Below are 110,554 nucleotides of genomic sequence, written 5' to 3' on the forward strand. Positions count from 1 at the left end.
CCGCCCCCGCCGCAACCACCCCCCCCCCCCCCGCCCACCAGGGGGGCCCCCTGCAAAACGGCCGGGCGCGGGGGGCCCCTCCGGGTGGGCCCCCCCCGCCACTGTCAGTACTTGGGGCCGATGTGGGCGTCCATGAGGGCGACGGAGTCCTTGCGGGCGACGGAGATGTTGGTGGCACCGGTCGGCCGGGCCGCGGCCTTCCACTGGACGCCGACGGCGTCGAGGGTGGCGGTGAACAGGCCGATGATGTCGGTCGAGGTGTTGGTGAAGAAGTAACGCGGGTACTCGTAGCGCTTCTTGACGCCGCCGACCGTTCGCGTCGTCCAGTTGGTGATGCGGCAGCCGTCGGAGTGGATCAGGCCGCGCAGGAACTCCCACGGATGGGCGTCGACGATCTCCTGCTGCCAGGGTTCCAGGGCTATGGTGCGTTCGTGCTTCTTGCCGGGACCGTGTTGGGGGAAGTGGCAGGTCAGGTGATTCGAGTAGAGCTTGACGTCGTGACAGCCGGTCCGTCGAACTCTGCAGGGCTTGTTCCTGGGAAAGACCAGGCGCATGGCGTTTTCGACGGAGTCGGTGATCCCCGGCCAGTGATCGTCACAGGTGATCTGAAGGCTCTGTGTCCTGCGGTACTCGTTGGGGAGAAGGATGTGGCCGTCGCCGAGGTAGAGGCCGAGCAGGTAGGAGTAGGCGCCGCGGTCCAGGTCGTCGCCGTAGCAGTGCATGCACGCGGAACGCTTGCGGCCGGGGAGCTGATGGCGTTTGGCGAGGTCTTGATGCTTCCACCAGGAGACCGTGCCAGGAGAGACCCGGAGTCGTCGGGCGACATCGGCATTGCGTACACCTCGACGGAGGAGGTGTGCGGCTTGTTCGCGCACAGAGAGAGACGTCATGTGCGTCAGATTGGAACTCGACAGGCCGGACTGTGGACCCTTTGGATGTGATCCACTAGATGAGGTGAATTTCCCTAAGCCTGGGAATACGAGAAAAATTATGGTGCCGAGTGTGGGATTCGAACCCACACGCCCTTTCGAGCAATCGCTTTTGAGGCGATCGTGTCTGCCCTTCCACCAACCCGGCAAGTTCGCGCCCGTGAAGGATACCCTGTGAGCGCTGTTGGGCGCAGCTAGGTACCCTCGTGCATGCAGTACCCCGCCGGAACTAGGAGCCCCGTGAGCACCGCCGACGAGCAGGCACAGCCGCTTGAGACCGATTCGCCCCAGATCACCCGGATTGTGATCGCCGAGGATGAGGCGCTGATCCGCCTTGACCTCAAGGAGATGCTCGAAGAGGAGGGGTACACCGTCGTCGGTGAGGCCGGGGACGGGGCTACGGCGGTGAAGCTGGTGGAGGAGCTTCGGCCGGACCTCGCGATCTTCGATGTGAAGATGCCGGTGCTGGACGGGCTCTCCGCCGCCGAGCAGATCCACGAGAAGCACCTGGCGCCGGTTCTGATGCTGACGGCGTTCTCGCAGCGGGAGCTGGTGGACCGGGCGCGGGACGCCGGGGCGATGGCGTACATCGTGAAGCCGTTCAGCAAGGCGGATCTGGTGCCGGCGATCGAGATGGCGGTGTCGCGGTACACCGAGATGCGCACGCTGGAGGAGGAGATCGCGGATCTCACCCAGCGGCTGGAGACCCGGAAGCTGGTGGACCGGGCGAAGGGCGTGCTGCAGACGAAGTTCGGGCTGAACGAGCCGGCGGCGTTCCGGTGGATCCAGAAGACGTCGATGGACCGTCGGATGACGATGGCCGCGGTGGCCGAGGCGGTCATCGAGGAGGGCGCGGCCCAGGACCGCAAGAAGGCGGACGAGGACGCGTCCGAGTAGACGGATGCGAGGAGGGCCCGGCAGATCTCATCTGCCGGGCCCTTCGTGCGTGGAGGCGTGGATACGTGGAGGCGTCAGTCCTCGCCGAGGTAGGCCTTGCGGACGGATTCGTCGTGCAGGAGGTCGGCGCCCGTCCCGGAGAGGACGATGCGGCCGGTTTCCATGACGTAGCCGCGGTCGGAGAGGGAGAGGGCGGCCTGGGCGTTCTGTTCGACGAGCAGGATGGTCGTGCCGGCGGCCTTGAGTTCGATGATGGTCGCCATGATCTTCTGCATCATCAGCGGTGACAGGCCCATGGACGGCTCGTCGAGCATGAGCAGTTTGGGCTGGGACATCAGGGCCCGTCCCATGGCGAGCATCTGCTGTTCGCCGCCGGAGAGGGTGCCGGCGGCCTGGCGGCGGCGTTCGCCGAGGATGGGGAAGAGGTCGTAGGCGCGGTCGACGTCGGCGGTGATGCCGGCGGTGTCGGTGCGCAGGAAGGCGCCGAGGAGGAGGTTCTCCTCGATGGTCATGCGGGGGAAGATGTGCCGGCCTTCGGGGGAGTGGGCGAGGCCGAGGGCGACGATCTTGTGGGCGGGGACGGTGCTGAGGTCCTGGCCGTCGAAGGCGATGCGTCCGGCGGTGGGTTTGAGGAGCCCGGAGAGGGTGCGCAGGGTGGTGGTCTTGCCGGCGCCGTTGGTGCCGATGAGGGTGGTGACCTCGCCCTGGTTGACGGTGAAGCTGATGCCCTTGACGGCTTCGATCTTGCCGTAGGCGACGCGGAGGTCCTCGACCTCGAGGAGTGCGGTCACTGGTCGGTCTCCGTAACGGTCTCCGCGACTGCGGGGGTGGTGCCTTCGAGCGGGGCGCCGAGGTAGGCGGTGATGACGCGTTCGTCGTTCTGGACGGTTTCGCGGTCGCCTTCGACGATCTTCTGGCCCTGGACGAGGACGGCGGTGCGGTCGCAGAGGTTGAAGATGAAGCGCATGTCGTGCTCGATGACGAGGATCGAGACGCCCTGGTCGCGGATGGCGAAGACGAGTTCCTCGGCGGCGCGGGTCTCCTGGGGGTTCATGCCGGCGGTGGGTTCGTCGAGCAGGAGGAGGCCGGGGTCGGAGGCGAGGGCGCGGGCGATCTCCAGCTTGCGCTGTTCGCCGTAGGGGAGGTTGCGGGCGAGGTGGTCGGCCTTGTCGGCGAGGCCGGTGAAGGCGAGGAGTTCCATGGCCTTCTCGCGGCTCTCGGCTTCGGCGCGGTGGTAGCCGGGGCCGCGGAGGATGGCGGAGAAGATGCCTTCCTTGGTGCGGGTGTGGCGGCCGACGAGGACGTTCTCCAGGACGGTCATGTTGGCGAAGAGCCGGATGTTCTGGAAGGTGCGGGCGACGCCGGCCTGGGTGACGAGGTGGGGCTTGGGCGGCAGGAGGGTGCCGCGGTAGCGGACGGCGCCCTCGGTGGGGACGTAGAGGCCGGTGAGGCAGTTGAAGAAGGTGGTCTTGCCGGCGCCGTTGGGGCCGATGAGACCGATGATCTCGCCTTCGCCGACGGTGAGGCTGACGTCGTTGACGGCGGTGAGGCCGCCGAAGCGCATGGTGACGCCGGTGACTTCGAGCAGGGGTGTGGCGGTGGTGGTCATCTGGGTGGTCACGCCCCTGCCTTGGTGAGTGCGGCGCCGTCGCCGGCGGGCTGGGCCGGGATGGCGGCCTCGTGGAACTCCAGTTGGCGGCGCCGGTTGGGGATGAGGCCTTCGGGGCGGACGCGCATCAGGATGATCAGGGCGGCGCCGAAGGCGAGCAGCTGGTAGTCGGAGAGGAATTCGAGCTTCTTGGGGATGAGGAAGAGGAGGGTGGCGCCGGCGAGGGGCCCGCTGATGGTGCCCATGCCGCCGAGGATGACGGCGGCGAGCAGGAACGCGGAGTTGGGCGGGAGGGCCTCGGCGAAGGTGTACTGGTCGGGGGTGACGGTGTAGCTGACGTGGGCCTGGACGGTGCCGGCGAGGCCGGCGAGGCAGGCGCCGAGGGCGAAGGCGAGGAGCTTGAGGCGGAAGCCGTTGATGCCCATGGCTTCGGCGGCGGTCTCGTCCTCGCGGATGGCGACCCAGGCGCGGCCGATGCGGGAGTTGCCGACCCGGGCGAAGACGAGCACGACCAGGGCGGTGACGAGGAGCATCAGCAGGTAGTAGTTGGAGAAGCGGCCGAGTTCGATGCCGGCGACGGTGTGCGGCTTGCCGAGGTCGAAACCGAGGATCTCCAGGTCGGGGATCCGGGGGATGCCGTTGGAGCCGTTGGTGACCTTGGGGCCGGTGGTGCCGTTGAGGTTGAGCATGGTGATGCGGAAGATCTCGCCGAAGCCGAGGGTGACGATGGCGAGGTAGTCGCCGCGCAGGCGCAGTGTGGGGGCGCCGATGAGGACGCCGAAGACCATGGAGACGGCGGCGCCGGTGAGCATCGCGGCCCAGAACGGGAACTGGACGTGGATGGGGGAGGCGGGGGAGCCGGAGACCAGGGCGGCGGCGTAGGCGCCGACGCCGAGGAAGGCGACGTAGCCGAGGTCGAGCAGGCCGGCGAGGCCGACGACGATGTTGAGGCCGAGGGCGACGGTGGCGAAGATCAGGATGTTGGTGGCGACGGAGGTGTACTGGTCGCTCGTCTGGGTGAAGGGGAAGCTGGCGGCGGCGGCGAAGGCGGCGCCGGTGGTGACGGGGCGGTGCTTGACGGTCAGGGCGCGCAGCCGGGCGAGCAGGCCGGACCGGGTGAGGGCGGGGACGACGAGGGCGGCGAGCAGCAGGTAGCCGATGAAGAGTTCGCCGTACTCGGTGTCGATGCCGAAGGTGATCGCGAACAGTCCGAGGCCGAAGGCCAGGACGATGGTCAGGACTTCGGCCCAGGAGGGGAGTTGGCGCGGCGCGGGCAGCGGCCGGTCGACGGTGCCCAGGCGCAGCCAGGTATGGGCGAGGTGGCCGAGCTGGAGGAGCAGGACGACGCCGGCGGCGATGGCGAGGGCGCCCGCGAGGGCGGTCATCACGGGGGCGACGGGCTGGTCGCCGGGGATGGCGTGGGCGGCGAACCAGCCGGCGGGGGCGACGGGGACGAGCAGGAAGAGGCGCCTGTCGAGGATGCGCAGCGGGACGCGGGTGCGGCGGTCGAGGGGCAGGCCGAGGGCGCCGATGACGGTGAGGAGGCCGCCGGCGGCGAGGATCCAGCCGCCGGCTTCGAGGTTGGCGAGGCCGCCGAGTTCGGTGGCGATGGCGGCGACGGAGAAGACGCTGACGGCGAGGGCGCCGGTGGCGGCGTAGAGGACGGCGTTGTGGCTGCGGCTGGGGGCGGCCCAGCGCAGGCCGGGGGTGCCGTGGGTGGCGAGGAGCAGGAGGAGGGTGAGGAGTCCGGCGGCGAGGGCGAGCCATTGGAGGCCGGCGGGGGAGCCGGTGTAGGTGAGGTCGCCGGGGAAGTCGGAGGTCCAGGTCCAGGGGAGGGCGGCGGAGGCGGCGGTGGTGAGGGCGCCGAGGCCGGTGAGGGCGGTGGCGGCGCGGGCCGGCAGGGGGATGACCGGGGTGGTTTCGGTGGTGGTGGTCATGGTGGTCACGCCCTGTCCGCGACGCGCTCGCCGAGCAGGCCCTGGGGCCGGACGAGGAGCACGAGGATGAGGAGTACGAAGGCCCAGACGTCCTTCCAGGCGCCGCCTCCGAAGAGGTGCATGCCGGGCAGGTGCTGGATGTAGCCGGTGGCGAGGCTTTCGGCGAGGCCGAGGGCGATGCCGCCGAGCATGGCTCCGTAGATGTTGCCGATGCCGCCGAGGACGGCGGCGGTGAAGGCCTTGAGGCCGAGGATGAAGCCCATGCGGAAGTCGACCTGGCCGCTGCGCAGTCCGTAGGCGACGGCGGCGACGGCGGCGAACGCGGCGCCGATGGCGAAGGCCATGACGATGATGCGGTCGGTGTCGATGCCCATGAGCTTGGCGGTGTCGGGGTCCTGGCTGGTGGCCTGCATGGCGCGGCCGGAGCGGGTGCGGGTGACGAACCAGCCGAGGGCGAGCATGCACAGCGGGGCGGCGATGAGCAGGAAGAGGTCGCTGCGCTGGATGGTGACGGAGCCGAGGCTGAAGGGGTCGCCGGGGATCTTGGGGAAGACCCGGGCCTTCTTGGCGTCGGGGTAGAAGGAGAAGACGAGTTGCTGGAGGAAGATGGACAGCCCGATCGCGGTGATGAGGGGGGCGAGTCGGGGGGCGTTGCGCAGGGGCCGGTAGGCGAAGCGCTCGGCGGCGACGGCGGTGAGGGTGGAGACCAGGATGCCGGCGATCAGCATGAGCGGCAGGGCCAGCCACAGGGTGGTGCCGCCGGGGAGGGCGAGGTAGGCGGTCAGGGCGCCGAAGCCGCCGACCATGACGATCTCGCCGTGGGCGAAGTTGATGAGCTGGACGATGCCGTAGACCATCGTGTAGCCGATCGCGACGAGTCCGTAGAGGGCGCCGAGGATCAGGCCGTTGGCCAGCTGCTGCGGTAGGTCGTGCACCGCTGGGCCTCCGTAGTGCGTTCGGGGTTGTCCGCGTGGGTGGTGGATGTGGGGGCGCGCGGGGGCACTCGTGGCGCCCCCGCGCGCTGTGCTGCTGGAAGGTGGTGCGGCCGGTTCAGTCGTTGGGGCTCAGCCGGTGAGATCTGAGCCGCTGAGGGCTGAGCCGTTGGAGGTTCAGCCGCTGAAGGTGCCGGTCTTCTCCACGGTCCACTTGCCGTCCTTGACGGTGTAGACGGTGAGTTGCTTGTTGGTGGTGTCGCCGAACTCGTCGAAGGAGACCTTGCCGGTGACGCCGTCGAAGGAGACCTTCTGGACGGCGTCGACGACGGCGGCGCGCGGGTTGGCGGGCAGCTTGCCGTTGTTGGCGGCGGCGACGGCCTTGACGGCCTGGATGATGGCCCAGCCGCTGTCGTAGGAGTAGCCGCCGTAGGTCTCGTAGGGGTCCTTGTAGCCGGCGGCCTTGTAGTCGGCGATGAACTTGGCGGCGGTGGGGAGTTGTTCGACGGCGCCGCCGACGGCGGTGGCGTAGTCGCCGGCGCTCTTGGGGTTGAGCTTGATGAAGTCGGCGCTCTGCATGCCGTCGCCGCCCATCAGCGGGATGTTGACGCCGGCGTCCTTGAGCTGGAGGGAGAGCGGGCCGGCGGCGGGGTACTCGCCGCCGTAGTAGACGGCTTCGGCGCCGGAGGTCTTGACCTTGGTGACGATGGCGGAGAAGTCGCGGTCGTCGGGGTTGACGTGCTCCTCGCCGACGATGTTGCCGCCCTGCTTGGTGAATTCGGCCTTGAAGGTGGCGGCGAGGCCGGCGCCGTAGGTCTTCTGGTCGTCGATGAGGAAGACCTTGGACTTCTTGGCGTCCTTGGCGAGGAACTGGGCGGCGAAGGGGCCCTGGACGGCGTCGGTGGTGGCGGTGCGGAAGTAGGTCTTGAAGGGGCGCTTCTTCTCGCCGGTGACCCACTTCTCGCCCTGGCTGAGGGCGACGCCGGTGTTGGCGGGGGAGATCTCGACGAGGTTGGCGTCGTTGAAGATCTGCTGCATCGACTGGGCGACGCTGGAGTTGAGCGGGCCGACGACGCCGAGGACGCTGTTGTCGGCGACGAGCTGGGTGGCGTTCTGCTGGCCGGGGCCGGGCTTGGCGGTGTCGTCCAGGGCCTTGACCTGGAACTTGACGCCGGGGACCTCGTTCTGTTCGTTGGCCTTCTTGACCGCGAGGTCGACGGAGTTGCGGATGCCGATGCCGATGGCGGAGAGGTCGCCGGTGAGCGGGGCGTCGATGCCGATGGTGACGGTGGTGGTGGAGCCGCTGTTGCCGCTGCCTCCGTCGGCGGACTTCTTGTCGTCGCGGGAGCCGCACGCGCTGAGGCTCAGGGCGCCGATCACGGCAATGCTCACGACAATTGCGGAACGGTGACGCACGAGGGTCCCCTTCGGTTCGGGAGGCGCCGCGCCTGAGTTGGCGGGAGCCGGGATGCGCGGAGGGCCGGGCCCAATCCGTTGGCGCGGTGACTGGCCGTGACTCTAGATGCCTCTGGGCGACTCGGGCAGTGGTGTGGCGAGGCTGTGATTCTCTTGTTATGAGCACACAGAGCAGTTGTCTCAGCATGTGGTCGTTTTGGCGCGACCGATCCGCCGATGTAGGGCGTTTAGGGGCTGTTGGGGCGATGTAAGGGCCAGAAATGGGGGTTGCAGCTGGCCTGGTCGATAGTCGGACGCCCGTGTCCGATTCACTTGTTCCGGTCATGCTCATCCGGATTTCGGACAACGAGGGCATGGCGAAGGAACTCCGGGCTGCCTGCGGGCCTCGGAGCGGGTCATTGCTCGGATTTCCTACTTGTTACGCAGCGTTACCTGCTCGGATTCCGGGCATGCTGCCGCGTCGGCCGCGCCCGGACATGCCGCCGCCCCCTTGTCCAGACCAACGCCTGCCCAGGGTGGCGGAAGGTCAAACAAGGGGGCGGCCAAGGGATTTGATGGACCGTCGGCACCGGGAAGGGTCCCGGCGCGGGGTCAGAGGTCGCGCAGCATGCAGGTCAGCCGGCAACTGGTGACCCGCTTGCCGGTGTCGTCGGTGATCGCGATCTCGTACGTGGCGGCGGTGCGGCCCTTGAACACCGCCGTCGCCACCCCGGTGACCAGTCCGGAGGTGGCCGAGCGGTGGTGGGTGGCGTTGAGGTCCACCCCGACCGCGTACCGGCCGGGGCCCGCGTGCAGCATCGCGCCGATCGAGCCCAGCGTCTCGGCCAGCGCCGCCGACGCGCCGCCGTGCAGCAGCCCGTACGGCTGCTGGTTGCCCTCCACCGGCATGGTGCCGACCACCCGGTCGCCGGAGGCCTCGACGATCCGGATGCCGAGCTTCTCGCCGAGGGCGCCGCCGGAGAAGGTCTGCGGATCGACGCCGAGCTTGGCGAAGTGGTCCAGCACGTCCTGCGGGACCTTCAGGACGGGGGCCGCGTCGGGGGCCGCGTCGGTCATGGGGAACTCCTGCCGCTCGGGGATCGTCATCGTGCTGCCTGTGATCGTACGACCGTCCTACTCGGCGGTAGCGGCCGTGTCCGGGGCCGGGGCGCGTCAACGGGCGCCCCGGGCGCCGCGGCCCCGCCGCCCGCGCCCCGCCCCCGACCGGTACGGCGCTCGACCGGCACGGCGTCCGATCGGCACGGCGCCCCTTTTGTCGGTGCCGGGCCATAGGATCGGTGGCCGGTAGTGGAATCGGCAGGAACGGGACGTTGACGTGGCTACGCAGAGTACGGACAAGGGCGCGACGGGTGGCGGCGGGGCCGGCCCGCGGCCCCGGCTGATGCTGCTCGACGGGCACTCGATGGCCTACCGGGCCTTCTACGCCCTGCCCGTGGAGAACTTCAACACCTCCACCGGCCAGCCCACCAACGCGGTCTACGGCTTCGCCTCGATGCTCGCCAACACCGTCCGGGACGAGCAGCCCACCCACCTCGCCGTCGCCTTCGACCTCTCCCGGCAGACCTTCCGCTCCGTCGAGTTCCCCGACTACAAGGCCAACCGCGCCAAGACGCCGGACGAGTTCCGCAGCCAGGTCCCCCTGATCGGCGAACTGCTCGACGCGATGAACGTCCCCCGGCTGACGGCCGAGGGCTTCGAGGCCGACGACATCATCGCCACCCTGGCCACCGCCGCCGAGGCGGCCGGCTACGACGTCGACATCGTCACCGGCGACCGCGACTCCCTCCAGCTGGTCACCGACCACATCACCGTCCTCTACCCGACCAAGGGCGTCTCCGAGCTCACCCGCTACACCCCGGAGAAGGTCGCCGAGAAGTACGGCGTCACCCCGCGCCAGTACCCGGACCTCGCCGCCCTGCGCGGCGACCCGTCCGACAACCTGCCCGGCATCCCCGGCGTCGGCGAGAAGACCGCCGCCAAGTGGGTCAACCAGTTCGGCTCCTTCGACGAACTCGTCTCCCGCGCCGACGAGGTGAAGGGCAAGATCGGCGAGAAGCTGCGCGAACACCTCGACTCGGTCAAGCGCAACCGCGTCCTCACCGAGCTCGTCCGCGACGTCGAACTCCCGCTCGGCGTCGGCGACCTGGCCCGCGCACCGTTCGACAAGGCCGCCGTCGGCACGCTGATGGAGTCGCTGGAGTTCCGCAACGCCAACTTCCGCGACCGCGTCCACGGCATCGACCCGGCTGCCGGCGAGGAGGAGGCCGCGGCCGAACTCGCCCCCGGCGTCGAGGTCGACGGCGAACTGCTCACCGACCCGGGCACGCTGGCCGGCTGGCTGCGCGAGCACGCCGCCGACACCAAGGCCCCCGTCGCCCTCGCCGCCGTCTACCAGTGGGCGCTCGGCACCGGCGAGGTCGCCGAAGTCGCCCTGGCCGCAGGGGAAGCCGCCGCCTGGTTCGACCCGGCGCAGCTCGCCGAGGAGGACGAGCGGGCCTTCGCCGCCTGGCTCGCCGACCCGGCCGTCCCCAAGGCCCTGCACATCGCCAAGCAGGTCATGCGGGCCTTCGCCGAGCGCGGCTGGGCCATCGAGGGCGTCGTCGCCGACACCGCCCTCGCCGCCTACCTGGAGAAGCCCGGCCGCCGCACCTTCACCCTGGAGGTGCTCGCCGAGGAGTACCTGGCCCGCTCGCTCACCCCCGCCCCCGCCACCGAGGACGGCCAACTCGCCTTCGACGCCCCGGAGGAGGACCCGGCGGCCGGCGCCCAGGCGCTCATGCTCCAGGCCCGCGCCGTCCTCGACCTCGCCGCGCTCTTCGACACCCGCCTCGCCGAGGTCGGCGCCACCGGGCTGCTGCGCGACATGGAGCTGCCGATCGCCGCCCTGCTGGCCCGGATGGAGCGCACCGGCATCGCCGCCGACCGCCCCTGGCTCACCAGCCTGGAGGCGCAGTTCGCCACCGAGATCCAGCGCGTGGTCGAGGAGGCGCACGCCGCCGCCGGGCGCGAGTTCAACCTCGGCTCGCCCAAGCAGCTCCAGGAGATCCTCTTCGGCGAGCTCGCCCTCCCCAAGACCAAGAAGATCAAGACCGGCTACACCACCGACGCCGACGCGCTCACCTGGCTCGCCACCCAGACCGACAACGAACTGCCGGTCATCCTGCTGCGCCACCGCGACCAGGCCAAGCTGCGCACCACCGTCGAGGGCCTGCTCAAGACGGTCTCGCCCAAGGGCCGCATCCACACCACCTTCAACCAGATGGTCGCCGCCACCGGCCGGCTCTCCTCGCAGGACCCGAACCTGCAGAACATCCCCGTCCGCACCGAGGAGGGCCGCGCCATCCGCCGCGCCTTCGTCGTCGGCGAGGACTACGAGTCGCTGCTCACCGCCGACTACTCGCAGATCGAACTGCGCATCATGGCCCACCTCTCCGAGGACGAGGCCCTGTTGGAGGCCTTCGCCACCGGCGAGGACCTGCACACCACCGTCGCCTCCCAGGTCTTCGAGGTCCCGGGCACCGCGGTGGACGCCGAGATGCGCCGCAAGATCAAGGCGATGTCCTACGGCCTCGCCTACGGGCTGTCCGCGTACGGGCTCTCGCAGCAGCTCGGCATCAAGCCCGGCGAGGCCCAGGGCCTGATGGACACCTACTTCGAGCGCTTCGGCGGCGTCCGCGACTACCTGCGCCGGGTCGTCGACGAGGCCCGCGCCACCGGCTACACCGAGACGCTGCTCGGGCGCCGCCGCTACCTGCCGGACCTCAACAGCGACAACCGCCAGCGCCGCGAGATGGCGGAGCGGATGGCCCTCAACGCCCCGATCCAGGGCTCGGCTGCCGACATCGTCAAGATCGCCATGCTGCGGGTGGACGAGGCGCTGCGCGCCGCCGGCCTCACCTCCCGGATGCTGCTCCAGGTGCACGACGAAATCGTGCTGGAGCTGACCCCGGGCGAGCGCGAGCAGGTCGAGGCGATCGTCCGCGAGCAGATGGCCGGCGCCTACCCGCTGCGCGCCCCGCTGGACGTCTCGGTGGGCGTCGGCGCCAACTGGGAGGCCGCCGCGCACTGATACGGCGGCGCGATACTCGGGGGTGCGGTACTCGGGGGTGCGGTACTCGGCGGGCCCGGACACGGCTGGTGTCCGGGCCCGCCGCTACGCTCCCGCGGGCCGTCGCGCAGCGGGCGCGGCACGTAACGGAGCCGTGGGGAGCGGAGGATGGCGGAGAGCCCCTTGGTGATCCAGAATGGTTCGATGGTCACGCTTGAGACTCCGCGTCTGATCCTGCGTCGCTGGCGCGAGGAGGACGTCGCGCCCATGGCCGCCGTCAATGCCGACCCCGAGGTCATGCGGTGGATCCGTGACGGCAGCGTCCGTGACGAACAGCAGACCCGCGGCGGGATCCAGGCCTGGGAGAGCGAGTGGGAGGCGCAGGGCTTCGGCCTGTTCGCCGTGGAGATCCGGTCCACGGGCGAGCTGGCCGGGTTCACCGGCCTCTCGGTCCCCGGCTTCCTGCCGGAGGTACTGCCGGCGGTCGAGGTCGGTTGGCGGCTGGGACGTTCCCACTGGGGGCGGGGCTTGGCCACCGAGGCCGCTGCGGCCGCCGTGCGGTTCGGGTTCGAGGAGCGAGGGCTGGAGCGGATCGTCAGCATCACCCAGGTGGGCAACGACGCCTCCGAACGGATCATGACCAAACTGGGGATGCGGCTGGCCCGTGAGACCGTCAGTCCCGCCGGCGGTCGGCGAGTGCGGGTGTTCGCGTTGTCGTCGGACCAGTACGCCGCAACCACTCGGCACTGAGCGCGGCCACCTGCCCGGCGGTCCCGCCGGTGCCTGGGAGTCGGCTACTCCCCTGCGTCGGCTACTCCCCTGCGTCGGCTACTCCGCTACTCCCCTGTGTCCGCTACTCACCTGCGTCCGCTACGCCCGCGCGGTGCAGGAACGCCTCGACGAGGCGGTCGGTGAAAGCCTCGTCCACGGGTTCCGCCGTCACCAGGACGCGGTGGTAGAGCGGTCCCACGAGTTGGTCGATCTCCGCCGCCATGTCGAGTCCGGCGGCGAGCTGGCCGCGTTCCACCGCGCGTTCCAGCGGGAGCCGGTCGCGTCGGCGCTGTTCGTCGAGGTACCCGGACCGCAGGGCGGCGGCGAACGCGGGATCGTGCTGGGCGTGCCCGATGAGGGCCTTGAAGACGGCGCCCGCGTCGGACCGGGTGAGGAACAGGGCCAGTTGGCGCAGGTGGGCGCGTAGGTCCGGGGCCAGGTCGCCGTGGTCCGGCGGGGTCAGGGCTTCGGCCGCGTCCTGGAGGAAGGCGTCCAGGAGGATGTCGGTCTTGGTCTTCCACCAGCGGTAGACGGTCTGCTTGGCGACGCCCGCCCGGGCGGCGATGCCCTCGATGGTGACGCCGGTGAAGCCCTTCTCGACCAGAAGGTCGTCGGCCGCCTCCAGTACTGCCTGCCGGGCCTGTTCGCTGCGGCCGTGCCGGTTGCCGTGATGGCGTGCCGCCGGTTGCGGCCCGGCCGCCGCGGCGGCCGTACTTCCTCGTTCCATGTCTGCCTCCTGGGGCCAGGGTAGGCCAGAACCGCTAGACGCAACGCAACGGTGCGTCTAGTCTAGGTTCATGACACCCACCAACACCCTCGAAGACCCCCGCGTCGCCACCGCCCTCGACCGGATGTTCCGGCATGCCGAGCAGGACGAGGAGACCAGCAAGCGGATCCGGGCGGCGTGGCCCCAGGGCTCCGCGCCCCTCGGCCCGCAGGAGCAGGCCGACGCCAACGCCGAGGTGTACATGCCGATCTCGGCCCAGGGCGGCCGCCTCCTCTACAACCTGATCCGGGCCACCCGCCCCGCCACCGTCGTCGAGTTCGGCACGTCCTTCGGCATCTCCACGCTCCATCTCGCCGCCGCGGTGCGCGACAACGGGACGGGCCGGGTGATCAGTACGGAACTGAGCGCCGCCAAGGCCGCGGCCGCCCGCCGGACGTTCGCCGAGACGGGACTGGACGACCTGATCACCGTCCTCGAAGGAGACGCCCGCGACACCCTCGCCGCAGTCGCCGGCTCCGCGGACTTCGTCCTCCTCGACGGCTGGAAGGACCTGTGCCTGCCCGTCCTGCGACTCCTCGAACCCCGCCTCGCGCCCGGCACCCTCGTCGTCGCCGACGACGTCGACCTGGAGGCCCTCGCGCCCTACCTCGACTACGTCCGCGACCCCCGCAACGGCTACCAGAGCGTCACGTTCCCCGTGGAGGACGGAATGGAGATCAGCTGCCGCCTCTAGACCCGTGTGGCGTCGTGATCAGGCGTGGGTATCGCCTTCTTCGTGGGGGCGGAACCCGGCAGGACACTGGTCGTGACGCGTGGGCAACTCACGAATGCCCAGCGCAAGTTCATCGGGCCGCCCCTGCCGATCGGCAGGTACGGCCCGCACCCCGAACGGTTGCGGGAGCAGAGCAGCTCCGGCCGGGCCGGTGGCGGGGGGAACGCAGGAAGCCGGCGGGGCCGACTTCTGGTGCAGGGGGGCTGGGCGACGGCGGTGACTGCGTCATCGTGGCCGGACGTCATCGGGGCAACAGCCGTCGTTACGTGCGGATCGTGATCAAGAGTCGGTTCCTGGTGAACTTCCGGGTCCATGCCGTCTACAGCCCGGCGCTGGTGCGTGCGTTGACGGAGGCGGGACCCGGCGAGGAGAAGGATTTCGGCGCCCGTTTCCTGTGGGACCCGGAGCAGGCGGAGAGCTGGGCGCGATCCCGGAACACGCCGAGGACGGGCTGAGACCGGGCTGAGGGCGGCCTGAGGGCGGCGAAGCCGGCGCGCCGGTGGGGCGGCGCGCCGGGAACACCTCCGGGTCAGCCCGCGAGGTGCTCCAGGAGCAGCGGCACGATTCGTTCGGCGTCGGCCTCCGGCAGCCAGTGGGTGGCGCCCTCCAGCGCAACGAACCGGTACGGGGCGCTGACGTGCTTGGCCGTCAGGTCGGCGGCGTCGCGGCCCAGGGCGCGGTCCTCGGTGCCCCAGACGAAGAGCGTGCGGACGGTGATCTCGCCGGCCGGCACCCGGAGTTCCTCGTTGATCGCCCGGTACCAGTTGAGCCCGGCCGTCAGCACGCCCGGCTCGGTCAGCCGTCGGACGTTGGACTCGGCCTGGTCCGTCGGCAGCGTGCCCTGGTAGATCGCGCGCAGCCTGGCCGCGTCGTCGGCCAGCATGGCCTGCTCGGCCACGTGCCCCGGCAGGCGGAACTCCCTGATGTACTGGGAGCGTTGGCGCTGGTCGCTGTCGTTGTTCAGGGCCTCGTAGAGCGCCTCGGGGTGCGGGGTGGAGAGCACGGTCAGGCTGTGCAGCCGCTCCGGGTGGGTGGAGGCCAGCGCCCAGGCGACGAGGCCGCCCCAGTCGTGGGCGACCAGGTGGAAGCGGGGCGCGTCCAGGGTGTCGGCGAAGCCCAGCGCGTCCGCGACCAGCAGCTCGACGGAGTAGTCCGCGATGTCCGCGGGGCGGGCGTCGGGGGAGTAGCCGCGCTGGTCCACCGCCACCGCGCGGTAGCCGGCCGCGGCCAGCGCGGTCAGCTCGGCACTCCAGCAGTCGGCGAACTCGGGGAACCCGTGCAGCAGCAGGACGAGTTCCCCGTCGGCGGGCCCGGCGGCCAGTCCGTCGAAGGTGTGCCGGCCGACGGTCAGGCGGACGGCGCTGGGCAGGGGTGAGGACATGGTCAGCTCCTGTAGATAGCACGTCAACAGGATGATCACATCACAGGATTGGGCGGGCGGACGCGGTGGGCGGTGCAGTGGGCGATGCAGTGGCCGACGCCGGTGCTCGCCCTTGGCACGAGGGCCCAGGCACAGGAAGTCGGCGGGGCCGACTTCCTGCGTCCAGCCCGGCCCGTCGCTGTCGACGACGACGCGCACGGGGTCACCGCCTTCGAGGTCCCGGGCGGCGAGTGGAGCGGCGAACGAAGCCGTGGATGCATGGCAGGCTGCCTTGCATGGTGACCAGTGATGCGTCGTGGGCCGATGACGGGGTGTTGGCAGTGCGTCCCGAGCTGACGGATGCCGAACTCGACGAACTGTTCAGCGCGTCGTGGCCGAATCACAAGCCGACCTCCTTCGCGCCGATGCTGGCCCGCAGCCTGGCTTGGATCGCGGCGCGCCGGGGGAACCGGCTGGTCGGATTCGTCAACGTAGTCGGCGACGGGGGTGCGCACGCCTTCGTCCTGGACACCACCGTCCACCCGGATGAGCGCGGGCAGGGGCTCGGGACCCGGCTGGTGAGGGCGGCCGCCGACGAGGCGAGGGCGCGCGGTGCCCAGTGGCTGCACGTCGACTACGAACCGCACCTGGAGTCCTTCTACGGCCAGTGCGGATTCCGGCCGACCGCCGCCGGGCTCATGCGGCTCTGAGCGGGCCGCATCCCGCGTTTCCACTGCTGCCCGCGGTGCGGTACGGCAAGGTCCGTAAGCACGGCCCAGTCCCGGTCAGGCAGGTTCCCCGGTGAACAGGAAGTCGTCGGCGGTGGCATCCATCAGAAGTTCGTCGCAGGGACGGCCGAGCCAGTAGCCGGACTGCCGTAGGCGTCCGGCGGGCTGGAAGCCTGCCTTCTGGTAGGCCGCGACGCCCGCCGCGTTCGGCTCCAGTACCTTCAGCCAGACCATCCTCAGTGCGGAGTACTGGAAGGCCCAGCGAAGGGTCAGGGCGGTGGCCTCAGTGGCGAGGCCCTTGCCGCGGGCCTCGGGTGCGATGAGGATGACGAACTCGGCGGTGCGCACGGCGGGGTCGATGGAGAGCGTCGTGAGGCCGACCGGGGTGTGGTCGTCGGCCGTGATCACCTCGAACTGCGGGTAGTCGCGGTTGCGGCCCTGTCCCTCCCAGCCGCCGGCACGGACCTCCCAGGACTGGGCGACCTGGGTGCCGTAGCCGAGGATCGTGCCGGGGTCGTTCTCCCAGCGGTGGTAGTCGGGCAGGTGGTCGCGGTCGGTCATGGCCAGGCTGACACGCTCGCCGGTCAGCAGGATGTGGGGTGTGCTCATCAGGTCCTCGTTCCAGTGGGGTTGGGCACGTTGATCGGGGTGTAGCGCTTGGTGCGCTCGGGCTCTTCGACGGGCTCCTCCTGAGCGTCGCAGATCCAGGCGTGCAGGCGGATGGGATCGGCGGCGATGCCGTGCCGCCAGGCCCCGCCGCGTCGGCCGACGGCGAGCAGGAGGGACGCCGCGGTGGACTCCTCGAGACAAGCGACCCGGGCGGGGATCGCGCGTGCGGCCCACCGAACGGAGAGCACCGCCGCGCGAGCGTGCGCCGTACGAGCCCTGGGTAGTCGACGGCCTGTCTCGGCCAGCCGGGCCATCCGTCCGAACTTCGAAGAGGGGGAGCCGAGGTGGCGGACGGCGAGGGTGATCAGCAGGCAGGCTGTTGCCGAGGTCCGCCAGGCCCAGGGCGGGGTGAGCAGGTGGTCGAGCCGGGCGGTGTTCTCGTCGGTGCCCCAGGACGGGACCGACTCGGCGATGGTGACCGGGGGCGGCGCGGGGCTGTTCTGGACGGCGGTGAGCCACTTCGACAGGGCGTCGCCCGTCAGGAGGACGGTGGCACCGGTCCGGTAGTTGACGACGATCCCGGCCCTGCTGGTCAGGGCGGTGCGGGTGTCCCCACTGGGTGTCGGTGTCACGCGGCGTGCACCTCCCACCGGACCTGTGACGTGGCCGTGTCGGCGGCCCGCAGCCAGAGCTCGGTTCCCAGCAACGGCTCGATCCTTCCCCAGGGGATGTCCACGCCGAGGAGAGCTTGCCGCAGCAGGGATCGGACCGTGCCGGGGCGGATCAGGCCAAGGCCGGCGAGATGGCCGTCCACGAGGTCCAGGACGCGAGCCTCGTTGGCCCGCAGACCGTGATGGTGGTCGACGGCGAAGGTCCCCTTGGCGCCCCGATCCACGACCTGCGGGGGAAGGAGTCCGGTGACCGCGTCGGACAGCAGTGGCTTGTACCGGCGGGCGGACCAGCGTCTGGCAGGGTCGGTAGCCAGCACGGTCTGCACCACACGGGGGTCGGTGAACGGGTTGTGCATGGCGATGCCTTGCTCGGCGGCGACCTGGTTCTCGGTTGCCGCCGTCCGGGCGACGTAGCGGGCCTCGGTCAGGAGACGGGTGTCGGCGTGGCCCAAGGTGAGGACATCGCGGTAGGGCTGGGTGGCTTCGGCTGCGAGAGCCCCGGCGCGATTGGTCAGCCACGGGGGACGGCTGGCGCCGTCGGCCAGGGCTTGGGGGTTGGTCCAGGCGGCTGCGAGCGCGGGCCAGGGGCTGGTGCGGTAGAGGCGGGCCCATGTCTGGGCATCGCGGGCCATTCGTAGGAGGTGGCCGGATCGGGCGAGGTCGGCCAGGTGTACCGGTGGCTGCATGAACAGGGTGTCCCCGCCGTCTCCCGTCAGGTGGACTCTGGCTCCGTGGCCCGCCAACATGGCCATCTGGGAGGTGAGTTGAGCGATGGTGATGGCCGAGGGTGCGGGCTCGTCGGTCAGTGGCAGCGTGTCCAGGGCGCTGAACGGAAGGTGCTCGGTGCCAAGCGCCATGAACTCGTGCCGGATGGAGGGGAAGGCCCTGGCGACGGTGCGAGCGTGGTCGACGTCTCCGCCTGTGGCGGTCCCCTTCGGGTGGTAGGTGACCGCGATGACCGGGCCATGGCCGGCGGCGAGCGCCGCGAACGTGCTGGAGTCCAGACCACCGGAGAGGTCGGAGGAGACCGCCTGGCCATTGATCCGCGAGCTCACGGCACCGGCCAGATCCTCGCGCAGACGATGGACCGCCTCGTGCCAGGCCAGTACGGGCCTACGCCAGTACGGGGTGGTATCGGAAGCGACGCCCGGCCGCGCGAGCAGCCGATGCCCCGGTGGGATCTGCTCGACATCCGTCCAGGCCGAGTGGCCCGGCGTCCACCCGGCCGGGTCCACGAGGTGCGCGGCCAGCCAGGTCGTGTCGGGTCGTGCTCCTCGTAGGCGGGCGAGGGCCAGAGAGCTGGAAGCCCAGACCGTCGCGCCGCTGATACGGGTGGAGTACAGGGGGCATGCGCCGATCGGGTCGGACCAGATCAGCTGGGCACCGTGCCCGTCGTCGAGAACCAGGGTGTAGGCCCCGGACCACGCCGTCGCTGCTGTGTCCAGCGTTGAGATATCGGTCGTGTCCACCAGCCGGGCCAGTTCGGCGTCGGCCGCCCCGCAAGGACCGAACACGGCGAGGCGTCGCCCGCCGCAGCCCTTGGCCAGCCTCACCGGGGTGCCGACGGACCAGAGGAGCGGCTTCCGCCACAGCAGACGTGCACCGAGGGGGACGTGCGCTGTGCTGGGGCGTGTGAGGTGGCCGCCGAACCAGCCCATGTGATCGCCTCCGAGGTGTCGAGCCTGTGAGTGGTGCGGCGGCACCCCGACGTGGTGCCGCCGCCGTGCCGTCAGGCCGCGTCGTAGGGCGAACGCTTGCCCTCGACGCTGTTGCTGCTGCTGCCGTTCGTCAGAGCGGCCGCGTCGCCCAGGATCACGACCTCGTCGTCCTGCTCCGGGTCGAAGGTGCTGGTGTTCTCCATGCTGGCTCTCCTCGTGCTGGTTGCGGATCGCAGCGGGGCTCGCTGCGGGGGGTCGTGCAGCCTTCCGCGCGGCGACGTCCTGCGTGGCTGGTGACGTGATGGTGGCGGAGACTGTTGGGACTGCGGCACCGCGTCCCGGGACGTTTTTTGGACGTCCCGGGACGTTCTCAGTGCGATGCGAACGACCGCAGGAGTCCCAGAAGACCTGAGGTGTCCGACAGGTCCGGCAGCACGGTGCTCGCGCCGGCGGCAACGAGGTCGGCCTGGCTGTCGACTCCCGTGGCCACCGCGATGATCTCGGCGTTCGAGGCGAGCGCCGCCTCCACATCGCGCGGGGTGTCCCCCACCAGGACGACCGGCACATCGACGGGCAGGCCACGGTGTCGATGAACGCGTTCACGGGCGACGGCAACCAGCTCCGGACGCCGGACCGCATCGGCCCCATAGGCCCCGACGGTCATATCCAGCAACTCGTCGAGATCGAAGGCCGTGAGCTTCACTCGCGCGTTGGCCGCAACGTTGCCGGTCAGCACCGAGGAAACCCAGTCGGGCTGGTCTGCTGCCGCTGCGAGGGCTGCCCGGACGCCCGGCAGAGCCCTGCCGCGTCGGCGCAGCTCGCCCAGCCGCTCAGCTCCCGCAGCCTCAAGGGCTGCCTGGACGTTGCGAGCCCACGCCCGCCTCGGCTTGTATGGGCTCCGTGAACGAGCGACTTCGCTCCGTACTCGCCCGGCGCGGTGTCTCCCCCGAGTCGCTTGCCGCCGCGTGCGAGGTGGACCCCAAGACTGTGGGCCGTTGGCTCAGCGGGCGCGTGCCGCACCCGCGACACCGCTTCGCGGCCGCCCAGCACTTGAGAGTCGAGGAGACCTTGCTCTGGCCCGTGCCCCGGGCCCGGACAGGTCGACCGCCGACGGTCGGCATCGAGTTGGTCGGCACCTATGCCAACCGGGCGAGCGCACCCAGGGAGATGTGGCTGTCCCTGCTGCAGGAGGCCAAGACGCAGATCGACGTACTCGTGTTCTCCGGGACGTTCTTCGCCCAGACCAACCCTCACGTCGCCGGGATGCTCGCGGAGCGGGCCGCGGCCGGTGTTCGCGTGCGCCTCTGCTTCGGAGACCCAATGGGCAAGGCCGCCGCTGTCCGGGGCCGAGAGGAGGGTATCGGCGACACCCTCGCTGCGAAGATCCGCGCCTCGCTCACCTACTACCGGAGTCTGCCTGCCAAGGCCGGCTGTGAAGTGCGCCTCCACGACACCACGCTCTACAACTCGCTGTTCCGCTACGACGGCGATCTCCTGCTCAACCCGCACGTGTGGGGCCAGCCCGCGAGCGCCAACCCCCTGCTCCACCTCAAGAGGGTCGACTCCACGGGCTGGTTCGACAACTACGCTCAGAGCTTCGAAGCCGTCTGGGGCAGCGCAAAGCCCTGGACACCCGAACCGGAGGGGAACACCCCGCATGGGCAGGACTGAGTACCTCAACGACCCCGACGCCCCCAAGGCCAACACCCTCATCCCCGCCAGCAACCTGCTCGTGGTCGACGACAGTGGTGCCATCCTGTTGCAGCGCCGCCGCGACACCGGCCAGTGGGCCCTGCCCGGCGGAGCGCAGGACATCGGGGAGACCGCCGCCCAGTGCGCGGTTCGCGAATGCCTGGAGGAGACCGGCGTCATCGCCGAGGTGACCGGCTTCCTGGGCGTCTACACCAACCCCCACCACATCGTCGCCTACACCGACGGCGAGATCCGCCAGCAGTACGAGAACGCCTACATCGGCCGCCCCGTGGGCGGTGAGCCCACGATCAACGACGAGGCCGACGGCGTCCGCTGGATCCAGCCCGCCGACCTCGACCAGTACGACATCCACCCCAGCATGCGCCAGCAGATCGGCGACTACCTCGCCGGCACCTACCCCTACCTCGGCTGAGCAGCCAGCGCCGCCTCCACTCGCGCCACCGCCGCGAAGACCTCCGGCACCGCCCGACGGGTGAACCGCCCCACCACACTGTCCGCCCCGTAGCGGCCGACGATCTCCGCCACCCGCTCCTCGACGGTCGTCCGCACCCCGTCGGGCGTCGTCGTCATGTCGCAGTACACCAGCGCGTCCACCAGGCGCTGGTCCTCCAGCAGCGGGAACTCCGCCTCCAACACGTCACGGAGCCCGCGCTCCTCCGCCTCCAGCAACGCGAACGAGTGGTTCGCCACCAACCGCGTCAGCCGGTCGTCCGCGTCATGAACGTCACGAAGGAACCTGGCACCGTCCAACGGGTGAAACCGGGTGGCTGCGAGCCGCGGCGCGTACCCGACGTCATGCAGGACCGCCGCCGAGACCAGAAGCTCGGCATCGCCTCCGAGTACGTGTGCGAGGCCAGCAGCGCGCTGAGCAACACCGAGCGAGTGCTGCCATCGGCGCCGGAGCGGCTCGGCGAGCTCCTTCTCAGCCAATGACTGTGCCCACGCAAGGAGTCCGTGCTTCATGGACGGATCATGCCCAGCGGTGAGAGTCCAAGCCTCACCACCATGGGGGACCGCTTCCTCCAGGGGCAATGTCAGTGACTTGACAGTGATTGCGAGCCGCCGACCTGCGGCGATGCTGCGGCCGGAGAACCGTGGAAGAGCGCAAAGTCAGCGGCATTGCGTCTAACGCGCCGCGTGCGGGCGGGGGTCGCGTTTCTGGTGCGCGCAGGAAGTCGGGTGGGTCGACTTCCTGTGTTCATGGGTGGGTTGTGTGGGTGGCTTGGGCTTGGGCTTGGGCGCGGTTTCGGCAGTGGGTGAGGGCGGGTTTGAGGTGGGGGTCGGGGGTGGGGGTGGTGGTGAGGAGTTCGCCGGCGGTGGTGAGGGTGGTCCAGTAGTGGGTGGGGTTGCCGGTGGTGGGGTGGGGGTGGGTGGTGGTGAGGGAGAGGTAGGCGGTGGTGAGGTTGCCGGTGGTGAACCAGCGGGTGAGGCCGTGTTGGTGGCCGGCGCGGATGTTGCCGTGGGCGTCGATGGCGGTGGTGAGGAGTTCGATGATGGCGAGGTCGCGGTTGTCGGGGGTTTTGGGGATGTCGAAGACGCCGAGGGCTTCGAGGAGTTCGCCGGTGTCGTTCTCGGTGCCGGGGCGGGGTGTGGCGAGGAGGGCGTCGTAGCAGTCGTTGAGGCGGCGTTGGGTTTCGGCGGCGGGGATGCCGAGGGCGGTGCAGATGGCGCGGGCGGATCGGAGGGGTTCGCGGGTGTGGCGGGCGAGGGTGGCGTAGGTGTCGGCGGGGGTGGAGCCGGTGTCGAACAGGTGGCGGGCGGTGAGGGGGAGTCGCATGGTGGGCACCTGTTCAGACGGTGAGGAGGGTGGCGGGCGTGGGTGCGGGGGCGATCAGCGCCCAGACGAATTTGCCGACCCCGCCGGCGCGGGGGCAGCAACCCCACTTCTCGGCCAGCTCGTTGACGAGGAGCACGCCGCGTCCGTGTTCGTCCTCGGGTGTGGGGGTGTGGAGGGAGGGGTGGCCGGTGCCGGAGTCGTGGACTTCGAGGCGCAGGCGGTGGTCGCCGGTGAGGGCGAAGCGGATTTCGATGAGGCGGTCGGTGGGGGCGTCGGCGGTGTGTTGGACGGCGTTGGCGAAGAGTTCGCCGAGGAGGAGTTCGGCGGTGTCGCGGTAGCGGTCGCCGGTGGGGAGGGCGGCGAGGTAGGCGCGGAGCAACTGTCGGGCGATGGGGGTGGATTCGGTGCGGGAGTCCAGGCGGGCCGCGAACGGGCGGGGGCGGTGGGCGGTACGGATTTTGAGCATGGCGGGGCACCTCGGGGGGCGGATGGGGGAGCGCGAGGGTAGTGCGCAATCACGCTGTGCATGCGAATGATTGCGCTCTGGTGTCAATCATCGAGGTTCCAGAGGTACGGTGATGGCCGAAATCGGGTGCCAGGGGCACGTGGTGCGTGAGGGGGACGGCTGTGGCACATCGGCGGTTCAAGCGGGAGTTGACGGTCAGTTCGGCCGAGCTGTTCGGCGAGGAGCTGCGGTTCTACCGGGAGCTGGCCAGCTACACCCAGGAAGAGCTGGGCAAGCTGCTGCACTGCAGCCGGACGAACATCACCCGGTACGAGACCGGTCAGCGCCGCATGCCGCCGGAAATGGTGGAGAAGGCCGACGAACTGCTCAACACGGGCGGTGCGTTGAGGCGGCTCTGGGGGAGGGTGGACTGGAACGCCGGGATTGAACATCCGGACTGGTTTCAGACCCATGCAGACATGGAGTCCGAGGCGCTCGGTGCCCGTGTCTACCAGTGCGGATACATGCATGGCTTGCTGCAGTGTCGGGAGTATGCGCAGGCGCTGTTTGCGGCTGGTGGTTCGACAGCGCTGATTGAGGAGCGAACGACTGCACGATTGGCTCGGCAGCAGCGGTTCCCCGTGCAGGACGGCCCCTTACTTCTGGCTGTTCTTGACGAAAGTACGATTCGGACGGTCATCGGCGGGCCCGAGGTGATGTATCGGCAGATGGAACACCTGCTGGCCATCTCAGAGCTGTCGAACGTGATCATTGAGATCGCGCCGTTCGCGGACCGTAGGACCGTCATCCCCACGTCGATGGTTCTACTGGAGATGCCCGACGGGCAGAACTACGTCTACTCGGAGAGCTTGGATCGAGGGCATCCGAGCAATGATCCGGAAGTCGTCGCTGCACACCGGCGCGTCTATGATCGGCTTCGCAGTGAGGTACTCCCAGGGAGTAACTCGCTTGCGCTGATCCGTGATGCGCTGGAAGGGTACAAGGATGACGCGAAACGAGCTCGCCAGAGCCGTCTGGCGGAAGAGCAGCTACAGCGCTCCCAACGGCGGAGACTGCATCGAGGTGGCCCCCGGATTCCCCGGCCTCGTCCCCGTGCGTGACTCCAAGGACCCGCAGGGCCCGGCCCTCGTTTTCCCGGTCGCCGCCTGGGAAGCCTTCGTGATGGCCGTCCGTGAGGGCGACTTCCAGGAGTAAGCCCCTTTGAGGAGCTGGTCGTGTTGACCTGGCGGAAGAGCAGCTACAGCAGCAACGGCGGACAGTGCATCGAGGTGGCTCTTGCGTGGCGCAAGAGCAGCTACAGCGCGGGCGACGCGGGCGAGTGCATCGAGGTGGCCCTCGGATCCCTTCCGGGCGGCGTCCCGGTGCGTGACTCCAAGGACCCGCACGGGCCGGTGCTCGTCTTCCCGGCCTCGGCTTGGACGTCTTTCCTCTCCTCCGTTCAGGCCGGTGACTTCCCGGAGTAGTGATCCGCTGACGGGGGCGCGTCGCCTTCCGCGTGCGCCCACCGAAGCCCGGAACGCGCCTTCTGGCCAGGCGAAACGCGGATCGGTCCCTACGCTGGGTGCTGGCCCGCCAGCCTCGTCGAAGGACCGCGTATGCGCCGCTCCCGTCTCCTGCTGTCCCTGGCCCTGTCCGCCGTGACCGCCTCCGCCCTCGTCGCCGCCGATGCCGCGCCGGACGGGCAGGACGGGCCGGTCCCGTCGGTCAGCCTGCCGGTGCTCCGCGACCCGCAGGCCCAGCAGAAGCTCCACCGCATGACGGACCCGGTGCAGGACTGGGTGGAGTCCGGCGACCGGGCGGCGGACGGCTACGCCGGGACCGTGATCGACGCGTCGAACCAGCGCGCCGACATCTACTGGAAGGGCGGGGCCCCGGCCGAGGTCCGGGCGCTGCTCGACGCGAACGCCGGCCCCGGCTACACCGTCGACGTTCACCAAAGCCCTTACTCCCGTGCGGAGATGCGCGCCGCGATCGACCGGTTCACCGCCGCTGTGGCGCCCGAGGCGTGGACGTCGATCGGCCCGCAGGAGGACGGCGCCGCCATCGCGATCACGTACGTGCCGACGAAGGCGACCCGGCCGACCGGCGGTGCCACGACCGAGCAGGCGTACTCCCGGATGGCCGCCGAGATCGCCGGGATGCCGGTGACGGCCACCGTCGAGGGCATCCCGGCAGCGCTGTCCGGCAGCCGGCACTCCGACAGCGCGCCGTACTACGCGGGCGCCGAAGTCAACACGGGCAAGGCCTCGTTCTGCTCGACCGCGTTCAGCGGTTGGAAGGACGGGACGAAGGTGCTGCTGACCGCCGCACACTGCGGCAGCGGCCGGTACTACAACGGCACCAGCGGCTACATCGGCGACCTGTACGCGATCGGCGACGGTTTGGACGTCGGCATGATCGGGATCAACGGCAACGGCGCCGGCCGGTTCTACGACGGTGCCTGGTCGGACAGCGGCGGTTCGTCGCGACGCACGTACGGGGTCGGACGCAACAACGTGGGGGACCTCGTCTGCCTCAGCGGCGCCCAGTCGGGGTGGAAGTGCGACGTGGAGGTCAAGAAGGTCGATGTCGAGACGACGAACGACGAGGGGACGAAGATCAAGCCGGTGGACGTCGCGGAGTCGAAGGGTGGTGACCGACGGGCGATCGGCGCGAAGGGTGACAGCGGCGGCCCCGCACTCGCCAACCCGTCCGGCGCGAACGGCGACATGGAGGCTCGCGGCGTGATCGTGGCCGGAAGGTCGGCGGTCGGCTGCCCGGCTGGATCGACGGCCCACTCGACGACCTGCTACGCGCAGGTGCTCTACGTGCCGATGACGCCGGTGGTGAGCCAGATGGGCTTCTCGATCTCCTGACGGCAGCACGAGCGAGGGAACCCCCCCGTCGAGGAGGAGTGTCAGTTCCGCGGGTTGAGGCGGCGGGTGGGCTCCGCCGTCGACGGGTCCTCGGGCCAGGGGTGGCGGGGGTAGCGGCCTCTCAGCTCTGCGCGGACGGCGCGGTAGCCGTTGTGCCAGAAGCTCTCCAGATCACCGGTGACGGCGGCGGGGCGCCCGGCGGGAGACAGCAGGTGGATGGTGAGGGGGACGCGGCCGGCGGCCAGGGCGGGGGCCGCCGTCCAGCCGAAGAGTTCTTGCAACTTGACTGCGAGAAAAGGGCGTTCGGTGCTGTAGTCGACTCGTATCTTCGAGCCGGACGGCACGGTGATGCGCTCGGGGGCCAGCTCGTCCAGGCGGCCCGCCTCGCCGGTGGCCCAGGGGAGCAGACGCTGCAACGCCGCCGTGGTGTTGATGCGGGCGAGGTCGGCGCGGCGGCGGGCGCGGGACAGTTCGGGCTCCAGCCACTCGTCGGCGCGTTCCAGCAGCGCGGCGTCCGAGACGTCCGGCCAGGGAGCGCCGATGGCCGCGTGCAGGAAGGCGAGGCGTTCGCGCAGGCCGGGGGAGGGCCAGGTGAGGAGGGCGGAAACGCCCTCGCGGGCCAGGCCTTCGAGGATGGCGGTGCGGACCAGGGCCCGGTCGGGGCGGCTGAGCGGCTTCTCGGCGAGTTCGATCGCGCCCAGCGACTCGACCCGGCGGGAGACGACCTCGTCGCGGCGGGTGTCCCAGTGGACTTCCTCGCGGGATTCGAGCAGCGAGGCACCGGCAAGCCGGGCGGTGTCCTCGTCCAGTGCCGCAGCGTGCAGGATGCGGGCGGACGGGGAGCCGGCCGGGCGGTCGGCGACTGCGATGGCGAGCCACGGCAGTGCGCCGAGCGCGGTGCCGGGCGCGAGTTCGGCCGCCGTCCCGGAGGCCATCAGGTACGGGCTGCGCTCGCCGGGGGCGGGGCGCTCTACCCGGGCGCGGGCGATGCGTTCGGGGAAGGCGAGGGCGACGACGAGGCCGGCGGCGGTGGTGTCGGGCAGTTGGGTGGCGGCCTCGGAGCCGGCGGCGCGCAGGAGGCGGCGGACTTCCTCGCGCCAGCGGCCGGCGTACGGGTCGCTGGAGGAGCGGACCGCCCGCCAGACCGCGCCGAGGTCGTCGCCGAGGGCGCGCGGCGGTTCCTCGGAGAGCAGGGCGACCACCTCGGCCGCTCGACGGGCGCCGACGGCAGGGGCGCCGTCGACGAGCGCGCGGCCCAGCCGGGGGTGCAGCCCGGTGCGGGCGAGGCGGACGCCGCGCGGGGTGGCCCGGCCGTCGGTGTCGACGGCGCCGAGGGCCTGGAGGGTCTGCCGGGCGGCGGCCATCGCCCCGGCGGGCGGGGCGTCGGGCAGGGCGAGGCCGGTGGCGTCCGGGTCGCCCCAGCAGGCGGCCTGGAGAGCGAACGTGGTGAGGTCGGCGAGGGCGATCTCGGGGGTGGGGAAGCGGGCGGCGAGGGCGTCCTCGGCCTCGTTCCAGCAGCGGTACACGGTGCCGGGGGCCTCGCGGCCCGCCCGGCCGGCGCGCTGGCGGGCGGCGGCGAGGGAGGCGCGGACGGTGACCAGGCCGGCGAGGCCCCGGGCGTGGTCGGTGCGCGGTTCGCGGGCGAGCCCGGCGTCGACGACGACGCGGACGCCGGGCACGGTGAGCGAGGACTCGGCGACGGCGGTGGCGAGCACGACGCGGCGGCCGTCCGAGGGGGTGAGGGCGGCGTCCTGGACGGCCTGCGGGGCGCGGCCGTGGAGTTGCAGGACGTCCGCCGCCACGGTGGACAGCTGCCCGGCGACACGGCTGATCTCGCCGACGCCGGGCAGGAAGCAGAGCACGTCGCCCTCCTGTTCGGCGAGGGCCCGCCGGACGGTGGCGGCGACGTGGTCGAGCAGCGCCGGGTCGACCCGGGTGCCGTGGGCGGGCCGGACGGCGCGCGGCGGCGGCGCCCACACCGTCTCGACCGGGTGGGAGACCCCGTGCGCCTCCACCACCGGCGCGCCGCCGAGGAGTTCGGCCCAGGCCTCGGTGTCGGAGGTGGCCGAGGCGCAGACCAGCCGCAGTTCGGGCCGCAGTGCCGCCCGGACGTCGAGGAGGAACGCGAGCGCGGTGTCGGCGTCCAGGTGCCGTTCGTGGCACTCGTCGAGGACGACCACGTCGACGCCGGGCAACTCCTGGTCGCGCTGGAGCCGTTGCAGCAGTACCCCGGTGGTGACCACCTCGACCACCGTCTCCGGGCCGACGCGACGGTCGCCGCGCACGGTGTAGCCGACCCGCCCGCCGACCGCCTCGCCGAGCAGCCAGGCCATCCGCCGGGCGGCGGCCCGGACGGCGAGCCGGCGCGGTTCGGCGACCAGCACGCGGAGCGTCGGACGCCCGGGATCGAGCAGCCCGGCGAGCGCGAGCGGCACCAGGGTCGTCTTGCCGGTGCCGGGCGGGGCGGCGAGGACGGCGGTGCCGGGCCCGTCCAGCGCGTCGTGCAGGGCGGGCAGGGCGCTGCGGACGGGCAGTTCGCGCCAGGCGGGGTTCAGCGAGCCGGGGTTAAGCGGGGCGGGGTTAAGCGAGCCGGGGTTCGGCAAGGCGTCAGCCCCGTTCGGCGACGAAGATCGCGGTGCCGGGGATCAGCCGCCCGCGCAGCGGGGACCAGCCGCCCCACTCCTGCTCCAGGCCGGCCGGCCACTCGGGCTCGACCAGGTCGGTCAACCGGAAGCCGGCGCCGACGAGTTCGCGGACCCGGTCGCCGATGGTGCGGTGGTGTTCGACGTAGCTGGCGCGCCCCTGCTCGTCCTCCTCGACGTAGGGGGTGCGGTCGAAGTAGGAGGAGGCGGCGGTGAGGCCCTCGACGCCGGGCTCGTCGGGGAAGGCCCAGCGGATCGGGTGGGTGACGGAGAACACCCAGCGGCCGCCGGGGCGCAGCACCCGGTGCACCTCGCGCATCAGGGCGGAGGTGTCGGCGCTGAACGGGACGGCGCCGTAGGCGGAGCAGGCGAGGTCGAAGGAGGCGTCGGCGAAGGGCAGGACGGCGGCGTCGGCCTGGACGACGGCGACGGGGGTGGCGCCGCGGCCGAGGTCGATCCGGCGGGAGTGCTGGAGTTGGCGGTGGGAGATGTCCAGGGCGACGGGGCGGGCGCCGCGGCCGGCCAGCCAGCGCGAGCACTGGGCGGCGCCGGCGCCGATCTCCAGCACGTCCTTGTCCGCGACCTCGCCGAGCAGGTGGGCGTCGGCCTCGTCGAGGCCTTCGGGGCACCAGGTGAAGCGGTCGTCGCCGAGGAACTCCCCGTGCTCGTCCTGGTACTCGTCGGCGTTGCGGTCCCACCAGTGCCGGCTGGCCCGGCTGCTCTCCCCGGTGCCGGCCGCGCGCCGTACCGCGTCGTCGCCGTCGCCGTCAAGATCATGCAGGTCGGACTGGGGGGTGGTGGCCACGGCGATAATGCCCATCGCGTAGGGTGTGGAGTGCGGAAGCGCCGCTGCCGAGACCGGGCCCGTCAAGGACCCGATCCTGGCGGTGGCATCCGGGGAAGGGCCCCCTTCGGGCGCCACCGCAAGGTGCGCAATCGGAGGATATGGCCTGATCCATACCGGGCTCCACCGTCTTGCCGCTCTTGGCGTTGACCGTGCCTGGCCGTCCCCGTATGCTACAAGTTGCGCTGCGGGCCTGCGCGCCTCAGACGGAGCAGGTCGCGCTCGCATCTGTCGAAGACCCCACGGTCGCAAGACGGACGCCGGATTTCTCGCTGTGCGGGAATGCCGGTGCGCCGTGTTCTTGGCTGTCCGGCTTTCGGTGGGAGCGATACGGGCCCTCCGCGTGGCATTACCTACGACTTTCATGTCCGTACCGGAGCCCTTTTCCTAATGACGAGCCCCACCGACTCCTCCCTCAGCACCACCCCGCAGGTCGCGGTCAACGACATCGGCGACGCCGAGGCGTTCCTCGCCGCCATCGACGAGACCATCAAGTACTTCAACGATGGCGACATCGTCGAGGGCGTCATCGTGAAGGTCGACCGTGACGAGGTCCTCCTCGACATCGGTTACAAGACCGAGGGCGTCATCCCGTCCCGCGAGCTCTCGATCAAGCACGACGTCGACCCGCACGAGGTCGTCGCCGTCGGTGACAACATCGAGGCCCTGGTTCTCCAGAAGGAGGACAAGGAGGGTCGTCTCATCCTGTCCAAGAAGCGCGCTCAGTACGAGCGTGCCTGGGGCACGATCGAGAAGATCAAGGAAGAGGACGGCATCGTCACCGGTACCGTCATCGAGGTTGTCAAGGGTGGTCTCATCCTCGACATCGGCCTCCGTGGCTTCCTGCCGGCCTCGCTCGTCGAGATGCGCCGCGTCCGCGACCTCCAGCCCTACGTGGGCAAGGAGCTCGAGGCCAAGATCATCGAGCTGGACAAGAACCGCAACAACGTGGTCCTGTCCCGCCGTGCCTGGCTGGAGCAGACCCAGAGCGAGGTCCGCCAGACCTTCCTCACCACCCTCCAGAAGGGCCAGGTGCGCTCCGGCGTCGTCTCCTCGATCGTCAACTTCGGTGCCTTCGTGGACCTGGGTGGCGTCGACGGCCTGGTGCACGTCTCCGAGCTGTCCTGGAAGCACATCGACCACCCGTCCGAGGTTGTCGAGGTCGGCCAGGAGGTCACCGTCGAGGTTCTCGACGTTGACATGGACCGCGAGCGCGTCTCCCTGTCGCTGAAGGCGACCCAGGAGGACCCGTGGCAGCAGTTCGCCCGTACCCACCAGATCGGCCAGGTCGTTCCGGGTAAGGTCACCAAGCTGGTTCCGTTCGGTGCGTTCGTCCGCGTGGACGAGGGCATCGAGGGTCTGGTCCACATCTCCGAGCTGGCCGAGCGCCACGTGGAGATCCCGGAGCAGGTCGTCCAGGTCGGCGACGAGATCTTCGTCAAGGTCATCGACATCGACCTCGAGCGTCGTCGCATCAGCCTGTCGCTCAAGCAGGCCAACGAGGCGCTGGGTGCCAACCCGGCCGAGGTCGAGTTCGACCCGACCCTGTACGGCATGGCTGCCTCGTACGACGACCAGGGCAACTACATCTACCCGGAGGGCTTCGACCCCGAGGCGAACGACTGGCTGGCCGGCTTCGAGAAGCAGCGTGAGGAGTGGGAGCGCCAGTACGCCGAGGCGCAGTCCCGCTTCGAGCAGCACCAGGCCCAGGTCATCAAGAGCCGTGAGGCCGACGCCGAGGCCGCTGCCGAGGGTGGCGACGCTGTCGCCGCCGCTGCCGGTGGCTCCTACTCGTCCAGCAGCGACGAGGGCTCCGGCGCTCTCGCCTCGGACGAGGCCCTGGCGGCCCTGCGCGAGAAGCTGGCGGGTGGCCAGAGCTGAAGCTCTGACCCGCTGCCAGTACCTGGCGCATAGCTGAACGGTGGGCCCCACCCGGAGAAATCCGGGTGGGGCCCATTTCGTTTTCCGCCTTTGGCCGGGGCCTTTTGCTTCACGTTCTTTCGTTTTTCGCCTTCACTTATTTGTGGTTTATGTGAAGGAATTATGTGAGATGTGGCTCATTGTCCGTCTATAGGTCGAACACCGGGTTGCACCTACATTGAGGGGAGCTGCCCGAAAGGCCTCCTTCATGCGCAACGCTCCCACCGCTGCCGGCGACCCCGCGGTCCCCGGGCGGCTCGCCGCCCTCGGCCGGTTCTGCTTCCGCCACCGCCGCTGGGTGCTCGGCCTCTGGGCCGTCGTCCTGGTCGTGGGCGTGCTGATCGGCGGCCGGGTCTTCGAAGGAACGGTGGCCGGCGCCTCCTCCGCCACCGCCGAAGCCGACCGGGGCAGCGCGGTGGTCGCCGCGACCGACCCGGCCCGCGGCACCGTCACCGCCGTCGTGGACGGGAAACCGGTCGACGACCCGGCCGTACGGGCCGCCGTCACCAAGGCCACCGCCGACCTCGCCGCCCTCCCCGGCGTCTCCTCCGCGCTCGACGCCTACGGCACCGGCCCGGCACCCGCCGCACTGCGCTCCGCCGACGGCACCGCGAGCCTGGTCACCGTACGGATGGCCGACACCAGCACCTCCGCCCAGACCGACGCCGTCACCCAGCGCCTCGCCGCCCTGAACGGCGAGGCCGGCGCCCACGTCACCGTCGGCGGGGACCTGGTGCTCCAGGACGAGGTCAAGAAGCAGACCGAACAGGACACCCGCTTCGGCGAGATGGTGACGCTGCCGCTCACCCTGGTCGTCATGGTGCTGGTCTTCGGCGGCCTCGCCGCGGCCAGCCTGCCGGTGATCGGCGCGGTCGCCTCGGTGGGCGGCGCGCTGCTGGCCATGTTCGGTTTCAGCCGGATCATGGACATCGACACCAGCGTGCTGCCGATCGCCACCGTGCTCGGGCTCGGACTCTCGATCGACTACGCGCTGCTCATGGTGAACCGCTTCCGGGAGGAACGCGGGCACGGCGCGGGCATCGCCGCCGCCGTCGAACGCACCGCCGCGACCGCCGGGCGCACCGTCGCCTTCTCCGGCCTCACCGTCGCCGTCGCGCTCTCCGGCCTGTTCGTCTTCACCAGCCCGGTGCTCGGCGCGGTCGCCGCCGCGGGGGTGAGCGTGGTCGTGATCGCGGTCGCCGCCGCGCTGACCCTGATCCCCGCGCTGCTCGGCTTCGCCGGCTCCCGGATCAAGGCGCCCGCCGCGCCCGTCCCCGACGAGGGCTTCTTCAGCCGGACCGTCCGCCGGGTCGGCAAGCGGGCGGTGCCGGTCGCGCTCGCCTGCGTCGCCCTGCTGATGGCCGCCGGCGCACCCTTCCTGCACGCCGACATGCGCAACTCCGGCGCCGCCGTGCTGCCCGCCTCCTCGGCCGGGCGGCAGGTCGCCGACGCCGTCGACCAGCGCTTCCCGCAGGCCGCGGCCGCGCCGATCACCGTCGTCGTCGAGGGCGGCGCGCCCGTCGCCCAGGCGTACGCGGACGACGTCGTCGCCAAGCTGCCCGGGGTCGCCGGGGTGCGGGCGGTGAATCCGGTGAGCGACTCGGTGTCCACCGTCGACGTGCTCGTCCACGGCGACCCGCAGGGCCACCAGGCCAAGCAGGTCGTCCAGGAACTGCGGGACGACCGCGGCGGGCTGAAGACCTACGTCACCGGCGGCGCGGCCTCGGTCGTCGACTTCAAGGACGAGCTGATGTCGCGGGGCCCCTGGGCGCTCGGACTGGTCGCGGTCGGCACGCTGGTGCTGCTCTTCCTGATGACCGGCTCGGTGGTCATGCCGGTCAAGGCGCTGCTGATGAACCTGCTGTCGCTGGGCGCCTCGCTCGGCGCGCTCACCCTGGTGTTCCAGGACGGCTACTTCAGCGGGCTGCTCGGCTTCAGCCCCACCGGCGGGCTGGAGACCTTCATACCGGTGCTGGTCTTCGCCTTCGCGTTCGGGCTGTCCATGGACTACGAGGTGTTCCTGCTCGCCCGGATCAAGGAACTGCGGGACAAGGGCCACAGCTGCACCCGGGCGGTGGAGCTCGGGGTCCAGCGAAGTGGCCGGATCATCACCTCGGCGGCGCTGCTGATGGTGATCGTGTTCGCCGGGTTCGCCCTCGGGGACATGCTCATGGTCAAGCAGATGGGCATCGCGCTGGCCGTCGCCGTCGCGGTGGACGCCACCCTGGTGCGCTGCCTGCTGGTGCCCGCCGCGATGAGCCTGTTCGGCGAGTTCAACTGGTGGGCGCCTGCCCCGCTGCGGCGCCTGCACCGGCGCTTCGGGCTGAGCGAGCACGTCGAACTGCCGACCGTCGGCGAGGCGGCCGTGGGCGAGGCGGCCGTCGGCGAGGCGGCCCTCGGCGCGACGGCCGTCCCGGCCCCGCGGCCGGAGGCCAGGGACCTGGTGGGTTCAGCGCAGTCGGCGCAGTAGGTCGACGCCCGCCCTCAGGGCCAACCGCTCCTCGGGGGTGAGACGGGCCTCGATGGCGGTGGCGATCCGCTCCTCCCGGCGGGCGCGCTGCTCCAGCAGGGCGGCGCGGCCCGCTCCGGTCGCGGTGACCAGCAGTTTCCGGCCGTCGGTGGGGTGGGGCTGCTGGGCGACGAGCCCGGCCTCGGTCAGCAGGGCGACGGTGCGGGCCATCGACTGGTGGCGGACGCGCTGGTGCTCGGCGAGTTCGGCGACGGTGCAGGCGCGTTCGTCGCGGACGAGGACGCCGAGGACGCCGGCCTGGTTCTGCGGCAGCTCGTCGCCCGGGCGCAGGGAGCGGACCAGGTCGCCGATGGCGGCGCGCAGCTCGGCGGCGAGTTCGAGGGTTTCGGGAGCCGGACTGTTCATGGGAGAAGCCTACCGGGAATCTCCACAGCAAAACTGTACAGTCCTGCTGTATGGTCGGCCGCATGAGGATCACCAAGTTCGGACACGCCTGCGTACGCCTGGAGCACGACGGGACGACCGTCGTCGTCGACCCCGGGGCGTTCACCGACCCCGCCGCGCTGACCGGGGCCGACGCCGTCCTGATCACCCACGAGCACATGGACCACTTCGAGGAGGCCCGGCTGCGCGCCGCCCTGGGGGCCGACCCGGCCCTGCGGGTGTGGACCAACAGCGCGGTGGCCGCCCAGCTGGACGGCGTGGCGCAGCGCGTCACCGTGGTCGGCGAGGGCGACGCTTTCGAGGTCGGCGGGGTCGGGGTGAGCGTGCACGGCGAGTGGCACGCGGTCATCCACCGGGACATTCCGCAAGTGAAGAACATCGGCTTCCTCTTCGACGGCCGGCTGTTCCACCCCGGCGACGCCTTCACCGTGCCGCCGCACCCGGTGGACACCCTGCTGCTGCCGCTCGCGGCGCCGTGGAGCAAGGCCGGCGAGGTCGTCGACTACGTCCGGGAGGCGGCCCCGCGCGTGGCGGTGCCGGTGCACGAGGCGACGCTCAGCCCGATCGGGCACATGATCGCCACCCGGCTGCTCGGGCCCGACGGGCCGGGCACCGGCGCGGAGCTGACCGTGCTGGGGGAGGGCGAGAGCCTGGAGCTGGGCTGACGGTGCCGGGGGCCTGGGCCGGGTGGCCGGTCCATGGCGTCGGCGGTCCGGGCGCCGGTAGCCTGACGCCATGCTGAAGATCGGACTGACGGGTGGCATCGGCGCCGGCAAGAGCGAGGTGTCCCGGCTCCTCGCCGCCCACGGCGCGGTGATCGTGGACTCCGACGTGATCGCCCGCGAGGTGGTCGCGCCCGGGACGGACGGTCTGGCCGCCGTGGCCGCCGAGTTCGGGCCGCAGGTGCTGCGCGAGGACGGCGCGCTCGACCGCCCGGCCCTCGGCGCGATCGTGTTCGCCGACCCGGCGCGGCTCCAGGCGCTGAACGCGATCGTCCACCCGCTGGTGCGCGCCCGGTCCGCCGAACTGGAGGCCGCGGCCGCGCCCGACGCGGTGGTGGTGCACGACGTGCCGCTGCTCGCGGAGAACGGCCTCGCCCCGCTGTACGACCTGGTCGTGGTGGTCGACGCGGCCGACGACGTGCGGGTGGAGCGGCTGGTGCGGCTGCGCGGGATGGCCGAGGAGGAGGCCCGGGCCCGGATGGCCGCCCAGGCCTCGCGGGCGGACCGGCTGGCGATCGCCGACGTGGTGATCGACAACGGCGGGCCGCTGGAGGCGCTCGCGCCCCGGGTCGACGAGGTGTGGGCGGAGCTGGTGAAGCGCGCCGCCGCTGCCTGAGGTTCAGGCGGCGGTCAGCGGCAGGCGGGCCCGGACGGCGAAGCCGCCCTCGGTGGTGGGGCCGGCCTGCAGCGTGCCGCCGAGGTCGTCGGCGCGGGTGCGCATGCCGTCCAGGCCGTGGCCGCCGGAGGGCAGTTGAGGCCCGTCCGGGTCGGCCGCCGTGGCGGGGGAGTTGACGATGTCCAGGCGCAGCCCGTCCGGGTGGACCTCGACGGTGACGGCGACCTCGGCGGCCGGGGCGTGCTTGTGGGCGTTGGTCAGGGCTTCCTGGACGATCCGGTAGGTGGCGTACTGCACGGCCGGTCCGGGGGCGGGCAGTCCTTCGGCGGGGCCGGTGAGGGTGAGATCGACGGCGAGTCCGGCCTGGCGGGACTCCTCGACCAGGGCGGGCAGTCCGTGCAGTGAGGGGCCCTGGTCGGAGGCCGGGGTGAGGACGCCGAGCAGGCCGCGCAGTTCGGTGAGGGCCTGGAGGCCGAGGGCGCGGATCAGGCCGAGGGTCTCCCGGACGGTGGTCGGGTCGTCGGCGGCCGCGACCTGGCAGGCGCCGGCGTGCAGGGTGATGAGGGAGACGCGGTTGGAGACGACGTCGTGCATCTCCCGGGCGAGCCGGGCGCGTTCGGCGGCGGCGGCGCGTTCCTCGGCGTGCCGGCGGGCTGCTTCCAGCAGCCGGTTGCGTTCGGCGAGCGCGGTGACGGCGCGGGCGCGCTGGTGCGCGGTGAGGCCGAGCGCGAGCGGGACGGCGCCGAAGACCAGCGGGTCCTCGGCCAGGTTGGCGAGGGCGGAGAGACTGCTGACGTCCCCGAGGTCCATGGGGACGAGCAGGCGCACCCCGGCCAGCGCGGCCAGGACGGCCAGCACCCGGGTGGCGCCGCGCCGTGTGGCCAGCCCGTAGAGGGCGACGGCGAGCGGGAGTTGGCCGCCCAGCAGGGTGACGGCGGCGACGGCCGCCGGGTACCGACGGCGGACGGCGAGGGCGATCCCGCCGGCCGCCACCAGGCCCGCGTTGACCGGCGCCGAGGTGGTCGGCCCGATGTCGGGGTCGCCCGCGGCGAGCGGGACGAGCACCAGCAGCACCAGGGCGGTCGGCCCGAGTGCGACGACCGGGCCGGGCAGGCGCAGCGGCGGGCCCGGCAGCGGCACCGCGGCGAGGGCGGAGTCCAACTGGTCGGCGGCGTCGGTCTGGTGGGTGGCGTCGGCGTGGTGGGCGGCGTGGGGCTGGTCGGTGGACGGGTGGTGCTGGTGACGGGTGGGGTCCAACCGGCCGGTGGGGCGCCGGAGTCGGGGCCGCTGCTGGGTGGGCTGGCGCATGGGGGCATGCTCGCACACCCCGTCCGGCCCGGGGTGGCGAGCGGGCCGCAGTGGCCGGGAACAGCCTGGAATTCGCCTTCCCCGGAAGGGATCATGGTCGGATGGATGATCGTTTCTCTCCCGAGCCGCCGACCGTCGTCCGGCTGCCGCAGTACACCCGCGCCGACCAGGACGAGATCCTCGGCCCCGGCGACGACCCGTACGGCGTCGCCTACACCGGGCTGGCCTGGCTCCCCAAGGACATCCACTTCGGCGTCCGGGCCGCCGACGGCCGGCTCGTCGCGCACACCGGGCTGCTGCCGCTCCCGCTCACCGTCGGCGGCACCGACCTGACGGCGGTCGGCGTCGGCGGCGTCGCCGTCGCCCCCGACCGGCGCGGCGCCGGCCTCGCGCAGGCCTTGGTCCGGGCCGCCCTCGGCCACGCCCGCACCCTCGGCCACCGCCACGCGCTGCTGTTCTGCCGCCCGCCGCTGGCCTCGTTCTACCGGGGGCTCGGATTCCGCGAGGTCGCGGAGGAGGTGACGGTGGAGCAGCCCGAGGGGCGGCTGGCGGTGATGCCGCTGCGCACCATGTGGGCGCCGCTGGCGGAGGGCGCCGGGTGGCCGGAGGGGCCGGTGCGGTTGCGCTCGCTGCCGATGTGACGTGCCCTGTGGGGGTGGGAGTGGGGGCGGGGGTTGGGCGGGCGCGGGGCCGGGCGGGGTCACTCCGGCCAGGCGGAGTTCTCGATCACGGCGACGAAGTCGGTCCGCTCGAAGTCCGGGTCGAAGTGGGCGAGGACGTCCGCCTTGACGTTGCCGAAGGTGGTCTCCGGCTTGGGCGCGACGCCGTCGTGGAAGGCGCGCAGGATGCCGCGCTTGAAGTCCGGGCGCGGATGGGCGGCGACCACCGCGTCCCGGTCGGCGGCGGCGAGGTCCGCGTACCCGATGCCGAGCACGTCCAGCTCCACCCCGGCGGTGGTCAGCGCGATCTCCGGCTCCAGGAACTCCGGGATGCCGGGCGTGGTGTGCAGGGCGATCGCCTCCCACACCAGGCGCACCCGCCGCTCGTCCACCCCGTGCCCGCGCAGGAACGCGGCGGCGGCCTCGGCGCCGTCCACCTCGAAGCGCCGACCGGAGGCGTGGTGCTCGGGGCCCAGGCCGAGATCGTGGAACATCGCGGCCAGGTACAGCAGTTCGGGATCGAAGTCGAGCCCCCGGCGGCGGCCCTGGAGGGCGCCGAACAGGTAGACCCGGCGGGAGTGGTGGTACAGCAGCTCGGTGGTGGCGTCCCGGACCAGCTCGGTGGCCTCGGTGGCGAGGCGGCTGTCGGGGATCCGGACTCCGGCGATCTCGGTGGCGGTCATGCGGTGGCCTCCAAGGTGGTGGCGTTCGGGTCGGTGCCCGGGTCGGTGGCGGTCGGGTCGGTGGCCGTTCGGTCGGTCGAGGCCGGCGAGCCCGCCGCGTGGGCGACGGCGGCGCCGGCCAGCGCGCGGATCATGGCGTGCGCCCGGGTGCCGTCGCCGGACAGCTCCGGCTGGAACAGCGAGGCGAGGAAGAACGGGTGGCCCGGCAGTTCCAGGACGCGCACCTCGCCCGCGCCGTCCGCGCCGCTGAACCGCAGCCCGTGCGCGCGCAGCCGGTCCAGGTAGTCGGCGTTGAGGCCGTACGCGCAGTGGTAGCGCTCCAGGGTGCGGGTGGTGCCGAGGACGCGCTCGGCGAGCGTGCCGGGGGTGATCGCGACCTCCCCCTCGTGGCCGACCAGGGAGCAGGCCAGCGGCACGATCACCTGCTCGTCCCGCTCCGGGTGCTCCTCGCCGTGGACGGCCCCGCCGAGGCCGCAGACGTTGCGGGCGTACTCCAGCACCGCGTGCTGGAACCCGGCGCAGGTGCCGAGGAAGGGGATGCCGCGCTCGCGGGCGGTCCGGACGGCGGCCAGCGCGCCCGCCTCGCTGCGGTAGGGGCTGCCGGGGAGCAGCCAGACGGCGTCGAAGCCGTCCAGGGCGCCGGGCGCCCCGGCGTCCTCGGTGGGGATCCAGTAGGCGTCCAGGACGAGCTGCTCGCGCTCGGCGAGGGCGTCGAGCAGCCCGGGGATGCGGGCGTGCGAGCGGACGGCGGGGGAGCGGTCGCCGACCAGGGCGATCCGCGGGGTGAGGTAGGTCATGGGACTATCCTGACCCCGCACCCGAGATCAGCGCCAACGATGATTTCTTACCCCTCGATCAGAAGAGTTGATGACTGCCGTGGATCCGCAGCAGCTGCGCACCTTCGTCACCGTCACCCGCCTCGGCTCCTTCTCCGAGGCCGCGCGGGAACTCGGCTACACCCAGTCCGCGGTCTCCCAGCAGATCGCCGCCCTGGAGGCCGACCTCGGGACCGGCCTGCTCAGCCGCCGCCCGGTCGGCCCGACCGAGGCCGGCCTGCGGCTGCTGGAGCACGCGGCGCCCCTGCTGGTCCGACTGGAGGCGGCGCGCGCCGACGTCGCACGCCTGGCCGGCGCCCCGAGCGCCCGGCTGGTGCTCGGCGCCACCCCGCTGGCAGTCGGAGCGACCCTGGGGCGCGCACTCGGCGAGGTGCGCCGGGCCCACCCGGCGGCCGACCTCGTCGTCCGGGTCCTCGCCCAGGACGCGCTGCCCGCCCAGGTCGCCACCGGCGAGGTCGACCTCGCCCTGATCGACGGCCTCGCCGCCCCCAGCGACCCGCTGCCGCTGCCCGACGTCGGCCCGCTCACCACCGTCGCCGTCGACGAGCAGCCCGTCGCCGTCGCCCTCCCGGCCGGCCACCCCCTCGCGGGCCGCACCGGCGTCGCGCTCGCCGACCTCTCCGCCGCCCGCTGGCTCGACGCCCCCGACCTCACCCCGACCGCCGCCCGGCTGCGCGCCGCCGCCGGCGTCGACGGCTTCCGCCCCGCCACCCGCTACCGGGGCACCGACGTGCACGGGCTGCTCGCCCTGGTCGCCACCGGACACGGGCTCAGCCTCCTCCCGGCGTCCGTCCTCGCCGGGGCGCCCGGCGTCGCGTCCGTGCCGATCGCCGCCCCGCGGCTGGTGCACCGCACCGAACTGGTGCACGGCAGCCTGCCGGAGGGGCCGGCCGCGCTGCTGGCGCGGCTGCTGTCGGGCGCGCCCTGAGCCCGCTTCCCGGATCGCGCCGGGCGCCCGCGGTGTTTGTGGAGGCGCGATCACCGGCCGTTCACGTCCTGGGACTGACGGTGGTCGCATGGGTGGTGCTGTCATGGGCACAGTCGTCCGGCGAGAGGCCGGGCAAGGCCTAGGAGATCTCCCCACATGATGCTCCGTCAGCGTCTCACCGTCGTCGCCGCGGCGGCCGTCCTCGCCGCCGCCGGGCTCGCGGCCGGCACCGCGCAGGCCGCCCCCGCGAAGGGCTCACCCGTCAAGATCCGTCCGCTCGCGGCGAGTTGTTCGCAGGCCTACCTGCCGCTGCCCGACCCGTCCTGCACGCCGGGCGCCTACAACCCGGACGTCACCCAGGCCACCATCGGCCAGACCATCTGCGTCTCCGGCTGGACCTCCACCGTCCGCCCGCCGACCAGCTACACCAACGCGCTGAAGGCGCAGCAGATCGCGCAGTACGGCTACGCGGACACCAACCTGTCCGACTACGAGGAGGACCACTTCGTCCCGCTGGAGCTCGGCGGCGCCCCGCGCGACCCGCGCAACCTCTGGCCCGAGCCCCGCTACGGCAGCCAGACCGCGACCGGCAAGGACGGCGTCGAGACCAAGCTGAAGAACGCGGTCTGCAAGGGCACGGTCGGCCTCGACGACGCCCGCAGCGCCATCGTGACCGACTGGACCACCGCGCTCAGCAGCCTCGGCCTCTGACCCTTTGGTTTTTGTGCTGGTGCGGCGGTCGGTCCGTCCGGTCCCCTGTGCCGGACGGGCCGACCTGCCGTCCGCCCCGGGCGCCGCCTCGGCGGTGCGCGGGGCCGTCTGTGGTGGTTCTGTGGTGGTGGTCGGGGCGTGGCGCCGGGTCAGCGCCCCGAGCGGGCCGAGTGGCCCGGGGCCGGGCCCGCGGTGGTCCCGGGCCGTGTGTGCGCGGCGCCGTCCGCCCGTTCCCGTTGCCCGGTCGCCTCGCGGATGCGGGCACTCGGCATGGCTGTTCCCTTCCCCCGTACGTTCTGCCGCCCGGCCGCCGGCCCGCTGCGCTCCTCTGCTCCGAGGGGCGGTCGGGGTCGGCTGCGTCGACGGCGGTCGAAACTTATGCCACCGGGCCGCCGGGAGCAAAGCGGGATACCGGCGGGTAGGCCGCCTTCCCCGGCCGCTGCGGGGGCGTTGGTGGTGAACGTGTGTGCGGGCGTGTCGGAAGGTATGGCGGGCCCTCGGCGCCCGACCGGTCGGCGGGACGGCGCGCGGTCGCGGATTCCCCCTGCCCGGCGGGGGTTTGCCGGTCGGCCGCAGCCCCGGCCGACCCGCCCGTGCGGGCCCGCGGCCGGTCGCGGCGGACGGCCGATGCCAAGGCTTTCCCCCGACCGGATCCGCCGCCCTCCCGCCGGGCGGCCCGCCTGGCCCGGCCCGGCACGGCGCGCCCCCGGACCGGTGGCGGATCAGGCGTGGGTGCCGGGGACGCCGAGCTGCTGGGCGAGCCAGGGGAGGGCCTGGGCGAAGGTGGCGGCGCCGGTCTGCCAGGTGTGCTTGCCGGAGCCGACGGCGGTGGTGGTGCGGATGCCGTCCTTCCGGGCGGCGTCGTTGAGGGCCCTGGCGGACTCGATCTGGCCGTGCTCCTCGTCGCCCTGCCCGAAGTAGCCGGAGACGCCCTGGTACTTGGGGTGGTGGGCGAGGACGGTCAGCGGGTCGTGGGCGGCCCAGGCGGCCGCGTCGCCGCCGTACAGCTCCTGGACGGTGTGGTCCTTGTCGCCGGTGGAGGGGCCCTTGTCGCCGGAGAAGTCGCCGAAGTGGGTGAAGACGTTGGGGTGTTCGACGGTGAGGTCGACGGCGCAGGTGCCGCCCATGGACCAGCCGGCCACGCCCCACTTGTGCGGGTCGGTGGCGGCGTTGAAGGTCTTCTGGACGAACGGCGGGACGTCCTTGAGCAGGTGGCTCTCGGAGTTGCCGTGCGGGCCGTCGACGCACTCGGTGTCGACCCGGAAGCCGCCGGTCGCGTCGACGAAGACGAGGATCGGCGCGAAACCGTTGTGCTTGGCGGCGAAGTCGTCCGCGGTCCTCACGGCGTTGCCGGAGCGGATCCAGTTGTCGGGCGCGGCGAACTCGCCGCCGATCAGCTCCAGCGCCGGCAGCTTCGGCCGGTTCTGGCTGCGGAACCACGCGGGCGGCAGGTAGACGAGCTCCTGGCGGTGGGTGAAGCCGCTGGCCGTGCTCGGGATGTCCACCTGGACGATGCGGCCGGTCTTCGTCTTCCCGTGCAGGGAGCCGAGTTCGGCGAGCGTGATCTGCTCCGGCAGCGGCTGCCCGCTCAGTTCGCCGATCGCGTCGTCGAGGGTCGGGTAGTAGCCGGTGGCGATGTTCACGCTGTTGGCGGCGCAGAACAGGGCGAGCAGCGCGGCCGGCGGCGCGAGCGCCCGGCGCCACCAGCGGGCGCCCCGCCAGCCGAACCCGAGCGCGCTGGCCGCCGCGATCGCGATCCCGCCCCACAGCCACACCCCGAACGGGATCGGATCGGTGATCCCGGCGAGCGTGAGCACGCCGACGGCGGCGAGGGCGGTGAGCAGCAGCGCCGTCCCGAGGGCGACCGGGCCCCACTTCAGCCGCCAGGCCCGGTCCCGCCAGCCGAGCGCGGCCAGGAACAGGGCGAGGGCCACGGCCTGGATGGTCCAGGGGAACCAGCCGCCGAGCAGGGAGACGTTCATCTGGCGGAGGCTAGGGGTGCCGGATGAGAAGTCGATGAGAGGCTGGCAGGTCGCTGGAAGAAGGCTGGGAGCGCGAGTCGATGCACTTGGAACGGTGTCGTGGACCGGGTGTGGACGTCAATCCGGGGGCGGCCCCGTGCTCGGCATGGGGCCGCCCAGGACAGTTGAGGCTAGCGAGCTGCCGGGAGCTCGCCCGCCTGGACGGCGGCGATGAAGGACTGCCAGGCCTCGGGGCTGAAGCTGAGGGCCGGGCCGTGCGGGTCCTTGCTGTCGCGGACCGGGACGACGCCGGTGAAGCCGTCGGCTACTTCGACGCAGTCGTCGTTCGGGTTACTGGCGCTTGCCTTCCTCCACTGGACGGGGAGTGCGGAGGCGACAGGGAAGTGGGTCACTTGAGCATGTCTCTCTTCTGTGTGATGAGGCTACGCGACTCGTCGAGGGCCAAGGCGGTTGCCATGATTTCGTCGAACGCCGCTCGATAGACATCGACTTGGTCCGGGTCCTCGACCCAGTCGCTGCTGAGCATTCCGCTGAGCAGAACCAGGTCGAGATCGCGTTGCCGAAACTCCAGGAGTGCGAACGGCCCGGTCATGCCGGGGTGCGGCGGAGCCATGGCCGGCATGACCTGGATCCTGATGTTGGGGAGCCGGCTGAACTGCAGCAGCTTGTCCAGCTGGTCAGCCATCACGCCTGGGGCGGCGCTCATGGTCAGGGCCGACTCGTGGATCACGGCCCATAGCTTCAGCGGGTTCTCGGATCGAGTCAGGACGGACTGCCTGTTGATCCGGACTTCGACTCGCTCTTCGACGCTGGGCTTCTCTATGACGCCGCTGGAGATGATGGCGTGAGCGTACTGGCGCGTCTGGAGCAGGCCAGGGATGTAGGCAGACTGATATGACTTGTTACCCACTGCGGTTTCTTCGAGGCGGATCAGATCCGTGTAGAGCGGGTTCAACTGCTCGTAGCCCGCGATCCAGCCGGGACGCCGCTTGTCTCGAAGGATCTCGACGAGGACCTCTTTGAGCTCCTCGTCGCACTCGTAGAAGTCGAGCAGCGCGCGGACGACATCCGGCTTGAGCTGGACGCGGGCGTTCTCGTATCTGCTGAGCTTCACCAGGTTGACGCCGTCGACCTGGGCCGCCACCTCTTCGGCCGACAGGTTCTTGAGCTCGCGAAGTCGCCTGAGCTCGGCTGCGATGCGCCGGTATCGCACGGCTGGTACTGCGACCGCCATCTATGTGACCCCTTCAAAGCTTCCAAGAACCAGTGTGCACGGCGTATGTGATGCTTCGCCACCACCTTCGGGGAGTCTAAGGGCGACGCCTTGCCGTTCAAGGTGAAAGTTTTCATATTTGCTCGACTTGCCTTGCGCTTCCGATGTGGCGTGCATCATGCTTTGAGTAACGGAGTGCTAGCTGACTGTGAACACCTGTGCAGGTCGGTGGGCGCGCATTCCGGCGCCTCGTGCTGGGTGCTGCGCTGGTCGTGGAAGCCCGCCGAGTCGGCAGCTCGGCCTTGGATCTTCTCCACTCGCTCCCGAAGGTGGCTTCGCCATGTTCGAATCGCCTGACAATCCCCCCGAGTTCGTGTCCAGCTGCTGGCTGCTGCGCAGTCGGCGGTCGCCGGCGAAGGCCCGGCAGGTGCTCTTGCGGCTCCTCGACTCGACCCCCGCCGGTGAACTCTTCGCGGACTCCGGTCTGTTGGTGGTCTCCGAGCTCGTCACCAATGCCGTCGTGCATGGCACTCCGATCGGCAACCGGCTGTGGCTCTCCCTCTCCCTCATCCCCTCGCGACTGCGCATCGAGGTGCACGACGCGCGCCGTGACCGCGCGCCGCTCCTTCGCCCTGCGTCCGCCGAAGACGAGTCCGGGCGGGGCCTTCTCCTCGTCAAGCTCCTGTCCGAGCGCTGGGGTTGCTGCCCGCGCGTGCCCATCGGCAAGATCGTGTGGTCGGAGATCGGTTCCGCCGCCGCCTCCTCCGCCCCCGTGGAGCGTGTGGCGTGAACGAGGACCGCCTGGTCACCGCCGAGATCACCGGCGGTCTGATGCCGCCGACGATCTATGCCCTCCTCCCCAAGGCGCTCGACGCCCTCTGGCGTTCCCTCCAGTTCCAGCCCATGAGCCGCCCCCAGTGGCTCTGGTTCGAGCGCTACCTCACCGGCCCGTCCGCCGACCGCTTCGTCGCCGGTCACCTCGCCAGTGCGGGCCCGCTCGACCTCCCTGTCGTCCTCCCCGACTCCCTCCACCACCTGCGTCTCGGCTGGACGCCCTCCGGAGGCGAATGGTGAGCCGTCGCGCGACGGGCCGGCCCTGTCGCTCCTCCCGGCGTGGTGCGTGCTAGCTTTGAACGCGTTCAAATAAGTGGGCGCAAGGGGGAGCCGTGGCCGTGGTGCCGGGGAGTGCGAGGGTGCTGGCGGGGCTGGCGGCCGCGGTGTGTCTGCTCCCGCTGGCGCTCGTGGCGGTGGCGTTCGGCCTGGGCGGCCCGTTCTCGTTCCTGCACGTGATCGCGCTGGTCAGCGCTGCGGCCGCCGCCGTGCCGGTGTGCTACCGGGAGCTCGGCCCGTTCCGGATCGCCTGTGCGGCGGCGGGCGCGGTGGTGGCGGTCGCCTCGGTGCCGCTGCTGTTCGTGGGCATCTGGTTCGTGATCGGGTTCGGCGCGTGGCTCATGCTGGCGGCCTTCCTGTTCCTGCCGGTCGCCGCGATCCCCGCGCTGGTGGCCGCGTTCCAGCGCGCCCGCGGCCCCGAGTACGGCCAGACGGCGGCCGTCCTCGGGTGGACCGTGGGGGTGCTGTCGCTGCTGGGCTGGTCGCTGGTCGCGCTCTACGCGGTGATGGGGCGCTGAACTCCCGGACGGCCCGCCGTCGTCAGCCGGCGAACCGCTCGCGCAGGGCCGCAAGGCCGGCCGTGAACACCCCGTGGAGGCGGTCGGCGGAGTCCTTGCGGTGCTCGGCCTCGACGTCGTACGTGGCGCTCCACTCCACGAAGCTGGCGTCGAGCGCGGTGACCGGGGTGACCCGCAGCGTAGCCCGGTAGCCGTACAGCTCGAACGCCCCTTCGGGGAAGCTGTAGGTGTAGCTGCGGGCGTCCTCGTCGTAGGCGAGCAGCGTCTCGCGCAGCGCAGCGCCGTCGATCTCGAACACCCGGACCGACCCGATCGCGTTGCCCGTCAGCTCGTTGCCGAGGCTGCTGGCCGGCAGGCCCGGGTGCCAGCCGCCGAGGTTGTGGAAGTCCCCCAGCAGCTCCCACACCTGTTCGGCCGGAGCCTCCACGACCGTGCTGACCTTCGTACCCGCCATCGTCGTCGCCTTTCGCCGGCCTTCGTACGGACGGACACCATCCTCGGGCCGGCGCGTGGCGGGCGCCAGGGGGCCCGGCGGCGAGCGCCAGGGCGTCACCGTCCCGGCGCGGCCGCTTCGAGGTCGTCGACGGTGCCGGACATGACGGTGCGCAGGTGCCGGGTGAGGTGCTCGGTCGGCCAGTCCCACCAGGCGAGGGCGAGCAGGCGGGCGATGTCCGCCTCGGCGTAGCGGGTGCGGATGAGCTTGGCCGGGTTGCCGCCGACGATCCCGTAGTCGGGGACGTCGTCGACGACGACGGCGCCGGAGGCGATGATCGCGCCGTGGCCGATGCGCACGCCGGGCATCACCATGGCGCCGTAGCCGATCCAGACGTCGTTGCCGACCACCGTGTCCCCGCGGCCGGCGAGGCCGGTGATCAGGTCGAAGTGCTCGGCCCAGCTTCCGCCCATGATGGGGAACGGGAAGGTCGAGGGGCCGTCCATCCGGTGGTTCGCCCCGTTCATGATGAACCGGACCCCCGTGCCCAGCGCGCAGAACCTCCCGATGACCAGCCTCTCCGGGCCGTAGTGGTAGAGCACGTTGCGCGTCTCGAACGCGGTCGCGTCGTCCGGGTCGTCGTAGTAGGAGTAGTCGTCGACGTCGATCAGCGGGGACGTCACCAACGGCTTGAGGAGCACCACACGCGGCTGCCCGGCCACCGGGTGGAGAGTCGAAGGGTCCGGCGGGACGGAACTCATGGCGGTGCCACTCCTGATCGTCAGGTGTGAAGAGCGGAAAGGACATTGATCATCCCACGGGCTAGGATCGCGGCCCATGGATGCGAGCACCCGAACCGACCTGATCGCCGTCCCGCCCGGCCGCGTCACGCTGTCGGACCGCCGTACGCAGCGGAGCTGGACCGTCGAGCTCGCCCCCTACGAGCTGGCGGCCTGTCCGGTCACCCGCGAGCAGTACGGCGCCGGGGCCGGCGACCGGCTCCCCGCCGACAGCGTCTCCTGGTACGACGCCGTCCGCTACTGCAACGACCTGTCCCGGCGGGACGGGCTGGCGCCGGCCTACCGGCTCGACGGCGAGTCCGCCACCTGGGACCGCGCCGCCGACGGCTACCGGCTGCCCACCGAGGCCGAGTGGGAGCACGCCTGCCGCGCCGGAACGGACGGCCCCCGCTACGGGCCGCTCGACGAGATCGCGTGGCACCGCGGCAACTCGGACGAGCGCCCGCACCCGGTGGGCGGCCTGCGCCCCAACGGCTTCGGCCTGTACGACCTGCTCGGCAACGTGTGGGAGTGGTGCTGGGACGTGTACGACGCCGAGGTGTACGGCGGCTACCGCGTGCTGCGCGGCGGCGGCTGGTTCGACGAGCACTGGAGCTGCCGCGCCTCCGTCCGCCGCCGCAGCCACCCCACCCTGCGGATCGACGACGTCGGCTTCCGGCTCGCCCGGTCGATCACCGCCTGAAGGCGTGCGCCGCGGGGAACCCGGGCCCGGTCGCGGACCGTTGGGGTCTGCATGAACGACGCACCGGTGTCCCTCAGACCGATCGGCGAAGCCGACCTCGACCCGCTCGAAGCACTGCTGAACGACCCCAGGGCGTCGGGCCCGTTCCAGTGGTTCGGGTGGCGCGACCCCGGGCGGACCCGGCGCCTCTGGGCGGAGAACGGCCTGCTGGCGCCCGAGCAGTCGATGCTCGCGGTGCTCGTGGGGGGCGAGTTCGCCGGGTTCGTCGCCTGGCGGCAGGTCGGCCGGCCGGACTTGGCGCCGTACTGGAACCTCGGCATCATGATCCGCCCGGAGGCGCGCGGCCGGGGCATCGGCACGCGGGCCCAACAACTGCTGGTGGACTACCTGTTCGCCCACACCGTGGTGATGCGGCTGGAGGCGGACACCGAGGACACCAACCTCGCCGAGCAGCGCGCGCTGGAGAAGTGCGGCTTCGTTCGTGAGGGCGTCCAGCGCAGCATGGGCTTCCGGGACGGCCAGTGGCGTGACGTGGTCCGCTACAGCCTGCTGCGCACCGACCCCCGGCCGCTTTCCGACAGGACCTAGGCGATCCCGAACCACTCCTCCGCGAGGGCGTCCAGCGTCCGCGCGGAGGGCTTCAACTCCCGCAGGTACCACGGCAGGTGGCTGTACACGTGGAGCAGCGTGTACGCCATCAGCAGGCGCGGGTCGAAGCCGCGCCCGTAGCCGGCGAGGAGGCGGCCGAGCAGGCGGCGGTCGGCGCGGGTGGTGAACAGGCCGACGGCGACGAGGTCGTAGGCCGGGTCGCCGACCATGGCGGGTTCGAAGTCGAGCAGGCCGGTGAGGCGCCAGCCGTCGGCCGGGTCGACGAGCAGGTGCTCGCGCATGAACTCGGTGTGCAGCAGGGCGCGTTGCGGCGCCCGGGGCAGCGGCGCGGCGGCCAGGAAGTCCGGGATCTGCTCCAGCCAGGCTTCGGACAGGCCGCGTTCGCGCTGGCGGGCCACCGCCCCGGCCCGCTGGCGGCCCAGGAAGGCGCCCCAGTCGCCGGGGCCGAGGGTGTCGGCGAGCGGTCCGGGGTCGAGGGCGTGCAGGGCGGCCAGGGCCCGGCCGCAGTCGTGGGCGATCCGCTCCCGGTCGGCCTGCGGGATCCGCGGCCAGGCGGGGGCCAGGCCCTCGCCGGACAGCCGTGACATCAGCACGTAGCGCCAGCCGTTGACGTGGGCGCCGGCGGCCCGTACGTCGGGAGTGGGGATCGGCAGGGCGCCCTGGAGGCGGGTGAGGACGCGCTCCTCGGTGACGCCGCCCTCGGCGCCGGAGGCGGGGAACAGCTTGAGGACGTGCGCGTCGCCCACCGCGTAGACGGGGACGGACCCTTCCGCGAAGCGCTCCAACGGCAGCCCGGCGAGGCCGAGTTCGGCGCAGAGCGCCTCGGCTCCGGGGCGCATCACCGCCTCGTCGCGCACGATCGCGGCCCACTGTTCTTCCGTCTCCACCACCGGCAGCATGGGCGCACGGTAGGCAGGCCGGCGCCGCTGCGGCAAAGGCTTTTCAGCGGTTCAGCGGTTCAGTGGGGTCCGCAGGCGTCGGTGGCGGCGGGGGAGAGGGGTTCCGGGCCGCCGGCCGGGTCGCGGGTGAGCAGGTAGCGGGCGCCGGGGCCGGTGTCGGCGGCGCGGTCGGCGGCGTTGTAGAGGGAGCAGCGGGAGAGGGAGAGGCAGCCGCAGCCGATGCAGCCGGTCAGCTTGGCCTTGAGGCGCTGGAGTTCGGCGATCTGCTCGTCGATGCGGCTCTGCCAGGATTCGGCGACCCGGTCCCACTCGGCGCCGCTGGGGGCGGGGCGCTCGGGGAGCCGGTCGAGGGCGACGCGGGCCTCGTCGAGGGAGAGTCCGACGCGCTGGGCGGCGCGGACGAAGGCGATCCGGCGCAGCGTGCCGCGGGGGTAGCGGCGCTGGCCGCCGGCGGTGCGGGTGGCGTGGATGAGGCCGAGGCTCTCGTAGTAGCGCAGGGCGGAGGCGGCGAGGCCGCTGCGGTGGCCGAGTTGGCCGATGGTGAGCAGGTCGTCGCGGTGCGGGCCGGGTGCTCGGCCGTGGTCCGGGGTCGCGGTCATGGGCACCCACTCTAGCCGCTTGACCTCAAGTCGACTTTAAGTTGCACCATCGTGGTCATGACGACGAACGCAACCGCGGACCTCGCGGAAACCACCCGCTTCGAGGACCTGTCGGCGCTGATGGGCCTGATGACCGGCGACGAGAAGCACGGCCCGGCCGCCACCTCCACCCTGGACGCGCTCTGGGTGCTCTACGACCGGGTCCTGCGGGTGAGCCCGGAGCGGGCCGGGGCGCAGGACCGGGACCGCTTCCTGCTCTCCAAGGGCCACGGCCCGATGGCGTACTACGCGGTGCTCGCGGCCAAGGGCTTCATCGACCCCGGGGTGCTGCCGAGCTTCGGCGGCTACGACTCTCCGCTCGGCCACCACCCGGACCGGATGCTCGTCCCCGGGGTGGAGATCGCCTCCGGCTCGCTCGGGCACGGCCTGCCGCTGGGCGTCGGCACGGCGCTCGGGCTGCGGGCGCAGGGCCTGACCGACCCGGCGGTGTGGGTGCTGGTCGGCGACGCCGAGTTCGACGAGGGCTCCAACCATGAGGCGGTGGCCTTCGCCGGTGCGTACGGGCTGGAGCGGCTGCACGTGGTGGTGATCGACAACTCCTCGGCCACGCACGGCTGGCACGGCGGCATCGCGGCCCGGTTCGCGGCCGAGGGCTGGTCCACCGCGACGGTGGACGGCCGCGACCAGGAGGCGCTGTACCGCGCCTACACCGCCGAGCACCCGGGCCGCCCGCACGTGGTGGTCGCCCGGGTCGAGCCCAAGGACTCCTGAGCCCGAGACCTCCTGAGCCCGAGAACCCTTGAGCCCGCGAACCCTCACGCAAGCGCCAAACCAGCACGCACGCGCCAACCAGCACGCACCGAAAGGCACTTCACCGATGGACACCATGCGCGACCGCTTCATCGACGTCACCAGCCGCCTGCTGGACGAGGACCCCCGGCTGGCCGTGGTGCTCGCCGACATCACCGCGGCCGCCTTCGCCCCGGCCCAGCAGCGCCACCCGGACCGGGTGGTCAACGTCGGCATCCGCGAGCAGCTGCTGATCGGCGCGGCCGGCGGCCTGGCGCTGACCGGGATGCGTCCGATCGCCCACACCTTCGCCAGCTTCCTGATCGAACGGCCTTTTGAGCAGGTCAAGTTGGACCTCGTCCACCAGGGCGTCGGCGCCGTCCTGGTGAGCGCGGCCGGCTCCTACGACTGGCCGGCCGGCGGCCGCACCCACATGTCCCCGGGCGACGTCGCCCTGCTGGACACCCTGCCGGACTGGACGGTCCATGTGCCGGGCCACCCGGACGAGGCCGAGCAGCTGCTGCGCCACGCCGTCGCGGACGGCGACCGCAACGTCTACGTCCGCCTCTCGGCGCACCAGAACGCGCAGGCCCTGCCGGTCGAGGCGGGCCGGTTCACCACTGCGCGGCAGGGCTCGCGCGGCGTGGTCCTCGCGGTCGGGCCGATGCTGGACGCGGTGCTCGCGGCCACCGAGGGCCTGGACGCCACCGTGCTGTACGCGGCGACGGTGCGCCCCTTCGACGCGGCCGGGCTGCGGGCGGCAGCGGGGGAGCGGGCGGACGTGGTGCTGGTGGAGCCGTACCTGGCGGGCACCTCGGCGAACGAGGCGCACGCCGCGTTGGCCGACCGCCCGCACCGGGTGCTGGGCCTGGGCGTGCCGCGCGAGGAGCACCGGCACTACGGCTCGATCCCGGAGCACCTGGCCGCCTACGGCTTGGACGCGGCCTCGCTGCGGGAGCGGATCGGCACCTTCCTCTGGTGACGCGCGTGGCGGGTCAGACCGCGCCGACCGCCACCGCGACGATGGCCACCGCGTCCGCCCCCAGCCGTACCGCCGTCCGGTCCAGTACCGCCGTCCGGTCCAGTACCGCCGTCCCGTCCAGTGCCGCCGCCCCGAAGGCCGCGACCAGTTCGCGCCCGGTCCCGTCCAGTGGCAGGGCGGCCTCGGTGGGGCCGAGGTTGACGGCGATCCGGTACGGGCCCCGGTGCACCACCAGCCAGCGCGCCGCCTCGTCGTACGCCACCCGCACCGCGCCGAGGTCGGGGTCGGACAGCTCCGGCCGGTCGCGGCGCAGCCGGATCAACGTCCGGTGCCAGGTGAGGAGTTCGGCGTGCGGGGCGCGCCGGGGCTCGGTCCAGTCGAGGACGGAGCGCAGGACGGTGGCGGGCTCCTGCGGGTCGGGGACGGACTCGGCGGCCCAGTCGTGGTCGGTGAACTCCCGGCGCCTGCCCTGCCGGACGGCCTCGGCGAGCTGCGGGTCGGTGTGGTCGGTGAAGTACTGCCAGGGGGTGGCCGCGCCCCACTCCTCGCCCATGAACAGCATCGGGGTGAACGGCGAGGTGAGCACCAGCGCGGCGCCGCAGGCGAGCCGGCCGGTGGTGAGGCAGGTGGAGATGCGGTCCCCGAGGGCCCGGTTGCCGATCTGGTCGTGGGTCTGGAGGTAGCCGAGCAGCCGGTGTCCGCCGTCCGGCGGGAAGGGGCGGCCGTGGTCGCGGCCACGGAAGCCGGACCAGGTGCCGTCGTGGAAGAAGCCGCGGGTGAGCGTCTTGGCGAGGGCGGCGAGCGGGTGGCGCGCGAAGTCGCCGTAGTAGCCCTGGGATTCGCCGGTGAGCGCGCAGTGCAGGGCGTGGTGGAAGTCGTCGCTCCACTGCGCGGTGAGGCCCTGGCCGCCGGCCGCGCGCGGGGCGGTGGTGTGCGGGGTGTTGAGGTCGGATTCGGCGATCAGGAACAGCGGGCGGTTGGTCGCGACGGCCAACTTCTCGACCTGGTGGGACAGTTCCTCCAGGAAGTGGACGGCCCGGTCGTCCGCGAGGGCGTGCACGGCGTCCAGCCGCAGGCCGTCGATCCGGTAGTCGCGCAGCCAGCCGAGCGCGCTGCCGATCAGGTAGCGGCGCACCTCGTCGGAGCCGGGGGCGTCCAGGTTGACCGCCGCCCCCCACGGCGTGTGGTGCCGGTCGGTGAAGTACGGGCCGTACGCGGGAAGGTGGTTGCCGGAGGGGCCGAGGTGGTTGTGGACGACGTCCAGCACCACGCCGAGGCCCTTGCGGTGGGCGGCGTCGACGAAGCGCTTCAGCCCTTCGGGCCCGCCGTACGGCTCGTGCACGGCCCACGGCGAGACCCCGTCGTAGCCCCAGCCGTGCCGGCCGGGGAACGGGCAGACCGGCATCAGTTCGACGAAGTCGACGCCCAACTCGACGAGGTGGTCGAGGTGTTCGGCGGCGGCGTCGAAGGTGCCGCGGGGGGTGAAGGTGCCGATGTGCAGCTCGTACAGCACGGCGCCGGGCAGCGCGCGGCCGCGCCAGCCGGTCTGCGACCAGCGGAACGCGGCGTGGTCGACCGGGCGGCTGGGGCCGTCGGGCCCGTGCGGCTGCCAGGGGGAGCGCGGGTCGGGCAGCGGCGGCCCGCCGTCGAGGCGGAAGGCGTAGTCGCCGGTCGGAGCGCCGCCGGTCCACCAGCCCGGGCGCTGCGGGCACCGGGCCAGTGGATGGGCGGAGCCGTCGACCTCGACCTCGACCCGGTCGGTGGCCAGGGGCGCCCACACCTCGTAGATCCGCACGCTCAGCTCCTCCTCGTCAGTAGCGCCACCGGCCGGTCCGCCAGCAGCCGCGCGACGGGCACCGGGCCCGCCGGGTGGGCCCGCAGCGTCAGCTGGTCCGTCCAGGGCCCGCCCTCGGGCAGCTCCAGGACGGTGCCGCGCCAGCCGCCGGCGCGGTCCAGCCCGTACGGGAGCCGGGTGACGGCGGTGACCACGTCGGCGCCGCGGGCGAAGGCCAGCAGGTGGTCGGCGGCGGGGCCGGCGGCGGCCAGCGGCCGGTAGGGCCCGAGCGGGCGGTCGCGCCGCAGGTGCAGCGCCGCGCTGGTGAGGTGCAGCTTCTCGCGGGCGAGGTCGCCGGGGCGCGGGGCGGCCGCGTCGGTGAGCCGGACGGCGAGCGCGCCGAGGTCCACCACGCCCCGGTTGTCCGGGTCGACGAGGGTGTACAGCGGCTCCTCGCTGCCCTGGTAGAGGTCGGGCACGCCCGGGACGGTCAGGTGCAGCAGCGCGGCGGCGAGGGTGTTGGCGCGGGCGTACGGGGCGAGGGCGTGCACCAGGCCCTCGATCCGGGGCAGCAGTCCGGGGTTGGTGTGGACGGCGCGGGCGCGCGCGGTGAGCGCCTGCTCGAAGCGGGCGTCGGGGGTGGTCCAGGAGGTGTGCAGCTTGGCCTCGCGGGCGGCCTTGAGGAGGGCGGCGACGAGCCGGTCGGGGTCGATCGGCCAGGCGGCGACGAGGGTGTGCCAGAGCAGCCAGTCGCCGTCGCGGGCACCGGGGTCGGGGCCGCTTTCGCCGTCGTGGCGGCCTTCGCGGTCGTGATCGCCGCGGGGGCCGGGCCCGGCGGCGGTGGACCAGGCGGCGGCCTCGGCGGCCCAGGCCTCGGGCTGCTCGGCGAGGACGGCGAGCCGGGCGCGGGCGTCGGCGCTGCGCTTGGTGTCGTGGGTGGACAGCACGGTCATGCTGTGCGGCCAGGCGCGCTCCAGGTAGCGGCACCAGTCGTGGAACCGGGCCGGGGGCAGCCCCGGCCGGCCGGGCTCGCCGCCGACCTCGTTGAGGCCGGGCAGCGCGTTCCACCGGTAGAAGGCGGTGTCCTCGACGCCCTTGGCGGCGACGGCGGCGGCGGTCTGCGCGAAGCGCTCGCAGAACTCGTCCTTCTGCGGCCCGCTCCCCAGCTCCCCGAGGGCCAGGGCGGCGACCAGCCGGTCCGTCGGGTCGGCCGAGCCGCCCAGCGCCGCGCGCAGCTGCTCGGCGGAGGCCGGCGGCACCGGCTCCCCGGGCCGGGCGTACGGCCGGTACGCCGGGTAGCCGGTGAACAGCCGCCGCAGCGCCGCGCGCAGCTGCCAGGGCGCGTGGTCGGAGTGCGCGGGCTCGGCGGCGCCGATCCGCAGCGCGATCCGCACCAGCCGGTCGACCTCGGCGGCCAGCTCGCCGTGCGGCGAGGTCATGTCGGCCCGCCCGCGCCGGGCGGCGGCGACCGCCGGGTGGGGGTCGGCGCAGGGTTGGCCGTCCGGCGCGGAGCCGGTCAGGAACGCCGCGTACGCCCCGGCCAGCCGGCAGGCGCCCGCGTGGTCGGTGAGCACGCCGTCGATGCGGCGCAGCGCGTCGTAGCCGGTCGTCCCGGCGACCGGCCAGTCCGCGGGCAGCCGCTCGTCGCCGGTGAGGATCTTCTCGACGACGGTGTACGCCCCGCCGGTGGCGCCGGCGAGGCGGCGCAGGTAGCCGCGCGGGTCGGCGAGCCCGTCGGGGTGGTCGATCCGGAAGCCGTCGACGACGCCGTCGGCGTGCAGCCGCAGCAGGGTGGCGTGGGTGGCGGCGAACACCTCGGGCTCCTCGACCCGGACGGCGATCAGCTCGTTGACGGTGAAGAAGCGCCGGTAGTTCAGTTCGGTGCGGGCCAGCCGCCACCAGGCGAGCCGGTACCACTGGCGGGCGAGCAGCTCGTCGAGCGGCAGTCCCGAGGTGCCGGGCCGCAGCGGCAGCTCGTGGTCGTGGTAGCGCAGCACCTCGCCGTCCACCACCAGCTGGTCGAGCACGGCGCCGAGCCGGTCGCCGAGCAGCGGCAGCAGCACCCGGCCGCGCGCGGGGGCGTCGACGGGGCCGGGCTGGGCCGCCCAGTCGATGTCGAACCAGCGCGCGTACGGCGAGTCGGGGCCGTCGCGCAGCACCTGCCACAGCGGCTGGTTGAGCCGCTCGGGGACGGGCACCGCCATGTGGTTGGGCACCACGTCGACGAGCAGCCGCAGGCCGTGCCGGTGGGCGGAGGCGGCCAGCGCGCGCAGGGCGCCCTCGCCGCCGAGCTGCTCGCTGACCCGGCCGTGGTCGACGGTGTCGTAGCCGTGGGTGGAGCCGGGGGCGGCCTCCAGCAGCGGGGACAGGTGCAGGTGGGAGACGCCGAGGGCGGCGAGGTAGGGGACGGCGGCGGCGGCGTCGTGGAGGGTGAAGCCGGGTTGCAGCTGGAGGCGGTAGCTGGCCGTGGGGGCCGTGGCGGTAGCGGTGGCGGATGAGGGGGAGGCGGCGGCCGGGCGGGGCGGTGCGGGCTCGGCGGCGGAGGTCATAGGTCCATGAGTACCCGGGGGAGCCCGCCGCCAAGACCCGCTGCTGGTCCGAACAGGTGAGCGCGGGGTGTCAGGCCGGCCGCTGGAGCACCATCAGCGAGCGGTCGGTGAGCCACAGCGCGTCCCCGGCCTTGACCCGCGCGCCCGCGCCCGGGGCGGGCAGCCGGGCCTGTGCGGTGTCGACCACGACCTGCCATTCCTGCCCGTGGTCGGCGGGCAGGGTGAACTCCAGCGGCTCGAAGTGCGCGTTGAACATCAGCAGGAAGGAGTCGTCGACGATCCGCCCGCCGCGCCGGTCCGGCTCGGAGATGGCGTAGCCGTTGAGGAAGACGGTCAGCGACTTGGCGTAGCTGGCGCCCCAGTTGCGCTTGGTCATCTCCTCCCCGCCGGGGGTGAACCAGGCGATGTCGGTGAGGTCGTCGTAGCCGCCCGAGAGGTGACCGCCCGAGAGGTGACCGCCCGAGAGGTGACCGCCCGAGGGGTGACGGCCGGAGGCGTGACCGCCGGAGGGGCGGCCGCCGGCGGCGAGCGTCCCCGGCCCGGGGCGCCCGGGGACCGGCCGCCCGTGGAAGAAGCGCCGCCGCCGGAACACCGGGTGGTCGCGGCGCAGCCAGATCATCCCCTGGGTGAACTCCAGCAGCCGCGCCTCGGGCCCGTCGCCGTCCGGCCAGTGCACCCAGGTGAGTTCGTTGTCCTGGCAGTAGGCGTTGTTGTTGCCCTGCTGGGTGCGGCCGAGTTCGTCGCCGTGGGAGAGCATCGGCACGCCCTGGGAGAGCATCAGGGTGGCGATGAGGTTGCGCTGCTGGCGGGCTCTGAGCTCCTCGACGGCCGGGTCGGTGCCGGGGCCCTCGACGCCGCAGTTCCAGGAGCGGTTGAAGGACTCGCCGTCGCGGTTGTCCTCGCCGTTGGCCTCGTTGTGCTTGTCGTTGTAGGAGACGAGGTCGCGCAGGGTGAAACCGTCGTGGCAGGTCACGAAGTTGATGGAGGCGATGGGGCGGCGGCCGTCGTCCTGGTAGAGGTCGGAGGAGCCGGTGAGTCGGGAGCCGAATTCGGCGAGGGCGGCGGTCTCGCCGCGCCACAGGTCGCGCACGGTGTCCCGGTACATGCCGTTCCACTCGGTCCACAGCGGCGGGAAGTTGCCGACCTGGTAGCCGCCCTCGCCGAGGTCCCAGGGTTCGGCGATCAGCTTGGCCTGGGAGACCACCGGGTCCTGCTGGACGAGGTCGAAGAAGGAGGAGAGCCGGTCGACCTCGTGGAACTGCCGGGCCAGGGTGGCGGCGAGGTCGAAGCGGAAGCCGTCGACGTGCATCTCGGTGACCCAGTAGCGCAGCGAGTCCATGATCAGCTGGAGCACGTGCGGGCTGCGCATCAGCAGGCTGTTGCCGGTGCCGGTGGTGTCCTCGTAGAAGCGCTGGTCCCGGGCGAGGCGGTAGTAGGAGACGTTGTCCAGCCCGCGCAGGGACAGCGTCGGCCCGAGGTGGTTGCCCTCGGCGGTGTGGTTGTAGACGACGTCCAGGATCACCTCGATCCCGGCCGCGTGCAGCGCCTTGACCATCGACTTGAACTCCTGCACCTGCTGGCCCCGGTCGCCGCTGGAGGCGTAGGAGGAGTGCGGGGCGAAGAAGCCGATGGTGTTGTAACCCCAGTAGTTGGACAGGCCCAGGTCGCGCAGCCGGTGGTCGCGGACGAACTGGTGCACCGGCATCAGCTCGATCGCGGTGACGCCGAGCTTGGCCAGGTGCTCGATCACCGCCGGGTGGGCCAGGCCCGCGTAGGTGCCGCGGATCTCCTCGGGGATGCCCGGGTGCAGTCGGGTGAGGCCCTTGACGTGCGCCTCGTAGATGACGGTGCGGTGGTAGTCGGTGCGCGGCGGGTGGTCGGTGCCCCAGTCGAAGTACGGGTTGATCACGACCGAGTGCATGGTGTGCGGGGCGGAGTCGAGGTCGTTGCGGCGCTCGGGCGCGCCGAAGTGGTAGCCGTAGACGGCCTCGTCCCAGTCGATGTTCCCGCTCATCGCCTTGGCGTACGGGTCCAGCAGCAGTTTGGCGCTGTTGTGGCGCTGGCCGAGGCCGGGGTTGTACGGGCCGTGGACGCGGAAGCCGTAGCGCTGGCCGGGCTGGACGCCGGGGAGGTAGGCGTGCCGGACGAAGGCGTCCGTCTCGCGCAGTTCGACGGCCGTCTCCGAGCCGTCCTCGTCGATCAGGCACAGCTCGATCCGGTCGGCACTCTCGGAGAACACCGCGAAGTTGGTGCCGGCCCCGTCGTAGGTGGCGCCGAGGGGGTAGGGCTTACCGGGCCAGACCTGCATGAGTCCTCAACTTCCTTGCACTCAACGGAAACTGACGTGTAGTCCGATAACGTGCCCGGACCCGGACGCTCTCTTCCCGGCCGGGCGGCCGGGCATGTGCGGCGCTCGCGCGCCGTGACGCACGGCACAGTGCGCATACTCCCCGAGCCTTCCCCCGGCGGCTGGGACATGTGCGGCCGGTTCGCCCGAACGGGTGTCCAGCTGGCATTCCTGTGATAAGCGGGGCGGGGCTCGCGGCGGGCGGGGCCGGCGATGGGCGGGGCTTGCGATGGGCGCCGGTCTGTGAAGGGTGGGCCTGGTGGTGGTGCCGGGCCCCGGGGGCCATCCGGCTGCGCACCGCTCGCGGCGGGCAGTACCCTTGATCGTCCGGCCGCCCCCGGGCCGGTGGCGCTCCATCAGCCGCGCAGGGGCGGAGCGTAGAACAGCAGACCAGGTGAGGTGGCGCATGGTGTTCCCCGCCGGCGGCCGCGGCCCGGGGCCCGACGGCCCCGACCGGGGCGGCGCCCGCAGCGAGGCGCCCACGGTCGTCATGCGCCCCACCCTGTCCGGCCGCCCCCTGGTGCCCGCCCAGGGCGGCCCGGTCGAGATCCCCGCCCTCGCCTGGTCCGCCGCCGAATGGGAGGACGCCTACCAGCGGGTCCGGCTGTCCGGCCGCGCCTACGTCTGGCTCAACCTCGTCGAGCAGCGGCTGCGCTCCCTCGTCGACGAGGTGCTGCACCCCATCTACGCCCCCGCCCACGGCGAGGACTGGGTCACCGCCGCCGCCGGCCCCGCCGGCGAGGAGTGGGCGCACCGGGCCGGAGCCGTCCGCGAGGTCAGCCGCCGCAAGGGCTACCTGCTCGACCCGGCCGACGACGACCCGCTGGTCTTCCTCACCCTGCCCCAGCTGCGCGAGCTGATGGTCCAGCACTGGCCGTGCTTCGAGCCCTACCTGTCCGACCGGCGCGAGATCGAACTCGCCCTGGACGAACTGGAGGTGGCCCGGCACGTGGTCTCCCGCAACCGGGTGCTCACCCAGACCGTCCTCGCCCAGACCGAACGCGCCGCCGCCCGCCTGCTCGCCGTCCTGGACGGCGGCGCCGGCGGCGTGCCCGCCGACGTCGTCGAGTCGCTGGTGGCCGGCCGGTACGCGGACGTCGTCGCCGTGCACGCCGACCGCGTCCGCCTCCAGCGCGACCTGCCCGTCGAGGACCTGCTGGACGGCGCCCGGCGCCTGGACGCGCTCGGCATCGGCCTCGGCATGCTCTGCCAGAACTACACCGGCAAGCGGCTGGTGCGCCTGGCCGGCGACGGCTGCCGGGTCCGCCTGCTCTTCCTCAACCCGGCGAGCAGCGCCGTCCGCCGCCGCGAACGCGAACTCGGCCTCGGGCGCGGCGAGTTGTCGCGCTCCATCGAGATGAACATCATGCACGTGCGCCGGGTGCGGGCCCGGCTGCGCGACCAGGGCGGCTTCGAGATCCGGGTCTTCGACGAGACCCCGCGCTTCACCGCCTACCTCGTCGAGGGCCCCCGCCCGACCGGCCAGGTCGGCGGCCGCCGCCAGAGCCGCGACCTCGGCGTCATCCAGCCCTACCTGCGCCGCGCCCGGGGCATGGAGTCCCCGGCCCTGGTGCTGCGCGGCGGCGCCGGCCAGCAGCCCGGAGGCAGCGAGCAGGGCCTGCTGGAGGTCTACCGCGAGGAGTTCGAGGGCGCCTGGGGCGACTCCCGGCCGGTGTCCTGAACCCGCACCCCCCGTTCCTGATGGACCGTCGATTTCCCTTCTCCACCCCCGGGTGGAGGCCCGGAACTCCATCCGTGCGGCGGCGACACCCCCGGGCCGGGCCGCGCAAGCTGGAGGCGGGTTCGCGGCCGCACGAGCGGCGCGACGACGTCGAGGGGAGTGCGCCGTGGTGTACGGAACGAAGCGCGGGACAAAGCGCGGGACAGTGCGCGGAACAGCATGGGGGGCCGCGCGCGGAAGGCTGCGCGAAGGGCCCGGGGAGGGGCTGCGCGCAAGACGGCCGGGCAAGGCCCGCCGAACCGTCCCCCCGCGCTGGCCGCTCGCGCTGGCCGGTGTGGCGGCGGCCCTGCTGGGCCTGCTGCCGGCCGTCCCCGCCGAGGCCCGGGAGACGGGCGGCTGCCGTACGGCGACCTCCGTCGGCCGCCTCCAGGGGGTGTCCCAGGACGGCCGGTGCGCCTACCTGGGCGTCCCGTACGCGGCGCCGCCCACCGGCGAGCGCCGGTTCCGCCCGCCGCAGCCGGCCGCGCCCTGGCCCGCAACGCTGCGCGCCACCCGGGCCCGCCCCGGCTGCCCGCAGGACCTGAGCGCGGGCGGCGGCGGCACCGAGGACTGCCTGTACCTCAACGTGTGGTCGGCGCACGGCGGCGGCGCCCGCAAACCCGTCATGGTCTTCCTGCACGGCGGCGCGGACGAACTCGGCGCCGCCGGCCAGCCCGTCTTCGACGGCGGCCTGCTGGCCGAACGCGGCGACGCGGTCGTGGTGAACCTGGACTACCGGCTCGGCATCCTGGGCTGGACGGAACTCGGCGCGCTCGACCCGTCCTACGCCGGCTCGGGCAACAACGGGCTGCGCGACGAGAGCGCCGCGCTGACCTGGGTGCGCCGGCACGTCGGCGCCTTCGGCGGCGACCCGGGCAACGTCACCGTCTTCGGCCAGTCGGCCGGCGCGATCTCGATCAGCGCCCTGCTGGCCGGCGACCACCCCGAGCAGCTCTTCCAGCGCGCCATCGTCGAGAGCGGGCCCGGCTACCTGGTGCACACCGCGGCCGCCGCGCGGGCCACCGCCGCAAAGGTCTTCGCCACCGGCGGCATCCACACCGTCGCGGACCTCGACCGGCTGAGCACCCCACAGGTCCTCGACCTCCAGGAACAGGTCCAGCACGGGCTCTCCGGGCTGTCCTCCGCGGTCTTCTTCGGCCCCTCCGTCGACGGGGCGCTGGTACCCGGCCCGGTCGTCGAACGGATCGCCGCCGGCAGCGCCCGCGACGTCGACGTGATGACCGGCACCACCGAGAACGAGACCGACTACTGGGCGCTGTTCGACCCCACGCTGCCCGACCTCCCGCTGAGCGCCTACCGCACCCTGCCCCCGGTGCTCGCCGACCGCAAACAGCAGATGTACGACCGGTACGCCGCCGACCGCCCCGGGGCCACCGAGGGCCGGGTGGTGAACGCGATGCTCACCGACCAGACCGAGCGGATCCCCACCCTGCGCCTGGCCGAGGCCCAGTCCCGCTGGCGGCCCACCTACGTCTACCAGTTCGACTGGCACGTGCCCTACGTCCCCGGCCTGCCCGCCGCCCAGAACCTGGGCGCCATGCACACCCTGGAACTGCCCTTCGTCTTCGGCGGCCTGGACCTCGGCGCGATCCCGCGCGGCGCGCAGACCGTCGCCGCCCAGCGGCCCGAACTCACCCGGCTGTCCGCGCGGATGGCCGACGCCTGGGCCTCCTTCGCCCGCCAGGGCGACCCGGGCTGGCCGTCCTACACCGCCGACGCGCGGGCCACCCGGATCTGGGACCTGAACCCCGGCGTCCAGTACGCCCCGCACGACGACGAACGCGCCCTCTGGGACGACTACTCCTTCCCCGCCCTGGACCTCGGCACCCGCTGAGGCCTTCCCGCCGGCCCGCCTTCCCGCCTTCCCGCCGGCCCGTCGGAGCAGGGGGCCGGGCCACCGCCCGGCCCCCTCGGCACGCCCCGCCCCGGTGTCCGGCCCCCGAAACCCGCTGGCCAGGCCGGTGCGGCCGCTGCCACACTGCGGGCCGTGAACAGCCTCGCCGCCTGGACCCTGCGCCCCGCCACCGCCGCCGACGTCGAACCCGTCGCCGAACTCAAGGCCGTCGTGCTGCGCGCCGACCTCGAACGCCTCGGCCGCTACGACGACGACCGGGTCCGCCGGCGCCTGCGGGCGGGCTTCTCCAGCCGCCACAGCTCCGTCATCCTCGTCGACGGCGCCTTCGCCGGCTCCGTCACCGTCCGCCCCGCCGAGCAGGGCGGCCGCTGGATCGAGCACTTCTACCTCGCCCCCGCCCACCAGGGCCGCGGCCTCGGCAGCGCCGTCCTGCGCCACCTCCTCGCCCAGGCCGACGCCGCCGGCGAGCCCGTGCGCCTCGACGTCCTCCAGGGCAGCCCCGCCCGCCGCCTCTACGAGCGCCACGGCTTCGTCCTCGACCACGAGGACCCGATCGACGTCTACCTGGTCCGCGAGCCCGCCGCCTGAACCGGGCCCGCCGCCTGAACCGGGCCCGCCCCGGCGGTCAGGGCTGGTCGGAGCAGGGGCGGCCGTGGTAGTCATAGCCCCCGTGATGATCATGGGGGATGACGGGGCCGTACTGCGCCTCGAACAACTGCACCGCACCTACGGGACCGGGCCGGAGGCCGTCCACGCGCTCAGGGGAGTGGACGTCGACTTCGCCCGCGGCACCTTCACCGCCGTCATGGGCCCCTCCGGCTCCGGCAAGAGCACCCTGCTCCAGTGCGCCGCCGGGCTCGACCGGCCCGACGGCGGCCGGGTCGTCCTCGACGGGGCCGACCTCGCCGCACTCACCGAGAACCGGCTGACCGTCCTGCGGCGCGAGAAGCTCGGCTTCGTCTTCCAGGCCTTCAACCTGGTCGGCTCGCTGACCGCCGAACAGAACGTCGGCCTGCCGCTGCGCCTGGCCGGGCGCCGCCCCGACCGCGCCGACGTCCACCGCGCCCTCGCCCAGGTCGGCCTCGGCGAACGCACCGGACACCTGCCCTCCCAGCTCTCCGGCGGCCAGCAGCAGCGCGTCGCCATCGCCCGCGCCCTGATCACCCGCCCGCAGGTGCTCTTCGCCGACGAGCCCACCGGCGCCCTCGACAGCGCCAGCAGCCGCGACGTCCTCGCCCTGCTGCGCGAACTCGTCGACCGCGACGGCCAGAGCACCGTCATGGTCACCCACGACCCGGTCGCCGCCTCCTACGCCGACCGCGTGCTCTTCCTCGCCGACGGCCGCCTCGTCGCCGACCTCGACCACCCCACCGCCCCGCAGATCGCCGAGCGGATGACCGCCCTGGAGACGGCGGCATGAACGAGCGGAGCGAGTTCATCATCGAGAGGTGCGCGTGGGCGAATGCCCCCGCCGAGCGCAGCGAGGTGGGCGCATGAGATCCCTCGTCACCCTGCTGCCCGTCGCCGCCGCCGCACTGCGCCGCCGCAAGGCCGCCTTCGCCGGCTCCTACCTCGCCCTGACCCTCGGCGTCACCCTGGTCGCCACCACCGGCACCCTGCTCGACAACACCGCCGGCGACGACTCCCCGCTCGGCGCGCCCTCCCTCCACAAGGTGCTCCTGTTCAGCGCCGCGATGGCCGCCTTCGTCGCCGTCTTCGTCGTCGCCGGCACCTTCGCCTTCGCCGTCGCCCAGCGCCGCCAGGAGATCGCGATGCTGCGCGCCGTCGGCGCCACCCCCCGCCAGGTCGTCGGGCTGATCACCGGCGAGGCCGCCGTCGTCGCCCTCGCCGCCGCCGTCACCGGCTGCCTGCTCGCCCTGCCCGGCGCGCCCGCCCTCGCCGCCTGGCTGGTCGCCCGCGGCGCCGCCCCGGACGGCTTCGCGGCGCACCCGGCCCCCGCCCCGCTGCTCACCGCCGCCGCCGTCGGCCTGCTCGTCGCCCTGCTCGGCGCCGTCACCGCCGCCCTGCGCGCCGGCCGGGTCCGGGCCGTCGAGGCACTCGGCGACGCCGCCGTCGACCGCACGGTCATGACGCCCGTGCGCTGGGCCTGCGCCCTCGCCGGACTGCTCGCCCTGGCCGGCACCGTCGGCTACTACCTGGCCGCCCCGACCATGCCCGCCGCCCCCGGCGACCAGCCGGCCGACCCGCAGCTCGCCTCCCAGTGGGTCCTCGGCGCCGACCTGCTGACGATCACCGCCCTCGCCCTGTTCGCCCCGCTGATCGTCCCGCCCCTGGTCCGGGCGCTCAGCGCGCCACTGGCCCGCGCCGTCGGCGCCGCACCCCTGCTCGCCCGGCAGAACGCGCTCACCGCCGTCCGCCGCACCGTCTCCACCGCCACCCCCGCCTTCCTCACCATCGCCCTCACCGGCACCGTCATCGGCTCCACCGCCGCCTTCGCCGACGCCATGACCGCCCAGAACCGGGCCACCGCCGCCGCCCGGTACGTGCTGCGCCCCGGCGCCACCCCGCTGCCCGACGACGCCGCACACCGGCTCACCGCCGACCGGCCCGGCCTGCGCGCCACCGCCACCACCCCCACCGTGGTCACCGGCCTCGGCGCCGCCCCCGCCGACTTCGCCGACCCCGGCGAGGACTCACCCGCCTCCGCCCCCTCCGCCGCCACCGTCGTCGACGGCGACCTCGCCACCGCCTGGACCCTGCCCGTCGTCCAGGGCGCCGCCGCCGACCTGCACGGCGCCACCCTCGCCGCCTCCACCGACCAGGCCCGCGGCCACGGCTGGACCCTCGGCGACCAGGTCCACCTGCGCCTCGCCGACGGCACCGTCACCGCACTGCGCCTCGCTCTCGTCTACCGCACCCAGCTGGGCCTCGACGAGATCCTGCTCAGCGGCGACGCCACCACCGCCCACCTGGCCGGCGCCCACCCCGGCGCCGTCCACCTCTCCGCCGAACCCCCGGCCGCCGACCGGCTCGGCGGCGAACTCACCGACGCCCGCGCCCCCGGCCCCGACCCCGGCGCCCACTACGCGTGGATCGCCACCACGACCATCCTCGGCCCCGCCCTGCTGTACGCGCTCATCGCGATCGCCAACACCATGGTGATGTCCGCCGCCGACCGCCGACGCGACTTCACCGTCCTGCGGCTGGCCGGCACCCTGCGCCGCCAGGTGCTGCACATGGTCGCCCTGGAAGCCGTCCTGGTCGTCGCCACCGCCGCCGTCCTGGCCCTCGCCGTCACCGCCCTCACCCAGTACGGCACCACCGCCCTGCTCAACCACCGCATCCTGGCCGGCCAGGCCGCCATCGACCCGCAGCTGCCCTGGCTCCCGCTCGGCGCCGCCGCGGCCGTCTGCCTCGCCCTGGCCGTCGCCGCCAGCGTGCTGCCCAGCCGGATCGCCCTCGCCCGCGCCCGGTGACGTTCGCCCGGTGCCGGTCTCCTGGTGACGTTCGCTCAGCGGCGCTCGCCCGGGTGCCCCTCACCCGGGTGACCCTCGCCCGGGTGAGGGGAGTAGGCCGGACGGATGGTGACCGGCGGTCGGGCGCGGCGCTCACCCGAGCACCGGGCCCGACCGCTTGTTAGCGTCCCGTCCATGATCGACAGCCCGCACTCCACCGGCTCCGAACACCCCCGCGCCACCCGCCGCGGCCTCCTGCGCACCGCCCTCGGCGCCACCACCGCCGGAGCCCTCACCCTCACCGGCGCCCGCCCCGCCCCGGCCGCGCCCCGCCCCGCCACCCGGCGCATCGACTTCCACGGCCGCCACCAGGCCGGCATCACCAACCCGCCCCCCGGCTACGGCACCTTCCTCGCCCTCGACGTCAAGGCCCGCGACCGCAAGGCCCTCGAAACCCTCCTGCGCACCCTCACCGACCGCATCCGCTTCCTCACCACCGGCGGCACCCCGCCCGACCTCGGCCCCGCCACCGCCCCCTCCGACAGCGGCACCCTCGGCCCCGACCTGCCCGCCGACGACCTCACCGTCACCGTCGCCGTCGGCGCCTCCCTCTTCGACACCCGCTACGGCCTCACCCGCCACCGCCCCCGCCGGCTCACCGCCATGCGCCCCTTCCCCGTCGACGCGCTGCGCCCCGCCGAATGCCACGGCGACCTCTCGCTCCAGATCTGCGCCGAGAACCGCGACACCGTCCAGCACACCATCCGCGACCTGCTGCGCAGCACCAACGGCCTGATCCGCCCGCGCTGGCAGCTCGACGGCTTCCAGAACCGCTCCCGCCCCACCGGCGCCGCCCGCAACCTGCTCGGCTTCAAGGACGGCATCGAGAACCCCGACACCGCGAACGCCCGCGAACTGGACGCCCTCGTCTGGGTCGGCGAGGGCGGCGACGAACCGCGCTGGGCCGCCGGCGGCAGCTACCAGGTCATCCGCGCCATCCGCACCCTCGTCGCCGGCTGGGACGAGGTGCCGCTCCAGCAGCAGGAACGCCTGATCGGCCGGCGCAAGAACGACGGCGCCCCGCTCGGCGCCGCCGGCGAGACCGACACCCCCGACTACCGCAACGACCCCGACGGCGCCGTCATCCCCCTCGACTCCCACATCCGCCTCGCCAACCCCCGCACCGACGGCACCCGCGACAGCCGCATCCTGCGCCGCGCCTTCAACTACGACCGCGGCCTCGACCCCGACGGCGAACCCGACCTCGGCCTCGCCTTCTGCTGCTACCAGCAGGACGTGGCCCGCCAGTTCGAAGCCGTCCAGACCCGCCTCAACACCGAACCCCTCGCCCGCCACCTCCGCCCCACCGGCGGCGGCTACTTCTACGTCCTCCCCGGCGCCCACGACACCACCGACTGGCTCGGCCGCACCCTCCTCACCACCACCTGAACGCCCCGGTTCGCGCGCCCGTCGCCCCAACCGGGGCGCGGGCGCCCGCCGTTGGGGCGACCTGCCGAAACCGAGGAAGGCCGTCCGCCGCCGCACCGGCCCGCACCCCGACCGCCCCAGCGGCCGGGTTGTCGGTGGGGCGGGTGATGATGGGGGCTGTTTCGAGAGGCAGGACGGAAGGACACCCCCTTATGAGCTGGTGGCAGCAGCCACTGGTCGGCTTCGACCTGGAGACCACGGGCACCGACCCGGCCGTGGACCGCATCGTCACGGCCGCGCTCGTGGACACCGTCGGGGCCCGCCGGGTGGGGGCCGTGCACTGGCTGCTCGACCCCGGGGTCCCGATCCCGGCCGAGGCGGAGGCGATCCACGGCATCGGCGACGACCTGGCCCGCGGCAAGGGCCGGCCGGCCAAGGAGGCGGTGGAAGAGATAGCCGGCGCGCTCTGCGAGCGGCTCGCCGCAGGGCGCCCGGTGGTCGCGTTCAACGCGCCGTTCGACCTGTCGCTGCTCGACGCCGAGCTGCGCCGGTACGGGCTGGTGCCGCTCGCCGAGCGCCTCGGCGCCCCGGTCGGGCCGGTGCTGGACGCGCTGGTCGTCGACCGGGCGGTGGACAAGTACCGCAAGGGCTCGCGCACCCTGCAGCGGGTCTGCGAGGTGTACGGCGTCGAGCTGACGGACGCGCACGAGGCGGGCAGCGACGCGCTGGCGGCCGTCCGGGTCGCCGTCGCGCTCGCCGAGCGCTACCGGGCCGAGGTCGGCGACGTCGCGCCGGCCGAGCTGCACGGGCGCCAGATCGGCTGGTACCGGGAGTGGGCGGAGGGCTTGCAGGCGTGGCTGCGCCGCGGCAAGGACCCGCAGGCCGTGGTCGACCCGCGGTGGCCGATGAGGTAGCCGCCCCCGGTGTGGCCGGTGAGTCGGCTATTCGGCGGGCCAGTCGAAGGCGTAGCCCTGGGCGACCAGCCAGGGCAGCAGCTGCTTGAGCGCGGCCACGGTCTGGGTGCGGTCGCCGCCGCCGTCGTGCATCAGGATCACGCCGCCGGGCTTGAGCTGCTTCTGCACGGTGGAGACGATGGCGGGCACGCCCGGGCGGGACCAGTCGCGCGGGTCGACGGACCAGCCGAGCGAGGACATGCCGAGGCTCGCGGTGATCTGTTCGTTGTCGGCGTTGAAGCCGCCGCCGGGGGCGCGGAACCAGTCGACCCGGGTGCCGGGGCCGCCGGCCTTGACGATCATGTCCCTGGCGGCGGAGATCTCGTAGACGGCCTTGTCGTGGGGGAGCTTCGCGAACGGCTGCGGGTGGTGGACGCTGTGGTCGCAGAGCCGGTGGCCGGCCGCGAGGACGCGCTTGACCAGGGCCGGGTTGGCGGCGGCGTTCTGGCCGATCTCGCAGAAGGTGGCCTTGGCGTGGTACTGGGCGAGCAGGTCGAGGATCTGGCCGGTGGCGGGGCCGGGGCCGTCGTCGAAGGTGAGCGCCACGGTGCGGCCGCCGGAGGCGGTGGAGCCGATGACGGTGCCCGGCTTGACCGGCGCGGGCGGCGGCGCGGGGGTGCCCGCGGGCGTGGTCGCGACGGCCGTGGTGGTGACCGGGGTGCTCGGCGTGCCGCCGTGGGGCGGGGCGCTCGTCCCGGCCGGCGCCTGGGGCGTGTGCGGCTTCGGGACGGCCGGCGGGGCGGCGGAGGCGGGTGCGCCGTCGGAGCCGGGGGTGGGCGCGACGGTGGCGACGGGCCCGTCGGTCGGCCGGCCGTCGGTCGGCGCGAGGGTGATCGGGGGCTGGGTGCTGACGCCGGCCGTCGGCTGGAGGGCTCCGCTGGCGGTGCCGCACGCGGCCAGTCCCAGGGCGGCGGCCGCCACGACGCAGCCTGCGACCAGCCGGCGGCGGGCCGTGAGCGCGGTACGGGTCGGGGGGGAGGGCCGGCGGGTGGCGGAGTGGGGCATGGCGGCGGCTCCTGTGGTGCAGAGGGGTGCAGAGGACGGGCGCCGATCCCTCGGTCAGGATGACTGTCCGATAGGACGCCGAGCGTACGTGCCCCGGTTGCGGAGCGGACCGCAGCGCCGTAGGAGTCTTCTCACACGCGCCCGGGTTGGCGCCCCCGCGGCCCGCCGGGTATCCCGGGGGCCGCGCCGGGGGCGTCCCGGCACTTCAGAGGCCCGGCACCTCAGGGGCCCGTCCCTTCAGGAGCCGTCACTTCGGAAGCTCGACGCCCCAGGAGCCCGGCGCCTCAGAACGGGTACCAGCGCACCTCGGTGGCGCCCTCCCGCAGTGAGGCGACCCGGCGCCGGAACTCCGCCAGCGCGGCCGGGTTGCCGGGTACCTGCTGGGCGACCCAGGAGGCGCTGGCGGTCTCCCGGGCCCCGCGCAGCACCGCGAAGCCGGGCCAGGCGCGCACGTCCCAGCCGTACGCCTCGACGAAGGCCCGGTACTCCTCGCCGGGCACGCCGTACCGGTCGTGGCTGAGCGCGAGGACCACCAGGTCGTGTTCGCGCAGGTCGTGCGAGACGTTCTCCAGGTCGAGCAGGACGGGCCCGTCCGGGCCGACGTGGACGTTGCGGGGCAGTGCGTCGCCGTGGATCACGCCGGGGTGCAGGTGCGGGGCGAGGTCGGGCAGGGCGGCGGCGAAGCCGTCGCGGCGGTGGCGCAGGAAGGCGACGTCGGCCGGGTCGACGTGGCCCTCGGCGGAGGCCAGCCAGCGTTCGACGGGGGCCAGCAGGTCGCGGTGGGCGAGCGGGAAGGGCGGCAGCGGCAGCCGGTGCAGGGTGCGCAGCAGCGGGGCGAGGTCGGCGGGGCGGGCGGGGTGGACGGCGGGGGCGAGCCGGTGCCAGAAGGTGACGGGGTGCCCGTGGGCGAGCTGGGGCTCGGCTTCCACCGCGTCGTACGGGCGGACCACCGGGACGTCCTGGGCGGCGAGCCAGTGGGCGACGGCGAGTTCGTGCCGCGCCCGTTCGTACAGTTCGGGGCCGCGGCCGACCTTGGCGACGACGGCAGGGTCGCCGAGGTCGAAGACGGCGTTCTCGCCGAGTGCGAGCAGCCGGGCGTCGCCGGGGCCGGGCAGTCCGGCGGACTCGCAGGCGTGGGCGAGCAGCAGCCGGGCGCGGCCTTCGTCGAAGGGGATCATGGCGGTGCTCCGTTGGGGCGGCGTTCATCCGGAGGCCTCCGGACGGTGATCATCATGACGGACCGGGGTGGGGTTTTCCCTACCTTCCTACCCTGACATCTCCTCCTAGGGGGTAGGGGGAGAGATCCACCCTGAGGGGGAGCTGTCTCCACCCGGAGCACGAGGTCAAGGGTGGTGCGCCCGGGGGAAACTGGGCCGGGGCCGCTGAGCGGCGGCCCCGACGGGGGTTGGACCACGGGGGCTCCTTGCCGGTCGGCAAGCAAGTGCTCGTAGGATGACGCCCAGACCTACTTACCTGCCGACCGGCTAGGGAGCGCCGCCGCGCGTCTCCCACCGGTCCAGCCGTCGCCCGGCGTCCCGTCCCCCAAGGGCTGCGGTGAACCATGCCCAGGAGGCATCGAGCATGTTCCACCGACTAGGACAATTCGTCGTACGCCGCGCGTGGTGGGTGATCATCGCGTGGGTGATCGGAATGATCGCCGTCATCATGACCGCGCCGAAGGTCAGCTCGCAGACCGACGAAGCCGCGTTCCTCCCCAAGCACTACGAGTCCATCCAGGCCGCACAGGTGCAGGAGCGGGCCTTCCCGGCCGCCTTCACCCCGGGCGCGCTCGCACTCTTCGAGCGCAACGACGGCGCCGCGTTCACCGACGCGGACAAGGCCGCGATGGGCAAGCTCGTCCAGGACCTGACGGCCAAGAAGATCGACGGCGTCGAGAAGATCATCCCGCCGTCCGACCAGCTGGGCATATCCCCGGACCACAAGTACGCGATGGCCATGATCGCCGTCGACAAGTCGAAGCAGCAGGACCAGAACAAGACCGCGGACATCGCCAAGGCCATCCGTGACGACGGCAAGGCGCTGGCCTCCGGCACCGACCTGAAGTTCCAGCTCGGCGGCCCCGCCGCCCAGGCGCTCGACCAGAAGGAAGCCTCCGGCTCGGCCGAGGGCATCATCACCATGGCCACGGTCCTGCTGGTCATCGTGATCGTCGGCATCATCTTCCGCGGCATCCTGGCCGGCCTGCTGCCGGTCCTGGTCTCGCTGATGATCGCGCTGCCCGCCTCCATCGGCCTGATCAACTACGCGACCGACATCTTCGACCTCAAGAGCACACCCATCCTGATGGCGATCCTGATCGTCGTCGTGCTCGGCGTCGGCACCGACTACTTCCTGTTCCTCGCCTTCCGCTACCGCGAGCGGCTGCGGGCCGGCGACGACCGCAACGCCGCCGTCGCCAACGCGGTCGGCCGGGTCGGCGAGGCGATCGCCTCCGCCGCCGGCGCCGTCACCATCGCCTTCGCCGCGCTGATCCTCTCCAGCCTCGGCATGTTCCAGGCACTCGGCCCCGCGCTGGCGATCGCGGTCGTGGTCACCGCCCTGGCCTCGATCACCCTGGCCCCCGCGCTGCTCGCGGTCATCCCCGCCCGCGCCGTCTTCTGGCCCGGCAAGAAGTGGACGAACGAGCCGAGCACCGCGCGCTTCACCGCGCTCGGCCGGATCGTCCAGAAGCGCCCGGCGCTGGCCGCCGTCGCCTCCGGCGGCGTACTGGTCGCCCTGTCCGTGGGCGCGCTCGGCTACAACGGCAACTTCGACATGGCCGGCAGCTCCATGCCCAAGGACAAGGAGTCGATGGTCGTCCAGGACACGATGGCCAAGGGCTTCTCCGCCGGCGCCGCCGACCCGAGCCAGGTCTACCTGAGCAGCACCGACGGCAAGAAGCTCGACCCGGCCTCCTTCCCGGCCTACGCCGACAAGCTGCAGGGCGTCGTCGGGGTCTCCAAGGTCTACCTGCCGAGCGCCGACGCCAAGAGCATCAGCGCCGACGGCGCCACCGCCCAGTTCACCGTCATGCTCAAGGACGCCCCGGCCAGCAACGAGGCGATCGACGCGGTGACCGAGCTGCGCACCGTCGCCCACGCGCAGGCCCCGGCCGGCAGCGAGGCCAAGGTCGGCGGCCTCACCTCGGTGTTCAAGGACATCAACCTGGCGATGACCCACGACTACAAGCTGGTCTTCCCGATCGCCGGGCTGCTGATCCTGCTCATCCTGGCCCTCCAGCTGCGCAGCGTGGTCGCCCCCTGGTACCTGATGGCCTCGGTCGGCCTCGGCTTCAGCGCCACGCTGGGCGCCACCACGCTGATCTTCCAGAAGATCGGCAACGAGACCGGCCTGATGTTCATGATGCCGATCCTCATCTACCTCTTCGTGGTGGCGATCGGGACGGACTACAACATCCTGATCATCGCCCGTCTGCGCGAGGAGGCCCGCGCGGGCCGCAGCCCGCGCGAGGCGGCCCGCGAGGCGCTGCGCCACGCAGGCCCGACCGTCGCCGCGGCCGGCTTCATCCTGGCGGCCTCGTTCGGGACGTTCATGCTCGCCGGCAACACCTTCATGATGGAGTTCGGCTTCGCCATGGCCTTCGGCATCGTGCTGGCGGCCTTCGTGATGGCGATGTTCTTCACCCCGGCGCTCACCGCGCTGATCGGCAACCGGGCCTGGTGGCCCGGCCACGGCGCCGACCCCGACCCCGAGCATGGCCACGGCGGGGGCCACGGTGCCGGCCCGGCGCCGGCGGCGGACGCGTACGGCGTGCCGGAGCCGGCCGGACGGCGCTGATCGCTTCGTTCGGACACGGGCGACGCCCGACCGACGCGCCAAACAGGCGGCGTCCCGCTTCGGCGGGGCGCCGCTTGCCCCCTTTTCCTGGCCGCCAAACGTGATCTGTCGAGCACAAAAGTCCCCGGTCAATCGGGGTGTCGCCGTGCTACAGTCGACCCAGTTGCAGTTTTGGTTCCCATGAACGTATGTGTGCGCCTGCTGGTTCCAACCAACAGGCGCATTTGTTTTGTCCGGTGTTTCAGTCTCCGGATGGGGATCGCGGCTACTCCGGGGTTCACGCGGTGTGAATCCCTGATGCCCCAGTTTTTGAGGAGACGGTTATGGCTACCGGCACCGTGAAGTGGTTCAACAGCGAAAAGGGCTTCGGCTTCATCGAGCAGGCCGAGGGCGGCCCGGACGTGTTCGCCCACTACTCGAACATCGTGGCGAACGGCTTCCGTGAGCTCGTCGAGGGCCAGCAGGTCGAGTTCGACGTCACCCAGGGCCAGAAGGGCCCGCAGGCCGAGAACATCCGCGTCATCTGACGTCAGCCTCCACGCTGACTCGCGATCTCGCGAAGCGGGGGCCCGTACCAGACGGTGCGGGCCCCCGCGCATGCCGCCGTACGGCCGGGGCGGCGAATTTCCTACCGACGGCCGACCAGCCCCCACCCGGGGCTGCCGACCGACGTATGGAGACTTCGTGACCACCCCTGCCCGCCCGCCGCGTGACCGCGCCGCCCGCACCACCGACCAGCCCCGCCGCGGCGAGAACCCGCGCCGCAGCGCCGGCGCCGGCCGTGCCGAGAACACCGGCCGTGGCGAGAGCGCTGGCCGCACCGGCGCCGGCGACCGCGCCCGCCGCGGCGAGAACCCGCGTGGTACCGGCGACGCCGAGCGCGCCCGCAAGCCGCGCGGCCGCACCGGCGCCCCCAAGAACACCCGCGCCGCCGCCGTGCCCGAGGCCGCCGACTTCACCGTCGTCGAGGGCACCCCGGCCCGGCCCCCGGCGGACACCTTCGCCGAGCTGGACCTGCCCAAGGGCATCCTCAGCACGCTCACCCGCGAAGGCGTCATCGCGCCGTTCCCGATCCAGGGCGCCACGCTGCCCGACTCGATCGCCGGCCGCGACGTGCTCGGCCGCGGCCGCACCGGCTCCGGCAAGACCCTCGCCTTCGGCCTGCCGCTGCTCGCCCGCACCGCCGGGCGCCGCGCCGTCGCCCGCTACCCGCTGGCGCTCGTCCTGGTGCCCACCCGCGAGCTCGCCCAGCAGGTCACCGACGCGCTCACCCCCTACGCGACCGCCGTCAACCTGCGGATCACCACCGTCGTCGGCGGCATGTCGATCAACCGCCAGGCCAACGCCGTTCGCCGTGGCACCGAGGTCCTGGTCGCCACCCCCGGCCGGCTCGACGACCTGATCGGCCGCGGTGACGTCAACCTGTCCGACGTCGCCATCACCGTCCTCGACGAGGCCGACCAGATGGCCGACATGGGCTTCCTCCCGCAGGTCAGCAAGCTGCTGGAGCAGGTCGCCGAGGGCGGGCAGCGGATGCTGTTCTCCGCGACCCTGGACCGCAACGTCGACCGCCTGGTCAAGCGCTTCCTCACCGACCCGGTCACCCACTCGGTCGACCCGTCGGCCGGCGCGGTCACCACCATGGACCACCACGTCCTCCAGCTGGACCAGGCCGACAAGGCGTCCACCACCGCGCACATCGCCTCCCGCGACGGGCGCGTGATCATGTTCGTGCACACCAAGCACGGCGCCGACCGCCTCGCCAAGCAGCTGCTCGCCACCGGCGTCCGGGCCGCGGCCCTGCACGGCGGCAAGTCCCAGCCGCAGCGCAACCGGGTCCTCGATCAGTTCCGCGACGGCCACGTCACCGCGCTGATCGCCACCAACGTCGCCGCCCGCGGCATCCACATCGAAGGCCTCGACCTGGTCGTCAACGTCGACCCGCCGGTCGACCACAAGGACTACCTGCACCGCGGCGGCCGCACCGCCCGGGCCGGCGAGTCCGGCACCGTCGTCACCCTCGTCCTGCCCGAGCAGCGCCGCGAGGTCAACCGGCTGATGACGGTCGCGGGCATCCGCCCCACCGTCACCAAGGTCCGCCCCGGCGACGCCGACCTCGCCAAGATCACCGGCGCCCGCACCCCCAGCGGCGTCGCGGTCGCCGTCGCCGTCCCCGCGCCCGCCGAGGCCCCCGCCGCCAAGGCCGACGCCAAGTCCGGCAACCCGCGCCGCCGCCCCGGCAAGCGCTCCGCCCTGCCCGCCGACGTCGACATGAACGGCAACCCGCGCCGCCCCCGCCCCAAGCAGCGCATGGGCGGCGCCGCCGCCCAGGGCGACCGCCCCCAGGCGGCCGGCTTCATCGGCCGCTCCTCCGGCCGCGCCAAGCCCGGCAGCGGCGCCAAGTCCGGCTCCAACTACGGCACCGGCCGCCAGCGCCGCGCCTTCGACTAACCCCCGGCGAACCACCGACGGCCCGGCCCCCTCGCACCGAGGGGGCCGGGCCGTTTCGTCGCGGGGCCCGTCTGTCTGACGGACACCATCACCCTGCGGCGGTCCGAACCTCCGTTGATGTTGGTCATGTGCAATGCTATGTACATCACCAACATCGATCGACGGAGGTATCCGGATGTCCGTGACACAGATCGACATCGATGAAGAGGCGCTGGAACGAGCAATGACGCTCGCCGGAGTTCGGACCAAGAAGGACGCCGTCAACCTCGCACTGCGCTTCTACGCCGAGCGGCAGGAACGTGCTGCCCGGATCAGCCGGCATTTCGAGCGGGCTCAGCACTGGGGCGCCGTCGAGGACGCAGAGCGGATGCACCGAGCCGAGAAGGACGCCCGGTGATCTATCTCCTCGACACCTCTGGACTTGTCCGGCTGTTGGGCGAGCCCAAGCTCCTGGCCGTTTGGTACGACGCGATCGACGCAGGCTCGATCGCGTCGTGCTACCCGCAGCGCGCAGAGTTTCTGTACAACGCGCGCAGCGGCCGGGAGTACGACGAGATCACCGAGATGTTCGCCGACCTGTACCCGGACGTCTCGGTACCGAAGAACGCTGGGCGCTGGATCGACACGGTTCAGCGGCGCATGGCCCTCGCCGGGCAGCACCGTAGTGCCTCCGCGGTCGACCTCATGATCGCGGCGACGGCCGCACACCACGGCCTCACGGTCCTCCACGACGATGCGGACTACCGCACTGTGGCGCGGCACGCCGCTGATCTGAGCGAGCACAGCATCCTCGATCACGAGTGAGCCGGCCCCGTGGTCAGGCAGTGAGCGTCTGGGGCATCGTGGCGGCCGTACGCGCCTCGTCGTAGCGCTCCAGGAGGAGGGCGGCCAGTTCGGGGGCGGGGCCCAGGACGTCGGCGACGGCGTCCGCTCCGGCGGCCGCGTCGGCGATGCGGTCGGGCAGGAGGCCAGGGGCCAGCAGGTAGGGGGAGACGGCGGTGCGGGCGGCGCCCGCGGCGCGCAGGGCGGCCAGGGCGTCGGGCACGCGCGGGCCGGTGGCGGAGGCGTAGGCCACCTCGACGGCGGCCCAGCCGCGGCTGCGGCGCCACGCGGCGGCCACCGCGCGGGTGGCGGCGTCGGCGGCCGGGTCGGAGGAGCCGGCCGCCGCGAGCACCACGCCGGTGCGGGCCCGGACGGCGGCCGAGTGCACGTCCACCCCGGCCTCGGCGAGGCGGCGCTCCAGGGCGGCGAGCAGCAGCGGCGACGGGCCCAGGACGGCGGCGACGGGCAGGGCCGCGTCCGCCGTGCGCAGGGCGGCCGGGATGTCGTGCTTGGCGTGGTAGGCCCGGTTGAGCAGCAGCGGGACGGCCACCGCGTCGTCGAGCCGCCCGACGACCTGCGGGATGCGCGGCGCGCAGTGGTCCAGGTAGGCGGTGGCGACGTCCAGCCCGGGGCGCAGCACCCGCACCTCCTGGACCAGTGCGGCCACGGTCGCGGCGTGCCGCGGGTCGCGGCTGCCGTGGGCGATCAGCAGGAGGGCGGGCATCGGCGTCGGCCTTACTTGGCGGCGGCCAGCAGGCCGCGGTTGCGCAGCACCCGGCGTTCGACCGGGGTGAAGACGAGCAGTTCGATGGCGATGCCGACGAACAGGATCAGGATGATGCCGAGCAGCACCCCGGACATGTCGGAGAACTCGCGCTGGTCCTCCAGGAACCGGCCCAGGCCCCGGCCGAGGTCGGGGGAGGAGGCGACGAGTTCTGCGGCCATCAGGGAGCGCCAGGAGAACGCCCAGCCCTGCTTGAGGCCGGCCAGGTAGCCGGGCAGCGCGGCGGGGATGAGGACGTGCCGGGCGCCGGTGAGGCCGGTGGCGCCGATGGTGCGTCCGGCGCGCAGGAACAGCGGCGGCACCTGGTCGATGCCGGCGATCAGGCCGTTGGCGATGGAGGGGACGGCGCCGAGCAGGATGACCGCGTACATCATCTGGTCGTTGATGCCGAGCCAGATGACCGCGGCCGGCACCCAGGCGACCGAGGGCAGCGACTGCAGGCCCTGGAGGACCGTGCCGATGGCGGTGCGCACCGGCCGGACGCGGGCGACGACCAGCCCGATCGGGGTGCCGATGACGACGGCGAGCAGGAAGCCGGACAGGCCGCGCCAGACGCTGGTCCAGATGATCGAGAACAGCGTGCCCTGGTACCAGAGGTCCTGGGCGGAGTGCCACACGTCGGTCGGGCTGGGCAGCTTGTAGGCGGAGGTGAGGTGCAGGCTGTACGCCCCCTGCCACAGGGCGAGCACCACGAGGACGCCGATCAGCGGCGGCAGGGCCTTGGTCCGCAGTGCCTGGCCGAGCGAGCCGCGCTGGGCCGAGACGGAGTCGAGGGCGTCCAGGCCGGCGCCGACACCGGCGGTGTCCGTGGCGGCGGCCTTGTCGGTCTTGTCGGCCTTCTCCAGGACCGGGGTGCTGTCAGTGCTGGCCATGGCGACGGATCTCCCCACGCAGTTCTTCGGTGATCTCGATGGACAGGTCGGCGACGCCGGCGGATTCGATGCGGCGCGGCTGCGGCAGGTCGATCCGCCACTCGCGGGCGACGCGGCCGGGGCGGGAGGAGAGCAGGACGACGCGCTGGGCCAGGCGCACGGCCTCGCGCACGTTGTGGGTGACGAACAGGACGGACAGCTGCCGTTCGGCCCAGATCCGGGTGATCTCGTCGTGCAGCACGTCGCGGGTGATGGCGTCGAGCGCGGCGAACGGCTCGTCCATCAGCAGCACCTGGCTGCCCTGGGCGAGCGCGCGGGCCATCGCGACGCGCTGGCGCATGCCGCCGGACAGCTCGTGCACGCGCTTGCCGTACGAGCCCTTGAGGCGGACGAGTTCGAGCAGGCGCTCGGCTTCGGCGCGGCGCTCGGCGCGGGGGACGCCGGCCAGCTTGAGGGCGAGTTCGATGTTGCGGCCGGCGGTGAGCCAGGGGAACAGCGCGTGCTCCTGGAACATGAGCGCGGGGCGGCCGCCCGGCACCTCGATGGCGCCGGCGGTGGGCTGGTCGAGGCCGGCGACCAGGTTGAGCAGGGTGGACTTGCCGCAGCCCGAGGCGCCGAGCAGGGTGACGAACTCGCCGGGCGCGACGTCGAGGGTGATGTCGTCCAGGACGTGGGTCTGCGCGCCCGGGCGGCCGAAGGACTTGTGCACGTGCGAGATCCGGACGGCGGGCGCGGCGCCGCCGGCGCCGGCGCCGGCGGTGTCCGCCGAGGTGGTCAGTGCCGGGGTCATCCGGGCACCTCCTGCGTGAGTGGTCTGGCTGAGGGCTGGCGGAGCGGGGGCCGGGGCCCGGCCCCGCCCGTCCCGGTGGGCATCGATCGCGGATCGACCGGGTGGGCGGGGGTCCGGACCGCGGAGTCGGGGCGGACTCGGCGCCGCGTGGTGCTGCTCGGCGCCGGGTGGCGCTACTTGGCGCCGAGTCCGGCGTCCGCCACGGGGCCCTGGCCCTTGGCCGCGAGCACCTTGTTGAGCAGGGTGAGGTCGTAGATGCCGTTCAGGTTGGCCCCCGCGCCAGCGGAACTTGATTTGGGCAGCTTGAGGAGCCCGGCGGTGACGGCGTGGTCGGCCTCGGCCTGGAGGGTGTTCGCCAGCGGGTCGTCGAGGAAGTCGATGTCGGCCCAGGCGGGGTCGAGGATGGCCGGCTCCAGCGCGTTGCCGGCCTCCTTCTTGATCGCCTCGTTGGCGTCGGCCTTGGCCTTGTCCGGGTTGGCCTTGATGAAGGCGTTGGTGTTCACCGAGCCGCGCAGCACGGCCTCCACCACGTCCGGGTGCTCCTTGAGGAACTTCTGCGAGACGATGATGTTGGTGATCACGAACTTCTTGTCCGGCCAGACGTCCTTCTCGTTGAGCAGGACCTTCGCGCCGAGGGTGACCAGCTTGGAGGCGGTGGGCTCGGGCACCCAGGCGCCGTCGATGGAGCCCTGCCGGTAGGCGTCGGGGGTGACCTTGTTGTCGGTGCGCACCACCGAGACGTCGCCGGCGCCGGACGCCGCGTCGACCTTGAAGCCCTTGCCCGCCAGGTAGTTGAGCAGCGCCACGTCCTGGGTGTTGCCCAGCTGCGGGGTGGCGATCTTCTTGCCCTTGAGGTCGTCCAGCGAGGAGATCTTGTCCGGGTTGACCACCAGCTTGACCCCGCCGGAGGCCGAGCCGCCGATGATCTTCAGGGACTGGCCGTCGGACTTGGTGTAGCCGTTGATCGCGGGGGAGGGGCCGATCCAGCCGATGTCGATGGAGCCGGCGTTGAGCGCCTCGATCTCGGAGGGGCCCGCGTTGAAGACCTGGGTCTTGATCTGGGTGGCGCCCAACTCCTTCTGGAACAGCCCCTCCTGGAGGCCGACCAGGGCGGTGCCGTGGGTCAGGTTCGCGAAGTAGCCGATCTTCACGGTGTCCGCGGACAGCTTCGCGCCGGAGGCGCCGGCCGAACTGGCGGCGGAGTCGGCGCCCGCCTTCTTGTCGTCCGCCTTGGAGCCGTAGCTGCACGCCGACAGCAGGGTCACGGCGGTCAGGCCGGCCACGGCGGCCACCGCGGAGCGTCTGATCCGGCCGGCGTTGGGGCGGGCATGGGTATGCGAGGGGGCCAGGTTCGGTGCCATGGTGAAGTCCTGTTCATCGACGGACCGTCGGGAGGCGGTCTCGGGGACGTGGCGGTCGCCCGTCGGGGCGGCCGGGGGTCGCAACTCAGCGCTGTCGGCCCGCACATCGGGTCAGGCCGCCCTGGCCGCTGCCGAGGACGCCGCTGCCGATGCGGCCGCCTTCCTTGTCCATGTCCGAGAACGCCTCGCTGGGCATCAGACCCAGTCCTCCTCAGCGGGTTCGGTGGCGCGTACGGTCGCGAAGGCCTCGCCCGCCATGCCGGCGGTGAGGGTGGTGCCGTCGGCCGGGTCGATCAGCAGGAACGAGCCGGTGCGGCGGTTGTCGCAGTAGGCGTCGAGGGCCAGCGGCTCGGCGGTGCGCAGCACCACGTGGCCGAGGTCGTTGACGTTCAACCCCTGGGCGCCGGAGCGCTGTTCGAGGGTGTCGCCCGCCTTGGTCGGCAGAGCGATGCGGTAGGTGATGTCCTTGACCAGCGCGCGCACGGTGCGGGTGGTGTGCTTGAGCAGGACCTTGTCCCCTGCGCGCAGCGGGCGCTCGTTGAGGTGGCTGACGGTGGCCTCGATGTCCCTGGTGGGCGCGGGGATCACGCCGGCCGCGATCAGGTCGCCGCGGGAGACGTCGAGGTCGTCGGCGAGCCGGACGGTGATCGACTGGGGCGCCCAGGCGAGGTCCGTCTCGCGGCCGAGCGCGTCGATCCCGGCGACGGTGGTGGTGTGGCCCGAGGGCAGCACCGTCACCGGGTCGCCGACCCGCAGCACGCCGGAGGCCAACTGCCCGGCGTAGCCGCGGTAGTCGGGGTGCTCCTCGCTCTGCGGGCGGATCACGTACTGGACGGGGAAGCGGGCCGGATCGGCGTCCGGGTCGCTGCCGACCGGGACGGTCTCCAGGTGCTCCAGCAGGGTCGGGCCGCCGTACCAGTCCATGTGCGCGGACGGCTCGACGACGTTGTCCCCGGCGAGGGCCGAGATCGGCACGGCCACCACGTCGCCCACGCCGAGCGAGGCGGCGTAGGCGGTGAACTCCTCGGCGATGGCGGCGAAGACGGGCTCGGCGTAGTCGACCAGGTCCATCTTGTTGACGGCCAGTACGACGTGCGGCACCCGCAGCAGCGCGGCGACGGCAGCGTGCCGGCGGGTCTGCTCGACGACGCCGTTGCGGGCGTCGACCAGCACCACGGCCAGTTCGGCGGTGGAGGCGCCGGTCACCATGTTGCGGGTGTACTGCACGTGCCCGGGGGTGTCGGCGAGGATGAACCGCCGCCGGGGGGTGGCGAAGTAGCGGTAGGCCACGTCGATGGTGATGCCCTGCTCGCGCTCGGCGCGCAGGCCGTCGGTGAGCAGCGCGAGGTCGGGCGCGTCCTGGCCGCGGTTCAGGGAGGCGCGTTCGACGGCCTCCAGCTGGTCGGCGAGCACGGACTTGGAGTCGTGCAGCAGGCGGCCGACCAGGGTGGACTTGCCGTCGTCGACGGATCCGGCGGTGGCGAAGCGCAGCAGCGACGTGGCGGTGGCTTCCTGGGTGGTGCTGGTCATCGTTAGAAGTACCCCTCGCGCTTGCGGTCTTCCATCGCGGCCTCGGACAGCTTGTCGTCGGCCCGCGTCGCGCCGCGCTCGGTGAGGCGGCTGGCGGCGATCTCGGCGATCACGGCCTGGATGTCGGTGGCGTCCGAGTCGACGGCGCCGGTGCAGGACATGTCGCCGACGGTGCGGTAGCGGATCAGCCGCCGCTGGACGGGCTCGTTCTCCTTGGGGCCGCCCCACTCACCGGCGGTCAGCCACATGCCGGCGCGGGCGAAGACGTCCCGCTCGTGGGCGTAGTAGATCTCCGGGAGGTCGATGCCCTCGCGCTCGATGTACTGCCAGACGTCCAGCTCGGTCCAGTTGGACAGCGGGAAGACGCGCACGTGCTCGCCGACGGCGTGCCGGCCGTTGTACAGCGACCACAGCTCGGGGCGCTGGCGGCGAGGGTCCCAGGCGCCGAACTCGTCGCGCAGGGAGAACACCCGCTCCTTGGCACGGGCCTTCTCCTCGTCGCGGCGCCCGCCGCCGAACACCGCGTCGAAGCGGTTCGTCTCGATGGCGTCGAGCAGCGGGACGGTCTGCAGCGGGTTGCGGGTGCCGTCCGGGCGCTCGCGCAGCCGGCCGTCGTCGATGAAGTCCTGGACGTGGGCGACGTGCAGGCGCAGGCCGTGCTCGGCCACGACGCGGTCGCGGTAGGCGATCACCTCGGGGAAGTTGTGCCCGGTGTCGACGTGCAGCAGCGAGAACGGCACGGCGGCCGGGTGGAAGGCCTTGAGCGCCAGGTGCAGCATGACGATGGAGTCCTTGCCGCCCGAGAACAGGATCACCGGGCGCTCGAACTCCCCCGCGACCTCGCGGAAGACGTGCACCGACTCGGCCTCCAGCGCGTCCAGGTGGGACAGCGCGAAGGGGGTGTCTTCGTGGGTGCGGACCGGGCCGTCGGTCGCGGTGGTCATGCGAGACCCCTCTCGGTCAGGAAGGCGTGCAGCTCGGCGGCGGACTCGGCGACCGCGCGGCCCTGCGTCTGGATCCGCAGCTCCGGCTTCTGCGGCGCCTCGTACGGGTCGTCCACGCCGGTGAGGCCGGCCAGCTCGCCGGCGGCCTGCTTGGCGTACAGGCCCTTGACGTCGCGTTCGGCGCACAGCTCGACCGGGGTGGCGACGTGGACCTCCAGGAACTCGGTGTCGGCCGCCGCGTGCCGCTCGCGCACCGCGGCGCGCGAGTCGGCGAACGGGGCGATCACCGGGGCGAGCACCTTGACGCCGTGGGCGGCGAGCTTCTCGGCGACGAAGCCGATCCGGGTCACGTTGGTGTGCCGGTCCTCGCGGGTGAAGCCGAGGCCCTTGGAGAGGAACTCGCGGATCTCGTCGCCGTCCAGGACCTCGACCCGGTGGCCCTCGGCGCGCAGCCGTCCGGCCAGCGCGAAGGCGAGCGTGGTCTTGCCCGCGCTCGGCAGCCCGGTCAGCCACACGGTGGCGCCGCGCTCGCAGGGGGCGGCCGCGGGGGCCGCCTCCGCGGCTCCGTCGGCGGCCCGGGTGTGAGCTGTCACAGTCTCAAGTCCTTCGTCGGTAGTGGGGGGGTGGGTCAGAGGTGGATGCCGCACTCGGTCTTGCCGGAGCCGGACCAGCGCCCGGCCCGGGCGTCCTCGCCCTCGGCGGGCTTGCGGGTGCAGGACAGCGGCGAGCAGCCGATCGAGGTGTAGCCCTCCCACAGCAGCGGGTTGAGCAGCACCCCGTGGGCGGCGACGTAGGCGTCCACGTCCTCCTGCGTCCACCGGGCGATCGGGGCGATCTTGACCTTGCGGCGCCGGGCGTCCCAGGACACCACCGGGGTGTCCGCCCGGCTCGGGGACTCGTCGCGGCGCAGCCCCGTCGCCCAGGCGTCGTAGCCGCCGAGGCCGCGGTTCAGCGGCTCGACCTTGCGCAGCGAGCAGCACAGGTCCGGGTCGCGGTCGTGCAGGTGCGGCCCGTGCTCGGCGTCCTGCTCGGCCACGGTGCGCAGCGGCCTGAGGGTGATGACGTTGACCGGCATGGTCGCGGCCACCGCGTCCCGGGTGCCGATGGTCTCCGGGAAGTGGTAGCCGGTGTCCAGGAACACCACGTCCACGCCGGGGAACACCGAGGAGGCGAGGTGGGCGACGACCGCGTCCTCCATCGAGGAGGTGACGCAGAAGCGGCGGCCGAAGGTGTCGGCGGCCCAGGCCAGGATCTCCTGGGGCGTCGCCTCCTCCAGCTCGCGGCCGGCCCGGACGGCTATCTCCTCGTAGTCAGTCGCCGCGCTGGTCACCGGACGAACCCCCGTCGGTCGCAGTCGAGTTGGTCGCAGTCGATGCAGCCGACATCGAGTCGGCCGAAGTCGTGGCGGCCGAAGCCGAGTCGGCCGCGGCCGGGGCGGTCGGGGCCGGGGCGGTCGGGGCCGAGGCGGTCGGGGACAGCAGGCCGAGGAACTTCAGCTGGAAGGCGCGGCGGCACCCGTGGCACTCCCAGGCGCCGTGTCCGACCTCGGAGGGGCGCAGGTCCTCGTCCCCGCAATAGGGGCAGAAGAACGGTGCGGCACGCTCACTCACGACAGCTGCTCCTCGCCGGCCCGGGCCGCCCACTGGGCGAAGCGCTCGCCCTCGGTGCGGTCGGCCTGGTAGCGGGTCAGGACGCGCTCGACGTAGTCGGGCAGGTCGTCCTTGGTGACCTTGAGGCCGCGGACCTTGCGGCCGAACCCGGCCTCCAGGCCGAGCGCGCCGCCCAGGTGCACCTGGTAGCCCTCGACCTGCTCGCCGTTGCCGTCCGGGACGAGCTGGCCCTTGAGGCCGATGTCGGCGACCTGGATGCGGGCGCAGGCGTTCGGGCAGCCGTTGATGTTGATGGTCAGCGGCTCGGCGAAGTCCGGCAGGCGCTTCTCCAGCTCGTCGATGAGCGTGCGGCCGCGCTCCTTGGTCTCGACGATGGCGAGCTTGCAGTACTCGATGCCGGTGCAGGCCATGGTGCCGCGGCGGAACGGCGACGGGGTGACCCGCAGGTCCAGCGCTTCCAGGCCGGCCACCACCGAGTCGACCTGGTCCTCGGCGATGTCGAGGACCAGCATCTTCTGTTCGGCGGTGGTGCGCAGCCGGTCGCTGCCGTGCGCGGCGGCGAGGTCGGCGATCTGGCCGAGCAGCCGGCCGTCGACCCGGCCGACGCGCGGCGCGAAGCCGATGTAGTACCGGCCGTCCTTCTGCCGGTGGACGCCGACGTGGTCGCGCCAGCGGCCGCTGGGCTCCTGCGGGGCGGGGCCGTCGACCAGCCGGTACGTGAGGTACTCGTCCTCCAGCACCTGGCGGAACTTCTCCACGCCCCAGTCGGCGACCAGGAACTTCAGCCGGGCGCGGTTGCGCAGCCGGCGGTAGCCGTAGTCGCGGAAGATGCCGATGACGCCGCCGTAGACGTCGGCGACCTCGTCCAGCGGGACCCAGGCGCCCAGCCGCACGCCCAGCTTGGGGTTGGTGGACAGCCCTCCGCCGACCCACAGGTCGAAGCCGGGGCCGTGCTCGGGGTGGACCACGCCGACGAAGGCGACGTCGTTGATCTCGTGCGCGACGTCCAGCAGCGGGGAGCCGGAGACGGCGGACTTGAACTTGCGCGGCAGGTTGGAGAAGTCCTTGTTGCCGATGAAGCGCCGCTGGATCTCCTCGATGGCGGGGGTGCCGTCGATGATCTCGTCCTCGGCGATGCCGGCCACCGGGGAGCCGAGGATGACGCGCGGGGTGTCGCCGCAGGCCTCGGTGGTGGACAGGCCGACGGCCTCCAGCTTCTGCCAGATCGCCGGGACGTCCTCGATCCGGATCCAGTGGTACTGGACGTTCTGGCGGTCGGTCAGGTCGGCGGTGTTGCGGGCGTACTGCTCGGAGACCTCGGCGATCGCCTTCAGCTGGGCGACGGTCAGCCGGCCGCCGTCGACCCGCACGCGCAGCATGAAGTACTCGGCGTCGAGCTCGTGCGGCTCCAGGATCGCGGTCTTGCCGCCGTCGATGCCCTCCTTGCGCTGGGTGTACAGGCCCCACCAGCGCATCCGGCCGCGCAGGTCGGCGGGGTCGATCGAGTCGAAGCCCCGGTGCGCGTAGATCGTCTCAATACGTGTCCGTACGTTGAGACCGTCGTCGTCCTTCTTGAACTGCTCGTTGGCGTTCAGGGGGGTGAAGTGGCCCATGCCCCACTGGCCCTCGCCGCGGTGACGGGTCACCTTGCGAGGCGCGGCGGGGCGTCGCGCGGCGGCGCGGTCGGCCGTGGGCTCGGCGGTCTCGGGGGTGGTGGCCATGGTGAAGTCCTTCGGGGCAGATGGCTCTGACGCCGGGTGGGTCGCTGGGGGTGCGGTGCTGCTGTGACCTGCGGGTATTCCCAGGGCCGGGGAGAGCAGTGACCGTGGCCGGCCGGGCGCCCGCGCGTCCGCTCCAGCGGGGACTGCGAGGTGGGTGGCGCCCGGGTGCGGTGATGCGGCGGGGTGGGCTCAGATCGCCGGACAGATGGCGCTGGACACGCGAAGGAGATCGACGTGGAGTCGACCAACTAGGGTGGTTCCGGCGCTCGGCATGGCAAGAGATTGGCACGGCGCGGGACTTGCGGTCCACTAACATCCGGATGGTGGACGCTGATGTTTCGTTATGTGAGACAGTCGGGGATTCCCGCCGCTCCCCGCCCCGGCGCCCGTCCACGCGCCCGTACCCCGGGGGAGATCAACCGCGCGGCCCCGGCCCGATACCGTTAGACCCGTGCAAGCAGCAGGCGAGACGAGCAGACCGAACCCCGAACGGCCCTCCCGGCGCCGGGGCAAGGGCTCCCGACGCGCGGCCAAACAGGCCGCCTGGCGCCGTACGGCGTGGGAGCTGGTCAAGGACACCACCAACACCTGCGTCGAGTACCGGGTCACCGGACTCGCCGCGGAGGCGGCCTTCTTCACCCTGCTGTCGATCCCGCCGCTGCTCCTCGGCCTGGCCGGCACCCTCGGCTACCTCGACGAGTTCCTCGGGGCCGGCACCATCGACCGGCTCAAGCACGACATCGTCTCGGCCTCCGGGACGGTCCTGTCGGACTCGTCCGTCAAAGAGGTCGTGGTGCCGCTGCTGGACCAGGTCTTCGCCCACTCCCGGCCCGACCTCGTCTCGATCGGCTTCCTGCTGTCGCTGTGGTCCGGCTCCAGAGCGCTCTACATCTTCATCGACACCATCACCGTCATGTACGGGCTCGACGGCAAGCGGGGCATCGTCAAGACCCGGCTGATGTCCCTCGGCCTCTACTTCGGCGCCCTCGTCATCAGCTCCCTGGTGCTGCCGCTGCTGATGGCCGGACCCGGACTCATCGAGAACGCCGTGCCCGGCGTCGCCGGACTGGTCGGCGCCGCCTACTGGCCGGTCGCCATCGTGCTGCTGATCGTCTCCCTCACCACCCTCTACCACCTGGCCGTCCCCGTCTCCACCCCCTGGCGCGAGGACGTCCCCGGCGCCCTGGTCGCCCTGGTGGTGCTGGTCGTCTGCAGCGTCGCCCTGCGGATCTACCTGGTCAGCTCGGTCGAGGTCCCCTCGGTGTACGGCTCGCTGGCCGCGCCGGTGGCCGTACTGCTGTGGATCTTCGTGGTCGCCCTGGCCGTCCTCATCGGCGCCGCCATGAACGCCGCCATAGACCGCCGCTGGCCCACCCTGGAGACCGCCGACGCCCGCGCCGAGAACGAGCGCGCCCAGGAGGAGGCCGCCGCCGCCGTGGTCCGCGAGGTCGCCGCCCGGCGCGCCGCCGAACGGGCCCGGCGCGCCCGCGAACTCGGCCTCGCCGAAGGCGCCGAGGAGGAGTGGGGCGAGGAGGACGGCGACGACGTCGACGTCCCCTCCGAGTACCCGGAACGCTGGGCCGACGTCCTGGCCGCCGACAACGTCCGCGGCCGCCTCACCGCCCGCGGCGGGCCCCACCACCGGCCTGGGCCGCCCCCGCCGGACAGCGACCGGCCGTCCGGTCCGCCGCCGGAGCGGCGGGCGCCCGACTACCCGCCCAGGCCGCCGTGGGAGCAGCAGTAGCGCCCGGGGCTCCGGGCGTGACGGCGGACGCACAGGGCCTCCCCCGCATCCCGCGGGGGAGGCCCTGTGCGTCGGGTCGTCTCCTGACGCCGGCCGTCTCCTGACGTCCGTTCGTCTCCTGACGTCCGTTCTTCTCCTGGCGTCGGCTCGCCGTTGCCCGGAGGGCGGCCGGCGGACGGTCAGGCGGCGGGAGGTCAGGCGGTGGACGGGTTCGGCGGGAAGGGGGACTGCGGGGCCGGGTGGTACCCGTACGGGGACTGCCCGGCCGGGGGGTGCGGGGAGGCCGGGTTGACCTCGGTCCGGTCCGGATCCGGGCCCGGGGCGGCCGGGCGTGGGAGCGTCAGCTCCGGGGCCGTCGGGTTCGGGCCGCTCGGCGCGGTCGGGTTCGGGCCCGGGCTCGGGTTCGGGCTCGGATCCACCGCGGCCGCACCGCCCGCGGCCGCACCGCCCGGGGCCGCCCGGCCCGCCGGCCCGGCCTGCGCCGGGAGCGGATCGGGGCTCGGCGGCGCCGGCTCCAGCGCCGTGCGCCCGGCCGAGTCGCTCAGCTTGATCAGCAGCGCCACGATCAGCCAGTTCGCCAGCAGCGACGAGCCGCCCGCCGCCAGGAACGGCAGCGCCTTGCCGGTCAGCGGCACCAGCCCGCTCACCCCGCCGACCACCACGAACACCTGCAGCGCCAGCGCCGTCGACAGCCCCGTCGCCAGCAGCTTGCCGAACGGGTCGGTCAGCCCGACCGCCGTCCGCAGCCCGCGCTGGACCAGCAGCAGGTACACCAGCAGCACCGCCGTCACCCCGGCCAGGCCCAGCTCCTCGCCGATCGTGGTGAAGACGAAGTCGCTGCGCCCGGCGAAGCCGATCAGCCACGGCCGCCCCGAGCCCAGGCCCGTCCCGGTCAGGTGCCCGGTGCCCAGGCTGAACAGCGCCTCGGCGGGCTGGTCGGAGATGATCGCCGGGTCGTGGTGCTCCTTGTAGATGTCGAGCGGGTGCAGCCAGGCCTCGACGCGCCCGTGCACGTGCGGCTCCACGGTGCCGACCACGGCCGCGCCGCCGACCGCCATCAGCAGGCCGAGCACCACCCAGCTGGTGCGCTCGGTCGCCGCGTACAGCATCACGACGAAGACGCCGAAGAAGATCAGCGAGGTGCCGAGGTCGCGCTCGAAGACCAGCACCAGCAGGCTGACCACCCAGATCGCCAGCACCGGGCCGACGTGCCGCCCGCGCGGCAGGGTCATCCCCCAGATCTTCCGGCCGGCCAGCGCGAGCGCGTCCCGGGAGGCCATCAGATAGCCGGCGAAGAAGATCGTGATCGCGACCTTCACGAACTCGTCCGGCTCGAAGGAGAGCCCGAACAGGCGGATCCAGCGCTTGGCGCCGAAGTCCTCCGGCCGACCCGGGAAGAACGCGGGCGCCGCCAGCAGGATCAGCGCCCCCGTCATCAGCAGGTACACGTACCGCTGGAAGAACCTGTGGTGCTTGATCAGCGCGATCAGCGCGATCGCCACCGCGACCGAGACGAACACCCACATCAGCTGCGAGGGCGCGGCCGGGAGCTTCTGGTAGTCGCCCTTCTTGGCGTGCGCCGCCGCGTAGGAGATGTCCAGCCGGTCCAGCAGCATCAGCCCGAAGCCGGTCAGGAAGACGCCCAGCGGCAGGATCAGCGGATCCGCGTACGGGGCGAACCGTCGCACCGCCAGGTGCGCCGCCCCGGCCAGTCCGCCCAGCGCCAGGCCGTGGACCAGCAGCCCGGGCGGCATCTTGCCGGTCAGTGCCAGATCGGCGTCGATGTGCCCCGCCAGACAGACGGCCACCGCGAGCGCCAGCAGGCCCAGCTCGATGTTGCGGTGGCGCGCCGCCAGCCGGCGGCCCTCGCCGCGTGCAGTGCCTTGCACCCTTGTCGTCCCCTTGTCATCACCCGCGTGGCCGGTATCGCCGACGGTGCATCCTGCCAGACGAACACGGCCCTGCGCCGGTTGCGGTCCGGGGGCCGTCGAGGCCGGAACTTTGCCTGGGCAAAGCTTTTTCCGAGCTCGGTAAAGCTTTGTTCAGGCGCAGGTATAGAGGCGGGCCCCGGGCGCGGCGGGCCCCGGCCGGGAGGCCATCATGGCCGGGGCGCCGCGGTCCGGTCCGCGGCGCCCGACGGACCGCCGGACGGCGCCGGCGGCGGCAGGGCGCGAACGAGGTGGGCGGACGGATGGACGGCGCGGTGCGAGTGCTCGCCTACAGCGGACCACCGCCCTGGCAGTGGTCCGACCTGGCCACCGCGTGGACGGCCGAACCGCTGGTGCTCACCCTCTCCGTGTTGCTCGGCGGCTGGTACCTGGCCGCGGTGCGCACCGTCCACCGGGCCGGCGGCGAGCGCTGGCAGCCCTCCCGCACCGCCGCCTTCCTGGGCGGGCTGCTGCTGTGGATCTGGTGCACCTGCTCCGGCCTCGGCGTGTACGAGCGGATCCTGTTCACCGACCGGGCCGTCCAGGTCGTGCTGCTGCTGATGCTCGTCCCGCTGCTGCTCGCCCTCGGCGCGCCGGTCTCGCTGCTGGTCGCGGCCGCGCCGCCGGCCCGGCGCGAGCGCATCCTGCGGGCGCTGCGCAGCCGGCCGTCCAAGGTGCTGATGTTCCCGGCCGTCTCCACCGCGCTGCTGATGGCCCCGCCGTGGCTGCTCTACTTCACGCCCTGGTACGAGGAGTCGGTGTCCAGCGCGTTCGGGAACGTGCTGCTGCACCTGGCGCTGGTGCTGCTCGGGCTGGCGTACTTCTGGCCGCGGCTGCAGATCGACCCGGTCGGGCGCGAGTACCCGCACCTGGTCGGGCTGTTCATCACCTTCGCCGAGGTGATCTTCGACGCGGGGCTCGGGCTGGTGCTGATCTACGGCGGCCACCTGGTCGCCGAGCACCACTACGTGGCGCTCGGGCGGCCGTGGGGGCCGAGCCTGGCGCAGGACCAGACCTGGGGCGGCAACATGCTCTGGGTGCTGGGCGACCTGGTCGGGCTGCCGTTCCTGGCCGCGCTGGTGCGGCGGATGGTGGTGCAGGGGCGGGAGGAGATCAAGGCGGTGGACGCCGAACTGGACGCCCGTTTCGAGGAGGCCGCGGCGCAGGCGCAGGCGGCGGGGCTGCCGGCCGAGGAGGAGGCCGGGATGCGGCCCTGGTGGCTGGACGATCCGAACCTCAAGCACCGGTACGGCGGGTAGTCGGCTCCGGCGGGTTCCTGGGCGCGGGCCCGCACTTTTGTAGGTCCAATGTTGGTCCCTTGTGGATCCCTTCACCGCGTTTCCGCAGGTCAAAAACCAGTTGGCCCCGCCACCCCCACCAGCTAGCGTTTGTCCCGTCCAGATCGGGGGCCTTCACGGCCGCCCGAGGAGTAGAGAGCAGGAGGTGAACCCCGTGGTCGTTGTCGCCCCGATAGCTGCCTTGGGCAGTACTCGCGTTCACCTCCTCTTCCCGGCCGCCGGCTGACCTTTTCCGCGCCAGCCGCAGCCCGCCGGGATCATCTCCTCCCGAAGGGCCCACCGCGTTGTTCAACGCTGCCTCCACTTCGTCGTTCCCCTCCGCCTCCGCCTCTGGCTCCCCCTCTGGTTTCCCCTCTGACGAGCTGCCGCTGTCCGGCTACGGCTGGACGCCCGAGCTCGCCGAACTCTTCACCCCGCTCGCCGAGGCCGGGCTGATCCCGGCCCGGATCGTCCGGGTCGACCGCGGCCAGTGCGACGCCGTGCTCGCCGATCCGGAGACGGGCGAGCCGCGCACCGTCCGGCTCGACACCCGCCCGGTCGGCGACGCCGACATGATCAACTGCCCGTGCACCGGCGACTGGGCCGCCGTGGACCTCCACGCCCAGCCGATGGCCGCCGTCACCGCACTGCTGCCCCGCTCGACCGCGATCATCCGCAAGGTGGCCGGCAAGCGCTCCGACGGCCAGGTGCTCGCCGCCAATGTCGACACCGTCCTGATCGCCGCCTCGCTCGCCGCCGATCCGGACCTCGGCCGGATAGAGCGCTTCCTCGCCCTGGCCTGGGAGTCCGGCGCCGACCCCCTGGTCGTCCTCACCAAGGCCGACCTGGTGGACGACGCCGAGTTCATCCGCGCCGACGTCGAGGCGGTCGCGCCCGGCGTCACCGTGCTCGTGGTCAGCGCCGGGACGGGCGAGGGCATGGACGTGCTGCGCGCCTGCGCGCCCGGCACCACGGCCGTGATCGGCCAGTCCGGCGTCGGCAAGTCCACGCTCACCAACGCGCTCGCCGGCGTCACTGCGATGGCCGTCCAGGAGGCCCGCTCGGTCGACCAGAAGGGCCGCCACACCACGACCACCCGTGAACTGATCCCGCTGCCCGGCGGGGGTGTGCTCATCGACACCCCCGGGCTGCGCGAGGTCGGCCTCTACGGTGGCGAGGGCGTGGACCTGGCCTTCGCCGACATCGCCGGACTGGCCGAGGACTGCCGCTTCCACGACTGCGGCCACCACACCGAGCCCGGCTGCGCGGTGCAGGCGGCGCTCGCCGACGGCACCCTGCCACAGCGCCGGATGGACAGCTACCTCAAGCTCCAGCGCGAGAACGAGTGGATCGCCTCCCGCTCGGACGCCCGACTGGCCTCGGCCCGGGCGAAGAAGTGGAAGTCGCTCTCCAAGTCGATGCGCGCCGCGGGAGGCTCCGTGAAGCGCTGACCAGGAAAGCCGACAAGGAAAGCCGACCAGGAAATCAGGGGGCCGCGGCCGGCCTCGGCCCGGGCCACCCGGCTCGGCGGAGGCCGGGCGGGCCGGCAGCCGGAAGTGCTTCAGGGCCACTGCGGTGGCGTCGTCCACGGTGAAACCCGGGTCACCGAGGGCGGCGAGCCGCCCTGGCCGGCGGCCAGACCGCGAGCAACGCGCGCGTGCGCCGAGCGCTGCGGTGCGGTGCGGTGCGGTCTTCCCCCGGGGTGGCCCCGGGGCGGGCTCTCCGGTGCGGGCGTCCCAGCGCGGGTCTCCGGGTGTGGGTCTCTCGGTGTGGGGCCTCCGGCGTGGGCGCCGGTGTGAGCCCCTCGGTGCGGGTTCCCTGCGCGGTCCTCCGGCGTGGTCCTCTGGTTGGGCCCCCAGCGCGGGCCCCGGCGTGGGCCCCAGCGCGGGCCCCGGCGTGGGCCCTCCGGGCCGGTGCTCGGATGGGTGGGTGGAGGTGGGCGGAGGGTGGGGTGGGGGAGGGGGGAGGGCCCCCAACGGCCATGTCCGATTCCCGCCAGTCACCCCCCACTCCAGTGCCGCAGACTGGACAGCGTGATCGACGACGACATCCGGTACCGAGCCGTGGACAGCCGAGACGCCCGCTTCGACGGCGTCTTCTTCACGGCCGTCACCTCCACCGGCATCTACTGCCGACCGAGCTGCCCCGCCGTGACCCCCAAGCGCGTCAACTGCGTCTTCTACCCCAGCGCCGCGGCCGCCCAGGGGGCCGGCTTCCGCGCCTGCCGCCGCTGCCGCCCCGACTCCGTACCGGGCTCCCCGGAGTGGAACCACCGCGCCGACCTGGTCGGTCGCGCGATGCGCCTGATCGGCGACGGCGTGGTGGACCGCGAGGGCGTCGCGGGCCTGGCCAGCCGCCTCGGCTACAGCTCCCGCCAGCTCCAGCGCCAGCTCATCGCCGAACTGGGCGCCGGCCCGATCGCGCTGGCCCGCGCCCGCCGCGCCCAGACCGCCCGCCTGCTGCTGCAGACGACCGAACTCCCGGTCACCGACATCGCGTTCGCCGCCGGCTTCGCTTCGGTGCGGCAGTTCAACGACACCGTCCGCGAGGTCTACGACCGCACCCCCAGCGGTCTGCGCGCCGAGGTCGTGGCCGGCCGCCGCGTCGCGACCCCGGCCGGCGGCCTCACCCTGCGCCTGGCCTACCGCGGCGCGCTCGACAGCGACCACCTGATCGACTTCCTCGCTCTGCGTGCCGTCCCCGGCGTGGAGGAGGTCGTCCCCGGTCCGCGCTCCGGCGTCCGCACCTACCGGCGCACCCTGGCGCTCCCGTACGGGCACGGCATCGCCGAGGTCGACGGGCTGGCGCCGGGCGAACCGCGCACCCGCGGCTGGCTCGACTGCCGCCTGCTGCTCGCGGACCTGCGCGACCTCCCGACCGCCGTCCAGCGCCTGCGTGGCCTGTTCGACCTGGACGCCGACCCGGACGCGGTCGACGAGCAGCTCGGCGCCGACCCCGTGCTCGGCCCCCTGGTCCGGGAACGCCCCGGCCTGCGCTCGCCCGGCCACGTGGACCCGCACGAGCTGGCCGTCCGTGCGGTGCTCGGCCAGCAGATCACGGTCGGCGCCGCCCGTACGCTGGCCGGCCGGCTGACCGAGAAGTACGGCGCCGCGCTGCCCGAGCCGAGCGGCGGCCTGCGGCTGCTGTTCCCGACGGCGGCGGTGCTGGCCACCGCCGACCCGGAGGACTTCGCGATGCCCGCTGCCCGCCGCCGCGCGCTCACCGGCCTGTGCGCGGCCCTGGCCGAGGGGGCGGTGCGACTCGACGGCGGGGTGGACCGGGAGGAGTCCGCGGCCCGGCTGCTGGCCCTGCCCGGCATCGGCCCCTGGACCGTCGGCTACCTGAGGATGCGGGCCCTCGCCGACCCCGACGTCTTCCTCCCGGGCGATGTGGGCGTCAAGCACGGCCTCGTCCGGCTCGGCGCCCCCGGCGACCCGAAGAGCGCCGCCCGCGCGGCCGAGGCGTGGGCCCCGTGGCGCTCCTACGCCGTGCACCGGCTGTGGGCCGGGCCCGCGAGCGCCAGCACTGGAACGGAGAAGGCAGAGGCATGAGTACCACCGTCTACACCACCATGGAGAGCCCGTTCGGCCGGCTGCTGCTGTCCGGCGTCCTGCCCGAGGGCGGCGGCGCGGCGGCGCTGGCCACCGTGACCGCGCCCGGGCAGAAGTACGCGCTGCCCGAGCCCGCCGACGACTGGGTCCTCGACCCGGAGGCGCTCGCCGAGCCGGTCGCCCAGCTGACCGCCTACTTCGCGGGCGAGCGCACCTCCTTCGACCTCCCGCTCGCCCCGGTGGGCACCGAGTTCCGCCGGCGGATCTGGGCCGCCCTGGACGAGATCCCGTACGGCGAGACCGTCACCTACGGCCAACTCGCCGATCTGGCGGGGGAGTCGCCGCGGGCGGTGCGGGCGGTCGGCGGCGCGGTGGGCGCCAATCCGCTGCTCATCGTCCGCCCCTGCCACCGCGTCATGGGCGCCAACGGTTCGCTGACCGGCTTCGCGGCGGGTGTGGACTGCAAGCGCCGGCTGCTGGAGCTGGAGAGCGGCACGCTGTTCTGACGCGTCCGCCCGGGCGGCGGCGCGGCTCAGCCCGCCGACGCCCGCAGGTCCACCCGCCAGTTGCGGCTGCGCATGAACCGCCCGGGCGGGAACTCGAAGTCCGTCTCGCCGACGAGGCTGAACCCGGCCTTCGCGCAGACCGCGTTGGAGGCCGGGTTGTCCACCGAGGGGAAGGCGTGCAGGTGGCGGTGGGCGGCCTCGCGGCGGGCGGCCGCGACGGCGGCGCGGGTGGCGGCGACGGCGATGCCCCGCCCCTGGTGGCCGGGCAGGACGTTCCACCCCATCTCGTGGACGGTCTCGCCCTCCCAGGTGCGGGTGCCGTAGCCGACGGTTCCGACGGCCTCGCCCTCGGGGAGCAGCACGATCCGGTACATGCAGCCCAGGCCGGACGGGACGAAGTCGAGGTAGCGCCGGTGCCGGACGAGGAGTTGCTCCTCGGTCTCCGGGCCGCCGACGTGCTTCTTCATCTCCGGGGTGTTGACCCGGCGCAGCAGTGCGAGGTCGGCGTCCGTCCAGGGCTCGATCAGTACCTGTGCTGTGCTCATGCCGGGGACGGTAGCGGTCCGTACGGGTCGGTGACCAGCGGTTTTGCAGGCGTCCGGGGGTGCTGACCGGGGTTCGGCCCCGGGTTGGGCCCGGTCAAGGGCCTGGCCCGGCCGGGGTTCAGGCCTGGTCGGGGCCCTGGCCGGCCTCGGCGAGGGCGCGGGCGAGCTGTTCGAGGGCGGGCAGGGCGTGGACGACGGCGTCGCGGTCGGTGGGGTCGAGGGTGTCGAGGGCGGTGGCGATGCGGCGCTCGTGGGCGCGCTGCCAGTCGTCGAGCTGGCGCCGGCCGGCCGGGGTGAGGGCGATGCGGGCGGTGCGGCGGTCGCCGGGGTCGGCCTGGCGGTCGACGAATCCGGCGTCGAGGAGTTTGCCGATCAGTCCGCTGACGGTGTTGGGGGCGAGCCGCTGCCGGGCGGCGAGTTCGCCGACCCGCAGGGGTGCGGCGGCGAGGGTCTGGAGGAGTTCGACCTGCGCCATGGGCAGGGACTCCCACGGGTAGTCGGTGCGGATGCTGCTGCGCAGGGCGCGGCGCAGGCGGGTGACGGTGTCGGTGAGCCGCCGGGCGTGGTCGACCGCCGTTTCGGGGGTTTCGGTGGCGGGGTCGGGGACGTGTGGTGACGACGGCATGGCGGACAGCGTATCGCCTGGTACGGGCCGGTCCGGCGGGTTGTCCACCGTCGAGCGGGGGCCTCCCGGAGCTCTGCGGAGCTCGGTGGAAGTCTGCGGATCCCCTTGGAGCTCCGTGGGACTCTCCGGGATCCCGTCGGAAGGCGAGCAAGTCGTAGAAAGAACATATCTGCATCCGATATATTTGTGGCATGAACGCCACCGCTCTTGCCGCGCGGCTGCTCACCGAGCGGCCCCGGCCCCGCGGCATAGCCGGCTGGCGTCACGCCCACTGGCTGGCCGTCGGCACCGTCTGCCTCGGGGCCTTCCTCGGCCAGCTCACCGCCAGCGTCACCGCCCTCGTCTTCCCGGCCCTCGGCCGGCACTTCGACGCCGGCTTCGCGGCCGTCGAATGGGTCGCCCTCGCCTACCTCCTGGTACTGGTCGCCCTGCTCGCCCCGGTCGGCTGGCTCTCCGACCTCATCGGCCGCAAGACCATGTACCTCGGCGGCTTCGCCGTCTTCGCCCTGGCCTCGCTCGGCGCCGGATACGCCGGCAGCCTCGGCGTGCTGGTCGCCTGCCGGGCCGTCCAGGCCGTCGGCGGCGCGATGATGCAGGCCAACAGCGTCGCCCTGGTGGCGCGCGGCGTCCCGGAGCACGCGATGCGGCGCGCGCTCGGCATCCAGGCGGCGGCCCAGGGGCTCGGTCTGGCGCTGGGCCCCAGCCTCGGCGGGCTGCTGGTGGAGCACGCCTCCTGGCGGTGGGTGTTCTGGATCAACGTGCCGATCGGGGTGCTGGGCATCCTGGCCGGCTGGTTCCTGCTGCCCCGCACCCGCACCGGGCCCCCGCCCGCCGTCGGTACCGGGCAGCAGCTCGCCGCCGGCACCGGGGGCCCGCCCGCAGGAGCCGCCGCGCGCCTGCCCGCTCCCCGCACCGAGGACGGCCCGCTCGCGCCGGGCGTGGGGAGCCCGCCCGCCACCGCGTCCGGCGGCCGCTTCGACCTGGCCGGCCTGCTGCTGCTCACCGGCTCCACCACCGCGCTGCTGCTCGCCCTGTCCACCGCCTCCGGACTGCCGCTGCCCGGCTGGGCCGCCGCCGCACTGCTGCTCGCCGCCGCCGTCCTCGCGCTCGCGCTGGTCCGTCAGGAACGGCGGGCCGCCCGGCCGATCTTGGCGCCCGGCCTGGTCAACACCCCCGGGGTGCGGTCCGGGCTGGTGGTTTCGCTGATCGGCTACCTGCTGCTGTTCTGCCCGCTCGTGCTCGGCCCGGTGCTGCTGACCGGCGCGGGCGTGCCGGTGGCCCGGGCCGGCCTGGTGATCACCCTGCTGCCCGCCGCGTTCGCGCTCGCCGCGACCGTCGGCGGCGCGCTGCTGCCGCGCGGCTGGTCGGACGTCGCCCGCTGCCGCGCGGGCGCGGTGCTCGCGGGCGCGGGGCTGCTGCTGTTCGCGCTGCTGCCGGTCTCCGGGGCGGCCGTGGCGGTGCCGCTGCTGCTCGCCGGCTACGGGCTGGGACTGCTGCTGCCCGCCAACAACGCGCTGGTGATGCGGGCGATCCCGGCGCAGTGCTCGGCGGTCGGCGGCGGCATGGTGAACATGGCCCGCAGCCTCGGGACGGCGCTCGGCACCGCGCTGCCCGTCCTCGGGGTCCATCTGGCGGGCCCGGCGGCCGGCGGCCGGACGGTGCTGCTCGCTCTCGCGGCGGTCGCGGTGGCAGCCGTGGCCCTGACCCGGCCGGTCCGCCAGGCCTGAGCCGGGACCTCTTCCTCTGAGCCTCCGACCCCTGAGCCTGAGAGCCCCTAAGCCTCCGAGCGGACGTTCAGTGCGTCCTGGGCCCGGTTGAGGCCGCGCCGCACCAGCGTGTCCAGCGCGTCCGCGCACCGGTCCAACACCCCTGGCAGGGCGGCCTGTTCGTGGTCCGAGAACTTCTTCAGCACGAAGTCGCCGGCGCTCTGCCCCTTCGGTGGGCGCCCGATGCCGAAGCGCAGCCGCACGAAGTCGGGGGTGCCGAGCACCTCGCCCACCGAGCGCACGCCGTTGTGGCCGCCGGGGCCGCCGCCGCGCTTGAGCCGCCCGGTGCCGAACGCGAAGTCCAGGTCGTCCTGCACGACCACCAGGTGCTCGACCGGGACGCCGTAACGCCGCAGCAGGCCGGACACCGGTCGGCCGGACAGGTTGATGAACCACTGCGGCTTGGCCAGCACCACCCGGTGGCCGTCGACCTCGATCTCCGCCACCAGGGCGCCGATCCCGCGCCGCCGGAACCGCGCGCCGTACCGTTCGGCCAGCCGTTCCACGGTCAGGAAGCCGGCGTTGTGCCGGGTCAGCCGGAACCACGGGCCGGGGTTGCCCAGTCCGGCGATCAGCCAGGGTGCGGCGGGGGGCATCGGGAACTCCAGGGGCTTGTCGCGGACGCGGGACGGCCGGGGCACGGTACGCACGGTACGGGACCGTCGACCGCGCCCCGGCCGTCCGAGGACACGCGCAGTGGGGTGGGTCAGGACTCGGGCACGCCGGGGGCGGCGCCGCGCTCCGTGAGCATGTCGGTCATCAGCTGCACCTCCGAGGTCTGCGCGACCACCATCGACTGGGCGAGCCGCTTCTCGGCGTCGTTCTTCGCCAGGTCCACATAGCCCTGGGCCATTTCGACGCCGCCCTTGTGGTGCTGGATCATCAGCTGCAGGTAGTACACCTCGGCGTCCCGCCCGCTGAGCGAACGCAGCTTCGCCAGCTGGGTGTTGGTGGCCATGCCGGGCATCAGCGAACCGTCGTGGGCCTGGTAGTCGTGGCCCATCCTCATCCACGTCATCGGCTTGGCCGCCGAGTGCTGCGGCAGCCCCCACTGGTCGATCCAGCCCATCATCATCCCGCGCTGGTTGGCCTGGGTGTTGATGATGTCGAAGGCGAGGGTGCGGGTCGGGTCGTCGCCGGTGCGGTCCCGGACGATGAACGACAGGTCCACCGCCTGCTGGTGGTGGGTCGCCATGTCGCGGGCGAACCCGGCCTCGGGCGAGTCGTCCGCCGGGACGGCCACCGAGGCCGACCCGGACGCCGACGTCCCGCTCGCCACCAGGGCGGGCACCCCGAGGGCCAGCGCGAGGGCGGCGGCCAGCGCGGCCGGCCACCACAGCCGCCGACGGGCCGGGCGCGGCGCCCCGGCCTCGTCCGCGAACTCCTCGGCGGCGTGCTCGGAGCCGTCCTCGGGCAGCGCCGCGTCGGCGGTCACATCTGCCCCATGGTGCAGGAGGCGCCCGGCTCCTGGGTCTGCTTGCCCTGGACGTACTTGGTGAAGAACTGGTTCACCCGGGGGTCGCTCGCGCTGTCCACGATCAGCTGGGTGCTCCAGGCGTTCAGGGTGATGGCGCCCTTCTCGTCCGGGTACGGGCTCATCAGCGAGTACGGGGTGGTCTTGACCTTGTCGGACAGGGTCTTGATGTCGTCCGGCGTCGCCTTGCCGTTGTACGTCACCCAGACCGCGCCGTGCTCCAGCGAGTGGACGGCGCGCTCGTTCTCGACCGGCTGGTCGTAGACGTGGCCCATGCAGTCCAGCCAGATCGCGTTGTGGTCGCCGCCGACCGGCGGGGTCATCGGGTAGCTGACCTTGTCCTTGACGTGGGTGCGGCTCAGCTCGCCGAAGGTCTGCACGCCCGGGATGTCCGCGTTGGCGGCGGCCTGCTCCTTCTTCTTGCTCTGGTTGGCGTCCATGACGATCCAGGTGCCGGTGGCGATCGCGCCGATCACCAGCACACCGGCCGCGACCGAGGCGATGACCTTGTTGCGGCGGTCGCGGCGCTGCTCGCCGGCGCGCAGCTCGGCTATCCGGGCGCGGCGGTCGGTCGGGCCGGGCTTGCCGGACTGCTTGCCGGACTGCTTCGAGGCGGAACCCATGGTGGTTGTCCTTGTCCCCGCCGCGCACTGCTGGTGGCGCGGCGGTCAGCTGAAAGAAGGGGAGGGGCGGATCCGCCGGCGGATGCCGGGCGGTGGGTTCCGCTCAGGACCGGTGTACTTGCAGCTCGTGCAGATCGGGCGCCGGATGCGGACCGTCCAGCAGCCCGGCGGGCACCACTCTGGGCAGCGCCTCGGCTGCCGGCGCGAGCGGTGACGCGGCCGGCTGCGGATGCGGCGGCGGGTTCGGCAGCTGGGCGTCCTGCGCGCAGTACGGGTGGCTGGAGCAGCCGTTGTCACGGCGGGGCTGCCCGCCGTCGGCGGTGCACCACGTCCAGTGCCGCTGCTCGCCGGCGCGCTGGCGCTGGTCGGAGGCCTTGGCGGCGGGGCCGGCGTGCGGGGCGTGACTGGAGACCGCCGTGACGGCGGTGACGGTGACGGCGGCGGTGACGGTGGTCGGCATCGGAGCGGCGTGCGCGCCGACCGCCTTCGACTGACCGGCGCACGGCAGCGTCGTGAGCAGCGCGACCAGCAGCAGAACCCACAGCACACCCACCGGGCGGCCCGCCGGAGCGGCCCTCCCCGGTCGAGGTGAGCTGGGGGCCGACGCGGTCATGCGCACATTTAATCAGCCGAACGAGTGAAGCGATGCCCCTCCTCCACCCCCATTTTCGGCCGCTCCCGGACCCGAACACCCCGGAAACGCCCTGCTCCGGGCACATCCGGCAAGCACGGACGGAACGGGACCGAACGCAGGGGTGAACCCGGGGGTGGACGCAGGGGCGGACGCGGCGCCGGACTCCCCGGTGAAACCCGAGGTCGACGCGGTGGCCGGGAACGGCCCGGCGCTGACCGGTTGTCGCCGAAACCCGGACAGCGTCGTTGCACTTGGAGACAATGACGTCGAGTCCGGCCCCGCCGGGGGCGGCGCGACCACGGACCGACCAGGAGCCGCCAGATGAGCAAGCAGGGTGCCCCCGCACAGCCGCACCGGCCGGACGACGGTTGGTGGGAAACGGTCTACGACGGCCCGGCGGGCACCCTCCCCGACACCCCGCACGCGGACCCCGGCGACGGCAGCGTCGACGACTGGTTCGATACGGCGGTCGGCCTCATCGGCCAGCAGCGCACGGCCGAACCGGAGCCCGTCCTGGACGCGGAGCCGGAACCGGATCCGGAGCTTGCGTCGGTGGCGGCGGCGGTGCCGGTAGCGGACGAGGTGCTGGAACGGGACAGCATCGACGACTGGTTCGACACCGCGATCGGTGTCATCGGACCCCAGCGGACGGACGAGGAGCGGGTGTTCGCCCCTGACGCCCAGGAAACCGAAGCCGACACCGCCCCCACACCGGTCTCCCTGGACAAGCCCACCCCCGAGCCCGAGCCGCAACCCGAGCCGGAACCCGAACCCGAGGCCGCCGCCGAGGAACCCGAGCCCGAGCCCGAGCCCGAGCCCGAGCCCGAGCCCGAGCCCGAGCCCGAGCCCGAGCCCGAGCCCGAAGCCGAGCCCGAGCCCGAAGCCGAGCCCGAGCCCGAAGCCGAGCCCGAGCCCGAAGCCGAGCCCGAGCCCGAAGCCGAGGCCACCGAGGAACCCGACACCCTCGCCACCGCCACCGCCACCGTCCCCGACCCGCGCCCGGCCGTCCGCTCGCCGCTCGCCGACGGCGCCCCCACCGTGCCGCACATCGGCGAGCGCCCGCCGACCTACGGGCCGGAGCCGACCGCCGTCCCGGAGGCGGATCCGGGCGTCCTCGGGGCGCTCGTGCCGGACACCGTCCTGGAGGGCGCCCAGTACGGGTCGTCCGTCCTGCGCGCCGTCTCCGTCCGCGGCGACTCCGCCCGCTTCCGGGGCGAGTCGCGACGCGACGCGCTGCTGGTCACCAGGTTCGGGGACGGCCCGGACGGGCTGCTGCTCGCCGTGCTCGCCGGCATCGACCGGACCGGCACCGCCGCGGACGAGGCGCTCCCCCCGGAGGCCGTCGCCACCAGCACCCGTGAGGCCTGCCGCCATCTGGCCGCTGCGGTCGGCCGCAGCCGCGAGGGCCTGGCCGCAGACCTGCGCGACGGCGCCCGGGACCGGCTGCGCTACGGCCTCCAGCGGCTCGCCACCGGCGCCGTCGCCCCGCTGCGCGCGCTCGTGCCCGGAAACGAGGAGGACGGCACGCCGTCCCCGGCCTCGCTGCACTGCCTGCTGCTGTCGCTCGACCCGGCGGCCGGCCACCGGGCGGCCTTCGGGGTCGGCCCGGGCGGGCTCTACCTGCTGCGCTCCGGCCACTGGATCGACGCCTACGCGGCCCGCCTGCTGCACCACCCGGACGGCCAGCAGCCGCCGGAGGAGCCGAGGCCGTTCCGCTTCCGGCTGGTCCCCGCCACCCCGGGCGACGTGCTGCTGCTCTGCACCCCCGGTCTGGCCCGCCCGATCGCCGACGAGCCGGCCGTCGCCCACTTCCTGTCCACCCACTGGGCCCACCCGCATCCGCCCGGCACCGTCGACTTCCTCCGCCAGGTCCAGGTCCGTGCCAAGGGCTACGCCGACGACCGTACGGCGGCCGCCGTCTGGACCGACTGACGACCGAATGACGACCGGACGCCGACCGGACGTCGACCGCGCACCAGGCGCCCGACGCCCGGTCAGCGCGCCTTGGGAAAGGCGGCGCGCAGCGCGGAGCCGCGGACGGTGACCGCGGCCCGGAGGACGGGCAGCATGCAGACGACCTGCACGGCGGCGTACCAGGGCGGGCAGACGCCCGGGATCAGGTCGACGCCGATGATGGCGATCGGCATGGTGACGGTGAGGACGCCCAGTCGTTCGAAGGCCTGGCGGGATCCTCGGGAGGCGGCGACCGCCAGCCGGTGGACCAGCACGGCGACCACCGGCAGCAGCACCGCCCGGACCCACATGAACGTGTTCACCGGGTGGCCGCTGCCCGCCACCGCGATGACCGCCAGGAACGCGACGGCGCCGAGCGCGCCGTAGACCTTGACGCTGGCCGTCACCGTGCCGAAGGCCCGCCGGGTACGGGAGTCGTGGAGCAGCTCCGCCCGGGGCGTGTAGGGAATGTCCGTGCTGTGCGTGCCTGTGCTGTGCGTGTTGGTGTCCATGTCCACCGACGCTATGAACCGCCCGGCCGGGGCGGTATCGGTCTGGGCCCACACGTGGGTGGGGCCAGCCCCACTCCCCGGCCGATCGGGGCGGTGGCGGGCTCGGCGCGGTGCACAGTGGGAGCACCGTACGGAAGGGGAGAGACGTGGGACGGCTGGGTTCGTGGGTGGCGCGCGCCGGGGTGGGGTTCGTGCGGGCGTGCGTCGTGGCGGCCGTCTGCCTGCTGCTGCCGGCCGTGTGGGCCGCGGCGGTGGCGCTGGGGGTCTGGTGGGGGGCGGGCAACCCGTGGTCGTGGACGGCGCCGTTCGTGCTGGTGGGCGTGGGCACGCTCGCCCTGCCCCGCCCCGTCTGCCGGATCGTCCGCTTCCTCGTCGCGCGGTGGACCGCCACGGTGATCCCCGCCGGATACCGGCAGGCCGGGCCGGTGACGCGGATGTCCACCGGGTTCTGGTGGAACGGCTTCTCCTACGAGCGCACCCGCCGGGACGCGCTGATGGACCAGCGCTGGCGGGTCCGCTGGCGGGACCCGGCGAACTGGCGCGACCTGCGGTTCGCGGGGATCGCGCCGTTCACCGCCGGTCTGCTCGCGTGCCTCCCGCCGGCCGGGGTGGTCGTGGCGGCCTGCGCGGTCCTCGGGTTCGGCGGGCCGGAATCCGCCGCGGGCCTGGCCGGGGCGCTCGGCGCGGTCGTGGCCGTGGCCTCCGCCCCGTACGCCTGGCGGCCCGTCGTGCCGGTGGCGGTCCGCTTCCTGCGCCCGTCGCCGGCGATGGCGTTGGCGGAGCGGGTCGAGGAACTGAGGGCCCAGCGCGCGGACGTGACGGTCGCGCAGGCCGCCGAGATCCGCCGGATCGAACGGGATCTGCACGACGGGGCGCAGGCCCGCCTGGTGGCGCTCGGGCTCTCCCTGGCGACCGCCGGGAAGCTGATGGAGCGTGACCCCGACCAGGCCAGGGCGTTGATGCGGGACGCGCAGGCCGGTGCCGCCGCCTCGCTGGCCGAACTCCGCGACCTGATCCGGGGGATCAGCCCGCCGGTGCTGAGCGAGCGGGGGCTCGTCGACGCCGTCCGCGCGCTCGCCCTGGACGTCCCGCTGGAGGTGGCCGTCAGCGCCGGCGCCCCGTTGCGCCTGGACCCGCCGATCGAGTCCGCCGTCTACTTCGGCGTCGCCGAGCTGCTGACCAACGCCGTCCGGCACGCCGGGGCGTCCGGGGTGCGGATCTCCCTCATGCGGGACGGCACCGGTGTCGCCGCCGCGGTGGTCGCCGAGGTCGAGGACGACGGCCGGGGCGGGGCCGACGTCCGGGCCGGCGGCGGGTTGGCGGGCCTGCGCCGCCGGCTCGCGGCCTTCGACGGCACCCTGGAGGTCACCAGTCCGTCGGGCGGTCCGACCCGTGTCAGGATGACGGTGCCATGCGAATCGTTGTAGCCGAAGACCTCTACCTCCTGCGCGACGGGATGGTCCGCCTGATCGAGGCCTGCGGGCACCAGGTGGTGGCCACGGCCGCCACCGGGCCCGAGACGCTCGACGCGTTGCGCAGGTGGCGCCCGGACGTGTCCGTCATCGACGTCCGCATGCCGCCGACCCAGTCGGACGAGGGGCTGCGGGCGGCCCTCGCCGCCCGCGGCGAGATGCCCGGGCTGCCGGTCCTCATCCTCTCCCAGCACGTCGAGCAGCTGTACGCCCGGGAGCTCCTGGCGGACGGCTCCGGCGGCGTCGGCTACCTCCTCAAGGAGAGCGTGTTCGACGCCGACCAGTTCATCGGCGCCCTGGAGCGCGTCGCGGACGGAGGGACGGCCATGGACCCGGCCGTCATCGCGAGACTGCTGTCCAACACGCCACCGAACCGGGGGCTCGAACGGCTCACCGAACGCGAGTACGCCGTGCTGGGGCTGATGGCCGAGGGGCTCTCCAACCAGGCCATCGGCCGCCGGCTCTTCCTGAGCGAGAGCGCCATCGGCAAGTACACCACCGCGATGTTCGGCAAGCTCGGCATCACCGACGACGACGACACCAACCGCCGCGTCCGCGCCGTCCTCACGTACCTGAACAAGTCGTAGGGCCTGTCCACCCCGCCGCAGCCCCCGGGGGGTCAGGTGCGCAGGAGGATCGTGGTGACGGCGGCGGCCTGGGTGAGGGCGGCGGGGCGGTGGGCGGCGGGGAGGCCGATGGCGATGGGGACGGCCAGGCCGTCGAGGAGGGCGCGGATCTGGGTGGCCCGGTCGGCGGCGGGCCCGGGGGTGAAGTGGCCGGTGGCGGTGCCCTCCTCGATGAGGGCGACCAGGTCGGCCTGCCAGGGCGCCTCGATCTCCTGCTGCCCCTGGCGGATCTCGGCGCTGGCGGGGGAGCGCCCCCACACCTCGACCCACAGGATCCAGCGCGGATCGCCCGCCCCGTCGGGCAGGTAGAGGCGCAGGTAGGCGTCGAGCCGCTGCCAGGGGTCGCGCGAGCGGTCGGCGAGGGCGTCACGGCGCCGGGCGCCGAGCTGGTCCTCGCTCCAGCGGAGGGTTTCCAGCAGCAGCTGGTCCTTGCTGCCGAAGTAGTAGAGCAGGTGTCCGGCGCTCATCTGGAGCTGTTTGCCGAGCCCGGCCATGGTGAGTTTGGCGAGCCCGTGTTCGGCGATCGCGGCCCGGGCGGTGGCGAAGACCTCCTCGCGGGGGCGCGCCGGTCGGCGCGGGCGGGGGTCGGCCATGTGCGGTGCGCTCCCTCGGTGGTGCGGAGGTCGGAAGGCTGCCGGGGCGGGGGAGGTGCCCCCGCCCCGGCAGCCGGGTGGCCCTGGTGTCCAAGGTGGTCCAGGTGCCCCAAGTGGCCTGGGATCAGGCGGACTTCGGCTGCTGCTGGGTGATGCAGTGGATGCCGCCGCCGTTGGCGAAGATCTCGCGGGCGTCGACGAGCTCGACGGTGCGGCCCGGGTAGGCGCGGCCGAGGACGGCGGCGGCCTCCTGGTCGCGCGGGTCGTCGAAGGCGCACAGGATCACGGCGCCGTTGGCCACGTAGTGGTTGATGTAGGAGTAGTCGACCGGTTCGCCGTCCTCGTCCAGCAGGACGGTGGGGGCGGCCAGTTCGATGACCTCCAGCGCCCGGCCCCGGGCGTCGGTGGCGGCGCGCAGGATGGCGACGAGCTCCTGGCAGACGGCGTGGTCCGGGTGGGCGGGGTCCGGCTGGACGTGGGCGACGACGACGCCGGGGCGCACGAAGGAGGCGACGATGTCGATGTGCCCGCGGGTGCCGAACTCGTCGTAGTCGCGGGTGAGTCCGCGCGGCAGCCAGATCGCCTTGGTGGTGCCGAGGAAGGCGTGCAGTTCGGCCTCGACCTCCTCCTTGGTCCAGTCCGCGTTGCGGCCCTCGCCGAGTTGGACGGTCTCGGTGACCAGGACGGTGCCCTCGCCGTCGACGTGGATGCCGCCGCCCTCGTTGATCAGCCGGGAGGCGAAGCGCTGGACGCCCGTCAGTTCGCTGATGTGCTCGGCGATGTGCTGGTCGTCGTCCCAGCGGGCCCAGGACTGGGCGCCCCAGCCGTTGAAGATCCAGTCGGTGGCGGCCAGCGAGCCCTTGCCGTCGATCAGGAAGGACGGGCCGATGTCGCGCATCCAGGCGTCGTCGAGCGGGCGCTCGACGGTCTCGACCTGCTCGGAGACGTACCTGCGGGCGTCCGCGGTCTCGCCGGTGTTGACGACCAGGGTGACCGGTTCGTACCGGACGATGGTGTTGGCGACGGCGGCCCAGGCCTCGCGGCCCGCGTGCAGGTTCTCGGGGGTGTCGAAGGTGGGGTTGGCGGTGGGGAAGGCCATCCAGGTGCGGTCGTGCGGGTGCCACTCGGCGGGCATCCGGTAGCCGAGGGAGGCGGGCGTGGGGGTGGTCATCCGGGAGTCCTAGGGGGAGGCGTTCGGCGGAGGTGTCGACGGAAGCGTCGGCGGAGGTGTCAGAGGAAGTAGAGGCGGCTGAGCGAGACGCTGTCCGCGGGTTCGGAGCGCAGCGGTTCGCCGTCCAGCGAGACCAGGCCGGTCTGGGTGACGTCGACGCGGCCGACCCGGGCGTTGCGGACCATGTCGCGGGGGCCGATGCCGCGGGTGTTGCGGACGCCGACGCGGCGGCGGCGGGTGGGCAGGCCGTCGGCGGGGCGGTCGAGGTAGGCGCCGTCGGCGGCGGCCTGGGCGACGAAGGCGACGGAGATGTCGGCGGCGGTGGCGCCGTGGGCGCCGAACTGCGGTCCGAGGACGAGGGGTTCGCAGGTGTCGGTGGAGGCGTTGGGGTCGCCGACCACGCCGTAGGCGGGGAAGCCGGCCTTCAGGACCAGTTGGGGTTTGGCGCCGAAGTGGTCGGGGCGCCACAGCACGATGTCGGCGAGTTTGCCGACCTCGATGGAGCCGACCTCGTGGGAGAGGCCGTGGGCGATGGCGGGGTTGATGGTGAGCTTGGCGATGTAGCGCAGGACGCGCTCGTTGTCGTCGCCGCTCTCGGTGGTGCCGTAGCCACCGTCGAGGGGGCCGAGTTCGGCCTTCATCTTGCCGGCCATGGCGAAGGTGCGGCGGACGGTCTCGCCGGCGCGGCCCATGCCCTGGGCGTCGGAGGAGGTGATGCCGATGACGCCGAGGTCGTGCAGGACGTCCTCGGCGCCCATGGTGCCGGCGCGGATGCGGTCGCGGGCCATGGCGGCGTCGCCGGGCAGGTCGGTCTTGAGGTCGTGGGCGGAGACGATCATGCCGAAGTGCTCGCCGAGCGCGTCGCGGCCGAACGGCAGGGTGGGGTTGGTGGAGGAGCCGATGACGTTGGGCACGCCCGCCATCTTCAGCACGTTGGGGACGTGTCCGCCGCCGCAGCCCTCGATGTGGAAGGCGTGGATCGTCCGCCCCTCCAGCACCTTCAGGGTGTCCTCCACCGACAGGCACTCGTTCAGGCCGTCGGTGTGCAGGGCGACCTGGACGTCGTACTCCTCGGCGACGCGCAGCGCGGTGTCCAGGGCGCGGGTGTGGGCGCCCATGTCCTCGTGGACCTTGAAGCCGGAGGCGCCGCCCTCGGCCAGGGCCTCGACGAGCGGGGCCGCGTCGGAGGACGAACCGCGGCCCAGGAAGCCGATGTTGACGGGCCAGGCGTCGAAGGCGTTGAAGGCGTGGCGCAGGGCCCAGGGGGAGTTGACGCCGACGCCCCAGACCGGGCCGAACTCCTGGCCGATGATCGTGGTGACGCCGGAGGCCAGCGAGGCCTCCATGATCCGCGGCGAGAGCAGGTGGACGTGGGTGTCGATGGAGCCGGCGGTGGCGATCATGCCCTCGCCGGAGACGATGGTGGTGCCGGTGCCGACGACGACGTCCACGCCGTCGAGGGTGTCGGGGTTGCCGGCGCGGCCGATCGAGGCGATCCGGCCGTCGATCAGGCCGATCGAGGTCTTGCGGATGCCCTGGATGGCGTCGATCACCAGGACGTTGCTGATCACCACGTCGCAGGTGTCGCGGACGGCGGCGGCCTTGAGGTGCAGTCCGTCGCGGGCGGTCTTGCCGAAGCCGGCGAGGAACTCCTCGCCGGGGGCCTGCGAGTCGGACTCGACGCGGACGATCAGGCCGGAGTCGCCGAGCCGGATCCGGTCGCCGGCCCGGGGGCCGTGCACCGAGATGTAGTCGTGGGGGGTGATGGACGTCATGACGGCACCTCCGTGTCGTCGAAGGTGGTCAGGTAGCCGGTCGCGCGGGCCTTGGCCAGGGCGGCCTCCTTCGCGCCGGGCGCGTCCAGCGGGCCGTCGACCAGGCCGGCGAAGCCGATCGCGACGCGCTGGCCGCCGATCGGCACCAGGCCGACCTCGACGGTGGCGCCCGGGTCGAAGCGCACCGAGGAGCCGGCCGGGACGGCCAGGTGGGTGCCGTAGGCGGCGGCGCGGTCGAAGGCGAGGCGCGGGTTGGCCTCGAAGAAGTGGAAGTGCGAGGTGACCGAGATCGGCACCTGGGAGGTGTTGTGGACGGGCAGCAGCACCGTCTCCTCGACCGGGTCGTAGCCGGCGCCGTCGCCGATCAGTGCGCCGCCGGGGGCTTCGTCGCCGAGCGAGCCGGCGCCCCGGAACGGGTCGTTGACGACGGCCAGGCGGGTGCCGTCGTCGAAGACGGCCTCGACCTGGATGACGGTGACGACGTCCGGTACGCCGGGCAGCACGTCGTCGGCGGTGAGCACGCTGCGGCCGGCCTCGATGGCCTCGGCCAGGCGCCGACCGTCGCGGGCGGCCTCGCAGACGGTGTCCGCGATCAGGGCGGTGGCTTCGGGGATGTTGAGGCGTACGCCCCGGGCGCGGCGGGCGCGGGCCAGTTCGGCTGCTGTGAAGATCAGCAGCCGGTCCCGCTCGGTGGGGGTCAGTCGCACGGTTCCTCGCTCGCGGTCGCCGGGGGAGGGGGTCGGCTTTCGGGGGCGATGTTAGAACGTCGTTCAAACATCTCGGGCCATTGAACCCGGACCGGGCCGCCGTGTCCAGCGTTGCCGGTCCGCAGGGGTTCGGCTCGCCGGGCCCGCGGCGGGGGTGAAGGCCCGGGGGTGAAGGCCCGGGGGTGAAGGCCCGGGGGTGAAGGCCCGCGGGGAAGGTGCGCGGGGAAGGTGCGCCGCCGGGGTGCGCCGGGCGCGCGGAGCGGTGCGGGGCCGGCCGGGGCCCGGCGCACGGCGGGGGTGCGACGGGGAGCAGGAGGGCGGCGCGGGCCGGCGCCCGGGCGCCGGGTGTGCGCGGGATCGGGCGGGGGCGGGCTCGAAAACAGGCTCTGCGCTTCGCAAACCTGTCCGGCGCGGGCAGTTGGATCACGTGAACCTCCCCGTGCCCCTTTCACCCCACGTGATCGGACGCACACTGTTGCAAACGCCGTCAACTGGGCATGAGGATGAGTGGTCAGAACGTGGGGGCCACCCGGCCGGCGGGGGATCCGGAGGCGGGGGCCCGGATTCGAGGGCGGGGGCATGTGTTGATGGACGGTCAGTCGCGATTCCCGCGGCAGCGGACGAGTTCGGGTGACGCCTACCGGTCCGGGCCCGCCCCGGGCGCAGCCGGCGGCACCGGGACGACCCTGCCGGGCACCTCGGCCCCCGGCTGCGCCCTGCACCGCCGGCTGCACCTGACGCTCGACCCGGCCGACCTGGTCGCGGTCGGCTCGGTCCGCCGGCGGCTGCGGACGGCGCTCAGCCACTGGGGGGTGCCGGAGCTGTCGGACACCGCCGAACTGCTCTCCTCCGAGCTGGTGACCAACGCGCTGCTGCACACCGGCAAGGGCGCGGTGTTCGACGCGGTGCTCGGGTCGGACCACCGGCTGCGGATCGAGGTGCAGGACGGCACGACCCGGCTGCCCGGCCGGCGCCGCGATCCGGACGCCGAGTACGCGACCTCGGGGCGCGGCCTGCTGCTGGTGGAGTCGCTCGCGGACGCGTGGGGCGTGCAGCTGCGGGGCGACGGCAAGGTCACCTGGTTCGAGCTCGCCCTGCCCTGAGCCCGGCCGCTCCCGGGGTGCGGGGCACAGGCTCGGGGCGCGGGCACGGGGCGCTCGGGGCATGCGGGGGCGCGGGGCGGGCGGGGGCGCGCGGCCCGCCGCACCGTTCGCCGTCGATTCATTCGCCTTCGAAGCATGCCCAGAACAGAAGGCGGAACGGAAGATTTCCGGCCCGTTGCCATTGCCGCTCGGCCCAACATTGGACAGGATGGTGGGAATGTGTGTCCACGTGCGGGAAGCAGCGGGGAGACCGAACCTCGACCGACCCCGCCCGTCGACACCGTCCGATCCAGCACCACCCATCACACCGCCACGCGGCCCGGCCGGACGGTCGGCGCGGTCCGCCACGGCAGCGGCAGGAGCAGCATGCCCACTGAGCCCGAGTCGCCGGGGCCGGCGCTTCCACCCGGTGCGCCCACCGTCGAACCGCAGCAGGCAGCCTCCGCCCGCACCACCGGTCCGAACCCCGCCGGTCCCGCTCCCGTGACGGTCGACCAGCCCCCCGCCGGCCCCGCCGCGACCGGGCCGGGCCGGGCGAAGCCGCCCGCGCAGGCGGTGCGCCGGCCCGTGCCGCGCCCGGCGCCCGCGCTCGCCGCCGGACGGCTGGCGACGGTGCTCCCCGGCAGCCTGCCGCCCGCCTCCGCGGACACCATGCCGGACTGGCTGGAGCCCGCGATGGCCGCCAACGGCATCGGCTCCTTCGACTGGGACATCCGCCGCGACGTCCTGGAGGGCGACCACCGGGCCTGCGCGATCATCGGCCTGGACAGCATGGACCAGGGCCGCTTCGACCGCACCGCCGGTTCCTTCCTGGCCCTGCTGCACCCCGAGGACGCGCCGGTGGTGCGCCGCCGGGTCGAGCGCGCGGTGGCCGAACTGGGCCAGTGCGGCGCCTACTACCGCACCGTCGGGCCCAACGGCACCATGCGCGCGGTGCGCTTCCG

The 110,554-nt window shown here is 73.0% G+C and carries 107 protein-coding genes, 1 tRNA gene and 1 pseudogene (1 of these 109 only partly in view); 49 read left to right on the plus strand and 60 right to left on the minus strand.

Annotated features, from left to right (window positions below):
- Positions 1–104: 104 nt before the first annotated feature.
- Positions 105–890, minus strand: a complete 786-nt coding sequence (locus ACFWPI_RS06700) for a helix-turn-helix domain-containing protein (protein WP_380378735.1) — start codon at positions 888–890, stop codon at positions 105–107.
- A gap of 101 nt (positions 891–991) precedes the next feature.
- Positions 992–1,077 (minus strand) — tRNA-Leu (locus ACFWPI_RS06705).
- A 92-nt stretch (positions 1,078–1,169) separates the two neighbouring features.
- Between ACFWPI_RS06705 and ACFWPI_RS06710 the strand changes: the two genes are divergently transcribed.
- On the plus strand, positions 1,170–1,826 hold the full coding sequence (locus ACFWPI_RS06710; RefSeq protein ID WP_063347151.1) for an ANTAR domain-containing response regulator: 657 nt from the start codon (positions 1,170–1,172) through the stop codon (positions 1,824–1,826).
- A gap of 74 nt (positions 1,827–1,900) precedes the next feature.
- On the opposite strand, the gene ACFWPI_RS06715 is transcribed toward ACFWPI_RS06710, so the two are convergent.
- The 6 genes from ACFWPI_RS06715 to ACFWPI_RS06740 form a co-directional block, all read right to left on the minus strand.
- Positions 1,901–2,617 carry an ABC transporter ATP-binding protein gene (locus ACFWPI_RS06715; RefSeq protein WP_380378734.1) on the minus strand — a complete coding sequence of 239 codons (717 nt, stop codon included), beginning with the start codon at positions 2,615–2,617 and terminating at the stop codon, positions 1,901–1,903.
- Complete coding sequence (locus tag ACFWPI_RS06720) at positions 2,614–3,435, minus strand: ABC transporter ATP-binding protein (RefSeq protein WP_063351037.1); 822 nt, start codon at positions 3,433–3,435, stop codon at positions 2,614–2,616. The genes ACFWPI_RS06715 and ACFWPI_RS06720 overlap by 4 nt, the downstream gene beginning before the upstream one ends.
- 8 nt (positions 3,436–3,443) lie before the next feature.
- Positions 3,444–5,372: a branched-chain amino acid ABC transporter permease gene (locus ACFWPI_RS06725; RefSeq protein WP_380378732.1), complete on the minus strand. Its 1,929-nt coding sequence runs from the start codon at positions 5,370–5,372 to the stop codon at positions 3,444–3,446.
- Between the two features lie 5 nt (positions 5,373–5,377).
- Positions 5,378–6,307, minus strand: a complete 930-nt coding sequence (locus ACFWPI_RS06730) for a branched-chain amino acid ABC transporter permease (protein WP_063347149.1) — start codon at positions 6,305–6,307, stop codon at positions 5,378–5,380.
- 174 nt (positions 6,308–6,481) lie between these two features.
- A complete protein-coding gene (locus ACFWPI_RS06735; protein ID WP_063347148.1) occupies positions 6,482–7,720 on the minus strand; it encodes a branched-chain amino acid ABC transporter substrate-binding protein in 1,239 nt (412 codons plus the stop codon).
- 591 nt (positions 7,721–8,311) lie between these two features.
- Positions 8,312–8,776, minus strand: coding sequence for a hotdog fold thioesterase (locus tag ACFWPI_RS06740; RefSeq protein WP_363368771.1), 465 nt, complete (start codon positions 8,774–8,776; stop codon positions 8,312–8,314).
- A gap of 325 nt (positions 8,777–9,101) precedes the next feature.
- Here ACFWPI_RS06740 and polA point away from each other — a divergent pair, with 325 nt between their 5' ends.
- Positions 9,102–11,789 (plus strand): DNA polymerase I, encoded by a 2,688-nt coding sequence (gene polA / locus ACFWPI_RS06745; RefSeq protein ID WP_380378746.1) that lies wholly within the window; start codon positions 9,102–9,104, stop codon positions 11,787–11,789.
- 183 nt (positions 11,790–11,972) lie between these two features.
- Positions 11,973–12,518, plus strand: a complete 546-nt coding sequence (locus ACFWPI_RS06750; protein ID WP_079136226.1) for a GNAT family N-acetyltransferase — start codon at positions 11,973–11,975, stop codon at positions 12,516–12,518.
- A gap of 103 nt (positions 12,519–12,621) precedes the next feature.
- On the opposite strand, the gene ACFWPI_RS06755 is transcribed toward ACFWPI_RS06750, so the two are convergent.
- Positions 12,622–13,266 (minus strand): TetR/AcrR family transcriptional regulator, encoded by a 645-nt coding sequence (locus tag ACFWPI_RS06755; RefSeq protein ID WP_380378729.1) that lies wholly within the window; start codon positions 13,264–13,266, stop codon positions 12,622–12,624.
- Between the two features lie 70 nt (positions 13,267–13,336).
- Between ACFWPI_RS06755 and ACFWPI_RS06760 the strand changes: the two genes are divergently transcribed.
- Together ACFWPI_RS06760 and ACFWPI_RS06765 are read left to right on the plus strand one after the other, a co-directional pair.
- Positions 13,337–13,999: an O-methyltransferase gene (locus ACFWPI_RS06760; protein ID WP_380378727.1), complete on the plus strand. Its 663-nt coding sequence runs from the start codon at positions 13,337–13,339 to the stop codon at positions 13,997–13,999.
- 314 nt (positions 14,000–14,313) lie between these two features.
- Entirely contained in the window at positions 14,314–14,493 is a 180-nt protein-coding gene (locus ACFWPI_RS06765) for a hypothetical protein (RefSeq protein ID WP_380378726.1), read from the plus strand.
- A 74-nt stretch (positions 14,494–14,567) separates the two neighbouring features.
- Here ACFWPI_RS06765 and ACFWPI_RS06770 read toward each other — a convergent pair whose 3' ends face one another.
- On the minus strand, positions 14,568–15,419 hold the full coding sequence (locus ACFWPI_RS06770) for an alpha/beta fold hydrolase (protein WP_380378725.1): 852 nt from the start codon (positions 15,417–15,419) through the stop codon (positions 14,568–14,570).
- A gap of 275 nt (positions 15,420–15,694) precedes the next feature.
- On the opposite strand from ACFWPI_RS06770, the gene ACFWPI_RS06775 reads away from it, so the two are divergent.
- Positions 15,695–16,108, plus strand: a complete 414-nt coding sequence (locus ACFWPI_RS06775) for a GNAT family N-acetyltransferase (protein WP_380378723.1) — start codon at positions 15,695–15,697, stop codon at positions 16,106–16,108.
- Between the two features lie 75 nt (positions 16,109–16,183).
- On the opposite strand, the gene ACFWPI_RS06780 is transcribed toward ACFWPI_RS06775, so the two are convergent.
- The 6 genes and pseudogenes from ACFWPI_RS06780 to ACFWPI_RS06805 form a co-directional block, all read right to left on the minus strand.
- Positions 16,184–16,735, minus strand: a complete 552-nt coding sequence (locus ACFWPI_RS06780) for a GNAT family N-acetyltransferase (protein ID WP_380378722.1) — start codon at positions 16,733–16,735, stop codon at positions 16,184–16,186.
- Positions 16,735–17,367 carry a lasso peptide biosynthesis B2 protein gene (locus ACFWPI_RS06785; RefSeq protein WP_380378721.1) on the minus strand — a complete coding sequence of 211 codons (633 nt, stop codon included), beginning with the start codon at positions 17,365–17,367 and terminating at the stop codon, positions 16,735–16,737. Before ACFWPI_RS06785 ends, ACFWPI_RS06780 begins: the two co-directional genes overlap by 1 nt.
- Entirely contained in the window at positions 17,364–19,064 is a 1,701-nt protein-coding gene (locus ACFWPI_RS06790; RefSeq protein ID WP_380424637.1) for an albusnodin/ikarugamycin family macrolactam cyclase, read from the minus strand. Before ACFWPI_RS06790 ends, ACFWPI_RS06785 begins: the two co-directional genes overlap by 4 nt.
- 71 nt (positions 19,065–19,135) lie before the next feature.
- On the minus strand, positions 19,136–19,267 hold the full coding sequence (locus ACFWPI_RS06795) for an albusnodin family lasso peptide (RefSeq protein ID WP_380378719.1): 132 nt from the start codon (positions 19,265–19,267) through the stop codon (positions 19,136–19,138).
- Positions 19,268–19,434: 167 nt separating this feature from the next.
- Positions 19,435–19,629, minus strand: coding sequence for an HAD family hydrolase (locus ACFWPI_RS06800; protein ID WP_380424653.1), 195 nt, complete (start codon positions 19,627–19,629; stop codon positions 19,435–19,437).
- Between the two features lie 12 nt (positions 19,630–19,641).
- Positions 19,642–19,908, minus strand: a pseudogene (locus ACFWPI_RS06805) (haloacid dehalogenase); the annotation flags it as partial.
- 56 nt (positions 19,909–19,964) lie between these two features.
- Here ACFWPI_RS06805 and ACFWPI_RS06810 point away from each other — a divergent pair.
- On the plus strand, positions 19,965–20,735 hold the full coding sequence (locus ACFWPI_RS06810) for an XRE family transcriptional regulator (RefSeq protein ID WP_380378717.1): 771 nt from the start codon (positions 19,965–19,967) through the stop codon (positions 20,733–20,735).
- Positions 20,722–21,189, plus strand: coding sequence for an NUDIX domain-containing protein (locus ACFWPI_RS06815; protein ID WP_363368600.1), 468 nt, complete (start codon positions 20,722–20,724; stop codon positions 21,187–21,189). The genes ACFWPI_RS06810 and ACFWPI_RS06815 overlap by 14 nt, the downstream gene beginning before the upstream one ends.
- On the opposite strand, the gene ACFWPI_RS06820 is transcribed toward ACFWPI_RS06815, so the two are convergent.
- From ACFWPI_RS06820 to ACFWPI_RS06830, 3 genes are all read right to left on the minus strand, one after another.
- The gene (locus tag ACFWPI_RS06820; RefSeq protein ID WP_380378715.1) at positions 21,177–21,740 is read right to left on the minus strand and encodes an HD domain-containing protein; all 564 of its coding nucleotides are present in this window, start codon (positions 21,738–21,740) and stop codon (positions 21,177–21,179) included. The two genes, ACFWPI_RS06815 and ACFWPI_RS06820, sit on opposite strands and share 13 nt — an antisense overlap.
- A gap of 235 nt (positions 21,741–21,975) precedes the next feature.
- A complete protein-coding gene (locus tag ACFWPI_RS06825; RefSeq protein WP_380424640.1) occupies positions 21,976–22,554 on the minus strand; it encodes a hypothetical protein in 579 nt (192 codons plus the stop codon).
- A gap of 13 nt (positions 22,555–22,567) precedes the next feature.
- Positions 22,568–23,020, minus strand: coding sequence for an ATP-binding protein (locus ACFWPI_RS06830; protein WP_380372549.1), 453 nt, complete (start codon positions 23,018–23,020; stop codon positions 22,568–22,570).
- Between the two features lie 161 nt (positions 23,021–23,181).
- Between ACFWPI_RS06830 and ACFWPI_RS06835 the strand changes: the two genes are divergently transcribed.
- From ACFWPI_RS06835 to ACFWPI_RS06850, 4 genes are all read left to right on the plus strand, one after another.
- Complete coding sequence (locus ACFWPI_RS06835) at positions 23,182–24,120, plus strand: helix-turn-helix domain-containing protein (protein WP_380372547.1); 939 nt, start codon at positions 23,182–23,184, stop codon at positions 24,118–24,120.
- Positions 24,083–24,214 (plus strand): DUF397 domain-containing protein, encoded by a 132-nt coding sequence (locus ACFWPI_RS06840; RefSeq protein WP_380372545.1) that lies wholly within the window; start codon positions 24,083–24,085, stop codon positions 24,212–24,214. The genes ACFWPI_RS06835 and ACFWPI_RS06840 overlap by 38 nt, the downstream gene beginning before the upstream one ends.
- 20 nt (positions 24,215–24,234) lie before the next feature.
- Positions 24,235–24,483, plus strand: a complete 249-nt coding sequence (locus ACFWPI_RS06845) for a DUF397 domain-containing protein (RefSeq protein WP_380372543.1) — start codon at positions 24,235–24,237, stop codon at positions 24,481–24,483.
- Between the two features lie 132 nt (positions 24,484–24,615).
- Complete coding sequence (locus tag ACFWPI_RS06850) at positions 24,616–25,875, plus strand: hypothetical protein (protein WP_380372540.1); 1,260 nt, start codon at positions 24,616–24,618, stop codon at positions 25,873–25,875.
- 41 nt (positions 25,876–25,916) lie between these two features.
- On the opposite strand, the gene hrpB is transcribed toward ACFWPI_RS06850, so the two are convergent.
- Positions 25,917–28,430 carry an ATP-dependent helicase HrpB gene (hrpB, locus tag ACFWPI_RS06855; RefSeq protein WP_380372557.1) on the minus strand — a complete coding sequence of 838 codons (2,514 nt, stop codon included), beginning with the start codon at positions 28,428–28,430 and terminating at the stop codon, positions 25,917–25,919.
- Between the two features lie 52 nt (positions 28,431–28,482).
- On the minus strand, positions 28,483–29,337 hold the full coding sequence (locus tag ACFWPI_RS06860) for a class I SAM-dependent methyltransferase (protein WP_380372537.1): 855 nt from the start codon (positions 29,335–29,337) through the stop codon (positions 28,483–28,485).
- A gap of 414 nt (positions 29,338–29,751) precedes the next feature.
- Between ACFWPI_RS06860 and rpsA the strand changes: the two genes are divergently transcribed.
- Positions 29,752–31,242 carry a 30S ribosomal protein S1 gene (gene rpsA / locus ACFWPI_RS06865; RefSeq protein WP_063347134.1) on the plus strand — a complete coding sequence of 497 codons (1,491 nt, stop codon included), beginning with the start codon at positions 29,752–29,754 and terminating at the stop codon, positions 31,240–31,242.
- A gap of 247 nt (positions 31,243–31,489) precedes the next feature.
- Positions 31,490–33,751: an MMPL family transporter gene (locus tag ACFWPI_RS06870; RefSeq protein WP_380372533.1), complete on the plus strand. Its 2,262-nt coding sequence runs from the start codon at positions 31,490–31,492 to the stop codon at positions 33,749–33,751.
- Here the strand turns inward: ACFWPI_RS06870 and ACFWPI_RS06875 are convergent.
- Entirely contained in the window at positions 33,731–34,156 is a 426-nt protein-coding gene (locus ACFWPI_RS06875; RefSeq protein ID WP_380372530.1) for a MarR family winged helix-turn-helix transcriptional regulator, read from the minus strand. The genes ACFWPI_RS06870 and ACFWPI_RS06875 overlap by 21 nt on opposite strands.
- Positions 34,157–34,218: 62 nt before the next feature.
- Between ACFWPI_RS06875 and ACFWPI_RS06880 the strand changes: the two genes are divergently transcribed.
- Positions 34,219–34,860 carry an MBL fold metallo-hydrolase gene (locus tag ACFWPI_RS06880; protein ID WP_380372527.1) on the plus strand — a complete coding sequence of 214 codons (642 nt, stop codon included), beginning with the start codon at positions 34,219–34,221 and terminating at the stop codon, positions 34,858–34,860.
- A gap of 70 nt (positions 34,861–34,930) precedes the next feature.
- Positions 34,931–35,533 carry a dephospho-CoA kinase gene (gene coaE, locus ACFWPI_RS06885; RefSeq protein WP_380372524.1) on the plus strand — a complete coding sequence of 201 codons (603 nt, stop codon included), beginning with the start codon at positions 34,931–34,933 and terminating at the stop codon, positions 35,531–35,533.
- A gap of 3 nt (positions 35,534–35,536) precedes the next feature.
- On the opposite strand, the gene ACFWPI_RS06890 is transcribed toward coaE, so the two are convergent.
- Entirely contained in the window at positions 35,537–36,841 is a 1,305-nt protein-coding gene (locus ACFWPI_RS06890; protein WP_380372522.1) for a sensor histidine kinase, read from the minus strand.
- Positions 36,842–36,942: 101 nt separating this feature from the next.
- On the opposite strand from ACFWPI_RS06890, the gene ACFWPI_RS06895 reads away from it, so the two are divergent.
- Positions 36,943–37,482, plus strand: coding sequence for a GNAT family N-acetyltransferase (locus ACFWPI_RS06895; protein ID WP_380372519.1), 540 nt, complete (start codon positions 36,943–36,945; stop codon positions 37,480–37,482).
- 59 nt (positions 37,483–37,541) lie between these two features.
- Here ACFWPI_RS06895 and ACFWPI_RS06900 read toward each other — a convergent pair whose 3' ends face one another.
- The gene (locus ACFWPI_RS06900) at positions 37,542–38,183 is read right to left on the minus strand and encodes an HD domain-containing protein (protein ID WP_380372516.1); all 642 of its coding nucleotides are present in this window, start codon (positions 38,181–38,183) and stop codon (positions 37,542–37,544) included.
- Positions 38,180–38,980 carry a hypothetical protein gene (locus ACFWPI_RS06905; RefSeq protein ID WP_380372513.1) on the minus strand — a complete coding sequence of 267 codons (801 nt, stop codon included), beginning with the start codon at positions 38,978–38,980 and terminating at the stop codon, positions 38,180–38,182. The genes ACFWPI_RS06900 and ACFWPI_RS06905 overlap by 4 nt, the downstream gene beginning before the upstream one ends.
- Before the next feature lie 70 nt (positions 38,981–39,050).
- Here ACFWPI_RS06905 and ACFWPI_RS06910 point away from each other — a divergent pair, with 70 nt between their 5' ends.
- Positions 39,051–39,947, plus strand: coding sequence for a LysR family transcriptional regulator (locus ACFWPI_RS06910; RefSeq protein WP_380372510.1), 897 nt, complete (start codon positions 39,051–39,053; stop codon positions 39,945–39,947).
- Positions 39,948–40,103: 156 nt separating this feature from the next.
- Positions 40,104–40,658: a hypothetical protein gene (locus tag ACFWPI_RS06915; RefSeq protein WP_380337910.1), complete on the plus strand. Its 555-nt coding sequence runs from the start codon at positions 40,104–40,106 to the stop codon at positions 40,656–40,658.
- A gap of 722 nt (positions 40,659–41,380) precedes the next feature.
- Here the strand turns inward: ACFWPI_RS06915 and ACFWPI_RS06920 are convergent.
- From ACFWPI_RS06920 to ACFWPI_RS06930, 3 genes are all read right to left on the minus strand, one after another.
- Positions 41,381–42,640, minus strand: a complete 1,260-nt coding sequence (locus ACFWPI_RS06920) for an alpha/beta hydrolase (RefSeq protein ID WP_380372507.1) — start codon at positions 42,638–42,640, stop codon at positions 41,381–41,383.
- Positions 42,641–42,810: 170 nt separating this feature from the next.
- Positions 42,811–43,032: a DUF397 domain-containing protein gene (locus ACFWPI_RS06925; RefSeq protein WP_380372504.1), complete on the minus strand. Its 222-nt coding sequence runs from the start codon at positions 43,030–43,032 to the stop codon at positions 42,811–42,813.
- Positions 43,029–43,874 carry a helix-turn-helix transcriptional regulator gene (locus ACFWPI_RS06930; RefSeq protein ID WP_363368636.1) on the minus strand — a complete coding sequence of 282 codons (846 nt, stop codon included), beginning with the start codon at positions 43,872–43,874 and terminating at the stop codon, positions 43,029–43,031. Before ACFWPI_RS06930 ends, ACFWPI_RS06925 begins: the two co-directional genes overlap by 4 nt.
- 319 nt (positions 43,875–44,193) lie before the next feature.
- Here ACFWPI_RS06930 and ACFWPI_RS06935 point away from each other — a divergent pair, with 319 nt between their 5' ends.
- The 3 genes from ACFWPI_RS06935 to ACFWPI_RS06945 all read left to right on the plus strand — a co-directional run bounded on the left by ACFWPI_RS06935 (position 44,194) and on the right by ACFWPI_RS06945 (position 45,481).
- On the plus strand, positions 44,194–44,643 hold the full coding sequence (locus ACFWPI_RS06935; protein WP_380372499.1) for an ATP-binding protein: 450 nt from the start codon (positions 44,194–44,196) through the stop codon (positions 44,641–44,643).
- Positions 44,640–44,927 carry a hypothetical protein gene (locus tag ACFWPI_RS06940; protein WP_380372497.1) on the plus strand — a complete coding sequence of 96 codons (288 nt, stop codon included), beginning with the start codon at positions 44,640–44,642 and terminating at the stop codon, positions 44,925–44,927. The genes ACFWPI_RS06935 and ACFWPI_RS06940 overlap by 4 nt, the downstream gene beginning before the upstream one ends.
- A gap of 92 nt (positions 44,928–45,019) precedes the next feature.
- Positions 45,020–45,481 (plus strand): hypothetical protein, encoded by a 462-nt coding sequence (locus ACFWPI_RS06945; RefSeq protein WP_380372494.1) that lies wholly within the window; start codon positions 45,020–45,022, stop codon positions 45,479–45,481.
- 22 nt (positions 45,482–45,503) lie between these two features.
- On the opposite strand, the gene ACFWPI_RS06950 is transcribed toward ACFWPI_RS06945, so the two are convergent.
- The gene (locus ACFWPI_RS06950; RefSeq protein WP_380337896.1) at positions 45,504–45,935 is read right to left on the minus strand and encodes an SRPBCC family protein; all 432 of its coding nucleotides are present in this window, start codon (positions 45,933–45,935) and stop codon (positions 45,504–45,506) included.
- A gap of 95 nt (positions 45,936–46,030) precedes the next feature.
- On the minus strand, positions 46,031–46,675 hold the full coding sequence (locus tag ACFWPI_RS06955) for a CatB-related O-acetyltransferase (protein WP_380372491.1): 645 nt from the start codon (positions 46,673–46,675) through the stop codon (positions 46,031–46,033).
- Between the two features lie 76 nt (positions 46,676–46,751).
- Between ACFWPI_RS06955 and ACFWPI_RS06960 the strand changes: the two genes are divergently transcribed.
- Both ACFWPI_RS06960 and ACFWPI_RS06965 read left to right on the plus strand, forming a co-directional pair.
- Positions 46,752–47,396: a formylglycine-generating enzyme family protein gene (locus ACFWPI_RS06960; RefSeq protein WP_380372488.1), complete on the plus strand. Its 645-nt coding sequence runs from the start codon at positions 46,752–46,754 to the stop codon at positions 47,394–47,396.
- Positions 47,397–47,447: 51 nt separating this feature from the next.
- Entirely contained in the window at positions 47,448–47,984 is a 537-nt protein-coding gene (locus ACFWPI_RS06965; protein WP_380372485.1) for a GNAT family N-acetyltransferase, read from the plus strand.
- Here the strand turns inward: ACFWPI_RS06965 and ACFWPI_RS06970 are convergent.
- Positions 47,981–48,904 (minus strand): phosphotransferase family protein, encoded by a 924-nt coding sequence (locus ACFWPI_RS06970; RefSeq protein WP_380372482.1) that lies wholly within the window; start codon positions 48,902–48,904, stop codon positions 47,981–47,983. The genes ACFWPI_RS06965 and ACFWPI_RS06970 overlap by 4 nt on opposite strands.
- Positions 48,905–48,963: 59 nt before the next feature.
- Positions 48,964–49,503 carry a redox-sensitive transcriptional activator SoxR gene (soxR, locus tag ACFWPI_RS06975; RefSeq protein WP_363368653.1) on the minus strand — a complete coding sequence of 180 codons (540 nt, stop codon included), beginning with the start codon at positions 49,501–49,503 and terminating at the stop codon, positions 48,964–48,966.
- 57 nt (positions 49,504–49,560) lie between these two features.
- Between soxR and ACFWPI_RS06980 the strand changes: the two genes are divergently transcribed.
- The gene (locus ACFWPI_RS06980; protein WP_380372478.1) at positions 49,561–50,274 is read left to right on the plus strand and encodes a transketolase; all 714 of its coding nucleotides are present in this window, start codon (positions 49,561–49,563) and stop codon (positions 50,272–50,274) included.
- A 106-nt stretch (positions 50,275–50,380) separates the two neighbouring features.
- Positions 50,381–51,274, plus strand: a complete 894-nt coding sequence (locus ACFWPI_RS06985) for a transketolase family protein (RefSeq protein WP_380372475.1) — start codon at positions 50,381–50,383, stop codon at positions 51,272–51,274.
- Between the two features lie 13 nt (positions 51,275–51,287).
- Here the strand turns inward: ACFWPI_RS06985 and treZ are convergent, their stop codons facing one another.
- The 3 genes from treZ to glgX form a co-directional block, all read right to left on the minus strand.
- On the minus strand, positions 51,288–53,063 hold the full coding sequence (gene treZ, locus ACFWPI_RS06990) for a malto-oligosyltrehalose trehalohydrolase (RefSeq protein WP_380372554.1): 1,776 nt from the start codon (positions 53,061–53,063) through the stop codon (positions 51,288–51,290).
- Between the two features lie 8 nt (positions 53,064–53,071).
- Positions 53,072–55,597, minus strand: a complete 2,526-nt coding sequence (gene treY, locus ACFWPI_RS06995) for a malto-oligosyltrehalose synthase (protein WP_380372472.1) — start codon at positions 55,595–55,597, stop codon at positions 53,072–53,074.
- A 70-nt stretch (positions 55,598–55,667) separates the two neighbouring features.
- Positions 55,668–57,905 (minus strand): glycogen debranching protein GlgX, encoded by a 2,238-nt coding sequence (gene glgX / locus ACFWPI_RS07000; RefSeq protein ID WP_380372470.1) that lies wholly within the window; start codon positions 57,903–57,905, stop codon positions 55,668–55,670.
- A gap of 445 nt (positions 57,906–58,350) precedes the next feature.
- Between glgX and ACFWPI_RS07005 the strand changes: the two genes are divergently transcribed.
- From ACFWPI_RS07005 to ACFWPI_RS07035, 7 genes are all read left to right on the plus strand, one after another.
- The gene (locus ACFWPI_RS07005; RefSeq protein WP_063347111.1) at positions 58,351–59,625 is read left to right on the plus strand and encodes an SAV2148 family HEPN domain-containing protein; all 1,275 of its coding nucleotides are present in this window, start codon (positions 58,351–58,353) and stop codon (positions 59,623–59,625) included.
- Between the two features lie 334 nt (positions 59,626–59,959).
- On the plus strand, positions 59,960–61,519 hold the full coding sequence (locus ACFWPI_RS07010; RefSeq protein WP_380372466.1) for a carboxylesterase/lipase family protein: 1,560 nt from the start codon (positions 59,960–59,962) through the stop codon (positions 61,517–61,519).
- Positions 61,520–61,672: 153 nt separating this feature from the next.
- Positions 61,673–62,128: a GNAT family N-acetyltransferase gene (locus tag ACFWPI_RS07015; RefSeq protein WP_063347110.1), complete on the plus strand. Its 456-nt coding sequence runs from the start codon at positions 61,673–61,675 to the stop codon at positions 62,126–62,128.
- Positions 62,129–62,219: 91 nt separating this feature from the next.
- Positions 62,220–62,960 (plus strand): ABC transporter ATP-binding protein, encoded by a 741-nt coding sequence (locus ACFWPI_RS07020; RefSeq protein ID WP_371516515.1) that lies wholly within the window; start codon positions 62,220–62,222, stop codon positions 62,958–62,960.
- Between the two features lie 73 nt (positions 62,961–63,033).
- Positions 63,034–64,977 (plus strand): FtsX-like permease family protein, encoded by a 1,944-nt coding sequence (locus tag ACFWPI_RS07025; protein ID WP_380372462.1) that lies wholly within the window; start codon positions 63,034–63,036, stop codon positions 64,975–64,977.
- Positions 64,978–65,151: 174 nt separating this feature from the next.
- Positions 65,152–66,405: an iron uptake transporter deferrochelatase/peroxidase subunit gene (gene efeB / locus ACFWPI_RS07030; RefSeq protein WP_380372459.1), complete on the plus strand. Its 1,254-nt coding sequence runs from the start codon at positions 65,152–65,154 to the stop codon at positions 66,403–66,405.
- A gap of 191 nt (positions 66,406–66,596) precedes the next feature.
- Positions 66,597–67,298 carry an exonuclease domain-containing protein gene (locus ACFWPI_RS07035; RefSeq protein ID WP_063347107.1) on the plus strand — a complete coding sequence of 234 codons (702 nt, stop codon included), beginning with the start codon at positions 66,597–66,599 and terminating at the stop codon, positions 67,296–67,298.
- Positions 67,299–67,325: 27 nt separating this feature from the next.
- Here ACFWPI_RS07035 and ACFWPI_RS07040 read toward each other — a convergent pair whose 3' ends face one another.
- Positions 67,326–68,342: a polysaccharide deacetylase family protein gene (locus ACFWPI_RS07040; protein WP_380372455.1), complete on the minus strand. Its 1,017-nt coding sequence runs from the start codon at positions 68,340–68,342 to the stop codon at positions 67,326–67,328.
- 284 nt (positions 68,343–68,626) lie between these two features.
- Positions 68,627–69,520 carry a phosphotransferase enzyme family protein gene (locus ACFWPI_RS07045; RefSeq protein WP_380372452.1) on the minus strand — a complete coding sequence of 298 codons (894 nt, stop codon included), beginning with the start codon at positions 69,518–69,520 and terminating at the stop codon, positions 68,627–68,629.
- A gap of 403 nt (positions 69,521–69,923) precedes the next feature.
- On the opposite strand from ACFWPI_RS07045, the gene ACFWPI_RS07050 reads away from it, so the two are divergent.
- From ACFWPI_RS07050 to ACFWPI_RS07070, 5 genes are all read left to right on the plus strand, one after another.
- Positions 69,924–72,140 carry an MMPL family transporter gene (locus ACFWPI_RS07050; protein ID WP_063347105.1) on the plus strand — a complete coding sequence of 739 codons (2,217 nt, stop codon included), beginning with the start codon at positions 69,924–69,926 and terminating at the stop codon, positions 72,138–72,140.
- Positions 72,141–72,463: 323 nt separating this feature from the next.
- Positions 72,464–72,667 (plus strand): cold-shock protein, encoded by a 204-nt coding sequence (locus ACFWPI_RS07055; protein WP_063347104.1) that lies wholly within the window; start codon positions 72,464–72,466, stop codon positions 72,665–72,667.
- A 157-nt stretch (positions 72,668–72,824) separates the two neighbouring features.
- On the plus strand, positions 72,825–74,591 hold the full coding sequence (locus ACFWPI_RS07060) for a DEAD/DEAH box helicase (RefSeq protein ID WP_380372449.1): 1,767 nt from the start codon (positions 72,825–72,827) through the stop codon (positions 74,589–74,591).
- A 175-nt stretch (positions 74,592–74,766) separates the two neighbouring features.
- Positions 74,767–74,988, plus strand: coding sequence for a type II toxin-antitoxin system VapB family antitoxin (locus ACFWPI_RS07065; RefSeq protein ID WP_371516508.1), 222 nt, complete (start codon positions 74,767–74,769; stop codon positions 74,986–74,988).
- Entirely contained in the window at positions 74,985–75,395 is a 411-nt protein-coding gene (locus ACFWPI_RS07070) for a PIN domain-containing protein (RefSeq protein WP_371516507.1), read from the plus strand. The genes ACFWPI_RS07065 and ACFWPI_RS07070 overlap by 4 nt, the downstream gene beginning before the upstream one ends.
- Positions 75,396–75,408: 13 nt before the next feature.
- On the opposite strand, the gene ACFWPI_RS07075 is transcribed toward ACFWPI_RS07070, so the two are convergent.
- The 11 genes from ACFWPI_RS07075 to ACFWPI_RS07125 form a co-directional block, all read right to left on the minus strand.
- Complete coding sequence (locus tag ACFWPI_RS07075; protein WP_380372444.1) at positions 75,409–76,137, minus strand: sirohydrochlorin chelatase; 729 nt, start codon at positions 76,135–76,137, stop codon at positions 75,409–75,411.
- 11 nt (positions 76,138–76,148) lie between these two features.
- Entirely contained in the window at positions 76,149–77,069 is a 921-nt protein-coding gene (locus ACFWPI_RS07080) for an ABC transporter permease (protein ID WP_063347101.1), read from the minus strand.
- Positions 77,056–77,859, minus strand: a complete 804-nt coding sequence (locus tag ACFWPI_RS07085) for an ABC transporter ATP-binding protein (protein ID WP_063347100.1) — start codon at positions 77,857–77,859, stop codon at positions 77,056–77,058. The genes ACFWPI_RS07080 and ACFWPI_RS07085 overlap by 14 nt, the downstream gene beginning before the upstream one ends.
- A 173-nt stretch (positions 77,860–78,032) precedes the next feature.
- Positions 78,033–79,220, minus strand: coding sequence for an aliphatic sulfonate ABC transporter substrate-binding protein (locus ACFWPI_RS07090; protein WP_063351024.1), 1,188 nt, complete (start codon positions 79,218–79,220; stop codon positions 78,033–78,035).
- 195 nt (positions 79,221–79,415) lie between these two features.
- Positions 79,416–80,750 carry a sulfate adenylyltransferase subunit 1 gene (locus ACFWPI_RS07095; RefSeq protein ID WP_380372440.1) on the minus strand — a complete coding sequence of 445 codons (1,335 nt, stop codon included), beginning with the start codon at positions 80,748–80,750 and terminating at the stop codon, positions 79,416–79,418.
- A gap of 2 nt (positions 80,751–80,752) precedes the next feature.
- Complete coding sequence (cysD, locus tag ACFWPI_RS07100; RefSeq protein WP_380372437.1) at positions 80,753–81,694, minus strand: sulfate adenylyltransferase subunit CysD; 942 nt, start codon at positions 81,692–81,694, stop codon at positions 80,753–80,755.
- Positions 81,691–82,287, minus strand: a complete 597-nt coding sequence (gene cysC / locus ACFWPI_RS07105; RefSeq protein WP_380372434.1) for an adenylyl-sulfate kinase — start codon at positions 82,285–82,287, stop codon at positions 81,691–81,693. The genes cysD and cysC overlap by 4 nt, the downstream gene beginning before the upstream one ends.
- Positions 82,288–82,322: 35 nt before the next feature.
- Complete coding sequence (locus ACFWPI_RS07110; RefSeq protein WP_380372432.1) at positions 82,323–83,024, minus strand: phosphoadenylyl-sulfate reductase; 702 nt, start codon at positions 83,022–83,024, stop codon at positions 82,323–82,325.
- On the minus strand, positions 83,005–83,304 hold the full coding sequence (locus ACFWPI_RS07115; RefSeq protein WP_380372559.1) for a hypothetical protein: 300 nt from the start codon (positions 83,302–83,304) through the stop codon (positions 83,005–83,007). The genes ACFWPI_RS07110 and ACFWPI_RS07115 overlap by 20 nt, the downstream gene beginning before the upstream one ends.
- The gene (locus ACFWPI_RS07120) at positions 83,301–85,025 is read right to left on the minus strand and encodes a nitrite/sulfite reductase (protein WP_363368688.1); all 1,725 of its coding nucleotides are present in this window, start codon (positions 85,023–85,025) and stop codon (positions 83,301–83,303) included. Before ACFWPI_RS07120 ends, ACFWPI_RS07115 begins: the two co-directional genes overlap by 4 nt.
- Before the next feature lie 189 nt (positions 85,026–85,214).
- Positions 85,215–85,298 (minus strand): putative leader peptide, encoded by an 84-nt coding sequence (locus tag ACFWPI_RS07125; RefSeq protein ID WP_347878562.1) that lies wholly within the window; start codon positions 85,296–85,298, stop codon positions 85,215–85,217.
- A 178-nt stretch (positions 85,299–85,476) separates the two neighbouring features.
- Between ACFWPI_RS07125 and ACFWPI_RS07130 the strand changes: the two genes are divergently transcribed.
- Entirely contained in the window at positions 85,477–86,769 is a 1,293-nt protein-coding gene (locus ACFWPI_RS07130; protein WP_380372429.1) for a YihY/virulence factor BrkB family protein, read from the plus strand.
- Positions 86,770–86,963: 194 nt separating this feature from the next.
- Here ACFWPI_RS07130 and ACFWPI_RS07135 read toward each other — a convergent pair whose 3' ends face one another.
- On the minus strand, positions 86,964–88,658 hold the full coding sequence (locus tag ACFWPI_RS07135) for an FtsW/RodA/SpoVE family cell cycle protein (RefSeq protein ID WP_380372427.1): 1,695 nt from the start codon (positions 88,656–88,658) through the stop codon (positions 86,964–86,966).
- 302 nt (positions 88,659–88,960) lie between these two features.
- Between ACFWPI_RS07135 and ACFWPI_RS07140 the strand changes: the two genes are divergently transcribed.
- From ACFWPI_RS07140 to ACFWPI_RS07155, 4 genes are all read left to right on the plus strand, one after another.
- Positions 88,961–89,956 carry a cytochrome c oxidase assembly protein gene (locus ACFWPI_RS07140; RefSeq protein WP_380372425.1) on the plus strand — a complete coding sequence of 332 codons (996 nt, stop codon included), beginning with the start codon at positions 88,961–88,963 and terminating at the stop codon, positions 89,954–89,956.
- 323 nt (positions 89,957–90,279) lie between these two features.
- Positions 90,280–91,425: a ribosome small subunit-dependent GTPase A gene (gene rsgA, locus ACFWPI_RS07145; RefSeq protein WP_380372422.1), complete on the plus strand. Its 1,146-nt coding sequence runs from the start codon at positions 90,280–90,282 to the stop codon at positions 91,423–91,425.
- 582 nt (positions 91,426–92,007) lie between these two features.
- Positions 92,008–93,525 (plus strand): DNA-3-methyladenine glycosylase 2 family protein, encoded by a 1,518-nt coding sequence (locus ACFWPI_RS07150; RefSeq protein ID WP_380372420.1) that lies wholly within the window; start codon positions 92,008–92,010, stop codon positions 93,523–93,525.
- Positions 93,522–94,031 carry a methylated-DNA--[protein]-cysteine S-methyltransferase gene (locus tag ACFWPI_RS07155; protein WP_363368700.1) on the plus strand — a complete coding sequence of 170 codons (510 nt, stop codon included), beginning with the start codon at positions 93,522–93,524 and terminating at the stop codon, positions 94,029–94,031. Before ACFWPI_RS07150 ends, ACFWPI_RS07155 begins: the two co-directional genes overlap by 4 nt.
- Before the next feature lie 26 nt (positions 94,032–94,057).
- Here the strand turns inward: ACFWPI_RS07155 and ACFWPI_RS07160 are convergent, their stop codons facing one another.
- Together ACFWPI_RS07160 and ACFWPI_RS07165 are read right to left on the minus strand one after the other, a co-directional pair.
- The gene (locus ACFWPI_RS07160; protein WP_380372417.1) at positions 94,058–94,576 is read right to left on the minus strand and encodes a GNAT family N-acetyltransferase; all 519 of its coding nucleotides are present in this window, start codon (positions 94,574–94,576) and stop codon (positions 94,058–94,060) included.
- Positions 94,577–94,694: 118 nt separating this feature from the next.
- On the minus strand, positions 94,695–95,201 hold the full coding sequence (locus ACFWPI_RS07165; protein ID WP_063347089.1) for a MarR family transcriptional regulator: 507 nt from the start codon (positions 95,199–95,201) through the stop codon (positions 94,695–94,697).
- A 191-nt stretch (positions 95,202–95,392) separates the two neighbouring features.
- On the opposite strand from ACFWPI_RS07165, the gene ACFWPI_RS07170 reads away from it, so the two are divergent.
- Positions 95,393–96,928, plus strand: coding sequence for an MFS transporter (locus ACFWPI_RS07170; RefSeq protein WP_380372413.1), 1,536 nt, complete (start codon positions 95,393–95,395; stop codon positions 96,926–96,928).
- Between the two features lie 47 nt (positions 96,929–96,975).
- Here ACFWPI_RS07170 and pth read toward each other — a convergent pair whose 3' ends face one another.
- The 4 genes from pth to ACFWPI_RS07190 form a co-directional block, all read right to left on the minus strand.
- Positions 96,976–97,563, minus strand: a complete 588-nt coding sequence (pth, locus tag ACFWPI_RS07175; RefSeq protein ID WP_380346131.1) for an aminoacyl-tRNA hydrolase — start codon at positions 97,561–97,563, stop codon at positions 96,976–96,978.
- Between the two features lie 110 nt (positions 97,564–97,673).
- Positions 97,674–98,402, minus strand: a complete 729-nt coding sequence (locus tag ACFWPI_RS07180; RefSeq protein WP_380372410.1) for a DUF305 domain-containing protein — start codon at positions 98,400–98,402, stop codon at positions 97,674–97,676.
- The gene (locus tag ACFWPI_RS07185; protein ID WP_063347086.1) at positions 98,399–99,064 is read right to left on the minus strand and encodes a DUF3105 domain-containing protein; all 666 of its coding nucleotides are present in this window, start codon (positions 99,062–99,064) and stop codon (positions 98,399–98,401) included. The genes ACFWPI_RS07180 and ACFWPI_RS07185 overlap by 4 nt, the downstream gene beginning before the upstream one ends.
- Before the next feature lie 103 nt (positions 99,065–99,167).
- Positions 99,168–99,677: a hypothetical protein gene (locus ACFWPI_RS07190; protein WP_380372408.1), complete on the minus strand. Its 510-nt coding sequence runs from the start codon at positions 99,675–99,677 to the stop codon at positions 99,168–99,170.
- A gap of 342 nt (positions 99,678–100,019) precedes the next feature.
- Between ACFWPI_RS07190 and ACFWPI_RS07195 the strand changes: the two genes are divergently transcribed.
- Entirely contained in the window at positions 100,020–101,630 is a 1,611-nt protein-coding gene (locus ACFWPI_RS07195) for a hypothetical protein (protein ID WP_380372405.1), read from the plus strand.
- A gap of 62 nt (positions 101,631–101,692) precedes the next feature.
- On the opposite strand, the gene ACFWPI_RS07200 is transcribed toward ACFWPI_RS07195, so the two are convergent.
- Positions 101,693–102,163 (minus strand): hypothetical protein, encoded by a 471-nt coding sequence (locus tag ACFWPI_RS07200; RefSeq protein WP_380372403.1) that lies wholly within the window; start codon positions 102,161–102,163, stop codon positions 101,693–101,695.
- A gap of 146 nt (positions 102,164–102,309) precedes the next feature.
- Here ACFWPI_RS07200 and ACFWPI_RS07205 point away from each other — a divergent pair, with 146 nt between their 5' ends.
- Together ACFWPI_RS07205 and ACFWPI_RS07210 are read left to right on the plus strand one after the other, a co-directional pair.
- Positions 102,310–103,590, plus strand: a complete 1,281-nt coding sequence (locus tag ACFWPI_RS07205; protein WP_380372400.1) for a sensor histidine kinase — start codon at positions 102,310–102,312, stop codon at positions 103,588–103,590.
- Positions 103,575–104,222 (plus strand): response regulator transcription factor, encoded by a 648-nt coding sequence (locus tag ACFWPI_RS07210; protein WP_063347082.1) that lies wholly within the window; start codon positions 103,575–103,577, stop codon positions 104,220–104,222. Before ACFWPI_RS07205 ends, ACFWPI_RS07210 begins: the two co-directional genes overlap by 16 nt.
- 32 nt (positions 104,223–104,254) lie before the next feature.
- On the opposite strand, the gene ACFWPI_RS07215 is transcribed toward ACFWPI_RS07210, so the two are convergent.
- From ACFWPI_RS07215 to ACFWPI_RS07230, 4 genes are all read right to left on the minus strand, one after another.
- Positions 104,255–104,854, minus strand: coding sequence for a TetR/AcrR family transcriptional regulator (locus tag ACFWPI_RS07215; RefSeq protein WP_380372397.1), 600 nt, complete (start codon positions 104,852–104,854; stop codon positions 104,255–104,257).
- Between the two features lie 124 nt (positions 104,855–104,978).
- Entirely contained in the window at positions 104,979–106,025 is a 1,047-nt protein-coding gene (locus ACFWPI_RS07220; protein ID WP_380379263.1) for an agmatine/peptidylarginine deiminase, read from the minus strand.
- A gap of 59 nt (positions 106,026–106,084) precedes the next feature.
- Entirely contained in the window at positions 106,085–107,800 is a 1,716-nt protein-coding gene (locus ACFWPI_RS07225) for an urease subunit alpha (protein WP_063347079.1), read from the minus strand.
- Positions 107,797–108,507: an urease subunit gamma gene (locus ACFWPI_RS07230; RefSeq protein WP_380379261.1), complete on the minus strand. Its 711-nt coding sequence runs from the start codon at positions 108,505–108,507 to the stop codon at positions 107,797–107,799. Before ACFWPI_RS07230 ends, ACFWPI_RS07225 begins: the two co-directional genes overlap by 4 nt.
- Positions 108,508–109,094: 587 nt before the next feature.
- Between ACFWPI_RS07230 and ACFWPI_RS07235 the strand changes: the two genes are divergently transcribed.
- Both ACFWPI_RS07235 and ACFWPI_RS07240 read left to right on the plus strand, forming a co-directional pair.
- Entirely contained in the window at positions 109,095–109,610 is a 516-nt protein-coding gene (locus ACFWPI_RS07235) for an ATP-binding protein (protein ID WP_107452835.1), read from the plus strand.
- Positions 109,611–109,976: 366 nt separating this feature from the next.
- Positions 109,977–110,554: the start of a SpoIIE family protein phosphatase gene (locus ACFWPI_RS07240; protein ID WP_380379259.1), read on the plus strand. The gene runs 1,771 nt beyond the window's last position; the window shows 578 of its 2,349 coding nt (coding positions 1–578); its start codon is at positions 109,977–109,979; the stop codon falls past the right edge of the window.

It is taken from the genome of Kitasatospora sp. NPDC058492 (assembly GCF_042720685.1).
Classification (GTDB): Bacteria; Actinomycetota; Actinomycetes; order Streptomycetales; family Streptomycetaceae; genus Kitasatospora.

Excerpts from the sequence above, each read along its gene's own strand:
- ACFWPI_RS06700 (WP_380378735.1), bottom strand. The coding sequence starts at position 890 with ATGACGTCTCTCTCTGTGCGCGAACAAGCCGCACACCTCCTCCGTCGA.
- ACFWPI_RS06720 (WP_063351037.1), bottom strand. The coding sequence starts at position 3,435 with ATGACCACCACCGCCACACCCCTGCTCGAAGTCACCGGCGTCACCATG.
- ACFWPI_RS06725 (WP_380378732.1), bottom strand. The coding sequence starts at position 5,372 with ATGACCACCACCACCGAAACCACCCCGGTCATCCCCCTGCCGGCCCGC.
- ACFWPI_RS06740 (WP_363368771.1), bottom strand. The coding sequence starts at position 8,776 with ATGACCGACGCGGCCCCCGACGCGGCCCCCGTCCTGAAGGTCCCGCAG.
- polA (WP_380378746.1), top strand. The coding sequence starts at position 9,102 with ATGCTGCTCGACGGGCACTCGATGGCCTACCGGGCCTTCTACGCCCTG.
- ACFWPI_RS06750 (WP_079136226.1), top strand. The coding sequence starts at position 11,973 with ATGGTCACGCTTGAGACTCCGCGTCTGATCCTGCGTCGCTGGCGCGAG.
- ACFWPI_RS06755 (WP_380378729.1), bottom strand. The coding sequence starts at position 13,266 with ATGGAACGAGGAAGTACGGCCGCCGCGGCGGCCGGGCCGCAACCGGCG.
- ACFWPI_RS06760 (WP_380378727.1), top strand. The coding sequence starts at position 13,337 with ATGACACCCACCAACACCCTCGAAGACCCCCGCGTCGCCACCGCCCTC.
- ACFWPI_RS06770 (WP_380378725.1), bottom strand. The coding sequence starts at position 15,419 with ATGTCCTCACCCCTGCCCAGCGCCGTCCGCCTGACCGTCGGCCGGCAC.
- ACFWPI_RS06775 (WP_380378723.1), top strand. The coding sequence starts at position 15,695 with ATGGTGACCAGTGATGCGTCGTGGGCCGATGACGGGGTGTTGGCAGTG.
- ACFWPI_RS06780 (WP_380378722.1), bottom strand. The coding sequence starts at position 16,735 with ATGAGCACACCCCACATCCTGCTGACCGGCGAGCGTGTCAGCCTGGCC.
- ACFWPI_RS06790 (WP_380424637.1), bottom strand. The coding sequence starts at position 19,064 with ATGGGCTGGTTCGGCGGCCACCTCACACGCCCCAGCACAGCGCACGTC.
- ACFWPI_RS06795 (WP_380378719.1), bottom strand. The coding sequence starts at position 19,267 with ATGGAGAACACCAGCACCTTCGACCCGGAGCAGGACGACGAGGTCGTG.
- ACFWPI_RS06815 (WP_363368600.1), top strand. The coding sequence starts at position 20,722 with ATGGGCAGGACTGAGTACCTCAACGACCCCGACGCCCCCAAGGCCAAC.
- ACFWPI_RS06820 (WP_380378715.1), bottom strand. The coding sequence starts at position 21,740 with ATGAAGCACGGACTCCTTGCGTGGGCACAGTCATTGGCTGAGAAGGAG.
- ACFWPI_RS06825 (WP_380424640.1), bottom strand. The coding sequence starts at position 22,554 with ATGCGACTCCCCCTCACCGCCCGCCACCTGTTCGACACCGGCTCCACC.
- ACFWPI_RS06830 (WP_380372549.1), bottom strand. The coding sequence starts at position 23,020 with ATGCTCAAAATCCGTACCGCCCACCGCCCCCGCCCGTTCGCGGCCCGC.
- ACFWPI_RS06850 (WP_380372540.1), top strand. The coding sequence starts at position 24,616 with ATGCGCCGCTCCCGTCTCCTGCTGTCCCTGGCCCTGTCCGCCGTGACC.
- ACFWPI_RS06860 (WP_380372537.1), bottom strand. The coding sequence starts at position 29,337 with ATGGGCATTATCGCCGTGGCCACCACCCCCCAGTCCGACCTGCATGAT.
- rpsA (WP_063347134.1), top strand. The coding sequence starts at position 29,752 with ATGACGAGCCCCACCGACTCCTCCCTCAGCACCACCCCGCAGGTCGCG.
- ACFWPI_RS06870 (WP_380372533.1), top strand. The coding sequence starts at position 31,490 with ATGCGCAACGCTCCCACCGCTGCCGGCGACCCCGCGGTCCCCGGGCGG.
- ACFWPI_RS06875 (WP_380372530.1), bottom strand. The coding sequence starts at position 34,156 with ATGAACAGTCCGGCTCCCGAAACCCTCGAACTCGCCGCCGAGCTGCGC.
- ACFWPI_RS06880 (WP_380372527.1), top strand. The coding sequence starts at position 34,219 with ATGAGGATCACCAAGTTCGGACACGCCTGCGTACGCCTGGAGCACGAC.
- coaE (WP_380372524.1), top strand. The coding sequence starts at position 34,931 with ATGCTGAAGATCGGACTGACGGGTGGCATCGGCGCCGGCAAGAGCGAG.
- ACFWPI_RS06890 (WP_380372522.1), bottom strand. The coding sequence starts at position 36,841 with ATGCGCCAGCCCACCCAGCAGCGGCCCCGACTCCGGCGCCCCACCGGC.
- ACFWPI_RS06895 (WP_380372519.1), top strand. The coding sequence starts at position 36,943 with ATGGATGATCGTTTCTCTCCCGAGCCGCCGACCGTCGTCCGGCTGCCG.
- ACFWPI_RS06900 (WP_380372516.1), bottom strand. The coding sequence starts at position 38,183 with ATGACCGCCACCGAGATCGCCGGAGTCCGGATCCCCGACAGCCGCCTC.
- ACFWPI_RS06905 (WP_380372513.1), bottom strand. The coding sequence starts at position 38,980 with ATGACCTACCTCACCCCGCGGATCGCCCTGGTCGGCGACCGCTCCCCC.
- ACFWPI_RS06910 (WP_380372510.1), top strand. The coding sequence starts at position 39,051 with ATGACTGCCGTGGATCCGCAGCAGCTGCGCACCTTCGTCACCGTCACC.
- ACFWPI_RS06915 (WP_380337910.1), top strand. The coding sequence starts at position 40,104 with ATGATGCTCCGTCAGCGTCTCACCGTCGTCGCCGCGGCGGCCGTCCTC.
- ACFWPI_RS06920 (WP_380372507.1), bottom strand. The coding sequence starts at position 42,640 with ATGAACGTCTCCCTGCTCGGCGGCTGGTTCCCCTGGACCATCCAGGCC.
- ACFWPI_RS06930 (WP_363368636.1), bottom strand. The coding sequence starts at position 43,874 with ATGGCGGTCGCAGTACCAGCCGTGCGATACCGGCGCATCGCAGCCGAG.
- ACFWPI_RS06935 (WP_380372499.1), top strand. The coding sequence starts at position 44,194 with ATGTTCGAATCGCCTGACAATCCCCCCGAGTTCGTGTCCAGCTGCTGG.
- ACFWPI_RS06950 (WP_380337896.1), bottom strand. The coding sequence starts at position 45,935 with ATGGCGGGTACGAAGGTCAGCACGGTCGTGGAGGCTCCGGCCGAACAG.
- ACFWPI_RS06955 (WP_380372491.1), bottom strand. The coding sequence starts at position 46,675 with ATGAGTTCCGTCCCGCCGGACCCTTCGACTCTCCACCCGGTGGCCGGG.
- ACFWPI_RS06960 (WP_380372488.1), top strand. The coding sequence starts at position 46,752 with ATGGATGCGAGCACCCGAACCGACCTGATCGCCGTCCCGCCCGGCCGC.
- ACFWPI_RS06965 (WP_380372485.1), top strand. The coding sequence starts at position 47,448 with ATGAACGACGCACCGGTGTCCCTCAGACCGATCGGCGAAGCCGACCTC.
- ACFWPI_RS06970 (WP_380372482.1), bottom strand. The coding sequence starts at position 48,904 with ATGCTGCCGGTGGTGGAGACGGAAGAACAGTGGGCCGCGATCGTGCGC.
- soxR (WP_363368653.1), bottom strand. The coding sequence starts at position 49,503 with ATGACCGCGACCCCGGACCACGGCCGAGCACCCGGCCCGCACCGCGAC.
- ACFWPI_RS06980 (WP_380372478.1), top strand. The coding sequence starts at position 49,561 with ATGACGACGAACGCAACCGCGGACCTCGCGGAAACCACCCGCTTCGAG.
- ACFWPI_RS06985 (WP_380372475.1), top strand. The coding sequence starts at position 50,381 with ATGGACACCATGCGCGACCGCTTCATCGACGTCACCAGCCGCCTGCTG.
- treY (WP_380372472.1), bottom strand. The coding sequence starts at position 55,597 with ATGACCTCCGCCGCCGAGCCCGCACCGCCCCGCCCGGCCGCCGCCTCC.
- glgX (WP_380372470.1), bottom strand. The coding sequence starts at position 57,905 with ATGCAGGTCTGGCCCGGTAAGCCCTACCCCCTCGGCGCCACCTACGAC.
- ACFWPI_RS07005 (WP_063347111.1), top strand. The coding sequence starts at position 58,351 with ATGGTGTTCCCCGCCGGCGGCCGCGGCCCGGGGCCCGACGGCCCCGAC.
- ACFWPI_RS07020 (WP_371516515.1), top strand. The coding sequence starts at position 62,220 with ATGGGGGATGACGGGGCCGTACTGCGCCTCGAACAACTGCACCGCACC.
- ACFWPI_RS07025 (WP_380372462.1), top strand. The coding sequence starts at position 63,034 with ATGAGATCCCTCGTCACCCTGCTGCCCGTCGCCGCCGCCGCACTGCGC.
- efeB (WP_380372459.1), top strand. The coding sequence starts at position 65,152 with ATGATCGACAGCCCGCACTCCACCGGCTCCGAACACCCCCGCGCCACC.
- ACFWPI_RS07035 (WP_063347107.1), top strand. The coding sequence starts at position 66,597 with ATGAGCTGGTGGCAGCAGCCACTGGTCGGCTTCGACCTGGAGACCACG.
- ACFWPI_RS07040 (WP_380372455.1), bottom strand. The coding sequence starts at position 68,342 with ATGCCCCACTCCGCCACCCGCCGGCCCTCCCCCCCGACCCGTACCGCG.
- ACFWPI_RS07045 (WP_380372452.1), bottom strand. The coding sequence starts at position 69,520 with ATGATCCCCTTCGACGAAGGCCGCGCCCGGCTGCTGCTCGCCCACGCC.
- ACFWPI_RS07050 (WP_063347105.1), top strand. The coding sequence starts at position 69,924 with ATGTTCCACCGACTAGGACAATTCGTCGTACGCCGCGCGTGGTGGGTG.
- ACFWPI_RS07055 (WP_063347104.1), top strand. The coding sequence starts at position 72,464 with ATGGCTACCGGCACCGTGAAGTGGTTCAACAGCGAAAAGGGCTTCGGC.
- ACFWPI_RS07065 (WP_371516508.1), top strand. The coding sequence starts at position 74,767 with ATGTCCGTGACACAGATCGACATCGATGAAGAGGCGCTGGAACGAGCA.
- ACFWPI_RS07075 (WP_380372444.1), bottom strand. The coding sequence starts at position 76,137 with ATGCCCGCCCTCCTGCTGATCGCCCACGGCAGCCGCGACCCGCGGCAC.
- ACFWPI_RS07080 (WP_063347101.1), bottom strand. The coding sequence starts at position 77,069 with ATGGCCAGCACTGACAGCACCCCGGTCCTGGAGAAGGCCGACAAGACC.
- ACFWPI_RS07085 (WP_063347100.1), bottom strand. The coding sequence starts at position 77,859 with ATGACCCCGGCACTGACCACCTCGGCGGACACCGCCGGCGCCGGCGCC.
- ACFWPI_RS07090 (WP_063351024.1), bottom strand. The coding sequence starts at position 79,220 with ATGGCACCGAACCTGGCCCCCTCGCATACCCATGCCCGCCCCAACGCC.
- ACFWPI_RS07095 (WP_380372440.1), bottom strand. The coding sequence starts at position 80,750 with ATGACCAGCACCACCCAGGAAGCCACCGCCACGTCGCTGCTGCGCTTC.
- cysD (WP_380372437.1), bottom strand. The coding sequence starts at position 81,694 with ATGACCACCGCGACCGACGGCCCGGTCCGCACCCACGAAGACACCCCC.
- ACFWPI_RS07120 (WP_363368688.1), bottom strand. The coding sequence starts at position 85,025 with ATGGCCACCACCCCCGAGACCGCCGAGCCCACGGCCGACCGCGCCGCC.
- ACFWPI_RS07125 (WP_347878562.1), bottom strand. The coding sequence starts at position 85,298 with ATGCCGAGCGCCGGAACCACCCTAGTTGGTCGACTCCACGTCGATCTC.
- ACFWPI_RS07140 (WP_380372425.1), top strand. The coding sequence starts at position 88,961 with ATGGACGGCGCGGTGCGAGTGCTCGCCTACAGCGGACCACCGCCCTGG.
- ACFWPI_RS07155 (WP_363368700.1), top strand. The coding sequence starts at position 93,522 with ATGAGTACCACCGTCTACACCACCATGGAGAGCCCGTTCGGCCGGCTG.
- ACFWPI_RS07160 (WP_380372417.1), bottom strand. The coding sequence starts at position 94,576 with ATGAGCACAGCACAGGTACTGATCGAGCCCTGGACGGACGCCGACCTC.
- ACFWPI_RS07165 (WP_063347089.1), bottom strand. The coding sequence starts at position 95,201 with ATGCCGTCGTCACCACACGTCCCCGACCCCGCCACCGAAACCCCCGAA.
- ACFWPI_RS07170 (WP_380372413.1), top strand. The coding sequence starts at position 95,393 with ATGAACGCCACCGCTCTTGCCGCGCGGCTGCTCACCGAGCGGCCCCGG.
- pth (WP_380346131.1), bottom strand. The coding sequence starts at position 97,563 with ATGCCCCCCGCCGCACCCTGGCTGATCGCCGGACTGGGCAACCCCGGC.
- ACFWPI_RS07185 (WP_063347086.1), bottom strand. The coding sequence starts at position 99,064 with ATGGGTTCCGCCTCGAAGCAGTCCGGCAAGCAGTCCGGCAAGCCCGGC.
- ACFWPI_RS07190 (WP_380372408.1), bottom strand. The coding sequence starts at position 99,677 with ATGACCGCGTCGGCCCCCAGCTCACCTCGACCGGGGAGGGCCGCTCCG.
- ACFWPI_RS07195 (WP_380372405.1), top strand. The coding sequence starts at position 100,020 with ATGAGCAAGCAGGGTGCCCCCGCACAGCCGCACCGGCCGGACGACGGT.
- ACFWPI_RS07200 (WP_380372403.1), bottom strand. The coding sequence starts at position 102,163 with ATGGACACCAACACGCACAGCACAGGCACGCACAGCACGGACATTCCC.
- ACFWPI_RS07210 (WP_063347082.1), top strand. The coding sequence starts at position 103,575 with ATGCGAATCGTTGTAGCCGAAGACCTCTACCTCCTGCGCGACGGGATG.
- ACFWPI_RS07215 (WP_380372397.1), bottom strand. The coding sequence starts at position 104,854 with ATGGCCGACCCCCGCCCGCGCCGACCGGCGCGCCCCCGCGAGGAGGTC.
- ACFWPI_RS07220 (WP_380379263.1), bottom strand. The coding sequence starts at position 106,025 with ATGACCACCCCCACGCCCGCCTCCCTCGGCTACCGGATGCCCGCCGAG.
- ACFWPI_RS07225 (WP_063347079.1), bottom strand. The coding sequence starts at position 107,800 with ATGACGTCCATCACCCCCCACGACTACATCTCGGTGCACGGCCCCCGG.
- ACFWPI_RS07235 (WP_107452835.1), top strand. The coding sequence starts at position 109,095 with ATGGACGGTCAGTCGCGATTCCCGCGGCAGCGGACGAGTTCGGGTGAC.